This is a genomic window from Pseudonocardia alni (assembly GCF_002813375.1).
Lineage (GTDB): Bacteria > Actinomycetota > Actinomycetes > Mycobacteriales > Pseudonocardiaceae > Pseudonocardia > Pseudonocardia alni.
This window is the reverse complement of record NZ_PHUJ01000003.1, coordinates 2461886-2575543: the sequence shown is the minus strand read 5'-3', so window position 1 is coordinate 2575543 and position 113658 is coordinate 2461886. Positions and strand designations below refer to the sequence as shown.

Here is a 113658-nt window from a genome sequence, read left to right as displayed (position 1 = left end):
CGATGACCTTCCCGGACCCGGTCATCCAGGTCGCCGTCGAGCCCAAGTCGAAGGCGGACCAGGAGAAGCTCTCGCTGGCGATCCAGAAGCTGGCGGAGGAGGACCCGACGTTCCAGGTCTCCCTGGACGACGAGACCGGCCAGACCATCATCGCCGGCATGGGCGAGCTGCACCTCGAGGTGCTGGTCAACCGGATGAAGTCCGACTACAAGGTCGAGGCCAACATCGGTAAGCCGCAGGTGGCCTACCGGGAGACCATCAAGAAGGCCGTCGAGAAGTTCGAGTACACGCACAAGAAGCAGACCGGTGGTTCGGGCCAGTTCGCCCGCGTCATCATCAAGCTCGAGCCGCTCACCAGCGGTGACGGTGCGCTGTACGAGTTCGAGAACAAGGTCACCGGTGGTCGTGTCCCGCGGGAGTACATCCCGTCGGTCGACGCCGGTGCCCAGGACGCCATGCAGTACGGCATCCAGGCCGGCTACCCCGTCGTCGGTGTGAAGCTCACGCTGCTGGACGGTCAGTACCACGAGGTCGACTCCTCGGAGATGGCCTTCAAGGTCGCCGGTTCGATGGCGTTCAAGGAGGCGGCCCGCAAGGCGAGCCCCGCCATCCTCGAGCCGATGATGGCCGTCGAGGTGATGACGCCCGAGGACTACATGGGTGACGTCATCGGCGACCTGAACTCCCGCCGCGGCCAGATCCAGGCCATGGAGGAGCGGGCCGGTGCCCGTGTCGTGAAGGCGACCGTGCCGCTGTCCGAGATGTTCGGCTACGTCGGCGACCTGCGGTCGCGGACCCAGGGCCGGGCGAACTACACGATGGTCTTCGACTCCTACGCCGAGGTTCCGGCGAACGTGGCGAAGGAGATCATCGCGAAGGCCACGGGCGAGTAAGAGCTCCCCGGGGCGGGCCCCAGTGCCCGACCTGCTCGGAGGGTGCGGTCCGCGGATCGGTAAGGTCCGCGGCCCGCACCACCCGACACCCACAGACCTGCCGTCAGCACGGCGGAGTACAGACACGAGTCCAGGAGGACCCAGCAGTGGCGAAGGCGAAGTTCGAGCGGACCAAGCCGCACGTCAACATCGGCACCATCGGTCACATCGACCACGGCAAGACCACGCTGACGGCGGCCATCACCAAGGTTCTGCACGACAAGTACCCGAACCTCAACGAGGCTTCGGCGTTCGACATGATCGACAAGGCGCCGGAAGAGCGCCAGCGCGGTATCACGATCTCCATCGCGCACGTCGAGTACCAGACCGAGAAGCGGCACTACGCGCACGTCGACTGCCCCGGGCACGCCGACTACGTGAAGAACATGATCACCGGTGCCGCCCAGATGGACGGCGCGATCCTGGTGGTCGCCGCGACCGACGGCCCGATGCCCCAGACCCGTGAGCACGTGCTGCTCGCGCGTCAGGTCGGCGTGCCGTACATCGTCGTCGCCCTGAACAAGGCGGACATGGTCGACGACGAGGAGATCATGGAGCTCGTCGAGATGGAGGTCCGCGAGCTCCTGTCGGATCAGGACTACCCGGGCGACGACCTCCCGATCGTGCGCGTCTCGGCGCTGAAGGCGCTCGAGGGCGACGACAAGTGGGCCGAGGCCATCGTCGAGCTCATGGACGCGGTCGACGAGGCCATCCCGGAGCCCGAGCGCGACATCGAGAAGCCGTTCCTCATGCCCGTCGAGGACGTCTTCACGATCACCGGTCGCGGCACGGTCGTCACCGGCCGTATCGAGCGCGGCATCGTCAAGGTCAACGAGACCGTCGACATCGTCGGCATCCGGCCGAACAAGACCTCGACCACCGTCACCGGTGTCGAGATGTTCCGCAAGATCCTCGACGAGGGTCGCGCCGGCGAGAACGTGGGTCTGCTCCTGCGCGGTATCAAGCGTGAGGACGTGGAGCGCGGCCAGGTCGTCGTGAAGCCGGGTTCGATCACCCCGCACACCGAGTTCGAGGGCCAGGTGTACATCCTGGGCAAGGACGAGGGCGGCCGTCACACCCCGTTCTTCAACAACTACCGTCCGCAGTTCTACTTCCGGACGACCGACGTGACCGGCGTCGTGACCCTCCCGCAGGGCACCGAGATGGTCATGCCGGGTGACAACACCACCATGAGCGTTCAGCTGATCCAGCCGATCGCCATGGAGGAGGGCCTGCAGTTCGCCATCCGTGAGGGTGGCCGTACCGTGGGCGCCGGCCAGGTCACCAAGATCAACGCGTGATGTGACGGGGCCGTCCCCCGGGGCGGCCTCGTTACCCACCCCCCGGTCGAGGGTGCCGCACAGCGGTGTGTCATCCTTGACGGGTTGCACGATGAGCATGGCGCGTGGAAGCGCCGCCTCTGTTCCCGGTTTCCGGTAGTCCAGGGGTCGCGCACCATGCGCCATGTTCGTTGTCAGCCCCGGTTCCGCGGTCCGCCGCGTTACCGGGGAGATTCCGAGCGACATGCCCGCCCCAGATGGGGGTGGGACGCGGTGACCCGGGCACAACCATGCGGGTAGGGCGCGACACGCCCGACCTCGTGGACCGGAGAGCCCCGGCAGGACGAGTGCTCCAGGGAACTGGACGCGCGACTCCGGGCCGACAGAGACCTGAACAGAGCACGGGCCGCAGCCGGCCCGCCGGACATCCGGTGGCAGCACGGCGCGAGTTCTTACGGGGCCGAACCGCGACACCCCCGCGGCAGGAAGAAGAGGACGACCGACGACCATGGCGGGACAGAAGATCCGCATCAGGCTCAAGGCCTATGACCACGAGGCAATCGACGCGTCTGCTCGCAAGATCGTGGAGACCGTGACGCGTACCGGTGCCCGGGTCGTCGGCCCCGTGCCGCTGCCTACCGAGAAGAACGTGTACTGCGTCATCCGCTCGCCGCACAAGTACAAGGATTCGCGCGAGCACTTCGAGATGCGCACGCACAAGCGACTCATCGACATCCTCGACCCGACGCCCAAGACGGTCGACGCGCTCATGCGCATCGACCTGCCGGCGAGCGTCGACGTCAACATTCAGTGACGGCGGGGTGGAGACGATGACTGCTGCATTCAAGAAGACGACTGCCACCAAGCAGACGAAGAAGGTCACCGGCCTCCTGGGCACCAAGCTCGGGATGACCCAGTTGTTCGACGAGAACAACCGCATCGTGCCGGTCACCGTGGTCCAGCTCGGGCCGAACGTCGTGACGCAGGTGCGCTCGCAGGAGACCGACGGCTACACCGCCGTCCAGCTGGCCTACGGGGCCATCGACCCGCGCAAGGTGAACAAGCCGGAGTCCGGCCACTTCGCCAAGTCCGGCGTCACCCCCCGTCGCCACGTCCTGGAGCTCCGCACCTCCGACGCCGCCGAGTACGCCGCCGGCCAGGAGGTCACCGTCGAGGCGTTCGCCGAGGTGGCCGAGGTCGACGTGGTGGGCGTGACCAAGGGCAAGGGCTTCGCCGGTGTCATGAAGCGCCACGGGTTCAAGGGCCTGGGCGCCTCGCACGGCACGCAGCGCAAGCACCGTTCGCCGGGCTCCATCGGCGGCTGCGCCACCCCGGGCCGCGTGTTCAAGGGTGTGCGGATGGCCGGCCGGATGGGTTCCGACCGCCAGACCACGCAGAACCTGAAGGTCCACCGGGTGGACGCCGAACGCGGGCTGCTGCTCGTCAAGGGCGCCGTCCCCGGTCCGCGCGGTGGCCTCGTCGTGGTGAAGACCCCCGCGAAGGGTGATGGCAAGTGAGCACCGTGCAGATCAAGACTCCCGAGGGTTCCGCCTCCGGCAGCGTCGAGCTGCCGGACCACGTCTTCGACGTGACGGCGAACATCGCCCTCATGCACCAGGTGGTGACCGCGCAGCTCAACGCCGCGCGTCAGGGCACGCACGACGTGAAGGGTCGCGGCGAGGTCCGCGGCGGTGGCAAGAAGCCGTACCGGCAGAAGGGCACCGGTCGCGCCCGTCAGGGCTCGATCCGCGCGCCGCAGTTCGCCGGTGGTGGCATCGTCCACGGCCCGACGCCCCGCGACTACTCGCAGCGGACCCCGAAGAAGATGAAGGCCGCCGCCCTGCGTGGCGCCCTCTCCGACCGGGCCCGCGCCGGCGCCGTGCACGTCGTGTCCGCCTTCTCCGAGGGCGACGCACCGTCGACCAAGGCCGCCCGCAAGGCGATCGAGGCCGTCGTGCCCGACGCCCGCCGGGTGCTTGCGGTCGTCGAGCGTTCCGCGGAGAACGCCCTGCTGAGCCTGCGCAACCTGCCGCAGGTCCACCTGATCGCGCCCGACCAGCTGAACACCCACGACGTGCTCGTCAACGACGTCGTGCTGTTCACGCAGGCGGCGCTGGACGAGTTCCTGGCCGGCCCGGTCGCGAAGCCGAAGGCTGCCGGCCGCCGCGCTGAGGAGGCCGACAAGTGATCACGGACCCGCGGGACGTGCTGCTCGCGCCGGTCGTCTCGGAGAAGAGCTACGGGCTGCTCGACGAGCGCCAGTACACCTTCGTCGTGGCACCGGACGCGAACAAGACCCAGATCAAGATCGCCGTGGAGAAGGTGTTCGGGGTCAAGGTGACCAGCGTGAACACGCTGAACCGCCCGGGCAAGCGCAAGCGCTCCCGCACCGGCTACGGCAAGCGCAAGGACACCAAGCGCGCGATCGTCACGCTCTCCGAGGAGAGCAAGGCGATCGACGTGTTCGGTGGCCCGGCGAGCTGAGGGAGCGAGCTGACCCATGGCCATTCGTAAGTACAAGCCGACCACCCCGGGCCGTCGTGGCTCGAGCGTGTCGGACTTCGCCGAGATCACCCGGGACACCCCCGAGAAGTCGCTGCTGCGCCCGCTGCACAACAAGGGCGGCCGCAACGCGCACGGGCGGATCACCACCCGTCACCAGGGTGGCGGACACAAGCGCGCCTACCGTCTGATCGACTTCCGTCGTAACGACAAGGACGGCGTGCCGGCGAAGGTCGCGCACATCGAGTACGACCCGAACCGCACCTCGCGGATCGCACTGCTGCACTACGCCGACGGCGAGAAGCGCTACATCATCGCGCCGGCGAAGCTCAAGCAGGGCGACAAGATCGAGAACGGTCCCCGGGCCGACATCAAGGTGGGTAACAACCTGCCGCTGCGCAACATCCCGACGGGCACCGTGGTGCACGCGATCGAGCTCCGCCCCGGTGGCGGCGCCAAGATCGCGCGCTCGGCCGGTGTCGGCGTCCAGCTGGTCGCCAAGGACGGGCCCTACGCGCAGCTGCGGATGCCCTCCGGCGAGATCCGCTACGTCGACGTGCGCTGCCGCGCCACCGTCGGCGAGGTGGGCAACTCGGAGCACGCCAACATCAACTGGGGTAAGGCCGGCCGTATGCGGTGGAAGGGCAAGCGCCCGACCGTCCGTGGTGTCGTCATGAACCCGGTGGACCACCCGCACGGTGGTGGTGAGGGCAAGACCTCCGGTGGACGCCACCCGGTGAACCCCGCCGGTACGCCCGAGGGCCGTACCCGCAAGAACAAGCCGTCCGACAAGTTGATCGTCCGCCGGCGTCGTACCGGCAAGAAGCGCTGAGCAGGGAGGTAAGACATGCCGCGCAGCCTGAAGAAGGGCCCCTTCGTGGACGACCACCTGCTCAAGAAGGTGGACGTCCTCAACGAGTCCGGCAAGAAGACCGTCATCCGCACGTGGTCCCGTCGGTCCACGATCATCCCGGACATGATCGGTCACACCATCGCCGTGCACGACGGCCGCAAGCACGTCCCGGTGTTCGTGTCCGACTCGATGGTCGGTCACAAGCTGGGCGAGTTCGCCCCCACCCGGACCTTCCGGGGTCACATCAAGGACGACCGCAAGGCGCGTCGGCGCTAGTAGCCGGCCCGAGTAGCGACTAGGAGAGGTGGAGAAAATGGCAGAGACCACTGCCGAGACCACCGGCGCTGCGCTCGAGCCGACTCGTGCGCGCGCCGTGGCGCGGTTCGTCCGCAGCTCGCCGATGAAGACCCGTCGTGTCGTGGACCTGGTTCGCGGCCTGCCGGTCGACGAGGCGCTGGCGATCCTGCGGTTCTCGCCGCAGGCCGCGGCGGAGCCCGTCGCGAAGGTCGTGGCGAGCGCCGCGGCCAACGCCGAGAACAACCTGGACCTGGACCCGGAGACCCTCGTGGTCGCCGTGGCGATGGTCGACGAGGGCCCGACGTTGAAGCGGATCCGGCCGCGCGCCCAGGGGCGTGCGTACCGCATCCGCAAGCGGACGAGCCACATCACCATCGAGGTCGAGTCGGTTCCGCAGAAGGCCGGCCGTCGTGGTGCGAAGGGGAGGGCCCGCTGATGGGGCAGAAGATCAACCCGCACGGCTTCCGCCTGGGCATCACCACGGACTGGAAGTCGCGCTGGTACGCCGACAAGCAGTACTCCGAGTACGTCAAGGAGGACGTCGAGATCCGCCGCATGCTCTCCAAGGGCATGGAGCGGGCCGGCATCTCCAAGGTCGAGATCGAGCGCACCCGGGACCGCGTGCGGGTGGACATCCACACCGCGCGTCCGGGCATCGTGATCGGCCGTCGTGGCGCGGAGGCCGACCGGATCCGGGGCAACCTCGAGAAGCTGACCAAGAAGCAGGTCCAGCTGAACATCCTCGAGGTCAAGAACTCCGAGTCCGACGCGCAGCTCGTCGCCCAGGGCGTCGCCGAGCAGCTGTCGAACCGGGTCGCCTTCCGGCGTGCGATGCGCAAGGCCATCCAGTCGGCCATGCGCAGCCCGCAGGTCAAGGGCATCCGGGTCCAGTGCTCGGGCCGCCTCGGCGGTGCCGAGATGTCGCGGTCGGAGTTCTACCGCGAGGGTCGGGTCCCGCTGCACACGCTGCGTGCGGACATCGACTACGGCCTGTTCGAGGCCCGGACCTCCTTCGGCCGCATCGGCGTGAAGGTCTGGATCTACAAGGGCGACGTCGTCGGTGGCCGCCGCGAGGGCGTCCCGGCCGCCGCCGAGGCCCCGGGCCGTGGCCCGCGCCGCGAGCGTCCGGCCCGGCGTCGTTCCGGTGCCTCGGGCACCACTGCGACCAGCACCGAGGCCGGGCGTGCCGCGCAGAGCGCGGGCCAGGCCGGCGGCGCCGCGACGGCGACCGCCGAGGCCCCGGCCTCCGGTGAGAACCAGAGCAACGGTGGGGAGAGCTGACCGATGCTGATCCCACGCAAGGTCAAGCACCGCAAGCAGCACCGTCCCAAGCGCAAGGGCATGGCCAGCGGTGGTACCGCGGTCACCTTCGGCGACTGGGGCATCCAGGCGCTGGAGCCGGCCTACGTGTCGAACCGGCAGATCGAGTCGGCGCGTATCGCGATCAACCGGCACATCCGTCGTGGCGGGAAGATCTGGATCAACGTCTTCCCGGACATCCCGATGACCAAGAAGCCGGCCGAGGTCCGCATGGGTTCCGGTAAGGGTTCGCCCGAGAAGTGGGTCACGAACGTCAAGCCGGGCCGGGTGCTCTTCGAGATGAGCTTCCCGAACCGCGAGGTGGCGCACGAGGCCCTGACCCGTGCGATCCACAAGCTGCCCATGAAGTGCCGGATCGTGTCCCGTGAGGGTGGTGACATCTGATGGCGAGCAGTGGCAACACCAAGGCCGCCGAGCTGCGCGAGCTCTCCGACGAGGAGCTGGTCGTGCGTGTCCGGGAGGCCAAGGAGGAGCTGTTCAACCTCCGCTTCCAGATGGCCACCGGGCAGCTGGACAACAACCGGCGGCTGCGGGCCGTCCGTCACGACATCGCGCGGTGCTACACCGTGATGCGCGAGCGTGAGCTCGGCCTTTCCGCCGCACCGACCGAGAGCGAGGGCGCGGCGTGAGCGACGAGCAGAAGAACGACGAGCGCGGGGAGCGCAAGGTCCGCGAGGGCCTGGTCGTGTCCGACAAGATGGAGAAGACGATCGTCGTCTCCCTCGAGGACCGGGTGAAGCACCCCCTGTACGGCAAGGTCATCCGCCGGACCAGCAAGGTCAAGGCGCACGACGAGGGGAACACCGCCGGTATCGGCGACCGTGTCCGCCTCATGGAGACCCGTCCGCTGTCGGCGACCAAGCGCTGGCGGCTGGTGGAGATCCTCGAGAAGGCCAAGTAGGAGTCGAAGTGATCCAGCAGGAGTCGCGGCTGCGCGTCGCCGACAACACCGGTGCCAAGGAGATCCTGTGCATCCGGGTGCTGGGCGGCTCCGCGCGGCGCTACGCCGGGATCGGCGACGTCATCGTCGCCACGGTCAAGGAGGCCATCCCCGGCGCCGGCGTGAAGCGTGGTGACGTCGTCAAGGCGGTCATCGTGCGCACCAAGAAGGAGAAGCGCCGTCCCGACGGCAGCTACATCCGTTTCGACGAGAACGCCGCCGTGCTGATCAAGGCGGACAACGGACCTCGGGGGACCCGTATCTTCGGCCCGGTCGGGCGCGAGCTGCGCGACCGCAAGTTCATGAGGATCATCTCCCTGGCCCCGGAGGTGCTCTGACATGAAGGCGAAGATGAAGGTCAAGAAGGGCGACACCGTTCTGGTGATCGCCGGCAAGGACAAGGGTGCACGGGGCAAGGTCATCGCGGCCTACCCGGAGCGCCAGCGCGTGCTGGTCGAGGGCGTGAACCGGATCAAGAAGCACACCCGGATCAGCCAGAACCAGCGCGGGGCCGAGAGCGGCGGGATCGTCACCCAGGAGGCCGCCATCCACGTCTCGAACGTGATGGTGTGCGACTCCGACGGCAAGCCGACCCGTATCGGCAAGAAGGCCGTCGAGGGCGAGGACGGCACCACCCGCCGCGTCCGGATCTCCAGGCGCAACGGGAAGGAGATCTGAGATGACCACGGCTGAGAAGACCGCGCCGAGGCTCAAGCAGCGGTACCGCGACGAGATCCTCGACAAGCTCCGCGAGGAGTTCGGCTACACCAACGTCATGCAGATCCCCGGCCTGACCAAGGTCGTGGTGAACATGGGTGTCGGTGACGCCGCCCGCGACTCGAAGCTGATCGACGGTGCGCTGCGGGACCTGGCCACCATCACCGGCCAGAAGCCGCAGCTGCGTCGCGCCACCAAGTCCATCGCGCAGTTCAAGCTGCGCGAGGGCATGCCGATCGGTGCGAAGGTGACCCTCCGCAACGACCGGATGTGGGAGTTCCTCGACCGTCTCCTGACCATCGCGCTGCCCCGTATCCGCGACTTCCGCGGCCTCGAGGGCAACCAGTTCGACGGGCGTGGCAACTACACGTTCGGCCTGAACGAGCAGTCGATGTTCCACGAGATCGACCCGGACTCCATCGACCGGCCGCGGGGCATGGACATCACGGTCGTGACCACCGCGACCACGAACGCCGAGGGCCGGGCGCTGCTGCGCCACCTGGGCTTCCCGTTCAAGGAGAGCTGAGCGAATGGCGAAGAAGGCGCTCATCAACAAGGCGAACGCGAAGCCGAAGTTCGCCGTGCGGGGTTACACCCGCTGCAACAAGTGCGGCCGGCCGCGTGCCGTGTTCCGCAAGTTCGGCCTCTGCCGCGTGTGCCTGCGAGACATGGCGCACGCCGGCGAGCTGCCGGGTGTGAGCAAGTCCAGCTGGTGATCCGACCGCCCCGCGTCCGCGGGGCAGCGGATCCGATCGCCGCAGGCCCGCACCGGTGCGGTGCCCCGCACAGGGGCACCGCGCCGGTACGAGGAACCACGGCGGGAAAGAGACAGACACCATGACGATGACCGATCCGATCGCAGACATGTTGACCCGTCTGCGGAACGCGAACTCGGCCTACCACGACCGCGTCGTGATGCCCCACTCGAAGCTGAAGGTCGCCATTGCGGAGATCCTTCAGAAGGAGGGCTACATCGCGGCACATCACACCGAGGACGCCGAGGTCGGCAAGTCCCTGGTCGTCGAGCTGAAGTACGGCCGCAACCGCGAGCGCAGCGTCGCCGGTCTGCGCCGGGTCTCCAAGCCCGGTCTGCGTGTGTACGCGAAGTCGACGAACCTGCCGCGGGTCCTGGGTGGCCTCGGCATCGCGATCATCTCGACCTCTCAGGGTCTGATGACCGACCAGCAGGCCTACCGGAGCGGCGTGGGCGGGGAAGTCCTCGCCTACGTCTGGTGAGAGAGGGGTAACGAACGATGTCACGCATCGGAAAGCTGCCCATCACCGTCCCGTCCGGCGTGGAGATCACCATCGATGGCCGCACGGTCACCGCGAAGGGCCCCAAGGGCACCCTGTCGCACACCGCCGTCGAGCCGATCACGATCGAGCGCGATGACGACGGCACGGTGCTGGTGAAGCGGCCGAACGAGGAGCGCGAGACCAGGGCCTACCACGGCCTGACCCGCTCCCTCGTCAACAACATCGTGGTCGGCGTCAGCGCCGGCTACGAGAAGAAGCTGGAGATCCACGGCGTGGGTTACCGCGTGCAGCTGAAGGGGCAGAACCTCGAGTTCGCCCTGGGCTACTCGCACCCGGTCGTCATCGAGCCGGCGGAGGGCATCACCTTCGCGGTCGAGTCGCCGACCCGGTTCTCGGTCTCCGGCATCGACAAGCAGCTGGTCGGCGAGACCGCTGCCAACATCCGGAAGCTGCGCCGCCCCGACCCGTACAAGGGCAAGGGTGTGCGGTACGCCGGCGAGCAGGTCCGCCGCAAGGTCGGAAAGACGGGTAAGTGATGGCCGAGACGAACGAGACGGTGTCGGGTTCCGCCCGCCGCCGGATGGCGTCCCAGGTGGCGCGCAAGCGCCGCGACTCGCGCATCCGCCGGCACGCCCGGCTCCGGAAGAAGATCTCCGGGACGCCGGTGCGTCCGCGGCTGGCGGTCAACCGCTCCTCGCGGCACATCACCGTCCAGCTGATCGACGACCTGGCCGGCCACACGCTGGCCTTCGCGTCCTCGCTGGACACCGAGGTCCGAGGCCTCGACGGCGACAAGAAGGCCAAGGCGGCCAAGGTCGGCGAGATCATCGCCGCCAAGGCCAAGGAGGCGGGCATCTCCGCGGTCGTGTTCGACCGCGGCGGGCTGGCCTACCACGGCCGCATCGCGGCCCTGGCCGACGCCGCCCGCGAGGGAGGCCTGGAGTTCTGATGAACCAGACCGAGAAGATCGAAGGGACTGTCTGATGCCGGGACGTACGCGGCGTGACGGCGGAGCCCCGGGTGGTAGCGGTGGGAACGACAACCGCAACAACCGGGACCGCCGGGACGGTGGCCGTGGCGGGGCGGCCCAGGACAAGACCCCGTACATCGAGCGGCTGGTCACGATCAACCGCGTGGCCAAGGTCGTCAAGGGCGGCCGCCGGTTCAGCTTCACCGCGCTGATGATCGTCGGCGACGGTGACGGCCTGGTGGGCGTCGGCTACGGCAAGGCCAAGGAGGTGCCGGCCGCGATTGCCAAGGGCGTGGAGGAGGCGAAGAAGAACTTCTTCCGCGTCCCCCGCATCGGCGGCACGATCGTGCACCGCGTGCAGGGTGAGGCCGCCGCCGGCGTCGTCATGCTGCGCCCGGCCTCCCCGGGTACCGGTGTCATCGCCGGCGGCCCGGTCCGCGCGGTGCTGGAGTGCGCGGGGATCTCGGACATCCTGTCCAAGTCCCTCGGCTCCGACAACGCCATCAACATCGTGCACGCCACGGTGGCGGCGCTGAAGTCGGTGCAGCGTCCGGAGGAGGTCGCGGCCCGCCGCGGCCTGCCGCTGGAGGACGTCGCCCCGGCGAGCATGATGCGCCAGCGCGCCGAGGCCGACGCGGCGAAGGTGTGAGCGACATGGCCACGTGGAAGATCACCCAGGTGAAGAGCCGGATCGGCTGCAAGCAGAACCAGCGCGACACGCTGCGCTCGCTCGGCCTGCGCAAGATCCGGCAGTCGGTGGTGCGTGAGGCGGACCCGCAGACCCGCGGTTACGTCCACACCGTGCGCCACCTCGTGACCGTGGAGGAGGTGCAGTCGTGAGCGAGAACGAGAACTCCGTCATCAAGCTCCACGACCTGCGGCCGGCCCCGGGCTCGAAGAAGGCGCGGACCCGTGTGGGTCGCGGTGAGGGCTCGAAGGGCAAGACCGCCGGTCGCGGTACCAAGGGCACCAAGGCCCGCAAGACGGTGTCCCCGCGCTTCGAGGGCGGGCAGATGCCGCTGCACATGCGGCTCCCGAAGCTCAAGGGCTTCAAGAACCGCTTCAAGGTCGAGTACCAGGTCGTGAACGTCGGCGAGCTGGCCACCCTGTTCCCGAAGGGCGGCGAGATCGGTCCGGCCGAGCTGGTCGAGGCGGGCGCGGTTCGCAAGAACCAGCTCGTGAAGGTCCTCGGCGAGGGCGAGCTCTCGGGCGTCGCCCTGACCGTGAAGGCCCACAAGTTCTCCGCGTCCGCGCGCGAGAAGATCTCGGCGGCCGGCGGCTCGGTCTCCGAGCTGTAGGCCCCACCGCACGTCCCCCGGCGCCGTCCGTGGCGCCCGCTCCACCCCAGGTGGACCGGGCCCGTGGGCGGCGCCGAGGCGTTTCCGGGCCGCTGTTACAGTCACGTCCGGACCGAGTGTCCACCGATTACCTGGCGCGCCTCGAGGCGCGCAGCCCCCGCCGGTACACACCGGCCCGGGTGTCCCGCGAGGCGCGGAACGCGCGTCGACCAACCCGGCCGACCCCTCAGGGGCCGGCGCAGGCGGTGTCGGGCCGCCGACGTCGTAGGAGGATCACCGAGTGCTCAGCGCAGTCCGGGCGGCCCTGACCACGCCGGATCTCCGCAAGAAGATCCTCTTCACGCTGGCGATCGTGGCGGTGTACCGGCTCGGGGCGAACATCCCCTCGCCGGGGGTGTCGTACCCGAACATCCAGGAATGTGTCCGTCAGGTCGAGGGCGGCGACAACGCCAGCGTCTACTCCCTGATCAACCTGTTCTCCGGCGGGGCACTGCTCCAGCTGTCGATCTTCGCGCTGGGCATCATGCCCTACATCACCGCGAGCATCATCGTGCAGCTGCTGCAGGTCGTGATCCCGCGGTTCGAGCAGCTGAAGAAGGAAGGCCAGTCCGGCCAGGCCAAGCTCACGCAGTACACGCGGTACCTGACGATCGGTATCGCGGTGCTGCAGGCCACCGGCTTCGTGGCGCTGGCCGAGCGCGGTCAGCTGTTCCAGGGCTGCGCGCTGCCGATCATCCCGGACTCGTCGGTCTTCACCCTGATCGTCATCGTGATCGTCATGGTCGCCGGGACCACGCTGGTGATGTGGCTGGGCGAGCAGGTCACTGAGCGCGGCATCGGCAACGGCATGTCGCTGCTGATCTTCGCCTCCATCGCGCACCGCATCCCCGCCGAGGGCCGGTTGATCCTGGAGAACTCCGGCGGCCTGGTCTTCGCCGGCGTCTGCGTCTTCGGTCTCGCGATCATCGCCAGCGTCGTGTTCGTGGAGAACGGCCAGCGCCGGATCCCGGTGCAGTACGCCAAGCGCATGGTCGGCCGCCGGATGTACGGCGGCACCTCGACCTACCTGCCGCTCAAGGTCAACCAGGCCGGTGTCGTGCCGGTGATCTTCGGTAGCTCGCTGCTCTACCTGCCCGACCTGGTCGCCCGGCTTGCCGGGAACGACGGCGGCTGGTTCCAGCAGTTCGTGCAGACCTATCTCGTCGATCAGTCCAATCCCGTGCACATCGTGTTGTACGTAGCACTGATCATCTTCTTCACGTACTTCTACGTCGGCATCACGTTCAACCCCGACGAGCGCGCCGAGGACATGAAGAAGTACGGCGGCTTCATCCCGGGTATCCGCCCGGGGCGGCCCACCGCGGAGTACCTGAACTTCGTGCTCAGCCGCATCACGCTGCCGGGATCGCTCTATCTGGGCCTCATCGCGGTGCTCCCCAACTTCTTCCTCGGGATCACCGGCAGCGGCCAGAACCAGAACTTCCCGTTCGGCGGCACGGCAGTGCTGATCATGGTCACCGTGGGCCTCGACACCCTGAAGCAGATCGAGAGCCAGCTCATGCAGCGGAACTACGAGGGTTTCCTGCGTTAGGCTCGCCGGAACGTGGCCGAGCGGGAACCCCGGTGCGGGGCCCCCGGCCCCGATCGTGGTGCCTCGGGCACCGTGTGCCGGCGAGGACGCCGGCGCCATGGACGACAAGACTTCAGGAGGTCGGGTCTCGTGCGACTCGTTCTGGTGGGACCGCCCGGTGCCGGCAAGGGGACCCAGGCTGAGCAGATGGCCAAGCGGCTCGACGTCCCGCACATCTCGACCGGGGACCTGTTCCGGGCGAACCTGCGTGACGAGACCGTGCTCGGTCGTGAGGCGAAGCGCTACATGGACGCCGGGGACCTCGTCCCCGACGAGGTGACCGTCGGGATGGTGCGCGACCGGCTCGGCGACGCCGACACGGGAGGCGGCTTCATCCTCGACGGCTTCCCACGCAACGTGGCCCAGGCGGGCTCCCTCTCCGAGATCCTGTCCGACAAGGGCCTGGAGCTCGACGCCGTCGTCCAGTTCGACGTCGACGACGAGGTCGTCGTGCAGCGGCTGCTCGGCCGCGGCCGCAGCGACGACAACGAGGACACCATCCGCAACCGGCAGCGGGTCTACCGCGAGGAGACCGCTCCGCTGCTGGACCACTACCGTGACCGGCTGGTCACGATCGACGCCGTCGGCGAGATCGACGAGATCACCGACCGGGTCTTCTCGGCGCTGCACAACCGCAACGGCTGAGACCCGGTCGGCGCCGGCACCACCGGCGCCACGGCGGGGAACCGAGGGACGGACACATGAACGGTCGCGGCGGCATCCGCGGGGCCATCGCCCGCTACCGGGGGCGGGACATCGAGCTCAAGACCCACGGTCAGCTCGAGGCGATGCGGGTGGCGGGCGCGCTGGTCGCGGCCACGCTGGCCGCGGTCACCGAGCACGCGAAGCCCGGTGTCAGCACGGCGGAGCTCGACGCGCTCGCCGAGCAGACGATCCGCGACGGCAACGGTGTTCCCTCGTTCCTCGGCTACCACGGTTTCCCGGCGAGCATCTGCGCCTCGGTGAACGAGCAGATCGTGCACGGCATCCCGTCGCCGAAGCAGGTGCTCGCCGAGGGCGACCTGATCTCGGTGGACTGCGGTGCGATCGTCGAGGGCTGGCACGGCGACTCCGCGGTGACCATCGCCGTCGGGGACGTGTCGCCGGAGGACCTCGCCCTGTCCGCGGCCTGCCGTGGCGCGATGGAGGCGGGGATCCTCGCCGTCCGCGACGGGGCCCGGCTGACCGACGTCTCGTACGCCATCCAGGAGGCGTGCCGGTCCGCGGCGCTGGCCGACCGCGCCGACTACGGGATCGTCGCCGAGTACGGCGGGCACGGCATCGGCACGTCCATGCACATGGACCCGTTCCTGCCCAACCACGGCGAGCCGGGCAAGGGGCCGCGGCTCCGCCCGGGCATGGCCCTGGCCGTCGAGCCGATGCTCGTCGCGGGGGACCCGGACACCCTGGAGCTCGAGGACGGCTGGACGGTCGTCACCGCGGCGGGCGGCCGGGCCGTGCACTGGGAGCACACCGTCGCCGTCACCGAGGACGGGCCGTGGCTGCTGACCGCGCCCGCCGGCGCACCGGACCGCCCCGGCGCCTGAGCCCCGCGCCTCCGGTGCCCGACGCGCTCCGCGCGGGTACTGGTCGGTGGCCGGGCCGGTCCGTTACCGTCGCCCTCCCGGGCGTCTACCACGCCCGTCACCCCCGCCTGCACCGGCCTCATACGGCCTCCGTACACTGGACCATCGGCGCGTCCTGTGACGTCCGCTCCGTGTGCTCCGTGTATCCCACAGTGTTCCCGGTCCGGCTCCGTCCGCGCGCGCCGAACCGGTCGTCGGCACCGCTGTCGACCGGGGCAACCGACACCTGTCACGGATAGCGGAGGACATGGCCAAGAAGGACGGGGCGATCGAGGTCGAGGGCCGGGTCGTCGAACCCCTGCCGAACGCGATGTTCCGGGTGGAGCTGGAGAACGGCCACCGGGTACTCGCGCACATCAGCGGGAAGATGCGCCAGCACTACATCCGGATCCTTCCGGAGGACCGGGTGGTCGTCGAGCTGTCGCCCTACGACCTCAGCCGCGGCCGCATCGTCTACCGCTACAAGTGACGACCAGCTCCACCACGGTCGGTCGCGAGACCCACACGAACGACACACAGAGGCAGACGACGTGAAGGTCAAGCCGAGCGTCAAGAAGATCTGCGACAAGTGCCAGGTGATCCGCCGTCACGGCCGGATCATCGTGATCTGCTCGAACCTGCGCCACAAGCAGCGCCAGGGCTGAGCAGAGCGGTACCGGTCGCGATCCTCTGATCGCGCAGCAGAAGCCCCCGATGCACCTGCCGGGCCACACGGGCCCGGTAGTACCCCCGGAACCAGGCCGGGGCCCGCTCAGCTCAGCGGCGGAACGGGACGGGCATCGGGAAGACCTGGGACGACAACAAGGAGACCACGCCGCATGGCACGTGTTGCCGGCGTCGACCTCCCCCGCGAAAAGCGGTTGGAGATCGCGCTCACCTACATCTTCGGGGTCGGACGTACCCGGTCCAAGGAGATCCTCGAGGCCACCGCGCTGAGCCCCGACCTCCGGTCGAAGGACCTGACCGACGAGGACGTCAGCAAGCTCCGCGAGTACATCGAGGCGAACCTGCAGGTCGAGGGTGACCTGCGCCGTGAGATCCAGGCGGACATCCGCCGGAAGATCGAGATCGGTTCGTACCAGGGCATCCGTCACCGTCGCGGCCTTCCGGTCCGCGGCCAGCGCACGAAGACCAACGCGCGCGGCCGCAAGGGCCCGAAGAAGACCGTCGCCGGTAAGAAGAAGGCAGGTAAGAAGTAATGCCGCCCCGCGCACGTCAGGGTGCCGGACCCAAGAAGGTCCGCCGTCGCGAGAAGAAGAACGTCGCGCACGGTCACGCCCACATCAAGTCCACGTTCAACAACACGATCGTGTCGATCACCGACCCGACCGGTGCCGTCATCGCCTGGGCCTCGTCCGGGCACGTCGGCCTGAAGGGCTCCCGGAAGTCGACGCCGTTCGCCGCGCAGCTCGCCGCCGAGAACGCCGCCCGCAAGGCGATGGACCACGGCATGAAGAAGTGCGACGTCTTCGTCAAGGGCCCCGGCTCCGGACGTGAGACGGCGATCCGTTCGCTGCAGGCGGCCGGCCTCGAGGTCGGCACGATCTCCGACGTGACCCCGCAGCCGCACAACGGCTGCCGTCCGCCCAAGCGGCGCCGGGTCTAGGGGAAGGGAGAACCACCATGGCTCGCTACACCGGCCCCATGACCCGCAAGTCCCGCCGACTGAAGACCGACCTCGTCGGCGGCGACCAGGCGTTCGAGCGTCGTCCCTACCCGCCCGGCCAGCACGGCCGGATCCGGATCAAGGAGACCGAGTACCTCCTGCAGCTGCAGGAGAAGCAGAAGGCCCGCTTCGGCTACGGCCTGCAGGAGAAGCAGCTCCGCGCCTACTACGAGGAAGCGCACCGTCGCGAGGGCAAGACCGGCGACGAGCTGCTGCAGATCCTCGAGTCGCGCCTCGACAACGTCGTGTACCGCGCGGGCCTCGCCCGCACCCGGCGCATGGCCCGTCAGCTGGTGAACCACGGCCACTTCCTGGTCAACGGGAAGAAGGTCGACATCCCCAGCTACCGGGTGTCGCGCTACGACATCATCGACGTCAAGGACAAGTCGCGGAACACCGACCCGTTCGTCATCGCCAAGGAGACCCAGGGCGACCGCCCGGTCCCGGCGTGGCTGCAGGTCGTCCCGTCGACCCTGCGGATCCTGGTCCACCAGCTGCCCGAGCGCGCTCAGATCGACACCCAGGTCACCGAGCAGCTCATCGTCGAGTTCTACTCGAAGTAGCTCGACACGCCGTCGCCCCGCAGGGAGGGGCGGCGGTTCCCACTGCGACATCAAATAGCGGTTGTCGCAGGTGCGAAGGAGGCACACACCCATGCTGATCTCTCAGCGACCCTCACTGGCCGAGGACGTCGTCACCGAGACCCGGTCGCGGTTCGTCATCGAGCCGTTGGAGCCGGGCTTCGGTTACACCCTCGGTAACTCCCTGCGCCGGACGCTGCTGTCGTCGATCCCCGGTGCCGCCGTCACGTCCATCCGGATCGACGGCGTCCTGCACGAGTTCACCACCGTGCCGGGGGTCAAGGAGGACGTCACCGACATCATCCTCAACCTCAAGGAGCTCGTCGTGAGCTCCGAGGAGGACGAGCCGGTGACGATGTACCTGCGCAAGCAGGGCCCGGGTGCGGTCACCGCGGGGGACATCGTCCCGCCCGCCGGTGTCACCGTGCACAACCCGGACCTGCACATCGCCTCGCTCAACGACAAGGGCCGGCTCGAGGTCGAGCTCGTCGTCGAGCGCGGTCGCGGGTACGTCCCGGCGATGCAGAACAAGGCCACCGGTGCCGAGATCGGCCGCATCCCGGTCGACTCGATCTACTCGCCGGTGCTGAAGGTGACCTACAAGGTCGAGGCCACGCGCGTCGAGCAGCGCACCGACTTCGACAAGCTCATCCTCGACGTCGAGTCGAAGCCGTCCATCACCCCGCGGGACGCGCTGGCCTCGGCCGGCAAGACCCTGGTCGAGCTGTTCGGCCTGGCCCGCGAGCTGAACGTGGACGCCGAGGGCATCGAGATCGGCCCCTCCCCGCAGGAGGCGGACACCATCGCGGCGTTCGCGATGCCGATCGAGGAGCTGGACCTCACGGTCCGGTCGTACAACTGCCTCAAGCGCGAGGGCATCCACACGGTCGGCGAGCTCGTCGGTCGCAGCGAGGCGGACCTGCTCGACATCCGCAACTTCGGCGCCAAGTCGATCGACGAGGTCAAGATGAAGCTCGTCGGTCTCGGCCTGGCCCTCAAGGACAGCCCGCCCGGGTTCGACCCGTCGGCGGCGGCGAGCGACTACGGCGTCGACGGTGGGAGCGGGTTCGACCCGGACACCTTCGGTGACGACGGTCAGGACTACGCAGAAACGGAGCAGTTGTAGCCATGCCCCAGCCCACCAAGGGTGCCCGCCTCGGCGGGTCGCCCGCGCACCAGCGGCTGATCCTGGCCAACCTGGCGACCTCGCTGTTCGAACACGGCCGGATCACCACCACCGAGGCCAAGGCCCGGCGGCTGCGTCCGTACGCGGAGCGGCTGATCACCAAGGCCAAGGCCGGCGACCTGCACAACCGGCGCGAGATCATGAAGGTGATCCGCGACAAGTCGGTCGTGCACCGCCTCGTCACCGAGATCGGCCCGTTCTTCGCGGACCGCAACGGTGGCTACACCCGGATCACCAAGACGATGCCGCGCAAGGGCGACAACGCCCCGATGGCGGTCATCGAGCTGGTCCAGCAGAAGACGGTCACCGACGAGGCGAACCGTGCCCGTCGTTCGGCCGCGTCCCAGGCCGTGGCCGCCGCTCCGGCCGCCACGGACGAGGACACCACGGTCGAGTCGACCGAGGCCACCGAGGCCGAGGTCACCGCCGCCGACGAGGCACAGGAGGCCGCCGAGAAGGCGGTCGACGCCGCGGCCGAGGCCGAGGAGGTGGCCCCGGGTTCCGAGGCCGCCGACAAGGCCGTCGACGCCGCTGCCGCCGCGGAGGAGGCCGCCGACGAGGCTGCCGACGCCGCCGAGGACTCCACGGGCAAGAAGGAGTCCGGCTCCTGAGCCGAGCGCACCACACCGACGAGCCCGCCGTCACCGACGGCGGGCTCGTCGGCGTTTCCGGTGCCCCCGACCCGGGAGCCGGCACCGTCCGGCTACGGCTCGACGTCGCCTACGACGGCACCGACTTCTCCGGATGGGCCCAGCAGCCGAGCCGGCGCACCGTGCAGGGCGTGCTCACCGAGGCCCTGTCGACCGTGCTGCGCACCCCGCTGCGGCTCACCGTCGCCGGGCGCACCGACGCCGGGGTGCACGCGTCCGGCCAGGTCTGCCACGTCGACCTCCCGGAGACGCTCGCACCGCAGATCGACGGCCTGCTCAGGCGGTTGAACCGGCTGCTCCCACCCGACGTGCGGGTGCACGACCTCGGGCGGGTACCCGACGCCTTCGACGCCCGCTTCTCCGCGCTGCGGAGGCACTACCGCTACCGGGTCACCACGGCCCCGTTCGGGGCCGAGCCGCTGCGGGCGCGGGAGACCGTCGCCTGGCCGTACCCGCTGGACCCGGAGCCGATGAACGCCGCCTCGGCACTGCTGCTGGGCGAGCACGACTTCGCCGCGTTCTGCAAGCGCCGCGAGGGCGCGACGACCGTGCGCGCGCTGCAGCGCTTCGACTGGTCGCCCGCGCCGGGCGAGCCGGACGTGCTGGTCGCGGCGGTCTCCGCGGACGCGTTCTGCCACTCGATGGTCCGCAGCCTGGTCGGCGCGGTGTTCGAGGTCGGCCGAGGGCGCAGGCCCGCCGACTGGCCCGCGGGACTGCTGCGCCGCGAGCTGCGCGCCTCCGAGGTGACCGTCGCGCCGCCGCACGGCCTGTCGCTGACCGGCGTCGACTACCCCGCCGACGACGAGCTCGCCACCCGCGCCGAGCGGACCCGGCGGATCCGGGTACCGGGCGAGGGCTGAGCAGACCCCGCCGGGACCGAGCCGGACGCGGCCGGCCGGGTGGGGCCGGACCGGCCCCGGGTGTGACCGGTCCGGACGGCGTGGACGGGGGCCTCGGGGACGGGGGCGAGCGGCTTCAGGAGACCGGCCGCACCCAGGCCGGGTGCGGCGGCCCGGGGACCCGGTGCGTCCGGCGGGCGTCGAGCGCCAGCGCCACGCCCAGCCAGACCAGCGACACCGACCAGCCGGCCAGGGCAAGCGAGCCGACGACGTACAGCGGCTCGGTCGGCCCGGCGGGCAGCCCGGCCGACTCCAGCAGCACCGTCAGCGGGGCGCGCACCGAGTCCGCGGTGTCGCCGAAGTCGGGCATCAGCAGCCCGCCGGCGAGCAGGAACCCGGCGCAGGCGACGAACGGGGCGGCCACGGCCGGGCCGAGCACACGGCGTCGCAGCACGATCAGCGACAGCACCGTCGGGAGCGCCAGGAGGGCCGGGCCGACCACGGTCACGATCAGGATGATCAGGAACCACCCCGGCGCGGTGAACCGCAGGGCCGCGACGGCCAGGAGGGCGCCGGCCTGCAGGGCCACGTTCAGGTTCGTCCGCATGCCGACGATCGTGGCGGACCGGGCCGTCCGCTGGATCCGCAGGACTACGGTCCGGACGGGGCAACCATGTCAACAGTCGGTTACCGAGGTTCCGTCCCGCCCGGTCCGCGGGTCACAGTGGCGCGGTGACCACCGAGAACACCGTCGGCGCGGCCGCAGACCGCGGGTACGGCGACCGCATCGTCGCCGTCGAGCCCGGCTCCGCCGAGCCCGTGCCGGACTCCGAGCGGCACGGCAGACCCCGCCAGCTGTTCTGGACGTGGACCTCGCCGAACCTGGAGTTCGCGACGATCTTCGTCGGCGTGCTGTCGGTGACGGCGTTCGGGCAGTCGGTACCCGCGGCGGTCGCGGCGATCGTCGTCGGGAACCTGCTCGCCGCGGTCGCCCACGGGATCCTGTCCGCCCGCGGACCGGCCGCCGGGGTGCCGCAGATGGTGCTGGGGCGGCTCGCGTTCGGCCACCGCGGCAACGCACTGCCCGCCGCGTTGATGACGATCACCTCGGGCTTCGGCTGGTTCGCGGTGAACAGCGTCAGCGCCGCCTTCGCCCTGTCGGCGATCACCGGCGGCGGGACGGTCGCGTGGCTGGTGGCGGTGGTCGTCGTCCAGGTCGCCGTCGCGTTCTTCGGGCACAACCTGGTGCAGGCGTTCGAGCGGCTCGCCTTCCCGCTGCTCGCGGTCGTGCTCGGGATCGGGGCGGTGCTGGTGCTCGCCGTGTCGGACCCGGGGGCGGCCGCGTCGCCGGACGGGGTGGGCGGGGTCGGCGGGTTCCTGCTGACCGTCGGCGCCGTCGTCGGGTACTCGGCGGGCTGGAGCCCCTACGCCGCGGACTACTCCCGCTACCTGCCCCGTTCGGTGTCGGCGCGGGCCACCGGGCTCGCCGCGGGCGGCGGCCTGTTCCTGTCCACCACGGTGCTCATGACCGTCGGTGCGGTGTCGGTCGGTGCGGCGACGGCGGCCGGGCTCGACTCGGACAACCCGGTCGCGAACTACACCGGCCTGCTGCCCGGGTGGCTGACCGTGCTGACCCTGGTCGCCATCGCGGTGGGGGCGGTCGCGGCGAACGTCCTCAACGTCTACTCCGGGGCGATGGCGTTCCTCGCACTCGGCATCGACGTGCCGCTGGCGCGGGCGCGGGCCGTCGTCGCGCTGGCGTTCGGGGCGGTCGGGTTCGTGATCGCGCTGGTCGCCCTCGGCGATGCCGCAGCCGGGTACGAGGCGTTCCTGCTGGTCGTCGTGTACTGGGTCGGGCCGTGGCTCGGGGTGGTGCTCACCGACCAGTGGCTGCGCCCGACCGACCCCGATCTGCTCTACGACCGCACCTACCGGAACCACGCGGGCCCGGTGGCGCTGGCCGTCGGCATCGTGGTGTCGGTGCTGCTCTTCGCGAACCAGGAGCTGTTCACCGGCCTGGTGCCGCGGCTGCTGCCGGGGATCGGGGACGTGACCTTCCTGGTGGGGCTGCTGCTCGCGGCCGGGCTCTACGCCCTGCTGCTGCGCCGCACCGCCGTCGCGACGCCCGGGGGTACCCGGTGAACGCGCTCATCCCGACCGTGGACCTGGCCGCGCCGGACCCGGTTGCGGTGGACACCGCGTTGCAGCGGGCCGGGTTCCTGCAGGTCGTCGGGCACGGGGTGCCGGAGGGCGCGGCATGGGTGGTGCGGGCCGCCGCACGGGACTTCTTCGCGCTGCCCGAGGCGGTCAAGCGCGGCTACGCGGTCGGAGTCGGCGGGCGGGGGTGGCTGCCGCCCGGCGTCGAGGCCAACGACCGGGTGGAGGGCGGCGACTCGCCGCCGGACCTCAAGGAGTCCTTCGCGGTGGGACCGTTCGCGCCGACCGGTGACGCGGAGACCGACGCGGTGTGGTTCCCGCCGAACGTCTGGCCGGCGCAGGTCCCGGCGCTGCAGGAGGCGGTGACCGCCTACTGCACGGCGATGACCCGTGTCGCGGGCGCGCTGCTGGAGCTGTGCGCGGGGGCCCTCGGGCAGGAGCCGTCGACGCTGCGCGACCTCGCGACGCACCCGACGTGGACGTTCAACATCAACCGCTACCCGCCGATGACCGAGACCGGGGCCCCGCTGCCCGGGCAGTTCCGGATCGGCCCGCACACCGACTTCGGCACCGTCACCCTGCTCGACCGGGAACCCGGGGCGGGCGGGCTGCAGGTCGACGTCGAGGGGCACGGCTGGACCGACGCGCCCTACACCCCGGGTGCGCTGACGGTGAACGTCGGCGACCTGCTCGCGCACTGGACCGGGCACCGCTGGCGGGCCGGGCGGCACCGGGTGCTGCCACCGCAGGCCCACGCCCCGGCCGAGGACCTGGTGTCGCTGGTGTTCTTCTTCGAGCTGGACCACGACGCCGTCGTCACGCCGCTGGCCCCGCCGCTCGGCCGGACGGTGCTGGACCCGGTGGTGTCCGCGCCGTTCCTGCGCGAACGCCTGGCCGCGATCTCGGTATAGGTTCGCGCGCATGGATCCGAGCTGGCTGGACGTCGCGGTGGAGCAGGCCCGGGCCGGGCTGGCCTCGGGCGGCATCCCGATCGGCGCCGCACTCGTCGGACCGGACGGGGAGGTCCTCGGGCGTGGCCACAACCGTCGTGTGCAGGACGGCGACCCGACGGTGCACGGCGAGACCGCGGCGTTCCGCGACGCGGGCCGCCGCCGCGACTACCGGTCCACGACGATGGTCACCACGCTCTCGCCCTGCTGGTACTGCTCGGGGCTGATCCGTCAGTTCGGGATCGGCGCGGTGCTCGTGGGGGAGGCCCGGACCTTCCACGGCGGGCACGACTGGCTGGCCGAGCACGGGGTGCGCGTGCAGGTGCTCGACGACGCGCGCTGCGTGGACATGATGACCGCCTTCGTCGCCGAGCGCCCCGACCTGTGGAACGAGGACATCGGCGTCGCGGAGTAGCGCTCAGCCCGCCGTGAGCGGGACGTCCGGGTCGAGCTCGATCGCGACCTCGCGCAGCGCCACGTCGAGCACCGACCAGACCCACCGGGCCAGGTGCTCGGCGAGCTCGTCGAGCGGGAGCGGGTCCGCCGAGGAGAGCCAGCGCTCGGTCGCGCCGTCGACCAGCCCGACCGCGCCGGCGGCCAGCGGCGCCGCGACGGTCGCGGGCAGCCCGGGGTAGCCACCGGTCAGCAGGCCGGTCATCCGGTCGGCGATGCGGTGCCGGATGTCGGTGACGGCCGTCGTGACCCCGGCGGCGCGCAGCACGTACCGGTAGAGCTCGGTGTGCGCGGCGAGCCACCGCACGTGCGCGGCGATGGCGGCGACGAGCATCTCCCGCGGCGTCCCGCGCGGGCTCCACACCGGCGCGAGCGCCTCGGAGTAGAGCTCCAGCGCGGCCTCGGCGATCGCGCCCTGCAGGTCCTCCAGGCCGTCGAAGTGCCGGTACAGCGCGGGCCGGGGCACCCCGGCGCGACCGGCGATCTGCTCGGTCGTGGCCTCCGGTCCGTGCTCGGCGATCGCGGCCATCGCGGCCTCGACGACCTCGGCCCGCCGGGCCGCCCGCTGTCCGGCCCAGCGACGGGCGCGGCCGTCGCCGGGGGTCACGGATCCGCTCACCCGGCCATCATCCCGCGCCCGGTTGACACCGCGCCCGGCGCCACCGATGATTCGGCGATAAGGGGTACGCGCTGTACGGGATACTTCCTGTCACGGATGCGGCCCGACCGTCGACGACGACCGGAGGACCGACCGTGACCGAGACGGCGACCGACAACGGGTCCGGCCCACGCCCCCGCAGGCTGACCGGCGGCGACGTCGGCATCCCGCCGCGGCACCTGGACTTCCGGCTGCCCGAGCAGATGGTCCGCTGGGCCTACGCCGACAACGCGACCGCGACGCTGTTCCTCGCGATGCTCTCGGCGATCTTCCCGCCGGGGGAGGACTTCTTCGTCCGCTCGGTGATCCACTTCCGGGACCGGGTGACCGACCCGGAGCTGCGCGCCCGGGTCGCCGGGTTCACCGCGCAGGAGGTCATCCACAGCCGCGAGCACGACCGGCTCAACGAGGCGTTCCGTTCCCGCGGCTTCCCGGTGCACGTACCGGAGTCCGCGGTCGCGCTCGCGCTGAAGGTCCTCGACCGCACCTCGCCGCGGCAGCAGCTCGCCTGCACCGCGCTGATGGAGCACTTCACCGCGGTGATGGCCGAGGACATCCTCGGCAGCGACGAGTTCGCCGAGCGCGTGCACGCCGACATCCGCGAGCTGTGGCACTGGCACGCGCTCGAGGAGCTCGAGCACAAGTCCGTGACCTGGGACGTCTACGAGCTCATCGGCACCGACGGCCCCGAGCGCGGCCGCGCCGCACCGCTGGTGGTCGCCACCGTGCTGCCCGCGGTCGTGTTCGGGTGGGCGTACCTGCTCGTGCAGCAGGGCGTCTGGCGGCGGCCGCGGGACCTGCGCGAGGGCTACCGGCTGCTGTTCGGGCGCGGCCAGTTCCTGCGCCGCGTGCTGGGCCGGATGCCCGTCTTCGGGCACCCGCGCTTCCACCCCGACCGGCACGACACCCGCGCGCTGGAGCAGCGCTGGCGCGACACCCTCTTCGGCGACGACGGCGCCCTGGCCGAGCAGCTGCGCCGTCCGGTCCGCGAGGCCTGACTCAGCTCCACGGCCGCAGCACCCGCCCGGCCCATGCCGCGAGCAGCGCCTCGTCGTGGCTGACGGCGAGGACGCCGAGCCCGCGGCCGTCGACCTCGGCGGCGACGACCGAGACCAGGGCCGCGGTGCTCGACGCGTCGAGCATCGCGGTCATCTCGTCGCACAGCAGGTAGTCCGGCCGGGGCGCGAGCGCACGGGCCAGGCAGGCGCGCTGGAGCTGGCCGTCGGACACCTCGTGCGGCCGGCGTCCGCGCAGCTCGGCGGTCAGCCCGACCTGCGCGCACACCTCGTCGACGCGTGCGGTGACCCCGGGCGCCCGGGCGGCGCGCAGCGGCTCGGCCACGATCTCCTCGCAGGTCAGCCGCGGGTCGGTCGAGGCCCGTGGGGACTGGAACACCACCCCGATCCGGCGGCGCAGCGGGGCGGGCGCGTCGAAGCGGAACCGGCGGACCGGCTCGTCGTCGACGGTCACCCGGCCCGACCACGGTGCGTGCAGCAGCGCCAGCACCCGGGTCAGCGTCGACTTCCCGCACCCCGACGGGCCGGCCAGCCCGAGCACCGAACCCCGTTCCACGGCCAGGTCCACGCCGTCGACGACGGCGTGCCCGGCCCGCCACCCGGCCCGCACCCCCTCCGCGCGCAGGCTCACCGCGACCCCGCCCCGGACCGGGCCGCCGCGGGGAGCGCGGGGGCGGTCGGCGGATGGCAGGACACGCTCCGCCCACCCCGGCGGACCGGGACGGGGTCGCCGGAGCAGTCGTCGGTGACCGGGCAGCGTGGGGCGAACGCGCAGCCGTCGGGCAGCGCGGACAGCTCCGGCGGGTGCCCGGGCACCGGGGTGAACCCGGCGTCGGGCAGTGCCCCGAGCAGGCCGGCGGTGTAGGGGTGCCAGGGGGCCGCGAACACGTCGTCGGCGGGGCCGGTCTCGACCAGCCGCGAGGCGTACATGACGGCGACGTCGTCGGCGACGGCGCGGGCGGCGCGCAGGTCGTGGGTGATCAGCAGGACGGCGCGACCCTCCGCGGCCAGCCCGGCCAGCAGCGTCGTGACGTGGTCGACCAGCGGCCGGTCGAGTCCGGCGGTCGGCTCGTCGGCGAGCAGCACCGGTGGGTCCCCGGCGAGCGCGGCGGCGAGCCCGGCGCGCTGGGCCTGCCCGCCGGACAGCTCGTGCGGGTGCAGCGCGGCGACGTGGCGGGGCAGCGCGGCGCGGTCGAGCAGGTCGGCGACGGTGGCCGTCGCGCCGAGCCGGGTCAGGGTCTCGCGCAGCTGGGCGCCGACGGTGCGGGTGGGGGTGAAATGGGTGGCGGCGGACTGGGGGACCAGCCCGACCAGCCGTCCACGGACCCGGTCGCGCAGGATCCCCTCGGGGGCGGTCAGCAGCTCCACCGGGTCGCGTCGGGTGGACTGCTCCGGCGGGGTCAGCACGGCCGACCCGCGGACCGATGCGGTGCCCGGCAGCAGCCCGGTCAGGGCCTCGGTGAGCACCGACTTGCCACAGCCGGACTCCCCGACGAGCGCGGTCAGCCGCCCGGCACGCAGGTCCAGGTCGGCCTCGGTGACCGCGCGGACCGTGCGGGCGCGACGCCCGCGCCCGACCCGGAAGGCGACGTCGAGGCCGCGCACCGCGAGCACCGTGCCGGGTGCGGCGCTACCGGGCCCGGTCACAGCGCCTGCTCCGACCGTCGGCGCGGGAGTGTGCGGTCCCGCCACCAGGCCGCGATGCCGGCGACGCACAGCGTCGTCGCGGCCAGCAGCACGCTCGGGAACACCACGATCCACCAGGAGCCGAGCAGCACGGCCTGTCTCCCCTCGCCGAGGATGGTGCCCAGGCTCGCCAGGTGTGGTGGCAGGCCGAGGCCGAGGAAGCTCAGTGCGGTCTCGTGCCACACCGCGTGCGGCAGGATCAGCACCGCCGAGAGCACCGCCTGCGGGGCGACCGCGGGCAGCAGGTGCCGGCGCAGGACCCGGCGCCGGGACGCGCCGCCGGAGATCGCGGCGTCGACGAACGGGCGGGTGCGCAGGGTCAGGATCTCCGCGCGCACGACGCGGGCCACCGTCGTCCAGTGGGTCAGCCCGATCGAGGCGATCACCGCGAGCACGCTGCCCCGGTAGAGCGCGACGATCACGATGCCGAGCAGCAGGTGCGGGACGGCGTTGACGGCGTCGACCAGGCGCATCGCGATCCGGTCCCACCAGCCGCCGAGCAGCCCGGACAGCGCCCCGAACAGGGTGCCGATCACCGTCGAGAGCACGGCGCAGGCCGCGGCGACCTGCAGCGACACCCCCAGCCCGGCGAAGCTGCGCAGCAGCACGTCACGGCCCACGGAGTCGGTGCCGAACGGGTGCGCGGGCGAGGGCGGCAGCCGGATCGCGGTGTAGTCCACGGCGCCCTCGTCGAGCCCGCCGAGCCACGGCACTCCTACCGCGGCCGCGACGAGCAGGACCAGCCCGCCGGCGCCGGCGACCAGCCGGGCCCGCCCGGACCGGCGACGGCCGCGGGGCGAGCCGGGGCGCGGCCGGCCGGCCGGGAGCCACGGGCGGGGGGCGACGGCGGTCTCAGACATCGGCGTCCACCCGCGGGTCCAGCAGCAGCACGGTCAGGTCGGCGACGAGCGACCCGGCCAGCACCGCCACCGCCGAGAGGAGGGTCAGCGCGGCGAGCAGCGGGAAGTCCACGGCCAGCGCCGCGGTGACCACGGCCGCCGCGATCCCCGGCCAGGAGAACACGGTCTCCACCAGCACGGCGCCGGTGACGAGCTCCGGCAGCCGGTTGCCCAGCACCGTCACGAACGGCAGCAGCGCGGTCGGCAGGGCGTGGCGCAGCACGACGAGACGCTCGGGCAGCCCGCGGGCCCGGGCGCCGGCGACGTGGTCGTCGTCGAGGGAGGCCAGCAGCGAGGCCCGCACGTGCAGCACCAGCCACGGCGTCTGGGAGACCCCCAGCACCAGCGCCGGCAGCACCAGGTGCCTGCTCACCTGGCCGAACGTGGGTGCGGCCCCGGCATCGGTGAGCCCGGCGACCGGCAGCACCGGCCAGGCCACGGCGAACACCGCGATCGCACCCAGGGCCAGCACGAACGGCGGCAGCCCCTCCAGGGTGTGCCCGACCGCGGTGACGGCCCGGTCGAACCAGCCGCCCTGCCGCCACGCCGCGACGGTCCCGGCGGCCAGGGCCAGCACCAGCGACACGAGCAGAGCCAGGGTGACCAGCAGCAACGTCCACGGGAGCCGCTCGGCGACCACCTGGGCCACCGGCTGGCGCATCGACAGGCTCTGCCCGAGGTCGCCGGTCAGCAGCCCGCCCAGCCACCGGAGCAGCTGTTCGCCCACGCTCGCGTCCAGCCCGAGCGAACGTTCGGCGGCGGCGATGTCGGCGTCGCTCGCGGAGAAGATCCCGACCCCGAAGTACTGGTACACCGGCCGGAACGGCGACACCGCCGCCAGCAGGAACACCCCGACCGCGACCAGCAGCACCGTCGGGACGCCGAGCAGCAGCCGCAGCCCGGCCAGCCGGGCCACCGCGCGGCCGCGGTGCCGGCCCGGGAGCACGGCCGTCACGAGCGGGGCGTCCAGTCCTGCAGGTTCCACCACGGGCCCCAGGTGGTGCCGTGGGTGTGCGGCTCGACGACGGGGGTGTAGCCGTCCCAGGCGTCGCGGGTGACGTAGCTGTGGCCGAGGAAGGCCAGGAAGACCATGCCGGGGTCGGCGACGTAGGCCCGCTGGAACTCCTTCACCGCCGCGGTGCGGGCGGCCTCGTCGGGCGCCCGCAGCGCGGTGTCCAGCGCCGCGTCGACGGCGGCGTTGCGGTAGGAGCCGGGGTTGTTGAACCCGTCGGCGGCGTTCGAGGAGTGCAGCAGCTGCCACGCCTTGAACCCCGGGTCGAACGGGTCGCCGCCGCCGAGCACGAGCGCGTCGGCGCCCATCCGCGGCTCGATCGCCTCCCAGCCGAGTCCCTCCAGCCGGACGTCGATCCCGGCCGCGCGCACGTCGGAGGCGAACGCCTGGGCCAGGTCGCGGCGCACGGTGTCGGTGGCCGGGTACATCAGCGTGAAGCGCGCGGCCTGCCCGCCGCGGACGCGCACCCCGTCGGGCCCGGGGACCCAGCCGGCCCGCTCCAGGATCCGGCCCGCCTCCGCGGGGTCGAAGGTGAACGTCGCGGAGGGCTCGACCTGCTCGGGCAGCACGCCCGGGATCGGGTGGTGGGCCGGTTCGCCCTGGCCCGCGAGGAACGCGTCGATCATGCCCTGGCGGTTCACCGAGCGGTTGAGCGCCGCGCGGATCGCCGGGTCCGCGGTGACCGGGTTCGCGAACGGCAGCGCGACGGTGCGGTAGTCGGCGCTGGCGTGCTCGCGCAGCGCCAGCCCGCTCTGCTGCGCGACCGCGCGGGCCAGCGCCGGCGGCAGCACGGTCCCGTCGAACTCGCCGGCGGCGGTGCGCTGGGCACGGGTGTTGTCGTCGGTGGCGAACACGACGGTCACCCGGGTCACCGACGGTGCGCCACCCCAGTACGACGGGTTGGACTCCATGACCATCGTGTCGCCGCGCCGCCACTCGGCGAGCCGGTACGGGCCGGTGCCGACGGCCCGGGTGTTCACCGGCAGGTCGGAGACGGGGCCGCCGCCCTCGAGGGCCTCCGACGGCAGGATCCCGGAGGTGAGCCGGGCCGGGAACGCGCCGTAGGGGTAGGACAGCCGGAACCGCACGGCGTCGTCGCCGACGGCCTCGACCCCGGCGAGCATCGGCACGCTCGACCGGATCGTCGCGGCGCGGGCCGGGTCGAGGATCGCGGCGTAGGTGGCGACGACGTCCTCGGGCCCGAAGGCCGACCCGTCGTGGAAGGTGACGCCGGGGCGCAGCGGCACCGTCCAGGACAGGCGGTCCGGTGACGAGGTCGCCGGGCCGGAGGCGAGCGCGGGCTGCAGGGTGCGCTGCGCGTCGCGGGCGTAGAGACCGTCGTAGAACTTGCTCGCGCCCTCCGCCCCGTAGCCGAGCAGCGGGTTGAGGTCGTCGGGCTCGTAGCCGTCGGCGAGGGTCATGGTGGTGCCGTCCCCGGCCGGGCCCGCCTCGCCCGGGGCGGCGGTGGGCGCGGAGCAGCCGGCCACGAGGGCGGCGGCCACCAACGGGACGACGATGTTCCGGAGGGTGATCACGCAACGGCACATTATGGGCAACAGAGTGAGGGTGGCAACGAACTGGACCGATCGGTCAGGTGGCGTACTTCTACGCAGTGACCGCGGACCGGCTCCGCCGGGGTCGCGGCCGTCCTACCGTCCGGGCGGTGCGCACCGATCCCGCCCCCGCGCGCGTGCAGCGCGCCCCGGCGACCCGCGACCAGGTCGACGCCCACCGGTTCGGTGTGCGCCGGATGGAGGCCGCGCTGGTGCGGGCGGACCCGGTGCTGCTGCACGAGCAGATCCGCTCGCAGCGGCGCGCCGTGTTCGCCGGAGTGCTGGTCGGGCTGCTCGCGCTCGGGGTGGCGGCGCTGCTGGCCCGGGTCGACCCGGCCACCGACTGGCGCTCCCGGGCGCTGGTGCAGGGGCAGCGCAGCGGCGTGCTCTACGCCGTGGTCCGCGACCCCGACCGGTCCGCGCTGCTCGTGCCGGTGCCCGACCCGGTCGCGGGACGGCTGGTCCTCGCCGCGCACGGTCGCGACGACGGTGCCACCGCCGTGCCCGTCCCGGTGCCCGACGACGCACTGGCCGCCGCGCCGCGCACCGCGCCGGCGGCCGTCCCCGGCACCGTCGGCGTCCCGCTCGACGGGGTCCCGGTCCCACCCGCGTGGGCGGTCTGCGACACCCGCGGCGAGGGCTCCGGCGCCGGGACCACGACGGTGCTCGCGGGGTCGCTCGGACCCGTCCCGGCCGGACCGGAACCGGTGGCCCTGCTGGCCGCCGAGGGCGGCGCCACCTACCTGGTCCACGACGGCGCCCGGCACCGGCTCGACCCGTCCGACCGGAACGCCCTCGACGGGCTCGGCCTGTTCGGCGCGCCCGTCCGCCGGGTCGGCGACGGTCTGCTCTCCGCGATCCCGGAGGGCGCGCCGCTGCGGGTCCCCGCCCCCGGACCGACACCTGTCGCGGGGCTGGGGCGGAACGGGGACGTCGTGCGCAGCCAGTCGCTCGGGGCAGGGTCGACGTACTTCCTGGTGGTCGACGACGGGCTCGCCCGGATCCCGGTCACCCTCGCCGACGCCGTCCGCTCCCGGACCGGGCAGGCCGAACCGGCGACGCTGCCGCCCGGGCTGGTCGACGACGTCGGGCAGACGCGGGTGCCCGGCGCCGAGGCCTGGCCCGCCGCGCGGGCCGAGGTCACCGAGGTGCCCCCGGTGCTGTGCGGGACCTGGCGCGAGGGACGGCGCGCACTCGTCGCGGGCATCGAGGAGCCGGTCGCGCCCGGTGCGGTGCGGGTGCGCCTCGCCGGTGCCGACGACGCCGGGCCGGGTCTCGACGCCGTGGTACTGCCGGGGACCGGCCCGGGGCCACTGCGGACCGGGCCGGTCGACACCGGCGGCGGCGACGGCGGGACGCGCCTGCTGCTCGCCGCGTCCGGCGCGGTGCACGGTGTCGCGGACGCCGGGACCGGGCGGGCGCTGGGGATCGGGGAGGCGGGGGACGCACCGGCGGAGATGGTGCGGCTGCTGCCGCGGGCGGGGGTGCTGAGCGTCGCGGCGGCGCGGGAGGTGGCGGACCTGCCGGGCTGAGCCGCGGTTCAGGGCCGGCGCCGCAGCCCCGCCAGTGCCGCGACGAGCGCCCCGCCGACCGCCGCGACCGCTCCGACCCCGGCCACCACGGGCAGGTCCGCCGGCGGGGCCGACGCCAGCGGCAGCGGCGCCCGGCCCGCCCCGGGGACCCCGGCGCGGCCGCCGGGACCGGCGGGGTCGTCCGGGGTCAGGAGCAGCGGCTCCGCGGTCAGCGCGGCCCCCGGGTCGAGCACGCCGTGGCCGGTGCGGCCGTCGCCCGCGGTGGGGCGGGCCGTGGCGCGCAGCCGGTCTCCGACCTGACGCGGGGTGAGCATCGGGAACCGTTCGCGCAGCAGCGCCGCGGTCCCCGCGACCAGCGGCGCCGAGTACGACGTGCCGCGGACCACCGCACCGTCCGGTCCGGACGGACGGGGCAGGTCCGTCCCCGGAGCGGCGAGGTCCACCCAGGGGCCCGGCACGGAGAAGTCGCCGGGGACGTCGTCGCCGTCGACCGCGCCGACGGCGAGGACCGTGTCGTAGGACGCGGGCAGCGGCCGCAGGTCCGGGTCGCCGGTGCAGGTGCCGTTCCCGTCGACGTTCCCGGCCGCGGCGACGACCAGGACCCCGGCCCGCTCGGCGCCGTCGACGGCCTCGCGCAGCGCGGCCCCCGCGGAGTCGACCTGCGCGGACGGCACGCACACCACCTCGGACACGTTCACGACGCTCGCGCCGAGTGCGACGGCCCGGTCGATCGCCGCGGCCAGGGTGCGGATCTCCCCGGCGGGTCGCTCGGTGCCGTCGGTGCCGCGGACGGCGAAGCGCCCCGAGGACTGGCGCAGCGACAGGATCCGCGCGCCCGGCGCCATGCCCGCGCCGAGCCCGGTGACCGGGTCGGCGGCTCCGGCGAGGAGCAGCGCGACATCGGAGCCGTGGCCGTCGCAGTCGGTGAGACCGTCGCCGCCGGTGAGGTAGTCCCCGCCGCCGCTGAGGCGTCCGGCCAGCCGGGGCAGCGGCGCCACCCCGGTGTCGACGACGGCGACGAGCTGCCCCGCACCGGTCGCGAGATGCGGGGGTGGCTGCGGGACCGCACCGCGGGCGGCGCCCGGGCCGTCGTCGCCGGGCGGGGTGCAGGCGCGGGTCTGCCGCAACCCGTCGGCCGGTCCCGGCGGTCCGGGCTCGGCCGCCGCGGCGACCGACCGCGTCCACACCCCGTCGCCTGCCCCCACACCCGGTGCGGGGGGTGTGGCGACCCCACAGGGGGTGTGGACGGCGCACGACGCGGCGGGGGTGACGGACGGGGCGACGGCGGGCGGGGTGGGGAGGGGGAGCGCGAGCAGCGTCGCGGCCAGCAGCGGGACCGCCCGCCGCGGCGGCGCCGTCCGCGGGCGCACGGTCCGCGGCGGCGCCGTCGGCGGGGTCGGTGGGCCGGCCGACTGCCGGGCCGGGCCGGTCACAGGGTGCGGACCAGGGCGAACAGGCCCATCGCGGCCAGTGCGGCGGGCACGGCGGCGGCGGTGAGGACGAGCTCGCACACGTCGAGCGCCCGGCGGGCCGGCGGCGACGGCGTCGTCCGTGCGGCCGCGGCACCCGCGCCGACGGCGAGCAGCAGCCCGGCCGCCACGGCGAGCCGCGGCGCGGGGTCCAGCGCGAGCGCGGCCGGCACGGCGGCGGTGGCGACCGCGACCACCGCGGCCCCGGTCAGGATGCGGGCCGCCGCGGGCTCGACGAGCGCACGGGCCCGCAGGAGCAGCACCGCCGCCGTCACCACCAGCAGCAGGCCACCGGTCCAGCCCCCGGTCGCGGCGACGGCGGCGGCCCCGGCGGCCGCGACCGCGGTGCCCGCCAGCGTCCCGGTGTGCAGGCCGCGGGCCAGCCCGGCCCGGGCGGTCAGCTCCGCACCGGGCAGTACCCGCTCGGCGCCCGCGACGGACTCGGCGTCGGTCGGGACGGCCGGGGCCGGGATCCCGGCCAGGCGCAGTGCCAGGCGGGGCAGCAGGGGCCCGGCGGCCAGGGCGGGCGCCGCGAGCCCGGCCGCGACGGCCGTCACCGGGGCCTCCAGCAGCAGCCGGGCCAGCGCCGCGGCGGCGGTCCCGGAGGCGGCCAGGGCCACCGCGAGCAGGACCGGGGACACCGCCCGCGCGATCGCCTGACCCGCGGCGGCGGCCAGACCGGTCCCGGCGGCGGCGAGCAGCAGCGCCCCCGCCCCGGCAGGTGCGGGCAGCGCGGTGAGCCCGGCCGTCGCCGCGGCGGGGACGGCGCAGAGTGCGGCGGCGGTCGTGAGCCGGTCGTCGTCGCGGCCGCGGTGGGCGACCAGCAGCGCCCCGACGGCGCCGGCGGCGGCGAGCGCGCACGCCCACGGCCGCCACGAACCGTCCACGGTGGACAGCACGGCGCCCGCGGCGGCCGTCGCCAGCACGGCCGCGGCCGTCCCGGACCAGCGCGCCGTCCCGGCGACGTCGGCCGTACCGCGCACCGCACCGGCGACGGTCTCGGCGGCGTCGTCGAGCACCGGCGGCGCGGGCGCCGGGCGCGGCGGGCCCAGGTGCAGCAGCTCGCCCTCGCGGACACCGAGCTCGTCGAGGGTGGCGTCGGCGGGCAGCGGGCCGCCCGCCGGGCCGGTGAACCGCCAGGCCTGCGGGGTGTCGGTGGAGGCGCGGCCCAGCAGCTCGCGCACCATCGGGACCAGCTCGGCGACGGCGACGTCGGCCGGCAGCGCCACGTCGAGGCGCCCGCGCGGGGTGTGCACCCCGACCCGGGTCCAGCGGCCGGGCGCCGGCCCGGTGCCGGACGTCGCGTCGCCGGGGCCGGTCGCGGCCGGTGCGGGCAGGACGGAGGTCACGGGCGGCTCCCTGGCAGATCTCCCCGATCGGCCCCGGCGGGCCCGGGGCGGCTGCGAGTATCCGACGGCCCCGGTGCCGCCGTGGGCGTTCGGGAGAACCGTGAACGGAAGGCGCGTGGCGATGGCGGGGACCGTCGGGATGCGACGTCCGCGGCGCTCGGTGCCCGAGCTCCCCGGCGGTGAGCTGGTGCTCGAACCGCCGCCCGAGCCGGAACGCCCGGTCCCCGGCGGCCTCGTGGCGCGGCTGCTCCCGCTGGCGATGGTCGGCGGGGCGCTGCTGTTCGTCGTGCTGGGCCGCGGGGACACGAGCACCTGGCTGTTCGGCGGTATGTTCGCGCTGTCCGCGCTGGGCATGCTCGCCGGCGGCGGCCGCGGCGCCGGCGCGCGCACCGCGACGATGGACGAGGACCGCCGCGACTACCTGCGCTACCTCGACGTCCTGGGCGGGCGGGCCCGCGCGATCGCCGCCGAGCAGCGGCACGCGCTGGAGACCGTGCACCCCGACCCGGCAGCCTGGCCGGACGTGCTCGCCGCGGACCGGCTGTGGGAGCGCCGCCCCGGTGACGACGACTTCGGCCGCCTGCGCGCCGGGCGCGGCACCCAGCGCCTCGCCACCCGGCTCACCGCCCCGCACACCGGTCCGATGGAGACACTCGAACCGCTGTCCGCGCTGGCGCTGCGCCGTTTCCTGCGCCGTTGGTCCACCGTGGATGATCTGCCGGTCGCCGTCGACGCCCGTGCGGCGGCGACGATCTGGCTCGAACCGGACCCGGACGCCGCCCCGGTACTCGACCTCGCCCGGGCACTGGTCGCCCAGTACGTCACCTGGCACGGTCCCGACGACGCGCGGCTCGCCGTCGTCGCGCCGGGCGGTGCGGCCGCGCGCTGGGAGTGGGCGAAGTGGCTGCCGCACGTCGCCCACCCGCGGCTGCACGACGCCGTCGGGCCGGTCCGGATGATCACCGACGACCCGGACCGGGTGCGGCGCTGGTGGGTCGACGAGCCGTCCGCGGCCCAGCAGCACCTGCTCGTCGTGCTCGACGGGGCCGCCGACACCCCGGGCGCGTGGGCCGGGCTGCCCGGCGTCACCGTGCTGCGGCTGGGGCCCGCGGGCGGGCGCAGGCCCGCGGCGTCGGTGCTGCGCCTGGCCGCCGGGACCGGGCCCGACGGCGTGCGCACGCTGCGCCGGGGCGGGCCCGGCGGCCGGGAGGTCGGCGTCCCCGACGGGCTCGTCGTCGCCGAGGCGCTGGCACTCGCACGCCGGCTCGCGCGCTACCGCCCGGACGGCGACGCCGACGTCGTCGCGTCCGGTGTGGACAGTGTGCCTACCGGATTGCCGTCGCTGCTCGGACTGTCCACGACGGACCCGGCCGGGGTCGCCGCGCTGCGCGGCCGGCGGGGGCCGGGGGAGCGCCTGCGGGTCCCGCTGGGCACCGACGACGGCGGCCGGCCGGTGCTGCTCGACCTCAAGGAGTCCGCGCAGGGCGGTGCGGGTCCGCACGGGCTGTGCATCGGCGCGACCGGCTCCGGCAAGAGCGAGCTGCTACGCACCCTCGTCCTCGGGCTGGTGGCGACGCACACCGCCGAGGAGCTCAACCTGGTGCTCGTCGACTTCAAGGGCGGCGCGACGTTCCTCGGGCTCGCCGGGCTGCCGCACACCTCCGCGGTGATCACCAACCTGGCCGAGGAGCTGACCCTGGTCGACCGGATGGCCGACGCGCTCGCCGGGGAGATCACCCGCCGCCAGGAGGTGCTGCGCGCCGCGGGGAACCTGTCGTCGCTCGCCGAGCACGACGCGCTGCGCCGGGACGGGGCACCGCTGGCGGCGCTGCCGTCGCTGCTGGTCGTCGTCGACGAGTTCTCCGAGCTGCTCGCCCAGCGGCCGGAGATGATCGACCTGATGGTGACCATCGGGCGGCTCGGCCGCTCGCTCGGCATCCACCTGCTGCTGGCCTCGCAGCGGCTGGAGGAGGGACGGCTGCGCGGTCTCGAGTCGCACCTGTCCTACCGGATCGCGCTGCGCACCTTCTCCGCCGCGGAGTCCCGCGCGGTGCTGGGCGTGCCCGACGCACACCTGCTCCCGCCGACGCCCGGCGCCGCGTACCTGTCCGCGGGCACCGACGAGCTGGTGCGCTTCCGGGCCGCCTACGTCTCCGGCCCGGACACCCCGCGGGCCGCGCGCCGCCGCGCACCCGGGGCGCCGCGGGTCGCGCTGCCGTTCCGCGCGGGACCGGTCGCGCTGCCCGCCCCGGCGCAGCTCCCGGCGCCGGACCCCGCGCCCGCGCCCACCGGCACCGTTCTCGACCGCATCGCCGACGCGGTGTCCGGGCCCGGTCCGCGCGCGCACCGGGTGTGGCTGCCGCCGTTGGCGGAGCCGCCGCCGCTGCCGGTGGTGCTCGGCGCCCCGCTGGCCCGGGCCGGGCGCGGGCTGAGTGCACCGGGGCCGGTCGGTCGGCTCGCCGCGCCGGTCGGGCTCGTCGACCGGCCCTACGCCCAGCGGCGCGACCCGCTGGTGCTGGACCTGTCCGGCGCGGCCGGGCACCTCGCCGTCGTCGGGGGGCCGCGGTCGGGGAAGTCGACCGCGCTGCGCACCGTCGTCACCGCGCTCGCCCTCACCCACACCCCCGGCGAGCTGGGCGTGCACGTGCTCGACCTCGGCGGCGGCACGCTCGCCCCGCTGGCCGGGCTGCCGCACGTCGGGACCGTCGCCGACCGCCGCGCCGGCGACCTGGTGCGACGGGTGGTGGCCGAGACCGTCGCCGCCGTCGACGAGCGCGAGCAGCTGTTCGCCGCGCACGGCGTCGCCGGGATCGAGGAGTTCCGGGCCCGGCGCGCCGCGGGCGGGTTCGCCGGGGTGACCGCCACCGACCTGCTGCTCGTCGTCGACGGCTACGCGGCGCTGCGCGCGGGTTTCTCCGACCTCGACGAGAAGCTGACCGCGCTCGCCGCCCGCGGGCTCGCCTACGGCGTGCACCTCGCGCTGTCCGCCGCCCGCTGGGCCGAGATCCGCCCGGCGCTCAAGGACCAGCTCGGCAGCCGGGTCGAGCTGCGGCTGGGCGACCCGTCGGACTCCGAGGTGGACCGGCGTCGCGCCGCCGCGGTGCCCGCGCTGCCGGGGCACGGCCTGTCCGCCGACGGCGAGGCCACCGTCCTCGCCGCGCCCTGCCTGGTCCCCGGCACCGACCCGGCCCAGGAGATCGACGACGCCTGGGACGGCCCGTCGGTCGGCCCGGTGCGGCTGCTGCCCACCCGGATCGAGGTCGCCGAGCTCCCGCCCGGTCCGGGCCGTGGGCCCGCGCTCGGGGTCGACGAGGACCGGCTCGCCACCGTCGAGCTCGACCCGGACGAGCCGCACCTGCTCTGCTTCGCCGACTCCGGCGGCGGCAAGACGACCCTGCTGCGGACCCTCGCCCACGGGATCGCCGCGCGCTGGACGCCCGAGCAGGCGCGGATCGTCGTCGTCGATCACCGGCGGACGCTGCTCGGCGGGGTCCCGCAGAGCCACCTGCTCGCCCACACCTCGACCGCGCAGGCCACCACCGACGCCTGCGCGGAGATCGCGGGCTCGCTCGGACGGCGGCTGCCAGGCCCGGACGTCACCCCGGCCCAGCTGCGGGAACGGTCCTGGTGGAGCGGGCCGGACGTGTGGCTGCTCGTCGACGACTACGACCTGGTCGTCCCCGCGGCGGGATCGGCCGGAACGCACCCGCTGCTCGCGCTCGCCGAGTACCTGCCGCAGGCCCGCGACGTCGGGCTGCACGTCGTCCTCGCGCGACGCACCGGCGGGGCCGGGCGGGCGCTGTTCGACCCGGTCCTCGGGCGGCTGCGCGAGCTGGGCGCCCCCGGCCTGGTCGGCTCCGGCAGCCCCGACGAGGGCGCGCTGCTGGAGAAGGTCCGCCCCGGGCCGATGCCACCCGGCCGCGGCGTGCTCGTCGACCGGCGGACCGGGGCGCGACGGGTGCAGCTGGCCTGGACCGAGCCGGGGTGAGCGGCATCGCGGTCGCCGTCCACGACCGCCGCGACGCGGTGCTGCTCGCCGCCGCGGACGCCGCCGGGCTGCGCCTGGTCGCCGCGGCCCCGCCCGGCACACCCCCGGCGACGGCCGTCGCGGACTTCTTCGGCGACGAGCCGCCCGGGGTCGTCGTCCGGGTCGGGACGACGGCGGGCGGCGCCTTCCCCGGAGGCCCGCGGGTGCTGGTGGTCCCGGCCGCGGTCGCGGTGCTCGCGGCGGAACCGGAGCTGCCGGACGGGCCGGTCCTGGTCGTCGACGACGACGTGGTGCTGGTCCGCGACGGGGTGCCGGAGCGGGTGGGGGAGCGGGGCTCCGACCTCGCGTCGCTCGTGCGTGCGACCGGTGCGGAGCTGGTCGTGGTCGCCGGGACGGTCGGCCCGCTCCTCCCCGGGGAGCACACTGCGGCGGACACCCGGGCCGCGGACACCCGGACCGCGGACTCCCGGACCGCGGGCACTCGGGCCGTGGGCAGCCGGACCGCGGGCACTCGGGCTGCGGGGCCGCCCGGCGGCCCGGTCGGGTACCGGTTCCCGTGCCCGGTGCGCGTCGCCGGGCGGCGGCCCGACGGCGGCGACCCCTGGGGCCCGGAGGCGGCGGCGGTGGTCGGGGCTGCGGTGCTGGGCGCCTCCGTGCTCGCCGACCCCGGCCCCGACACGGTCGTCCCGCCGCCCGGCGCGGGCGAGGCGCCGGAGGAACCGGACTGGCCCGGTGCGCCCGACCCCGCCACCCCGTCTGCCGAGGGCCCGGACCGCGCCCGGGCGGCGATCCTCGTCGCCGGGGTGCTGGGAGCGGTCCTCCTCGGTGCCGGGCTGCTGCTCGGCGGCCCGCGCCCGGCGACGCCGGCCGGGGCCACGGTCGCCCAGTACGGCTACGCCGCCGCGCTGCCCACCGGCTGGGAGCACACCGGCGGCGACCCGCAGCGCCGACGCGTGCTGCTCACCCCCGCCGGCGGCCCGGACGGGGCCGACCTCCTCGTGCTGGAGCGCAGCCCGCTCGGCTACGACGCCGGACGCGAGCCCGACCGGGCCCGCCGCGAGCTCGCCGCGCTCGTCGGTGACCACGGGCCGGTGCCCGCGACGGTCGGCGGCCGCGCGGTCCTGCGCTGGACCGAGACACCGGGCGACGGGACCGTCGTCGACTGGCACGTCGTGTTCTCCGGAACCGACGAGCTCGTCGCCGGGTGCCGGCGGCCGGTGGGCGCCCCGGTCGCCGCGGCCTGCGCCGAGGTCGTCGCGACGCTGCACCGGGTGCCCTGAGCCCCCGGCGTTCCCGGTCGCGAACGGTCCGCCCGGAACGGCCACGGCCACCGGCGCGCCCTGCCACTGTGCGCGGGCCGGGGGCACCGCGCCCCCGGGCCCGGGAGCCGTCGACACGGCCGCGCCGGGGTCCGATCAGGGGACGAGGTGGGACGTATGGCCGACGGGTTCGGCACGACGACCGAGGAGATGGTCCGCGCGGCGGGCCAGGTGCGGGCGGTGAGCGACGCCGTCAACGGCGAGCTCGGCCGCCTGCGCAGCCGGCTGGGACCGCTGCAGGGCCAGTGGTCCGGCACCGCGGCGACGGCGTTCGCCCAGCTGATGGCCAAGTGGGACACCGAGGCGCGGCGGCTGAACGAGGCGCTGGGCGCGATCGGTGAGCAGCTCGGCGGCACGGCGACGACGTACCAGCAGCAGGAGGACCAGAACCGCACCGCCATCACGTCGGTGCTCGGGTGAGGGGGAGCCACACCATGGGATCCGAGATCAAGGTCACCTTCAGTGCGCTCGAGACGGCGTCGGCCGACACCGCCGCGACGACCGCACGCATCACCTCCCAGCTCGAGGACCTCCGGCGGCAACTGGCGCCGATGGTCGCGACCTGGACCGGCGACGCGGCGGCCACCTACCGGGCGTCGCAGCAGAAGTGGGACACCTCGGCGGCCGAGCTGACCACCACCCTGGGCACCATCGGAAAGCTCGTCGGTCAGGCCGGTCAGAACTACCGGGCCACCGAGCAGGCGAACCGGGCCCGGTTCGCCTGACAGCCGGTCCGGGGGCCCGGACGACCCCCTTGCGTCCGCCCCCGGAACCGGCGGGTACGCTTGGCTCTCGTTGTGCAGCGGTGGAGACCCGCGGGCGCCGTCCTCCGGCGACAGCGGCGGGATCGAGCGTCCCTCCGGCGTCCACCAGCAGCACGCTGAGGAACCAGAGACTAGAGAGTGGGCCGGAACCCGTGCGGACGGCCCACCAGCCGAGAACGACGACGAGGTAGATCCGTGCCCACGTACAGCCCCAAGCCCGGCGACATCCAGCACGCCTGGCACGTGATCGACGCCGAGGACGTGCGCCTCGGTCGGCTCGCCACCCACGCTGCCACGCTGCTGCGCGGGAAGCACAAGCCGACCTACGCTCCGCACGTCGACAACGGCGACTTCGTGGTCATCGTGAACGCGGAGAAGATCTCGGTGTCGGGCAACAAGCGTGCCGACAAGTTCATCTACCGCCACTCCGGCTTCCCGGGTGGCCTCCGTCAGCGCTCCGTCGGCGAGATGATCGACAGCCAGCCCGACCGCCTCGTGGAGAAGGCGATCAAGGGCATGCTGCCGAAGAACCGTCTCGGCCGCGCCATGGCCAAGAAGCTGAAGGTCTACGCCGGCCCGGCGCACCCGCACGAGGCCCAGAAGCCGCAGCCGTTCGAGATCAAGCAGGTCAGCCAGTGACCACCCCGAGCAACGAAGAGGGACAGCCCGTGACCAGCCCCGAGAACGGACCCGACGAGGTCGTCGACGCGGTCGAGACCGAGGGTGCGGCCGCCGAGGCGACCGAGACCGAGGCGGCCGAGACCGAGGCCCCCGAGACCGAGGTCGCCGACGTCGACTACACCATCGGTGACGCCGCCGACTTCGACGCCGACGAGTTCGCCGCCGAGGCACCCGTGCTGGGCGACCGGCCGGTCCAGACCGTCGGCCGCCGCAAGGAGGCCGTCGTCCGCGTCCGGCTGCTGCCGGGCACCGGTGGGTTCACCCTCAACGGCAAGCCGCTCGAGGTGTACTTCCCGAACAAGCTGCACCAGCAGATCGTGAAGGAGCCGCTGGTCCTCGTCGAGAAGACCGAGCGCTTCGACATCTTCGCCAACCTCAAGGGTGGCGGCACCGCGGGTCAGGCCGGCGCGCTGCGCCTGGCCATCGCCCGTGCGCTGGTCGAGCTGGACTCCGAGGACCGCCCGCCGCTGAAGAAGGCCGGCTGGCTGACCCGTGACGCCCGCGCCGTCGAGCGCAAGAAGTACGGCCTCAAGAAGGCCCGCAAGGCGCCCCAGTACTCCAAGCGCTGATCGCACACCGGATGCCTCGTCTCTTCGGAACCGACGGCGTCCGGGGCCTGGCCAACGGCGAACTCCTCACTCCGGAGTTCGCCGTTGGCGTCTGTGCCTCGGCCGCCCGCACGCTCTCGAACGGCTCCGGCCGCCGGCCCCTCGCGGTCGTCGGACGCGACCCCCGCGCGAGCGGCGAGATGCTCGAGGCCGCGGTCGTCGCCGGGCTCACCTCGGCCGGTGCGGACGCGATCCGGGTCGGTGTGCTGCCGACCCCGGGCGTCGCGCACCTGGTCGCCGAGACCGGCGCCGACCTCGGCGTGATGATCTCCGCGTCGCACAACCCGATGCCCGACAACGGCATCAAGCTCTTCGCCGCGGGCGGCCACAAGCTGCCCGACGACGTCGAGGACGCGATCGAGCAGCAGCTGGCCGCCGGGCTCGGCGCCCGCCCCACCGGGGAGGGCATCGGCCGCGTCTGGGACGCCCCGGACGCCACCGACGTCTACGTCGCGCACCTGCTCTCCGCCGCGCCCGGCTCGCTGTCCGGGCTGCGCGTGGTCGTGGACTGCGCGCACGGCGCCGCGGCGCTGGCCGCGCCGGAGGCCTACCGCCAGGCGGGCGCGGACGTGATCGCGCTGCACGCCGAGCCGGACGGGCTCAACATCAACGACGGCGTCGGGTCCACCCACCTGGAGCCGTTGCGGTCCGCGGTGCTCGAGCACGGCGCCGACCTCGGCATCGCCCACGACGGCGACGCCGACCGCTGCCTGGCCGTGGACGGGACGGGCGCCGTCGTCGACGGTGACCGGATCATGGCCGTGCTGGCGCTCGCCATGCGCGACGCCGGCGAGCTCGCCCACGACACGCTCGTCGCCACGGTGATGAGCAACCTGGGCCTGCACATCGCCATGCGCGAGGCCGGGATCACGCTGGACACCACCAGGGTCGGCGACCGCTACGTGCTGGAGCGGCTGCGCGAGGGCGGGTTCACCCTCGGCGGCGAGCAGTCCGGGCACGTGGTGCTGCCGGGCCACGCCACCACCGGCGACGGTCTGCTCACCGCCCTCCGGCTCATGTCGCGGGTCGCGCAGACCGGCACGTCGCTGGCCGAGCTCGCCTCCGTGGTCACCGTGCTGCCGCAGGTGCTGCGCAACGTGGCCGTCGCGGACAAGGACGCGGTCGCCGCGTCGGCGGACGTGGCCGAGGCCGTCGCCAAGGCCGAGGCCGAGCTGGGGGACACCGGCCGGGTGCTGCTGCGCCCGTCGGGCACCGAGCAGCTCGTCCGCGTGATGGTCGAGGCGCCCAGCGAGGGCGAGGCCGACGCCGTCGCGGGCCGGCTGGCCGAGGTCGTCGCCGCCGCGCGCTGACGCGCACACGCCGATCGGGGCCGTCACCCACACCGGGGGCGGCCCCGACGTCGTTGTCCGGGGCCTCGGAGCCCCGCCGGGCGTCCCCCCGTCGGTCGCAGCCGGGGCACGCGTTCGCAGTCGCGAACGGGATCGGCGGTTCGGGGGCGGTGCGGGTGCGACCGGGCGCAGGCTGGTCCGATGCGACCGGACGTGCGGCGGGACCCCGAGGCGCTGGACCGTGCCGCGCGCGGGCTGGAGGAGCTGGCCGCCGGGCTGACCGCGGCCCCCGCGACCGGGCCCGGTGACGGGGACCGCGTGGTGCGGCTGCGGCGGGTCACGGACGAGCTGACGGCGCTGGCCGACGCGACGCGGCGCGCCGCGGCCTCGACCCGGGCGGTGGACGCCGGCGCGGCCACGGCGTTCCGGGCCGTCCCGGGTGTCGATCAGCACCTCTCCGCCCTCGACGGGGCAGAGACGTGCTGATCGACGGAACGGACGCCGGCGTCGCGGACCAGGGCAGGGCCCTGCGGGCGCTGGTGGGCCGGCTCGACGACACCGCCGGGCTGCTGGCCGGGATCCGCGACGCCGTCGCCGACGCGTGGGACGACCCGGCCGGGCACGCGGTGACGGCCCGGCTCGACCTTGTCGCACGCGAGCTGCACCGGCTCGCCGACGAGGCCGCGCGGGACGCGGCCCGGGCGGAGGACACAGCCCCCGCCGATACGGCGCGGCACGGTCCTCCGGCACACCACGACCCGGCGATGCCCGGACGCCCGTCGCGGTCGGGTGCGACGGAGCCCGAGGCCGCGGGCCCGGTACCCGCGGACGTTCCCGGCATGCGCCTTCCCGGCCTCACCGGTACGCGCGTCACCGGCCGGCGCGGACCCGTGGCCCCGTCGTTCGCGGACCCGCCCGAGCGCTGATCCGGGCCACCGCGGCCCGGCTCCCCGGACACCGGGACCGCCTCGCTCCCGGTTGCGGCCGCCATCGGCCCTCGGGTCCGCGCGCTGATCCGCGGCCCGCGCGCGTCCGGACGCACGCGAGGAGCGGATCACCGTGCGGGCAGCGGATCACCGTGCGGGCGGCGGATCACCGTGCGGGCGGCGGATCACCGTGCGGGCAGCGGATCACGGCGCGGGCCACGGATCGCCGCGGCGCGGTGGTCGCGCCGCGGGGTCAGCCGCCGATGCCCAGCAGCCCCGACGACGGCTGCTGGTCCTGCTCGCCGTCGGGCTCCGGCGTGAGGTCCACCACCGGAGCCCCGGGGACGTTCCCCGAGGTCAGCGAGGACACCCGCTTCTCGTTCTGCAGCTCCTGCATGAGGAACGCCGTCACCAGTGCCCGGGCGATCTTCCGGGTCCGGTGCTGCGGGCGGTTCTGCAGCAGGAAGCTCGTCCAGTGCCTGCCCTCGCAGAACCCGAGGTGCCCGGCCTTCTCGATCTCGCGGAGCGTCACGTCGGTGCCGGCCTCGTGCTGGGCGGCGGCGATCCGCTGCGCATGTCCCTCCATGGGGGCCAACGAGTCGACGGCGGCGGCGAGGTGCAGCGTCGGGACGGTCACCGCGGCGGCCGCCTCGATCGCGGAGGGCTTCACCTCCGACGCGGCGAGGGTCACCAGCGCGCCGAGGCGCTCACGCCGGGCCGCGGCGAGGACGGCGGCGCCGCCCCCGGTGCCGTGCCCGACCAGCGCGGTCTTGCGGGCGTCGACGCTGACGTGGCCGTCGCCGAGCCGGACGCCGACGCACACGTCGAGGACGGTGTTCAGGTCCGAGGCGAACCGGGCGACGCTCGGGACCGGGCCGCGCTGGGTGTTCGGCGCGGCGGCGACGAAACCCCAGGTCGCGAGGTGGCGCAGCAGCTCGTGGTAGCGGTGCGCGGGCTGCAGCCACGCGTGCCCGATCACCACGGCGGGCAGCTGGTAGCCCTCCGCGGGGGTGTAGACGATGCCCGGCAGACCGATCAGGCCCAGGTCGCCGTGCTTCACCGGGTTCGGCCCCGGACGCGACAGCACACCGAGGGCGTCCTTGGCCCCCTTCATCGACGGGGGTCGGGTCACGCTGGTCCGGGCCACGGTCGGCACCGTACCGGTGCAGGTCACCGCGTGCCCGACTCGCACGGACGTACGGCGTGGCGCCGGACCGACCCCGTCGCCGGAAGATCGGCAACCGGGCGTCGATACGCTCATCCGTATGTGTGGCATCGTCGGTTACGTCGGTCATCGGTCCGCACTCGACGTCGTCCTCGGCGGCCTGCGACGACTGGAGTACCGCGGTTACGACTCCGCCGGCGTCGCGCTGCCGGACGGCGGTGAGCTGCTGGTCGAGCGCAAGGCCGGAGCCCTGGCCAACCTGGAGGCACGTCTCGAGGAGATCGGTCGCGACCGGTTCACCGGGACCTCGGGCATCGGGCACACGCGGTGGGCCACGCACGGCCCGCCCACCGACCGCAACGCCCACCCGCACCGCAGCAGCGACGGCAAGGTCGCGGTCGTCCACAACGGCATCATCGAGAACTTCCTGGAGCTGCGCGCCGAGCTGGAGGCCCGTGGCATCTGGGCGGAGTCCGACACCGACACCGAGACCGCCGCGCACCTGGTGGCGCTGGCCCACGCCGACGGCCCGACGAAGGGCGATCTGCCCGCGTCGGTCCGCGCCGTCGCCCGTCGGCTGGAGGGCGCGTTCACCCTGGTCGTGACGCACGCCGACGAGCCGGAGCGGATCGTCGCCGCCCGTCGCAACTCGCCGCTGGTGCTCGGCATCGGCGAGGGAGAGACGTTCCTGGCCTCCGACGTCGCGGCGTTCATCGAGTTCACCCGCGACGCCGTCGAGCTCGGCCAGGACCAGGTCGTGACGATCACCCGCGACGGCTACGACGTCACCGACTTCCACGGGGAGCCGGTCGGGGTCAACCCGTTCGAGGTGACCTGGGACCTCGCCGCCGCCGAGAAGGGCGGCCACGACTACTTCATGCTCAAGGAGATCGAGGAGCAGCCGACCGCGATCGCCGACACCCTGCGTGGGCACCTCGTCGACGGCCGGATCGTCCTCGACGAGCAGCGGCTGACCGATCAGGACCTGCGCGACGTCGACAAGGTCTTCGTCGTCGCCTGCGGCACCGCCTACCACTCCGGGCTGCTCGCGAAGTACGCGATCGAGCACTGGACCCGGATCCCGGTCGAGATCGAGCTGGCCAGCGAGTTCCGCTACCGCGACCCGGTGCTGGACCGCTCGACGCTGGTCGTCGCGATCTCCCAGTCCGGCGAGACCGCCGACACCCTGGAGGCGCTGCGCCACGCGAAGGAGCAGAAGGCCCGGGTGCTGGCCATCTGCAACACCAACGGAGCGCAGATCCCGCGCGAGTCCGACGCGGTGATCTACACCCACGCGGGCCCGGAGATCGGCGTCGCCGCGACGAAGACGTTCACCGCCCAGGTCGCGGCGAACTACCTGGTCGGTCTGGCCCTGGCCCAGGCGCGCGGCACCAAGTACCCCGACGAGGTGGTCCGCGAGTTCGAGGAGCTGGAGGCCGTCCCGGCCGCCGTCGCCCACGTGCTGGAGTCGCTCGGCGAGGCCCGTGTGCTCGGGCAGGAGCTGGCGCCGTCGAAGGCGGTGCTGTTCCTCGGCCGCCACGTCGGCTACCCGGTGGCACTGGAGGGCGCGCTCAAGCTCAAGGAGCTCGCCTACATGCACGCCGAGGCCTTCGCGGCCGGTGAGCTCAAGCACGGCCCGATCGCGCTGATCGAGGACGGGCTGCCGGTCGTGGTGGTGATGCCGTCGCCGAAGGGGCGCGCGGTCCTGCACTCCAAGCTGCTGTCCAACATCCAGGAGATCAAGGCGCGCGGGGCGCGGACCGTGGTCCTCGCCGAGACCGGCGACGAGACGGTGCGCCCGTTCGCCGACCACCTCTTCGAGCTGCCCGCGGTGCCGACGCTGCTGCAGCCGCTGGTCGCGACGATCCCGCTGCAGGTGATCGCGGCCGAGATCGCCCGGGCCCGCGGCTACGACGTCGACAAGCCCCGCAACCTGGCGAAGTCGGTCACCGTCGAGTGATCACCGGTCGTGGAGCGGAGCGTTCGCGACGCGGGCGTCCCGCTCCACAACCGTCGATCATGGTCGCCCGGCGCTAGCCTCGCGGCCATGCACGGGCTCCACACCGCGGACCAGGTACGGGCGGCCGAAGCGGCCATGATGCGCACTGTCGGCGACGGGGTGCTGATGCGCCGGGCCGCAGCGGGGCTCGCGCACCACGTGCGGGAGTTCCTCGGCGCGACCTACGGCCGCCGGGTGGTGCTGCTCGTCGGGGCGGGCGACAACGGCGGCGACGCCCTGTGCGCCGGTGCCGAGCTGCGCCGCCGGGGCGCGCACGTCACCGCGGTGCTGCTGGCGCCGGACCGCGCGCACCCGGCGGGCCTCGCCGCGCTGCGCGCCGCCCGCGGGCGGGTGCTGGCCCTGCACCCGCCCGGCCCGGCCGCAGGCTCCGGCCCCGCCGCGGGCGGCGACACCGGCACCGGCAGCGACCCCGGGACCAGCACCGGCGACAGGATCGGCACCGGCACCCCGGCCGCCGGCGGGCTCGACTCGGCGCGGGCGCTGGTGTCCGGGGCGGACGTCGTCGTCGACGGGATCGTCGGCATCTCCGGGCGCGGTGCGCTGCGCGACCCGGCCCCGGAGCTGGTCGCCGCCGCCGACGGGGCGGGTGTGCCGATCGTGGCCTGCGACCTGCCCTCGGGCGTCGACGGCGACACCGGGGTGACCGACGGGCCGCACGTCCGCGCCGCGCTGACGGTCACCTTCGGCTGCCGCAAGCCGGTGCACGCCCTCGCCGCCCCGCTCTGCGGCCCGGTGCGGCTGGTGGACTTCGGGCTCGGGCCGTTCCTCGAGGGGATCGAGCCGCACGCGCGGGTGCTGTCCGACGGCGACGTCGGCGCCCGCTGGCCGGTCCCGGGACCCGACGACGACAAGTACAGCCAGGGCGTCGTCGGGATCGCCGCCGGGTCGGCCACCTATCCCGGCGCCGCCGTCCTCGCCGCAGGGGCCGCGGCCCTGGCCACCTCCGGGATGGTCCGCTTCGCCGGGTCCGCCGCCGACGAGGTCCGCAGGCACTGGCCGGAGATCGTCGCCACCGGCGACATCACCGACGCGGGCCGCACCCAGGCCTGGGCGGTCGGGCCGGGCCTGGGTACCGGCGGGCAGGGCCAGGCGGTGCTGGAGGAGGCGCTGGACCGCGGGGTGCCGCTCTGCCTCGACGCCGACGCGATCACCCTGCTCGCACAGCACACCCACCTGCGGATGCGCATCCACGGCGAGCCCGTCGTGCTCACCCCGCACGCGGGGGAGTTCGCCCGGATCGCGGGCGAGGTCGGGCCCGACCGGATCGGCGCCGCCCGCCGCGCCGCCGCCGACCTCGGGGTGACGGTGCTGCTGAAGGGGAACGCGACCGTCGTCGCCGCACCGGACGGACGGGTGCTGGTCGACCCGGCCGCGGACTCCTGGGCCGCCACCGCGGGCTCCGGCGACGTGCTCACCGGCATGATCGGCGCGCTGCTGGCCGCCGGGCTGGACCCGTGGTGGGCGGCGGGCTGCGCGACGCTGGTGCACGCCCGCGCCGCGACGGCGGCCGCCCGCGAGCACGGGCTGCCGCCGGTCCCGGCGCCGGCGTCGGCGATGCAGGCGGCGATCCCGGTCGCGCTGCGGTCGGTCCGGGCGGCGGCGTCGGGGCACTGAAGCGGCACACCGGCGGACCTGCGCCGGGAGCGGGTTGTTAGCGTTCCGCGCGTGCCGAAGATCCTGACCAGCCTCCCCGTCGGCGAGCGCGTCGGCATCGCCTTCTCCGGTGGCCTCGACACCTCCGTCGCCGTCGCCTGGATGCGCGAGAACGGCGCGGTCCCCTACGCCTACACGGCCGACCTCGGACAGCCCGACGAGCCCGACCTCGTCGCCGTCCGCGAGCGCGCGCTGGAGTACGGCGCCGAGGCCGCCCGCGTCGTCGACTGCCGTCGTGCACTGGTCGACGAGGGCATCGCCGCGATCGCCTGCGGTGCCTTCCACATCCGCGCCGGCGGGATGCCCTACTTCAACACCACCCCGATCGGCCGCGCCGTCACCGGCACGCTGCTCGTCCGCGCCATGGCCGACGACGGCGTCTCCATCTGGGGCGACGGCTCGACCTTCAAGGGCAACGACATCGAGCGGTTCTACCGCTACGGCCTGCTCGCCAACCCCGCCCTGCGGATCTACAAGCCGTGGCTGGACGAGGCGTTCGTCGACCAGCTCGGCGGCCGCGCGGAGATGAGCGCCTGGCTGGGCGAGCGGGAGCTGCCCTACCGGGACTCCGCGGAGAAGGCGTACTCGACCGACGCCAACATCTGGGGTGCCACCCACGAGGCCAAGAGGCTCGAGCACCTCGACACCTCGATCGAGATCGTCGAGCCGATCATGGGCGTGCGGTTCTGGGACCCGGCCGTCGCGGTCGAGACCGAGGACGTCACCGTCGAGTGGGAGTCCGGTCGCCCCGTCGCGATCAACGGCACCCGCTACGACGACCCGGTCGCGCTGGTCGAGGAGGCCAACCGGATCGGTGGCCGGCACGGCCTGGGCATGACCGACCAGATCGAGAACCGGATCATCGAGGCCAAGAGCCGCGGCATCTACGAGGCCCCGGCGATGGCTCTGCTGTTCGTCACCTACGAGCGGCTCGTGTCGGCGATCCACAACCACGACTCGCTGTCGGCCTACGAGGAGCAGGGCCGCCGGCTCGGCAGGCTCCTCTACGAGGGGCGCTGGCTGGAGCCGCAGTCGCTGATGCTGCGCGAGTCCCTGACCCGCTGGGTCGGCAACGCGGTCACCGGGTCGGTCACGCTGCGGCTGCGCCGCGGCAACGACTGGTCGGTACTCGACACCCGCGGCCCCGCCCTGGCCTACGTCGAGGACCGGCTCTCGATGGAGCGCGTCGAGGACGCCCCGTTCACCCCGGGCGACCGCATCGGCCAGCTCACCCTGCGCAACCTGGACCTGGCCGACTCCCGCGCCAAGCTGGAGCAGTACTCGGCCACCGGGATGCTCGGCGGCGAGTTCGGCACCTTCGTCGGCGAGATCGAGGCCGGGCGTGCGGCGGAGATCACCGCGACGCCGTCGGACCCCGACGCCGAGCAGGCCGAGGAGTCCCTCGACCGCGCCGCGATGGAGGCCGGGACCGACTGAGCCGGGCTCGGGACCGGGTCGCGACGGGCCGGGATGCGATGATCGGGGCCGTGCTACCCACGACCGACCCCGTACCCGGTCCGCGGCCCCGGCCCGGACCGGGCGCACCGGCGGCCGAGGCGGTGGTCGACCTCGACGCCGTCCGGCACAACACCCGGTACCTGTCGGGTCTCGCGTCCGGGGCCGAGACGATGGTCGTGGTCAAGGCCGACGGCTACGGCCACGGCGCGGCCGCCGTCGCACGGGCGGCGCTGTCGGCCGGGGCGACCCGGCTCGGGGTCGCCACCCTGGACGAGGCGCTCGCACTGCGGGCCGACGGCGTCGACGCGCCGCTGCTGTCCTGGCTGCACCTGCCCGACTCCGACTTCGCCGCCGCCGTCGCCGCGGGGGTGGACCTGTCGGTGTCCGGCCGCGTGCACCTCGCCGCGGTGCTGGCCGGTGCCCGCGCCGCGGGCCGCCGGGTCCGGCTGCACCTCAAGGCCGACACCGGGCTGTCGCGCAACGGCTGTCCGCCCGGCGAGTGGCCGGCCCTGCTCGACGACGTCTCCGACGGCGTCGCCGACGGCACCTGCGAGGTCGTGGCCGTGTGGTCGCACCTGGCCGCCGCCGACGAGCCGGGCCAGCCCGCCGTCGACAGCCAGGCCGCGCGGCTGCACGCCGCCGCCGCGCTCGCCCGGGACCGCGGGTTCGTCCCGCAGCTGCACCTGTGCAACTCGGCGGGCCTGATGACCCGCCCCGACCTGCACCTGGACGTCGTCCGGCCGGGGATCGCCGTCTACGGGCTCGACCCGATCGCCAGCCCCTCCGACAGCCCGCTGCGCCCGGCGATGACGCTCCGCGGCCGGGTCGCGCTCACCAAGACCGTCGAGGCGGGCGAGGGCGTGTCCTACGGCCACGAGTGGGTCGCCCACGAACCGCGCACGCTGGCACTGGTGCCGCTGGGCTACGCCGACGGCGTCCCGCGCCGGCTCAACGACGGCGGCCGGATGCGCGTGCGGATCGGCGGCACCGTCCGGCCGGTCGCCGGGCGGGTCTGCATGGACCAGTTCGTCGTCGACTGCGGGCGGCCGGGGGTACTGCCGGTCGCGATCGGCGACCCGGTCGAGCTGTTCGGCACCGGCGCCGACGGCGGACCGACGGCCCGCGAGTGGGCCGACGAGCTGGGCACCATCCACTACGAGATCGTCACGGGCGTCCGGGGGCGGGTGCGCCGCACGGTGTCCGACGGGCGCGGGGGAGTCGCATGAGCCGCAGGGGATGGACCGTCGCCGGGATCGCGGGCGGTGTGGTCGGCGCCGCGGGCGCCGCGGCCGGGGTCGGCGTCGCCGCGCAGCGACGCAAGATCGCCGCCACCCGGCGCAGCCTGGCCACCGAGATGTCCGCGCACGCCGGGACGCCGCCGGGCACCGTCGGCGAGGAGATGTCGGTGATGGCCGACGACGGCGTCCGCATCGCCTGCGAGGTGGTCGCGCCGGCCGACGGCTCGGAGCCCGCGCTGACGGTGGTGCTGGTGCACGGATTCGCCCTGGACCGGCGCACCTGGTCCGAGCAGCGGCCGCACCTGGCCGGGCTGACCGGCCCGTCGGTGCGGATGGTGCTCTACGACCAGCGCAGCCACGGCCGCTCCGAGCGGGCGCCCGCTGACTCCTGCACGATCGACCAGCTCGGCCGCGACCTGGACGCCGTCATCCGCGCGGTGGCCCCCGAGGGTCCGCTGGTGCTGGTGTCCCACTCGATGGGCGGCATGACCGTGATGGCGCTGGCCGAGCAGCACCCGGAGCTGTTCCACGAGCGCGTCGCCGGGGTGGCGCTGGTGTCGACCTCGGCGGGGGAGATGGCGTCCTCGGGGTTGCCGGGCACGTTCCTGTCCCGGCGCAACCCGGTCATCCGGACCCTCGGCGGGCTCGCCGCGTGGCAGCCCGGCCTGGTCGAGACGGGCCGGCGCGCGTTGGGCGACATCATCTGGGTGTTCACCAAGCGCTTCGCCTACGGCGACCGCCAGGTCGACCCGCGGATGGTCGACCTCGTCGACACGATGATCGACTCGAACGCCGTCGGCGCGCTCACCGACTTCGTCGACACCCTGGGCACCCACGACCGGCTCGCGGCGCTGCCCGGCCTGTCCGGCTGCGAGGTGCTCGTCCTGGCCGGCGACGGCGACCGGATCATCCCGTGGCGGCACAGCGAGGTCATCGCCGAGGCGGTCCCGACCGCCCGGCTGGTGCGCCTGCCCGGGGTCGGGCACATGCCGATGCTGGAGCAGCCCGAGGTCGTCGACGCCGAGCTCGACGCGCTGATCGCCCGCACCACCGAGCGCACCGCGGGCGGCGGGCTGCGCGCCAAGCGCCCGCCGCAGCTCACCGACACGACCGATGACGAGCAGGCCGAGGCGGGCGGTGCGCTGCAGGGGCTGCTGCGCAGCGCGGGCCGGGTCCGCCGGGGCAGCCGCATCCCGGCCCGGGCCGGCCGGTCCCGGAAGAAGGACCGGCCGTGATCCCCGCCCCCGGCGCGGACGCCGTCGTCACCGAGCTGCCGACCGTCGCCGACACCGAGTCCTTCGGCCGGACGGTCGGGCGCGAGCTGGTCGCCGGTGACGTCGTGCTCCTGGCGGGCCCGCTCGGCGCGGGCAAGACCGCCCTGGTCCGCGGTCTGGCCCGCGGGCTCGGGGTGACCGGCACGGTGGCCTCGCCGACGTTCGTGATCGCCCGCGAGCACCCCTCCGCGGGCGACGGCCCGGCCCTGGTGCACGTCGACGCCTACCGGCTGGGCGGCCCCGACGGGAACGTGGACGTCGCGGCCGAGCTGGACGACCTCGACCTCGACACCGAGCTGGACCGGGCGGTCGTCGCCGTCGAGTGGGGGGTCGGGGTCGCGGAGCGGCTCGCCGGGTCCGCGGTGACGATCACGCTGGAGCGCCGCGACGACGACACCCGGGTCGCGACGCTGCGCCGCACCGCGCGTCCGTAGGCTTGCCGGCGTGCTGGTACTGGCCCTCGACACCGCGACGACCGTGGTCACCGCCGGTCTCGTCGACCTCGGCCCCGACGGCGGCCCGCGGACCCTCGCCGCCCGCGCGCACGACGGCCGCCGCCACGGCGAGCTGCTGATGCCCGCGGTCCGTGCGCTGTGCGCCGAGGCGGGCCACGCGCTCGCCGAGGTCGGGGCGGTGGTCGTCGGCGCCGGTCCGGGCCCGTTCACCGGGCTGCGGGTCGGGATCGCCTCGGCCGCCGCGCTCGGCCACGCCCTCGACGTGCCGGTGCACGGCGTCGTCACCCACGACGCCCTGGCCTGGGGGCTGCACACCGGCGGGAACCTGCTGGTCGTCACCGACGCCCGGCGCACAGAGGTCTACTGGGCCGCCTACGACGCGTCCGACCCCGCCGACGCCCGCTCGGTCCGCAGGCTGACCGGCCCGGCCGTCGAGGCCCCGGAGGCGCTGGCCGCGCGCCTGGGCGAGCTGGCGATCGGCTCGGTGGCCGGCGATCCGTCGTTCGCCCAGCGGCTCGGCCGCGAGATCGGCGGCCCCGGCGCCCCGACCGTCGACGGGCTGGTCGGCGTCGCCGCGGCGGACCTGCTCGCCGGCCGGGCCCCCGCCCCGGTCGAGCCGCTCTACCTGCGCCGCCCCGACGCGGTCGAGCCGACCGGCCGCAAGCGCGTCACCGCGTGAACGCCACCGTCTCGCTGGGCCCGCTGTACCGGGCCGACGCGGCGCGCTGCGCGGAGCTGGAGGAGATCCTGTTCCCCGGGGACGACCCGTGGAGCGCGCAGGCCTTCCGCGACGCCGTCTCCTCCGGCCAGCTCTACCTCGCCGCCCGCGCCGGTGACGAGCTGGTCGGCTACGCCGGGCTCGCCGTCGTCGCCGGGCCGCCGATGGCCGAGGCGGAGGTGCACACGATCGGCGTCGACCCGGCCTGGCAGGGCCACGGCATCGGCCGCGCGCTGCTGCGGGGGCTGCTCGCCGTCGCCGACGAGCTGGCGGCCACGGTGTTCCTGGAGGTGCGCACCGACAACGTCCCGGCCCGCACGCTGTACGAGAGCCACGGGTTCGCCGTGGTCGGGCTGCGCAAGCGCTACTACCGGCCGTCGATGGCCGACGCCCACACGATGCGCCGCGACCGCGTGCCCAAGGCCGCTCAGGACGTCGCGGACAGGTAGGACAGCAGGCGCAGCTCGTCGTCGGTCAGCTCCAGGGTGAGCATCGGCAGCAGCTGTTCCAGCTGCTCGACGGTGCGTGCGCTCGCGATCGGCGCGGTCACCGCGGGCTGCGCGGCCAGCCAGGTCAGGGCGACCGCCGGGACCGGGACGCCGTAGCCGGCGGAGATCTCGTCGAGCCCGGCCAGCACGGCGCGGCCGCGGGAGTCCAGGTACGCCGCCGCGCCCTCGGCACGCGGGCCCTCCGGGGAGGGGGAGTCGGGCCGGTACTTGCCGGTCAGGAAGCCCTTGGCCAGCCCGTAGTACGGGTGGACGGCCAGCTTCTCCGACTCGGCGAGCGGGGCCAGACCTGCCTCGAAGGCGTCGCGCTCCATGAGGTTGTAGTGCGGCTGGATGGTGCTGAACGCGGTCAGCCCGTCGCGCGCGGAGATCTCCAGCGCCGAACGCAGCCGCTCCGGGGAGAAGTTCGACGCGCCGACCTCGCGGACCAGCCCCTCGCGGACCAGGGCGTCGAACGCGTCGAGGGTCTCCTCCTGCGCGGTCGCCTCGTCGTCGCGGTGGGCGTAGTAGAGGTCGATCCGATCGGTGCCCATGCGGCGCAGCGAGTCCCGCGCCGCGGCCGCGACGTTCTCCGCCGACAGTCCCTCCCGGCCGGGCAGGGCACCGACCTTCGTCGCGAGGTGCAGCGCGTCGCGGTTGCCGCGGGCGGCCATCCACTCGCCGAGGATCGTCTCGGACTCGCCGCCGGAGTTCCCCGGTGCGCGCCACATGTAGGAGTCCGCGGTGTCGATCATCCGTCCGCCGGCGGCGACGAACGCGTCGAGGACGGCGAACGAGGTCTCCCTGTCCGCCGTCCACCCGAAGACGTTCGCGCCGAGAACCAGGTCAGCCACGCGTCCCAACCTACTCCGCTACAGCGGTCGCAGGCCCGGCCGACGGTCCTCGGTCACGAACCGTCCGCGGGTCTGCACCGGGGCGCCCGGCTGCCTCACGAACGGCACCACCTTGAACTCGGCCTCCATCCGGTCCGCGGTGAACCGGGTGCTGACGTAGCCGCGGCGGTTGTTGTGGAACCGGATGTGCGGATTGTCGGCGAGGACGGCGTCGGAGCCGTTCTGCTTCTCCGAGCCGTCGCCGCCCGAGGTGATCGAGCTGGACACCAGCTCGGTGCCGACCACCGGCGAGGCGGGGTCGTCGAAGCGGCGCTTCACGTCGGCGCCCCAGTGCGCGTGCACATCGCCGGTGAGGACGACGAGGTTGCGTGCGCCGCCGCGCCGCGTGGCCGCGGTCCAGGAGTCGACGACGCGGTCCCGGGAGCCGGGGTAGCCGTCCCACGCGTCGGGGTTGAAGCCGCGCCCGGCGCCCGGGGTGAAGTCGACCTGGGAGAAGAACCTGCTGGCCCAGCACGTCCCAGCGGGCGCGGGAGCGGGCGAAGCCGTCGGCGATCCAGCGTTCCTGTGCCGACCCGGGCAGCGAGCGGGCCGGGTCGGTGCGTTCCGCGCAGTCGCTGCGGAAGGTGTCCCCGCACGGCTGGTCGCCGCGGTACTGGCGGGTGTCGAGCATGTGGAAGGTGACCAGCCCGCCCCAGCCGAGGCGGCGGTACAGCCGCATGGCCGCGCCGCGGGGGCGCTGGGCGGCGCGCAGCGGCATGTTCTCCCAGTAGGCGCGGAACGCGGCGGCCCGCCGCGCGGTGAAGTCCCCGGGCGGGTCGAGCGGGAGCTCCCGCACGTCGCCGGCCCAGTTGTTCTCGACCTCGTGGTCGTCGAACACGACGAGCCAGGGCGCGGCCGCGTGCGCGGCCTGCAGGTCGGTGTCGGCGTGGTACTGGGCCAGTCGCTGCCGGTAGCCGGCCAGCGTCGTCGTCTCCGGGCCGGCGTGGTCGCGCACGTTCCCGCCGGGCGCGACGTAGTCCTGCGCCGGGTACTCGTAGACGTAGTCGCCCAGGTGCAGCAGCACGTCCGGACGCTCCTCGGCCATCCGCCGGTACGCCGTGAAGAAGCCGTGCTCGAACTGCGAGCACGAGGTGAAGGCCATGTGCACCGGTGTCATCGACGCCGGTGGGGGCGCGGTGCGGGTGCGGCCGGAGTCGGAGACGGTGCGGCCCACCCGGAAGCGGTAGTGGTAGTCGCGGCCGGGACGCAGCCCCGGCACCTCGACGTGCACGCTGTGGCCCGCGTCCGGCCCGGTGCGGACCCGGCCGCGACGCACGACCCGGGCGAAGCGCTCGTCGTCGGCGACCTCCCACTCGACGTCGGTGGCGCGGTTCCCGAGCCCGCCCAGGCCGTCCTCGGCGACGGGGTCGGTGGCGAGCCGGGTCCACAGCACGACCGAGGTCGGATCGGGTTCCCCGGAGGCCACGCCGAGCCCGAACGGGTCGCCCGGCGGCCGGGCCGGGGCGGGTCCGGGCGCCGCGGCGGCGGCGCCGGGCAGCAGGGGTGCGGCGGCGGTGACGGCGGCGGCGGTGAGTCCGGCGCGCAGCAGCGAACGGCGGGAGGTGATCACGATGTGCAGTGCAACGCTCCCGATCGAGTGACACCGGGCCGTCGGTCGACGAGTACGTGAACAACGGGCGACGACCGGGAACTCCCGACACGCCCGAACGGCGCGGTTGAGCCCCCGCTCGGCTTCTGGCACTCTCATGGATAGAGTGCCAACGCGCGCGGCGGACGACCTCCGCCCCGGCACCCGCGACGGCGGGGCGGGAGTCGCCACGTGCGCGCTGCTGACACCGCTAGAGAACCCGTGACACCGGATTCACCCCAGGAAGGGGAGGTCATCGTCGTGGCGAACATCAAGCCGCTCGAGGACAAGCTCGTCGTCCAGGCCAGCGAGGCGGAGACCACCACCGCCTCCGGCATCGTCATCCCGGACACCGCCAAGGAGAAGCCCCAGGAGGGCAAGGTCCTGGCCGTCGGCCCGGGCCGGGTGGACGACAACGGCAACCGCGTCCCGCTCGACGTGGCCGTCGGCGACGTCGTCATCTACTCGAAGTACGGCGGCACCGAGGTCAAGTACAACGGCGAGGAGTACCTGATCCTCTCCGCGCGCGACGTGCTGGCCGTCGTCAACTGACGCGAGGCATCGCCTGACGTACCGCCCCGGGTGGTCCACCCTCACGGGTGGCCCGCACCGGGGCGGTCGCGTCTCTCCCCCGAGAACCCGAGTATCCCGAGAGGTAGCGAGAACAAGACATGGCGAAGCAGATCAGCTTCGACGAGGAGACCCGTCGCGCGCTCGAGCGCGGCGTGAACCAGCTCGCCGACGCGGTGAAGGTGACGCTCGGCCCGCGCGGCCGGCACGTCGTCATCGACAAGAAGTTCGGCGGCCCGACCGTCACCAACGACGGCGTCACCATCGCCCGTGAGGTCGACCTCGAGGACCCGTACGAGAACCTCGGCGCGCAGCTGGCGAAGACCGTCGCCACCAAGACCAACGACGTCGCGGGCGACGGCACCACCACCGCCACCGTGCTCGCCCAGGCGCTGGTGAAGGAGGGACTGCGCAACGTCGCGGCCGGTGCCGCACCGTTCGCGCTGGGCCAGGGCATCGCCGCGGCCTCGGCCAAGGTCTCCGAGGTGCTGCTGGCGAAGGCCACCCCGGTCGACGCCAAGAGCCACATCGCGCAGGTCGGCGCCATCGCCTCGCGCGAGCAGGAGATCGGCGACCTGATCGCCCAGGCCATCAACACCGTCGGCAAGGACGGCGTGATCACCGTCGAGGAGGGCTCCACCCTCTCGACCGAGCTGGAGATCACCGAGGGTCTGCAGTTCGACAAGGGCTACCTGTCGCCGTACTTCGTCACCGACTCCGAGTCCATGGAGGCGGCGCTCGACGACCCGTACATCCTGCTGCACCGCGACAAGATCGGGTCCATCCAGGACCTGCTGCCGCTGCTGGAGAAGGTGCTCGGCGAGGGCAAGCCGCTCCTGATCATCGCCGAGGACGTCGAGGGCGAGGCGCTGTCCACCCTGGTCGTCAACTCGATCCGCAAGACCGTCAAGGTCGCCGCGGTCAAGTCGCCGTTCTTCGGTGACCGCCGCAAGGCGTTCATGGACGATCTCGCGGTCGCGACCGGCGGTCAGGTCATCAACCCCGAGGTCGGCCTGAAGCTGAACGAGGCCGGGCTCGAGCTGCTGGGCCGCGCGCGGCGCGTCGTCGTCACCAAGGACGCCACCACGATCGTCGAGGGCGCCGGCTCCAAGGCCGACGTCGAGGGTCGTGTCGCGCAGCTCAAGCGCGAGATCGAGGAGTCCGACTCCGACTGGGACAAGGAGAAGCTCCAGGAGCGCCTGGCCAAGCTCTCCGGCGGCGTCGCGGTCATCAAGGCCGGTGCCGCCACCGAGACCGCGCTCAAGGAGCGCAAGCACCGCATCGAGGACGCCGTCGCGGCGACCCGTGCGGCGGTCGAGGAGGGCATCGTCCCCGGCGGTGGCTCCGCACTGGTGCACGCCGCGGCGGAGCTCGCCGATGGCCTGGGCCTGACCGGTGACGCCGCGACCGGTGTCGCGATCGTCCGCAGGGCACTGTCGGCGCCGCTGTTCTGGATCGCCGAGAACGGTGGCGACGAGGGCGCGATCGTCGTGTCCCGCGTCGCCGAGGGCGGCTGGGGGACCGGGTACAACTCGGCCACCCGCTCCTACGGCGACCTGCTGGCCGACGGCGTCATCGACCCGGTCAAGGTGACCCGGTCGGCGGTGGAGAACGCCGCGTCCATCGCGCGCATGGTGCTGACCACCGAGAGCGCCGTGGTGGACAAGCCGGAGAAGGCCGACCCGGCCCCGGCCGGTGGCCACGGGCACGGCCACGGTCACTGATCCGGTCCGAGCACGACGACGGCGGGCGACCCTCGGGTCGCCCGCCGTTGTGCGTTGCGGGGCAGGGAGTGTGTGTGCCGTCCGACGGGAGATGGGAGCCCCCGCGGGTCGGGGCCCTCTCAGGCGGTGTGAACGGGAATCTCCACCGGCTGGACGGTCGCCTCGGCGGCGACCTTGAGCGTGCGGCGCGGACCGCGGATGATCGCGTCCCGCTCGGACTCGGACAGGCCACCCCAGATGCCGTAGGGCTCGTGCACCTTCAGTGCGTGCTCGCGGCACTGCTGCACCACGGGGCACTCGGAACAGACCTGCTTCGCTCGGGTCTCACGACGGGCCCGGGCGGGACCTCGCTCACCCTCGGGATGGAAGAAGAACGCGCTGTCCATCCCCCGGCAGGCTCCCTCCATCTGCCAGTCGTAGATGTCGGCGACCGGGCCGGGAAGCCTCCGGATGTCCGCCATGTTCGTCACCTGCCTTCGCTATCGAACCTGACGACGCTCAGATTCCCTGGCCATGGCGGCCGCAAACCTGATTCGAGGTGAACGATGGTGCACGTCCGACAGGGTGGTGCACGGCGAGCGCCCTCGGCGGAGGTACGGGCCCTGCTCGCCGGGGCGGCGACGGACCGGGAGGTGGCCGCGGCGGGCCGCCCGGACGGGCCGGCGGAGCTGCGGTGGGCGGCCGCCGTCGCCCGGGGCGGCTCCGGGCACTACGCGGCCGCGGCCGCGCTGCTCGACGGGGTGCGCCGCGACCCGTCTACCGGGGTCGTGCCGCGGGCGCACGCGACCGTCACCCGGGCCTCGCACCTGCGCCAGCTCGGCGGGCACCGCGCAGCGGCCGCACTCGACGGCGCCACCCTCCGGCTGGTGCTGCCGGGCGCGGGGCCCCCGGCCGACCCCGGGCCGTGGGGCCTCGACCGCGCCGCGGCCGTCGCCGACGCGCTGACCGGGCTCGCCGCCGACGCGCTCGGCCGCCTCGACGCCGCGACCGCCGCCGTGCTGCTGCGCCGGGCCGGGCCGTGGTGCGGCCCGCACGGTCACCGCACCCGGGTCCGCCACGGCTGGGTGACCGCGGAGACCGCACTGGTCGCGGGCGACCCGGCCGCGGCGCTCGTCGCCGCCGACCAGGCGCTGGCCGGGGCGCGGGCGCTCGGGTCCGCGCGGCACGTGCTCAAGAGCCGCCTGGTCCGGGCGGTCGTCGCCGGGGTGGCGGGGCAGGTCCGGGCGGACGTCGTCGCCGAGCTGGACGCGGTGGCCGCGGACGCGCTCGTACACGGACTGCTACCGCTGCACCGCCCTGCGCTGCTCGCCCGGGCCGACCTCGCCGGGCCGGCACCGGGGCCGGACGGGGCACCGGACCCGGCCGGAGGTGGTCCGGATGCCGTACCCGATCGGCCGCACCGCGGGCGCCGCGGGGCCGATCGGGCGACGCCGAAGGCCGGTTCCGGACCGGTCGCCGGAGCGCGACACGCCGGAGCGTCACCATTCGATACGCGCAGTCGCCGAGCGGGTGCGGAGGGTCGCCGACATGCGGTGTTGCACACGGTGAGCGTCCTCTATACGCGAAGTGACCGTAGCGGGCGAGAACTGCTGCGGGAGTAGTGCCCGGAGCCGGGCCCGGACGATGTACCGTACGGACTACTCCATTCGGCGACGCTTCACCCACATGACGCTGATGCACGTGGGTCAGAGCGCCGAACGGAGGGCACAAAATCGCCCCGACCGTGTCAAGGTGAGAGTGTCACCCGCCGATTCGGAGGGTGAAGAATCACCCGGCTGCAGGAAGCTGCAGGAAGGAATCGTCGTGACGACGGTACTCATCTGCGACGATCGTCGCAGCGTCCGCGAGGGACTGACTCGCGTCATGTCCGCGGTCCCGGGGGTCCAGCGCATCGACTGCGTCGCCCACGGGGACGAGCTCCTCGCCCGCTACGCCCGCCAGTCCGTCGACGTCGTCCTGGTCGGGACGCAGCGTGCTGTGCCGACCGGGGTGGAGGCCACCCGGCGACTGGTGGCCGCCCACCCGCAGGCCAACGTCATCGTCTTCGGAGCCCCGGACGACGCCGGCAGCATCGCCGCCGCCATCGCCGGTGGGGCACGCGGTTACCTGCGCTGGGACGCCTCGCGTCCCGAGCTGGTCGCCGCGCTGGCACACACCCTGGCCAGCACCTCGGTGCCGACCCCGCGCGTCCCCACCGACCCGGGGGTCCAGCTCACCGAGCGCGAGCTCCAGGTGCTGCGCGGGATGAGCCAGGGCAAGAGCAACGGCCAGATCGGCCGCGAGCTCTACCTCTCCGAGGACACCGTGAAGACCCACGCCCGCCGGCTGTTCCGCAAGCTCGGCGTCCGTGACCGCGCACAGGCCGTGGCCCACGGTTTCCGGCGCGGCCTGGTGTCCTGACCGGGTCCCCACCCGGAACGGCACGAGAACGCACCACCGAGCGACCGACCCCGAACCGGCCGCTCCACCCACTCGCCCGCGGGTGGGCATCGTGAGTCGGACCGACCCCCGCGGTCCGGCTCCACGCCCGGACATCCCCGTGTCCGGCCCACGCACCCGGGCCGCTGCAGACCCCCGCGGCCCGCACCCGGGGCACCACGCCCGGGACCCCCGCCCCGACCGGCTCCGGCCGGCCCGGCGCCCGGTGACGGGACGCCGGTCGTGCTCCCCGCGACCGGACCCCGCCGGGGCGCGGCCGCCTCGGCGGGACCGATGACGGATCCGCCGGACGCCGTAACCGTCCGCGTCCGATCGGTCCTCGTCCGGCGAGCGGTCGGGGGGACGCCGGGAATCGTCCTCCGGCGTCCCTCTCGTCCCTGGTGTCACATGCGCCGCCGCAGCCCCGCGACCCCACGGCGACTCGTCCGGACTCCGCGCCGAACCGGGCGCGACCCGCGCCGGGCGGTCCACGGCCGGTGATCGGGCGCGGACGATCTTCACTGCGTCCGGTGACCGCAAATCTGCGGTGGGTGACGAACCGCTCGCCGACCGTGGCCGCCCCGTGGCCGTGTTCCGGCGTGGCCCCGCGCAACCCGGAACGGTGCACGATCGTCTGATCTGACATGGAGCGACTCCCGTCGGCGAGCCCCGCTCGGATACGGTGGATCCGAGCCGATCCCACCTGCGCGAACGCGGGTTGCCTCCACGATCGGATGACACTGCTGGAAGCTCGTAACGCCTGGGCGGTTCCCCACGATGAGTGAATCAAGAGACGTTCCCGACGAGTGGATCGAAGCGGCCATGGCCGGCGATCGGTCCGCGGTCGAGCGCGTTCTCGCCATGATTCGGCCCCTCGTCGTGCGCTACTGCCGCGCCCGTCTGGGGACCGACCGAGGGTCCGTCTCGGCGGACGATGTCGCCCAGGAGGTCTGCGTGGCCGTGCTCACGGCGTTGCCGGGGTATCGGGTGCAGGGTCGCCCGTTCCTCGCCTTCGTCTACGGCATCGCGTCCCACAAGGTCATCGACGCGCACCGGGCTGCGTCCCGGAACCGCTCGGAACCGATGGCCGACGTGCCGGACCGCATGGAGTCGTCCGACGGTCCGGAGTCCCGGGCCCTGCAGGTGGAACTGTCGGAGGAGATGTCCAAGCTCCTGGAGATCCTTCCGGACAAGCATCGGGAGATCATCGTGTTGCGCGTGGTCGTGGGCCTGTCCGCGGAGGAGACCGCGGCAGCCGTCGGCTCCACCCCGGGCGCCGTCCGCGTCGCCCAGCACCGGGCGCTGGCCCGGCTGAGGAAGATGATGAGTGAGGAGGTGGTCCGGGATGCGTGACCAGGGTCCGCACGGTCCGGGCTTCCCCCCGCCGCCCGGTGAGGGCTGGGAGCGCCCGCCCGCACCGGTGACGCGTGGCCGCTTCGGCGAGCCCCGCCCTCCCCGTACCAACGGCCACACCAACGGCCACTCGCATCCGCTCGGGCACCGGGGTCACCCGGTGCCGTTCGACGGGCGCACCGTCCCGCAGCCGGCCGTGCAGCGGCACGCCGCCCGCGCCGACGAGTGGGACGACCTCGACGGCGTCGAGGACGACGGCCCGATCGACCTCGTCGAGCTCCAGGCCGACGACGAGCTGATCAACGCCCTGTCCTCCGGGCTCGGCGTGTCCGGCCCCGGCCGGCGCGGCTACGACGTCGACGACCACCTGACCGCGATGCTCTCGTCCTGGAAGGACGAGGTCGAGCGCGACCCGATCCCGCAGCTCCTCGACACCGACGAGGCCGTGCAGATCCTGCAGCCGGCGAAGCCGTCGCGGAAGGTCTCCTTCCTGCGTCCGCTCGTCGCCGCCGCGGCGGTCGCGGCATGTGCGCTGGCCGTCGTCTCGATCAGTGCGCACGAGGCCCAGCCGGGCGACGCCCTGTGGGGTGTCTCCCGGGTGCTCTACAGCGAGCGCGCCGAACAGGTGCAGGCCGCGACCACGCTGCGCGAGGGCATCGAGCGGGTCAACGCCAAACTCGCCGCCGGGGACACCGTCGGTGCGCAGCAGGAACTCGCCGCGCTCGGCCCGCTGGTGGACCGCACCGCGCCCGACCTGCGCAACGACTTCGAGCAGCAGAACCGCTTCCTGAGCCAGAAGGTCGCCGAGACCCCGCCGGGCACGCCGACCGACCCACGGTCGCCGCTGCGCGACGGGACCCCGGCCCCGCCGCCCCCGGTCTCCGAGGGCGACGAGGACACCCCGGCGCCGGACCCGCGTCCGACGCAGGGAGCGACCACCCCGGGCGGCCCGACCTCCCCGGAGGGCACCACCGACCCGTCCGTGCTGAACGGGCCGGGTGAGACGTCGCCCACGACGTCGCCGTCGCCGTCGGAGACCTCGCCGACGACGGAGGGCCAGGCGGACCCGACGACGCCGACGACGGCGCCCACGACCCGGCCCACCGCGGCCGGGGAGGGACAGGCCGACCCCTCGGACGACACCACGCCCCCGCCGTCGTCGACGACGACCGGTGCGGTGAGCAGCACACCGAACTGACGCGGTCCGGCACGCAGCACGGCGACGGGCCCCGGAGGATCTCCTCCGGGGCCCGTCGTGTGTCTCGGGGGTGCCGCGCTCAGTCGGCGAGGGTCGCGTCGGCGTACCCGCGGCAGTACTCCCACGTGACGTAGTACGCCGGGTCCGGGTCGTAGGCCGGCTCGTGCGGCCGCATCCGGCCCTCGTCGAGCAACTGCTGCAGGCTCGCGCGCAGCAGGTTCCACTCGTGGAAGTGCTGTTCGCCGCAGTCCGCGCAGTCGACGACGATCCCGCGGACGCCACGGCCCGCCAGCAGCGCCTGGTACACGGCGAGGTCCGCCAGGTCGGCCAGGATCTCGCCGCGGTCGGTCTCGTTCAACGGGGGGACATCGGAGTCACCGGAACCCGGCCACGGGCCGTCACCACGGTCGTCGTAGGCCTGCATCGAGAGCGCAGGGTCATCCGGGTCTCCGGCGAACGGGTCCGGTGGCAGCGCCTCTGGTGACACGGCGTACACGGTACCGGTGCAGGGGGGTCGGGCCCCGGCCCACCCCGGGGTGGTGGACGTACGATGGCGGCCTGCGGCGGGAGCCCGCCGTCAGCGTCGACCGCACCGCCTCGACAACACTGCTTCGACCGCAAGAGGAGCCCCGGAGAGATGACGAGCGAGATGGGCGGCCTGCCGGACAAGTTCGCGATGCTCGGACTGACCTTCGACGACGTGCTGCTGCTGCCCGCCGAGTCGGACGTGATCCCCAGCTCGGCCGACACGTCGAGCCAGGTGACCCGCCGGGTGCGGGTCCAGGTGCCGCTGGTCTCGTCCCCGATGGACACCGTCACCGAGTCCCGGATGGCCATCGCGATGGCCCGCGCCGGCGGTCTCGGCGTGCTGCACCGCAACCTCTCCCCGGACGCCCAGGCGGCCCAGGCCGAGGTCGTGAAGCGGTCCGAGGCCGGCATGGTGACCGACCCGGTGACCTGCAGCCCCGACGCGACGCTGGCCGACGTCGACGCCCTGTGCGCCAAGTTCCGGATCTCCGGTGTGCCGGTGACCGACGAGACCGGCCGGCTGGTGGGGATCATCACCAACCGCGACATGCGCTACGAGGTCGACACCGACCGGCCCGTGTCGGAGGTCATGACCCGCGCGCCCCTGGTGACGGCCAAGGTCGGCGTCACCGCGGAGGCCGCGCTGGGCCTGCTGCGCCGGCACAAGCTGGAGAAGCTGCCCATCGTCGACGGCGACGACATGCTGCGCGGCCTCATCACGATCAAGGACTTCAACAAGACCGAGCAGTACCCGCTGGCGACCAAGGACCCGGACGGGCGGCTCGTCGTCGCCGCCGCGGTCGGGGTCGGCGACGACGCCTACGCCCGCTCGATGCAGCTCGTCGAGGCCGGTGTGGACGTCCTGATGGTCGACACCGCGCACGGCCACTCCCGCCGGGTGCTGGAGACCGTCGCGAAGCTGCGCGCCGAGGTCGGCGACCACGTCGACGTCGTCGGCGGCAACGTCGCCACCTACGAGGGCGCCAGGGCGCTCGTCGAGGCGGGCGCGGACGCGGTGAAGGTCGGCGTCGGGCCGGGCTCGATCTGCACCACCCGCGTCGTCGCCGGGGTCGGCGCCCCGCAGATCACCGCGATCTACGAGGCCACCCGGGCGTGCGCCCCGGCCGGCGTCCCGGTCATCGGCGACGGCGGTATCCAGTACTCCGGCGACGTCGCCAAGGCCATCGCGGCCGGCGCGTCGACGGTCATGCTGGGCTCGCTGCTGGCCGGCACCGCGGAGTCGCCCGGCGAGGTCGTGCTCGTCGGCGGCAAGCAGTTCAAGACCTACCGCGGGATGGGCTCGCTCGGCGCCATGCAGGGCCGTGCCGGTGCCGCGGGCCGGTCCTACTCCAAGGACCGCTACGCCCAGGACGACGTGCTCAGCGAGGACAAGCTCGTCCCCGAGGGCATCGAGGGCCGGATCCCGTTCCGCGGGCCGCTGTCCTCGGTCGTGCACCAGCTCGGCGGCGGGCTGCGCTCGGGCATGGGCTACGTCGGCGCGCAGACCATCCCGGACCTGCAGCAGGCGCGCCTGGTGCGGATCACCGCGGCCGGTCTCAAGGAGAGCCACCCGCACGACATCACGATGACCGTCGAGGCCCCGAACTACGCCGCCCGGTAGTGACGGGGGCCCCAGCACCATCCTGAGCAGCGCCGCTTAGGGTGGTGCCCGTGCGTGACCTCGTGGAGATCGGGATGGGCCGGGAGGCCCGTCGTGCCTACGACCTCGACCAGATCGAGATCGTCCCGTCGCGGCGGACCCGCAGCTCGAAGGCCGTCTCGACGGCCTGGCAGCTCGACGCCTACCGCTTCGACATCCCGCTGCTGACCCACCCCACCGACGCGGTGGTGTCGCCGGACTCGGCGGTGCGGATCAGCGAGCTCGGCGGGCTGGGGGTGCTGAACGCGGAGGGCCTGTGGGCCCGGCACGCCGACCCGAAGGGCGCGCTGGAGCGTGTCGTCGCGGCGGCGACCGGCGACGAGCCGGACTCCGCGGTGGCGCTGCTGCAGGAGCTGCACCAGGCCCCCATCCAGCAGGACCTGATCACCGAGGCGCTGCGCCCGCTGCGCGACGGCTCGCACACGGTGGCGGCGCGGGTCAGCCCGCAGCGCGCGCGTGAGCTCACCCCGGCGCTGCTCGCCGCGGGCGTCGAGATCCTCATCGTGCAGGGCACGATCATCTCCGCCGAGCACGTCTCGGACGGCGAGCCGCTCAACCTCAAGGACTTCATCGCCGAGCTGGACGTCCCGGTCGTCGCCGGCGGGGTGGGGGACTACCGCACCGCGCTGCACCTGATGCGCACCGGCGCCGCCGGCGTCATCGTCGGGTACGGGCAGTCCACCTCCACCACCACCGACGAGGTGCTGGGGGTCGGGGTCCCGATGGCGACCGCGATCGTCGACGCCGCGGCGGCCCGCCGCGACTACCTCGACGAGACCGGCGGCCGGTACGTGCACGTGATCGCCGACGGCGGCATCGGCACCTCGGGTGACATCGCCCGCGCCGTGGCGTGCGGCGCCGACGCGGTCATGCTCGGGGAGCAGCTGGCCGAGGCCGCGGAGGCCCCCGCGGGCGGGCTGTACTGGACCTCGTCGGCCGCGCACCCGTCGCTGCCGCGCTCGGAGGTCACCGGTCTCGCGCGGTCCGGGCGGACCCTGGAGCAGGTGCTGTTCGGGCCGACCGACAGCCCCTACGGCACGACGAACCTGTTCGGTGCGCTGCGGCGGGCGATGGCGAAGACCGGCTACTCCGATCTCAAGGAGTTCCAGCGGGTCGGGCTGAACCTGCGTACCTGAGTCACCCCTCGGCGGTCACGGCCGCCACGAACTCCGCGGCCCGCTCCCGCAGCCCGGCCCGTCGCTCGTCGACGGTCGTGCCGGGGGCCGGCTTGAGCGCGGCCGTCGCCGTCTCGACGCGGACGTGCTCGGCGCAGGCCAGGTCGGCGCAGATGTAGGTGCCGACGGTGTCGCCCTGGCGCCCCTTCGCGCCGCGGCGCGGGGCGGCGAACAGCGCGACCCCGCCGACGGTGTGGGTGGTCCGGCAGAGCGCGCACATCGCCGCCGCGCGGGTGGCGCCGGTGGCGGCGCGCAGCACGACACCGGCCGTGCCGTCGTCGGTGGGGACCAGCAGCACCCCCCGGTCGGGGGCTTTCGGGTCACGCCAGCCGCGGACGTCGTCGAGCCGGTCGGGGTCCAGGTCGCGGACCCACGCGGGCAGGACCATCCGCGTCGCCTCCCCCTTGGAGCAGTTGGTGAGGGCGCGGCGGATCCGGGTCTCGGTCGGGCTGGTCACGGCGGGCCACGCTAGGCGCCTGTCGCCGCGGGGGTCGAGCGGGTTTCGCGCGGTAGGTTCGACGGCGACGCCGTCGTCAGCCAGGAGGAGCCCGCCGATGAGCCGCCCCACCGCCGGAGCCGCCATGGGCGGTGGACGAGCCTTCGTCGACGCGACCGGGACCCCGGTGCCGCTGCGCGGACCGGTCGTGCGGGTGGTGGCGACCGACCCTCGGGTGGGGGAGCTGCTGCTGGAGCTGGGCGCCCAGCTGGTCGGCTGCGCGGGGGCGCTCGACGGTGTCGACGCGGTCGGCGACGACCGCAGCCCGGACCCGCAGGCGGTGCGGGCGCTGCGTCCGGACGCGATCGTCACCGGGACCGCCGACGGCCGGTACGACCTGGCCGACCCGGCCCTGCTCGGACGGCTGCGCGACATCGCACCGACGGTCGCCGTCGACCTGGGGCGCCGCGCCGCGAGCGCCGCGGACCTGCGGGCGCTGCTCGGGTCCGTGCAGCCGCCGCCGCTGCGCTCGCGCGGGCGGCACGAGGACTGAGGCTCAGCCCGCCAGGACGGCGCGGACGCGGTCGGTGACGGCCGTCAGGTCGTCGCGCACCAGGTTCGCCTGCGCGGTGAAGACCGACAGCTGCGACGGGTCCAGCGCGAGCGCCCCGGAGGTCCCCGCGGTGGCGGCGGCGGTGCCGTGGTCGAGCAGCGCGGTCCAGGACGTCTGTGCGACGGCGTCGGGCACGGCGTCGTGGGCCCGTGCGGCGTCGATGGCGGCCTGCAGCCGCCCGCAGGCGACGGCGAGCGCCACCGCGTCCTGACGGCCCGCGGCGTCGGCGACGCGGGTGAAGCCGTCGCCGATCGCGGTGAGGTGGGTGAGCCCGCCGTTGTCGCGCCAGACGGTCATCGCGACGACCGGGTCCCCGGCCCACAGCCCGGTCCCGGCGGCGGACCCGACCAGCGACGCCGCGACGGCCTGCGGCAGCGGCGGGCCCTGCGGCACCGTCGCGCCGGAGGCGGTCACGGTCCGCGGGGTGGGCAGCGGCGAGGTCGCCGACGGGGTCATGATCAGGCCCGCGGCGGCGATCGCCGCGGTACCGGTGGCGGCGGCGCACAGGAACACCGGCAGGATCCGGGTCCGGAACGCGCGGGCCCGGGGGACGACCGCGGCCCCGGGAGCCGGCTCCGCGGACTCCCGGACCGGCCCCGCGACCGCGGGCTCGTCGACGGGGGGCGCGGCGGGTGCCCGCGCCGGGGCGACCGGGGCCGGGCTCCCGCCGAGCAGCCCGGTGGTGCCGAGCGCCCCGAGGCCCAGCGCGTCCACCCCGAGCGCGCCGGTGCCGAGCGTGCCGGCGGCCGGGCGGGTCTCCTGCTCCGGCGCGGAGCGCTGGGCGGGGACGAGCGGCGCGGCGGTCGTGGTGGTGGCGCCGTCGACGGCCGGGTCGGCGGGGGTGTCGCCGGTGCCGGTGGTGTGGCCGGTCGGGGTGGTGGCCATCGGGGTGCCTCCAGGTCGTACGGTGCCGTCCTCCCCCCATCGGAGCAACCGGGCCTCGCCGTTACGCCGTACCGCCCGCGGCCGGCGGGGATCATCAGGATCGACGAGACGGTACGGACGACGGGTGACCTGGATCGCCCGTTTACCCTGGTCGTGTGCAGACCCCGACCGTCCTCGTCGTGGACTACGGCGCCCAGTACGCGCAGCTCATCGCCCGTCGCGTGCGCGAGGCGGACGTCTACTCCGAGATCGTGCCCGCGTCCCTGCCCGTCGCCGAGATCGTGGCCCGCGAGCCCGCCGCGGTGATCCTCTCCGGCGGCCCCGCGAGCGTGTACGCCGACGGCGCCCCCGCGGTCGACCCGGCGCTGTTCGAGGCCGGCATCCCGGTGTTCGGCATGTGTTACGGCTTCCAGGCGATGGCCCGGGCGCTGGGCGGCGAGGTCGCCCACGACGGCACCCGCGAGTACGGCCGCACCGAGGTCGCGCTGACCGGCACCCCCGGCACGCTGCACGAGGGCCTGCCCCGCACGCACCCGGTGTGGATGAGCCACGGCGACTCGGTGACCGCCGCCCCCGCGGGATTCACCGTCACCGCGTCGACCGACCGGGTCGCGGTCGCCGCGTTCGAGGACACCGACCGGCGTCTGGCCGGCGTGCAGTACCACCCCGAGGTCGGGCACTCGCCGCACGGCCAGGAGGTGCTGCGCCGGTTCCTGCACGACATCGCGGGCATCCGCCCGTCCTGGACGACGGCGTCGATCATCGACGAGACCGTCGAGGCGATCCGTGCCCAGGTCGGCGACGGCCGCGCGATCTGCGGGCTGTCCGGCGGGGTCGACTCCGCCGTCGCCGCCGCGCTCGTCCAGCGCGCCATCGGTGACCGGCTGACCTGCGTGTTCGTCGACCACGGGCTGATGCGGTCCGGGGAGCGTGAGCAGGTCGAGAAGGACTTCGTCGCCGCCACCGGCGCGACCCTGCACGTCGCCGAGGCCGCCGACCGGTTCCTCGAGGCGCTCGCCGGGGTCACCGAGCCCGAGCAGAAGCGCAAGATCATCGGCCGGGAGTTCATCCGGGTCTTCGAGACGGCCACGGCGGAGGTGGTCGCCGACCACCACGTCGGGTTCCTGGTCCAGGGGACGCTCTACCCCGACGTCGTCGAGTCCGGTGGCGGCGACGGCACCGCGGTGATCAAGAGCCACCACAACGTCGGCGGTCTGCCCGACGACATCGAGTTCGACCTGGTCGAGCCGCTGCGCGCGCTGTTCAAGGACGAGGTCCGGATGGTCGGTGCCGAGCTGGGGCTGCCCGAGGTCATCGTCGCCCGCCAGCCGTTCCCCGGCCCCGGCCTGGGCATCCGCATCATCGGCGAGGTCACCCGCGACCGGCTGGAGACGCTGCGGGCCGCGGACGCGATCGCCCGCGAGGAGCTGACCGCCGCCGGGCTGGACCGCGAGATCTGGCAGTGCCCGGTGGTGCTGCTGGCCGACGTCCGCAGCGTCGGTGTGCAGGGTGACGGCCGCACCTACGGCCACCCGATCGTCCTGCGCCCGGTGTCCAGCGAGGACGCGATGACCGCGGACTGGACCCGGCTGCCCTACGACGTCGTCGAGCGGATCTCCACCCGGATCACCAACGAGGTGTCCGAGGTCAACCGGGTCGTCATCGACGTCACGAGCAAGCCCCCGGGCACCATCGAATGGGAGTGACCGGGGCCTGACGTAACAGGGGCGGGGCCGATGTCTCGGCCCCGCCCCGGCCAGCCCGGGCCTCGCGGTGTCCGACCCCCGTCGGACACCGCTGCCACGCGGGCGGCGGCGGGTCCGGCGGTGCTCCCCAGCCCGCCGGCTCCCGTGATGACCCTTCAGTCGTCCGATGCGGCCCGGGAGTTACGCACACTCGCCATCAGGAATGCGATCCCCGCCACAACGGCGGTCCCGGCGAGCACCCAGCGCAGGTCGACGACCTCCCACGGGGCGATCCCGAGGACCCCGCACACCGCGACCAGCAGCGACAGGACCCCGGCGACGAGGGCGAACGGGTCGGCGCGACGGGCGAGCGAGCTATCCACGGGTGACCTCCACGGTTCCCAGCTCGGCCCGCAGGTCGAGCTCCAGCACCCGGCCACCGGGTCCGTCCGGGCCGGGGTCGTTCACGGTCAGGTCCACGTCCTGCCCGGTGCGGGTCTGCCCGTCGACGGTCAGGTCGCCGGTGCCCACCGAGCTTCGGACGAGCAGGTCGGCGTCGCGCGGGACGCGGATCTCCACCGCGCCCGCGCCGACCTCGGCCCGGGTGCGGACCGGTCCGGTCGCGCCGGGCGTCGCGGTGAGGTCGAGGCGGGTCAGATCGAGCTGGACCGCACCGGTGCCGCGCCGGTACTCCGGGGCGAGCTGCGCGACGGTCGCGGGGGCCTCGACGGTCTCCCCGATGCCGCCGCGCACGGCCCAGCCGTCGGGGCCGACGGCGTCGTTGAGCGGGATGGTGGCCGCCGTGACGAGCGCGAGCAGCACCGCGAACGGCACCAGCCAGCGTCCGGCGCGCCGCAGCGCGCCGACGACCAGCCCGACCCCGACGACGGCGAGCGCGGCCCCGGGGACGGCCGAGGCCGGCACCGCACCCGGTGCGGCCAGGGCGAGCACCCCCACCATCCCGGCGACGACGAGCGACACGGCCAGCGTGATCGGTGTGAGCGTCGAGCGGGGCGCCGGAGGCGGCCCCGGCTCCGGTCCCGGTTCGGGCAGGTCCCAGGCGAACGGTGCGGCGCCGAGCGGGTCCCAGGCCGGTGGCGTCACCTGCGCCACGGTGGGGGCGTGCGGGTCCGCGACCCACGGCACCACGGGTGTCGGCGACGCGGCGGCCTCCCGGGCCCCGGGCCGGTTCCCCCGGGTCACGTGCAGCGCGACGAGCAGCGCGACGGTGACGACGGCGGGGATGACGCGGTCGGCGGACAGCACCAGCGGGACGGCCAGCAGCGCGGCCAGGACCAGCAGCGTCACCGACAGCGCCGACGACGGTCCGCTGCGCGGCGGGACCGGGCTGCCGGGCGGGCCGGCGTCCGGCAGGACCGCGCAGCCCGCCAGGTAGAGCGGGATGCCGGGGCCCACGATCGCGGCGACGACGAACCCGACCCGGACCAGCGTCGGGTCGATCTCGTAGCGGCGCGCGATCGCGGCGGAGACCCCGGCGAGCTTGCGGTCGTCGCGCGGACGCAGGGGCCGGGAGTCCCACATGTCGCGCATGGTGTTCCGGGCCGTCGACGACGCCGACGGTGGTCGGCCGCTCCCGGGCAGCTGCGTCTGGTTCATGGCGTCGAGCCTGCCGTCCGGGCGGGCCCCGGCGTCTCGGGGAGAACCCCGAGAGGACCCCGGTCCCGATCCCGAGGGGATCCGGCGCGGGTCGTGTGACGATGGGGTCGTGAACAGCTCGGACCCCTCGACCGGTACCGCACCGGGGTCGGCGGACGCGCCGACGCGGCCCACCGCCGCTCCGTGGGCGGCCCCGTCGCCCGGTCTCGCGCTGCCCGGTGCCGCGCTGCCCGGCGCCGCCGCACCCGGGGCGACCGTGTCCGGAGCTGCCGGGCCCGGGGCCGACGGGGGACCGGGGCCGACGGTGCCCGTGCCCGCCGGCCCGGTGCCCCCGCCGCCCGGAGAGACCGTCTCCCCGCGGCCGGGCGGCCCGGTACCGCCGCGCCCCGGTGCACGCGTCCCGCTGGCCCGGCGCCGCTCCGGCCGGATGGTCGGCGGCGTCGCGGGCGGGGTGGCCGACCACCTCGGCGTCGACGTCCGCTGGATCCGGGCGGCCTTCGTCGCGCTGACCCTGCTCGGCTGGGCGGGGGTCCTGGCCTACGGCCTGCTGTGGGTGTTCCTGCGGCAGGAGGCCTCCGTCGTCGAGCGGACCGTCACCCGGTCCGAACGCCTCCAGGCCGCCGGGCTGCTGACGCTGGGGCTGGGGTTGTCGCTGGTCGCGGCGACCTCGGGTTCGGCCGTGCTCGGCTGGATCGCCGGCCCGCTGGGGCTGGCGACGGTCGGTGCGGCCGTCGTGTGGCGGGAGGCCGACGAGGCGCAGCGACGGCGGTGGGCGCGCGACGCCCGCAGCCGCGTCACGGGCGGTCGTGCGGCGCTGGCCCGCACCGTGCTCGGCGCCGCGCTCGTCCTGACCGGGCTGGCGGTGTTCCTGCTCGGCAACCTGGACCTGAGCCAGGTGCGGTTCGGGATCCTCGCGGCGCTGGCGACGCTGCTGGGCGTCGCGGTCCTCACCGTCCCCTGGTGGGTACGGCTGGTGCGCGACCTCGGCGAGGAGCGCCGGGCCCGCGCGGTCGCCGCCGAGCGCGCCGAGATCGCCGCGCACCTGCACGACTCGGTGCTGCAGACCCTCGCGCTGATCCAGCGCCAGTCCGGCGACCCGCGCGAGGTGCAGCGGCTGGCCCGCGGCCAGGAGCGGGAGCTGCGTGCCTGGCTCTACGGGCCGGGCGGACGCGCCCGGGGCGGCGGCGGCAGCCCGGACGCCGTGGAGACGCTGCTGTCGGCGGCGATCACGCGCGTCGCGGGCGAGGTGGAGGACACCTACGCGGTGGCCGTCGGCCCGGTGCTGGTCGGTGACGCCGAACTCGACGACGACCTGCGCGCCCTGGTGCTGGCGGCACGCGAGGCGATGGTGAACGCGGCGAAGCACTCGGGGACGTCCGAGGTCGACGTCTACGTCGAGGTCGAGCCCGCCTCGGACGAGGGGCCGGGCGCGGCCGAGGTGTTCGTGCGGGACCGCGGCACCGGTTTCGACCCGGATGCGGTGTCCGACGACCGGCACGGCCTCGCGGACTCGGTGCACGCCCGGATGCGCCGCCACGGCGGCACGGTCCGGATCCGCACCGGGGCCGGGGAGGGTACGGAGGTGCGGCTGTCGATGCCGCTGACGGAGGAGGAGACGGCATGACCACCGCCGACGTGCCGGGGACACCGGCCGGTCCGGGCGACACCGGTATCCGGGTCTACCTGGTCGACGACCACGCGTTGTTCCGGTCCGGCGTGCGCGCCGAGCTGGACCGTGGCGACGGGCGCAGCCCCGTGCTGGAGGTCGTCGGTGAGGCGGGCTCCGTCGACGAGGCGGTGGCCGGCGTCGGGCACCTCGCGCCGGACGTGGTGCTGCTCGACGTGCACATGCCCGGCGGAGGGGGCGCGGAGATCCTGCGCCGGGCGCGCGCGGCGGGCACGGAGTCGGTGTTCCTGGCACTGTCGGTGTCCGACGCCGCGGAGGACGTCATCTCGGTGATCCGGTCCGGCGCCCGCGGCTACGTCACGAAGACGATCTCGGGCCGGGACCTCGCCGACGCCGTGCGACGCGTACGGGCCGGTGACGCGGTCTTCTCACCACGCCTGGCCGGGTTCGTGCTGGACGCGTTCTCCGACCGGCCGGGTGCGGCACCGCCGGTGGACCCGGAGATCGACCAGCTGACCAAGCGGGAGCGGGACGTGCTGCGGCTGCTGGCCCGCGGCTACGCCTACAAGGAGATCGCGAAGGAGCTGTTCATCTCGGTGAAGACGGTGGAGACCCACGTGTCGAGCGTGCTGCGCAAGACGCAGACGTCGAACCGGCACGAGCTGTCCCGCTGGGCTTCCGACAGGAGGCTCGTGTAGGTCGCGCAGCGACCGGAGCGTGCCGGAAGGAGCATCGGCACGGACAGGAGGCTCGTGTAGGTCGCGCAGCGACCGGAGCGTGCCGGAAGGAGCGTCGGCACGGACCGTCGGCCGGTCCGACACGGCACGTGCGCCGGCACCGACACGGCCCCGGTCCCCGCTGTGCGGGGGCCGGGGCCGTCGTCGTGGGTGCGGCGTCAGCCGCCCAGCAGCCCGCCCGCGCCCTTCGTGACGCCGCCGAGCACCCCGCCGACCGGCTCGGTCACGCCGGACAGGGCGCCCCCGACCGGCTCGGTCACCGTGCCGGCCACCTGCCCCACGGGCTTCGTGACGGCCTGCAGCGGCTGGGTGGCGTCCGAGGACGAGGAGCCGGTGTCCGCGGTGGCCTTCTTCGCGGAGGTGTCGAGGAGCCCGGTGACCGGCTCGGCCGCCTTCAGGACCGGGCCGGTGAGCGGCTCCGTGCTCCTGAGGACGGGCTCGGTGACCGGCGACAGCGCGCCGAGCACCGGCGTCGTCACCGGCTCGAGGGTGTCGGTGAGGGGCCGGGTGACGGGCTTGACCGCGTTCGTCACCGGACGGACGGCCTCGGTCACGGGGGACACGGCACCGCCGAGGGTCTTCCCGACCGGCGCCGCGGCCTGCGCGACCGGGGCGACGACGCCACCGACGGCGTCCCCGACCGGGCGGACGTTCTCGGTGACGTCCTGGATCGGGCCGGTGCTGGTCCCGCCGCGCGACGGCGACGTGCCGGTCACGGGCTCGAGGATGTTGCCCGCGGACGGCCGGTCCGGGTTGTTGATCGGGGCGACGATCGGGGCGAGCGGCGAGCCCGTCCCACCGGAGCCGCGCGGAGCCGGGACCGTCGGCGACGACGGGGACCCGGTGCCCGGGTTCCCGGTCGAGGGCGAGGTGGGCGTGCGGGGCGCGGGGACCGCGACGGCGGGCCCGGCGGCGGTGCCCGGTGCGCGGCCCGCCGCGACGGCCTGCGCCGGCTGCTGCGGACCGAAGGCGACGGCCATCCAGTCGGTGGCGCCGGGGGCGGTGGCGGGCGCGTCCGGCAGCGGCGAGCTCAGCGCCACGTTCGCCGGGAGGTACTGGGCGGGCAGCGTGTCCGGGGTGTCGCCCGCGGTGGGCAGGCCGAAGCCGGGGAACAGGCCGTCGGCGGCGGCGCGCGCGTCGGAGTTCTCGGTGCCGACGCCGTTGTAGAGGGCCGCGCCGAGCACGGAGCCCGCGGCGAGCAGCGCGCCGGCGACCACACCGGCGCGACGGCGCCCCGACACCTGACGGCCGGTCCAGCCGTCGGCGCCGGCCGCGGCGCGGGGCTGCGGGAGGTCGATGTCCGGCCAGCCGCCCGGGGCACCCGCGGCGGCGATGTCACCGGCCGATGCGGCGTCGGCGGCCGCACCGTCGGCCACCGGGGGACGCCCCTCACGGCGCAGCAGGTCACCGACGGACAGGACGGGCCCGGTGAGCGGCCCCGCACCGTCGGAGGACGCGTGGGATGCACGCGAGTGACGCGCCAGCAGTTCGGCGACGCTCACCACGTCGCGGGGCCCGGTGGCGCCGGGGGCGCCGGGGAGCGGGGCTCCGGCAGGTGTGTCGGTCACGGCCGCACGTCCTCCTTCGGATCATTTCGACCCGGGAAGATGTACCGGAAAGAGCCCTCTATCCCCAAGTGATCACACTCCGCTCGTCGCAGGTCACCCGATCGGGTGGTTCCCGTTCATCGGCCGTATCCGACCGCTCGGCCTGCTCGTTGCCTCGCAAGGCAACCATTGCGCAAGCCTGCCCCGACCCGAACCCCAGGTGGGGCCCGTGTGGGCGTGTCGCCCTGTGTACTGCGCGTGAATCGCCGAGCGGTCGCCGCTCCGGCCCCCGTCGCCGGGCGCGACCGGGTGTCACACGGTCGTCAACGGCCGCCGAGACGTCCGCGGCCCAGCCGCAGCAGCATCATCGCCAGCTCGCGGCCCTCGGGGCCGAGGTCGGCGAACCGGTCCAGCACCGCCATCTCGCGGCTGTAGACGATGCGCGGTCCGCCCGCGGCCATGCGGGCGGCGCCGATGCGCTTCGAGACCTCGGTGCGGCGGAGGATCGCGTCGAGGATCTCGGCGTCGAGCCGGTCGATCTCCCGGCGCAGCTGTTCGATCTCGGGGTCGGCTCCGGTGCGCACCTCGGTGCTCGTGCCGGAGCTCGGCTGCGGGGCTGCGGGGTCGGTCATGGTCTCCTCGTCTCGGTCACGGGCCGTCGGGACCGAGGACATGCGAACGCCCCGGGTCCGTCGGACTCCGGGGCGTGCGGGTGGCGTCTGGGCTCAGACGGGCGGCGCAGCGGGAACCGGGGTCCGGTACCCGTAGCGAAATCGCCCGTCGTGAGCCACGCGGCGAGTGTAGACCACCCGGCGCACCGGGCCGCCGTGGTTTCCGGGACCGGCGACGCCGGAGCGGGGTCGTCGGACCCCCGGCGTACCGTGTTCGACACGATGAGTGCGCTGTTCGAACTCCCCGGGACGGGCCCCGACGCCGCTGCCGAGCCGACGACGGCCCAGGGCCGCCGCCTGCTGGACGGCCTGAACGACCGCCAGCGGGAGGCCGTGACGCATGCGGGTTCACCGCTGCTGATCGTCGCCGGAGCGGGGTCGGGGAAGACCCGCGTGCTCACCCACCGGATCGGCTGGCTGCTCGCCGAGCGCGGGGTGCACCCCGGCGAGGTCATGGCGATCACCTTCACCAACAAGGCCGCGGCCGAGATGAAGGAGCGCGTCGACGCCCTCGTCGGACGCCGCTCCGGGCCCATGTGGGTGTCCACCTTCCACTCCATGTGCGTGCGGATCCTCCGGCGCGAGGCCAAGCACCTCGGCGTGCGCAGCGCCTTCTCCGTCTACGACGCCGACGACACCCGCCGCCTCGTCGGCATCGTCGGGCGCGACCTGGAGCTGGACCCGAAGAAGTTCGCCCCGCGCGCACTGGCCGCCCAGATCTCCAACCTGAAGAACGAGCTCGTCTCGCCGGACGAGGCCGCCGAGCGCGCCGCCACCGACCACGAGCGGCGCATCGCCGAGGTCTACGGCGTCTACCAGTCGCGGCTGCGCCAGGCGAACGCCTTCGACTTCGACGACCTGATCATGGAGACGGTCTCGCTGCTGGACCGGCTGCCGGCCGTCGCCGAGTACTACCGGCGCCGCTTCCGGCACGTCATGGTCGACGAGTACCAGGACACCAACCACGCCCAGTACGAGCTGGTCCGCCAGCTCGTCGCGCCGGCCACGGCGAACGGGCGTCCCGGCGAGCTGTGCGTCGTCGGTGACTCGGACCAGTCGATCTACGCCTTCCGCGGCGCGAACATCCGCAACATCATCGAGTTCGAGCAGGACTTCCCGGACGCGCGGACCATCCTGCTGGAGCAGAACTACCGCTCGACCCAGACGATCCTGTCCGCGGCGAACGCGGTGATCGCCCGCAACCCGGAGCGGCGGGACAAGCGGCTGTGGTCCGACTCGGGCGACGGCGAGCGCGTCGTCGGCTACGTCGCGGACAACGAGCACGACGAGGCGTCGTTCGTCGCCCGCGAGATCGACCGGCTCGTCGACACCGGCGAGTACCGCAACTCCGACATCGCGGTGTTCTACCGGACCAACAACCAGTCCCGCGTCTTCGAGGACGTGTTCCTGCGGGTCGGGCTGCCCTACAAGGTCGTCGGCGGGGTGCGGTTCTACGAGCGCCGCGAGATCCGCGACGCGCTGGCCTACCTGCGGGTGCTGTCCAACCCGGAGGACACGGTCAGCCTGCGCCGGATCCTCAACGTGCCCAAGCGCGGCATCGGGGACCGGGCCGAGGCCGTCGTCGCCGAGTACGCCGAGCGCGAGCGCACCTCGTTCGCCCGCGCGCTGCGCGCCGCCGCCGAGGAGCCGCAGCGGCTCCCCGCCCTGGCGACCCGCTCGCAGAGGAACATCGCCGGGTTCGTGCGGATGGTCGACGAGCTGCGCGAGCTCGTCGAGCGCGGCGACGACACCGCCGAGGTACTCGAGGCCGTCTACGCGCGCACCGGCTACCTGGAGGAGCTGCAGGCGTCGGAGGACCCGCAGGACGGCACCCGGATGGACAACCTCGCCGAGCTCGTCACGGTGGCGCGGGAGTTCGCGGGGGACGCCGCCGTCGCGGACCTGGCGCCGGACGGCGGGGCCGCGATCGGGTCCGGTGCCGCCCCCGCCGACGGGGCATCCGACGGCGCGGCCCCCGAGGGCGAGGCCGACACCTACGACGACACCCCCGACGGTGTCCCGGAGCCCGGCTCGCTGGCCGCGTTCCTGGAGCGCGTCGCGCTCGTCGCGGACGCGGACTCCATCCCCGACGACGACTCCGGCGTGGTCACGATGATGACCCTGCACACGGCGAAGGGCCTCGAGTTCCCGGTGGTCTTCCTGACGGGCTGGGAGGACGGGATCTTCCCCCACCTGCGCACCCTCGGGGACCCGAAGGAGCTCGCCGAGGAGCGCCGGTTGGCCTACGTCGGGATCACCCGCGCGGAGAAGCGGCTCTACCTGTCCCGGGCGATCGTCCGGTCCGCGTTCGGGCAGCCCAGCACCAACCCGGCGTCGCGCTTCCTCGACGAGGTGCCCCCGTCGCTGCTCGACTGGCGGCGCACCGAGGAGCAGCTCGCCGCACAGCGGCCGTCGGCGCCGGTGGGGCGGTTCGGGTTCGGGAAGCGGCCGCAGGCGACCGACCGCGGGAGCTGGAAGGTCCCGGAGAGGTCGCTGAACAACCAGTCGCTGCACCTCGACGTCGGGGACCGGGTCAACCACGACAAGTACGGCCTGGGCACCGTCGTCGCGGCCGACGGCATCGGCCCGCGCGCGACGGTGACGATCGACTTCGGCTCGGGCGGGACGGTCCGGCTGATGCTGATCGGCGGCGTCCCGATGCAGAAGCTGTAGACCTCAGTCGTCGTCGCGGTCCTGCGTCGCGGCCTCGGCCGGGGTCAGCACCTTCACCGACCCGAACGCCCCGACGACGTGCACGTCCACCGCCCGGTCGCCCGGCGCGGCGCACGCCGTCGGGCAGTCGGTCGAGCCGAACACCGTGAACCCGGAGACGTCCGCCCGGACGCCCTCGGGCACCACGACCTCGACCGAGCCGAACAGCAGCACCCCGCCCACCCGCGGGGCATCGGCCTGGACCCCGATCGTGCGGGACCCGAACACCGTCACGCCGTCGGTCAGCGGCAGCACCTGCGACCCGCCCCAGACGGCGGCGACGACCAGCGCGGCCGTGGCGAGGATCCCGCCGGCGCGCCGCCCGGCGGCCGCGGCGAAGTCGCCGGTCGGTGCCGGAGCCGGGAGGGCCGTGGTCGGCGCCTGCTCGACGGCGGCGGTGCCGGCCGGGAGGTCGCGGGTCAACGGCTCCAGGTCGGCGCGGGTGCGGGCCGCCCAGGCCTTCGCCGAGCGTTCCTCGTACTCGGGCAGGGACAGCCGTCCCTCGCCGTGCGCGCGCTGCAGCCGGGCGTCGACCGCCCGTCGCTCGCCGTCCCCCACCCGGTACGCCGACTCGTCCGCCACCCGGCCATTCTGGACCGTCCGGGCGGGGCCGGGGAGCGGCGCCCGCCGATCAGGCGTCGCGCGAGCCCGTCGCCGCGGTGACGTCGAGGCCGCGTGCGGCCAGCCACGGCAGCGGGTTGATCTTGGTGCCGTCCGGCTCCCACACCTCGAGGTGCAGGTGCGGGCCGGTGGACTGGCCGCGGTTGCCGACCTCGGCGATCTCGTCGCCGGCCTCGACCTGCTGGCCCTCCTGCACGAACGACCGGTTGATGTGGCCGTAGACGGTGCTGGTGCCGTCGGGGTGCTTGAGCACCACCCACATCCCGAAGCCGCTGGCGGGGCCGGACTTCTCCACGACGCCGTCGGTCAGGGCGAAGATCGGGGTGCCGATCGGGGCGGCGAGGTCGATGCCCTTGTGCTGCACGCCCCAGCGGGCGCCGAAGCCGGAGGTGAACCGGCCGGCCGTCGGCATGACCAGTGCCTCGCCGTTGTACATGACCGCCTTCGGGGCGCCGTGCGACATCGCGGTCGTCACGGCCCGCTCCAGCTGGGCGGCCTCGCGGCCCATCCGGGCGGCCTTCGTCAGGTTGGCGACGTCGACCTTCGAGGTGGAGTCCAGGTCGGGCAGCGACGCGGCCTGCGCGGAGAGCTGCTCGCCGCCGATCGCGGAGGTGTCCATCGGGGCGGTCGTGTTGGCCGGGCGGGTGTCGCTGGACACCGGCAGCATCGCCGAGGCGGCGAGCCGGGCGTAGGACTCCTCGACCGCGGCCTCACCGCCCCAGCCGGGCACCCCGAGGGCACCGGCGACCGTCTGACCGGCCGCGACCAGGGCGCCGCCGGCCGCCGCGGCGACGGTCACACGGGTACGCGAGACCACCGGCGGGGGAGCCGGGAGCGCCGGGAGCCGGTGACCGACCGGCGGCACAGGGGGGAGCGTGCCGGGCCGGGCCTCCGGTCGCGTGGCGCCGCTGGGGAAGCGGTGGCGCGACAAGACTGCCCTTCTGGTGTTCAGGGCGCCGCGGGCCGTTCGGCGGTGATCGTCGGAGTGGGGGCTCCGTCGGGGGATGGCGTCGTTCGGGGCGACACCGATCACCGTGACCGGTCCGTGACGTGGACAACGCGACGGTAACCCGGGCCCCGCCGAGCGGCAACGGCGGCCCGCCGCGCGGTTGCGGACGGTCGTGGATCATCGACGACCGGTCGGGCGGTCGGCGACGCGACGGCGAACGGAGGGTCCCGTTCCCCCGCCCGGACCGGACGCTCAGGCGCCTTCGGCGGCGTGCCGGCCGACCAGCCGCAGCGACCCGCGCAGCCGCCGGTCGCGCACCCGGTCGTGCTCGCGCCGCTCCGCCTCCCCGCGGGCCAGCGTGCTCGCCACGAAGTGCACGGTGCGCCGGTCCACCGGCAGCGCGAGATGGCCCACGTCGTCGAGCTCCAGCTCGGTGACGTCGAGGTCCGGGTGACGCAGCCGGGAGTTCCGCTGCGGGACGATGATCTCGTCCATCCGCGACCAGACCACCAGGAACCGGGTCCGGCAGCCGGGGGCCGGTTCGTCCAGCTCGCGCAGGATCGCGGAGCCGGGGCAGAGCTGGCGGCACAGCGGCAGCGGTGCGATCCGGGCCAGGTTGCTGCCCGAGTGCGGGCTGCCGAGCGTCGCCAGGGTGTCGACGACGGCGTCGCCCCCCATCCGCTGCACGTAGTAGCGGGCGATCACCCCGCCGAGGGAGTGCCCGACGATGTGCACCCGGTCCGACCCGGTGGCCTCGCGCAGCCGTTCGACATGGCCGCGCAGCTCGTGCGCCGCGGTGCGGACGTCATCGGTGAACAGGCTGTAGTTGATGGCGTGCACCACCCCGAAGCCGCGCCGGCGCAGCTCGTGGGCGAACACGGTGAACACCGAGCGGTTGTCCATGATGCCGTGGACCAGCAGGATCGGCGTCCCGGCGGCGGTGGGGTCGGCGACGACCAGGCTGCGCTTGACCGGCGGCAGGCTGTCGGTGCGCCAGTGGCCGTGCGGCCGGACGGTCTCCTCGGCCAGCCCGATCGGGTACAGCGCCAGGTGCGCGGCCAGCCAGGCGCCCTCCAGTGCCAGCCCGCGCAGTCCCGCACGCGAGGTGAAGGTCCGCGCGGCGTAACCCGCCGCCTGCCCGAGATCGGACGTCGCGGCCGTCACTGTCGACAGCGCCCCGTCGGCGATCGCGCGCAGGCGAGCGCCTCCGGGTAGCGACGTCGCCATGCCCGAAAGGTAAGGCAGGTCACAGGATTCCGCTGTGTCGCGGGACGATCGGTGGCCCCGATCACTCGGTCGGTCGATCTGAATCGAGCACTGCGCCGACGGGGTGACAGCGGTCACCGGCCCAGGTCAGGACCGGTGCGCGCGGCGTGGCTAGGCTCCCCGACGCAGCATCACCGACGTCCGCGACCGCTGCCGCCCGCCACCTGTGCGGGGCGCGCCCGGAGAACGAGCCGGGGTCGCGCCGGTCGCGGCGAGAGCGAAGTGGAGCGGGAGAGCCGAGTGGACCTCTACGAGTACCAGGCGAAGGACCTCTTCGCCGCGCACGGAGTCCCGGTGCTGCCGGGCCGGACCGTGGACAACGCCGCCGACGCGGCGGCCGCGGCGGCCGAGCTGGGCACCGCCGTCGTGGTCAAGGCACAGGTCAAGACCGGTGGTCGGGGCAAGGCCGGCGGCGTGAAGCTGGCCGAGAACGCCGACGAGGCCAAGGAGAAGGCCGAGGCCATCCTGGGCCTCGACATCAAGGGCCACACCGTGCACCAGGTCCTGGTCACCGAGGCCAGCGACATCGCCGAGGAGTACTACTTCTCCTTCCTGCTGGACCGGTCCAACCGCACCTTCCTGGCCATGTGCTCGGCCGAGGGCGGCATGGAGATCGAGCAGCTGGCCGTCGAGCGCCCGGACGCGCTGGCCCGGATCGCCATCGACCCGATCGCCGGTGTCGACAAGGCCAAGGCCGACGAGATCGTCGCCGCGGGCAAGATCCCGGCCGCCGTCGCCGACGAGGCCGCTAACGTGATCGTGAAGCTCTGGGAGACCTTCGTCTCCGAGGACGCGACGCTGGTCGAGGTCAACCCGCTGGTCCGTGACCCGCAGGACAAGGTGATCGCCCTCGACGGCAAGGTCACCCTGGACACCAACGCCGACTTCCGGCACCCGCAGCACGCGGACCTGGTCGACGAGCGCACCGAGAACCCGCTCGAGGCGAAGGCCAAGGCCAAGGGCCTCAACTACGTCAAGCTCGACGGCGGCCAGGTCGGCATCATCGGCAACGGCGCGGGGCTCGTCATGAGCACCCTCGACGTCGTCGCCTACGCCGGCGAGGCGCACGGCGGGGTCAAGCCCGCCAACTTCCTCGACATCGGCGGCGGCGCCTCGGCGCAGGTGATGGCCGACGGCTTGGACGTCATCCTGGGTGACGACGAGGTCAAGAGCGTCTTCGTCAACGTCTTCGGCGGCATCACCGCGTGCGACGCGGTCGCCAACGGCATCGTCGAGGCCCTCAAGATCCTGGGCGACGACGCGACCAAGCCGCTGGTCGTCCGCCTGGACGGCAACAACGTCGAGGAGGGTCGTCAGATCCTCGCCGACGCGAACCACCCGCTCGTCACCGTGGTGGGCACGATGGACGACGCGGCCGCCAAGGCCGCCGAGCTCGCGAACGCTGGAGCCTGAGACATGTCGATCTTCCTCAACGAGAACAGCAAGGTCATCGTCCAGGGCATCACGGGCGGCGAGGGCACCAAGCACGCCACCAAGATGCTCGCCGCCGGGACGAACATCGTGGGTGGTGTGAACGCCCGCAAGGCCGGGACCACGCACACCATCGGCGACAAGGACGTCACCGTGTACGGCACGGTGGAGGAGGCGATCAAGGAGACCGGCGCCGACGTGTCGGTCATCTTCGTCCCGCCGAAGTTCGCCAAGGACGCCGTGATCGAGGCCATCGACGCCGAGATCCCGCTGGCCGTCGTCATCACCGAGGGCATCCCGGTGCACGACTCGGCGTACTTCTGGGCGCACGCGGTCGCCACCGGCAACAAGACCCGGATCATCGGCCCGAACTGCCCCGGCATCATCTCGCCCGGCAAGTCCAACGCGGGCATCATCCCGGCGAACATCGCCGGCGCGGGCAGGATCGGCCTGGTGTCGAAGTCCGGCACGCTGACCTACCAGATGATGTACGAGCTGCGTGAGTTCGGCTTCTCCACCGCCATCGGCATCGGCGGCGACCCGGTCATCGGCACCACCCACATCGACGCCCTCGAGGCGTTCGAGGCTGACCCCGAGACCGAGGCCATCGTGATGATCGGTGAGATCGGTGGCGACGCCGAGGAGCGCGCCGCGGACTTCATCAAGGCCAACGTCACCAAGCCGGTCGTCGGCTACGTCGCGGGCTTCACCGCCCCCGAGGGCAAGACGATGGGCCACGCCGGCGCGATCGTGTCCGGCTCGGCCGGTACCGCGCAGGCCAAGAAGGAGGCCCTCGAGGCCGCCGGTGTCAAGGTCGGCAAGACGCCGTCCGAGACCGCCGCGCTGATGAAGGAGATCCTCTCCGCCTGATCGCAGATCGGGTCGCACCTCCGACGCGCGGGCCCCGGGAACTTCTCCCGGGTGCCCGCGCGTCGTGCTGTGTACACCCCGAGCGCCTCACCCGGCCGTGTCGGGGGCATCGGCTAGCGTGCGGTGCAGCGAGTCCGTCCGTCACACGGGAGTGGTCGTCATGTCGAGCAACGAGCCCGGGGCCGCCCCGGCTCCGGAGCAGGCCGCGCCCGCTCCGACGGTGCGGGTCGCCGTCCTGGCGGGGGCCGTGCTGGCCCTGCTGGCGCTGGTCCTGACCTTCTTCGACGTCACGACCGGGCTGTTCCCGGTCGCGATGGTCGTCGCCGGTGGCGTCGCGGGAGCCCTCACCCTGCTGCCCGGCACCGGGCGCACCCTGGTCGCGGGCGTGGTCCTGTCGACGACGGGGGCGCTGACGATGCTGCTGCTCCTGGCCGGCACCGGCACCGGGGCGGTCGGCGGCACGCTCGGGTGGGTCGTGTTCGTGGTCGCGCTGCTCGCCGCCGCCGCACTGCTCTACGCCCAGCTCCTCCTGTCCGGCGTCGTCTCCGCCCCCGCGCCGCGGGCGCAGCGCCCGTCGCACGTCGGGCAGCCCGGCTGGGGCCCCGGCCCCGGCCAGGTCCCGCCGGGCCGGCAACCGCCCTGGATGCCGCAGCAGCCGTACGGCGCGGGCCAGCCGGGTGCCGCGGCCCCGTACGGTGCGGCCTCCGGTGCGACGCCCTACGGCGCGGACCCCTACGCCTCGGGCCAGTACGGCGTGAGCCCCTACGCCGCCCAGCCCGGAGCGGCCCCGTACGCCCCCGGCCAGCCGGGTGCGGGCCAGTACGGCGCGGGACAGTACGGCGCGGGACAGCACGTCGCGGGGCAGCCCGGTGCGGGACAGCACGGTGTCGCCCAGCCGGGCGCCGGCCAGTACGGCGCCGGTCAGTACGGAGCGGGCCAGTACGGCGCCGCCCACGGTGCGGCGCAGTCCGGTGCGGCGCAGTCCGGCGCGGTGCAGCCCGGCGCGGATCACGCCGGTGCCGCCGCGTACGGCGCCCCCGGTGCGGTGCCCGCGGCGTCGCAGCCCCCCGCCGGGCAGTACCCGGGGCAGTCCGGGGCCCACGGCGCGCCCGAGGTGCCCGGGGCACAGGACCGGACCGGCGACGACGCGGGCCGTCACGCGGTCGGCGGCGGCACCCCGCAGGCCGACGCGGCACCGCACCCGCCGTCCGGCGCGGGCGGTGCCTTCTCCGGGGTGTCCTACGGCGACCGCGCCGCCGCGGTGACCGGCGCGCCGGGAGGCGAGCAGGCCCCGCCCCCGGCCACCCCCTACACGGCGGGCGCGGGCGGTACCGGGGACGACGTGGGTGTCACCCGCCCCTCCGCGATCCCCGGCTCCGGCTCCGCCCCGGCGCCCGGCGAGCAGACCGAGCGCCCCGCGGCCCCGGCGTCCGGTGACGACGAGGCCACCCGCACCTTCCGGCCCGGCGGTGACGGCTCCGCCTGAGCGGAGGGAACCGTGGGCCCCGGCACGTCGCGGCGTGCCTTCCCCTCCCGGGCCGCGTTCGCTGCGACGCTGACCGGGTGAGCACCACCCCGCCCCGTCCCGCCCGCGGCCGCCCGGCCTCCCGGGCCCGGTCCACCGGGTCCGCACCGGAGCGGTCCCGCGGTGGGCGCGCGACCGCCGTCGCGGACCGGGAGCGGGGGCGCCGCCGCCCCGCCCGGACCCCGACGCGCGGGACCGGGACCGGCACCGGGCTGGACCGGCTGCGGATCCTGCTCGTGGCCACGATGGGCGCCGTCCTCGCGGGGTACACGATGCTCGTCCCGGTGGCGGCGCTGCTGACCGGCACCGGCGGCGTCGCGGTCACCGCGGACGGGGCACTCGCCACGGCCGTCCCGCTGTGGCTGGCCGCGCACCTCATCCCGGTCGCGGTGGACGGGCGCCCGTTCGGGGTGCTGCCGCTGTTGCCGACGCTGGTGGTCGTCGCGCTGGTCGCCTTCTGCTCGCGCTGGGCGGTGCTCCGCCTGGGCGGGCGGGTCCGGCACGACGCGGGCGCCGTCGTCGCGTCCCAGGCCGGGGCCGCCGCCGCGCTCGCCGTGCTCGCCGGCGCGCTGCTGCCGCGGGACATGGCCGTCACCGCCCCCTGGGCGTCGATGATCGGGGCCGGGCTGGTGGCCGGGGCGGCCGCCGGGATCGGCGTCGTCCACACCTGCGGGGCGCCCGCGGCCTGGAAGCGGGTGCTGGCGGGTTGGCCCGGCGCGGCGCTCGCCGGGGCCCGGGTCGCGGCCGCCGCGCTGCTGCTGGTCGCCGCCCTCGTCCTGACCGTGGCGCTGCTCGCGAGCGCCTCCGACGTCGCCGACACCGCCGAGCGCATCGCCCCCGGCGCCTGGGCGGGCGTCGGGGTGCTGGTGCTGAGCATCGGGTACCTGCCGAACGCCCTGATCGGGGCGCTGTCCTGGGCGCTGGGCGCGGGGGTGTCGGTCGGTATCGCCCGGTCCGGTCCGTTCGGCGTCGAGCCGGGTCCGCTGCCGCCGTTCCCGCCCGCGGTGGTCCTGCCCGTCACCACCGTCCCGACGGCCGCGGTGCTGGTCGTACTGCTGCCCGTCGTCGCGGGGGCGCTCGGCGGTATCGCCTGCCGGCGGGCGCTGGCCGACGACGCGCCGGTCGTGGACCGGGTCGCGGCACCGGCGCTGGCGGCCGTGGTCGTCGCGGTCGGGGCGGCCGTCCCGGCGGCGCTCGCCGGGGGTGCGCTCGCGGGCGGGCCCTACGACCCGGTGTCGTTCCACCCGTGGGCGGTCCTCGGCTGCGCGCTGCTGCTGGTCGGGATCCCGGCCGTGCTGACCTGCGCCGGGACCGAGCTCGCCCGGCACGTCCCGATGGGCGGCACCGGCCGGTCGCGGACCGCGGTCGACCGGGCCCGGGCCGCCCGGGACCGCCGTCGCGGGTCGACGGTGGGGGAGCTGGTCGAACGCCGTCGCACCGCCGGGGCGCCCGCCCGCCGTGCCGACGCCGCACGGGACGACGACGGGGGCCACGACGACCTCCACCCCTACTCCGATGCCGTCACCGACGAGGAGGAGCCCGGCGGAGCCGGTCGCACGACCACCCGTCGCGTCGACGGTTCCGCCGGCCGTGATCCCGCCGGCGACGACGAGGACCCCGGCCACGACCCCGACGACGGCGACCCCGACGACACGGGGGACCACGGCCCCGACGGTCGCCGCGCAGCCGGGCGCCGCGCCGACCGGGACACCGACGACGGGGACCCGTCCGACCGGCGCACCGACGGCCGGACCGACCGCATCACCCGCCCCCGCGACCGCTCCCGGGACGACTGACCCGACGCCCCGGCAGGCCGGGTGACCCGGGCCACCGCACCGGGCGCCGCCGTCGTCGGAGGGCGCGTCTACCCTGGCCAGGGGCCGTGGAGCGGCCCGGGCCGGCGAGGAAGGGACACGGTGGGCGCGCAGGAGCGGCACGGGGCGCTGCGGGTCGTCGTCCTCGTCTCCGGGAGCGGCACCCTGCTGCAGGCACTGCTCGACACCGCGGGCGCCGGATTCGCCGTCGTCGCCGTCGGGGCCGACCGCGCGGGTGCCACCGGGCTCGACCGGGCCCGCGCCGCAGGTGTCCCCACCTTCGTCGAGCGGGTCGCCGACCACCCCGACCGCGACGCCTGGAACACCGCGCTCGCCGCGGCCGTCCTCGCGCACCGGCCGGGCCTCGTCGTCGGGGCGGGGTTCATGAAGCTCGTCTCCCCGGCCTTCCTGGACGCGCTCGGATGCCCGATGCTGAACACGCACCCGGCGCTGCTGCCGGCGTTCCCCGGCGCGCACGCCGTCCGGGACGCGCTGGCCGCCCGGGTGCCCGTCACCGGCGCGACCGTGCACGAGGTCGACGCCGGGCTCGACACCGGACCGGTGCTCGCGCAGGCGGAGGTCCCCGTGCTCCCGGGCGACGACGAGACCTCCCTGCACGAGCGCATCAAGACCGAGGAACGACGGCTGCTGGTCGCGACCGTGCGACGGTTCGCCACCGCCGCCCAACCCCACGAGGTGAACAGTGAGTGAGCGCAGGCCGGTACGCCGGGCCCTGATCAGCGTCTACGACAAGGCCGGTCTCCTCGACCTGGCCACCGGGCTGCACGCCGCCGGGGTGGAGATCGTCTCGACCGGCTCCACCGCACAGCGGATCGCCGACGCCGGCGTCCCGGTCACCCCCGTCGAGGAGGTCACCGGGTTCCCCGAGTGCTTCGACGGCCGGGTCAAGACCCTGCACCCGCGGGTGCACGCCGGGCTGCTCGCCGACACCCGCAAGCCCGAGCACCTCGCGCAGCTCGAGCAGCTGAACATCGCGCCGTTCGACCTGCTGGTGTCCAACCTCTACCCGTTCCGCGAGACCGTCGCGTCCGGCGCGAGCCGCGACGAGGCCGTCGAGCAGATCGACATCGGCGGCCCGGCGATGGTGCGGGCCTCGGCGAAGAACCACGAGAGCGTCGCGGTCGTCGTCGACCCGTCGCGCTACGCCTGGGTGCTCGAGCAGGTCGGCGCGGGCGGGTTCGTCGTGGAGGACCGCCGCAGGCTGGCCGCCGACGCCTACCGGCACACCGCCGCCTACGACGTCTCGGTCGCGACCTGGATGGGCGAGCAGTTCCCCGCCGGCGACGACGACGCCTCCGCCGAGTGGGTGGGCGCCACCTGGACCCGCGAGCGGCCGCTGCGCTACGGCGAGAACCCGCACCAGTCCGCCGCGCTCTACACCGACGGCACCGGTTCCGGCCTCGCCGGCGCCGAGCAGCTGCACGGTAAGGAGATGTCCTACAACAACTACGTCGACGCCGACGCCGCCTGGCGCGCCGCGCACGACCACGGCGACCGCCCCACGGTCGCGGTGATCAAGCACGCCAACCCGTGCGGGATCGCGGTCGGCGCCGACGTCGCCGAGGCCCACCGCAAGGCGCACGCCACCGACCCGGTGTCGGCGTTCGGCGGGGTCATCGCGGTCAACGGCGAGGTCTCGGTCGCGATGGCCGAGCAGGTCGCCGAGATCTTCACCGAGGTCGTCGTGGCCCCCGGCTACGCCGACGGCGCCCTCGAGGTGCTCCAGCGCAAGAAGAACGTCCGTGTCCTCCGCATCCCCGACGGCGCCGCCCGCACCGGCACCGAGCTCCGCCCGATCTCCGGCGGGTTGCTGGTGCAGCAGCGCGACCTCGTCGACGCCGACGGCGACGACCCGGCCGCCTGGAAGCTCGTCACCGGCGACGCCGTCGCCCCCGAGGTGCTCGACGACCTCGCGTTCGCCTGGCGTGCCTGCCGCGCGGTGAAGTCCAACGCGATCCTGCTCGCCCACGACGGCGCGGCGGTCGGCGTCGGCATGGGCCAGGTCAACCGGGTCGACGCGGCGAAGCTCGCCGTGACCCGGGCCGGGGACCGGGCCCGCGGCTCGGTCGCCGCCTCCGACGCGTTCTTCCCCTTCCCCGACGGGCTGGAGGTGCTGCTCGACGCCGGAGTCGCCGCCGTCGTGCAGCCCGGCGGCTCGGTCCGCGACGACGAGGTCGTCGCGGCCTGCGCGAAGGCGGGCGTGCCGATGTACCTGACCGGGACGCGGCACTTCGCCCACTGACCCACCGCCCACCCCGACGGCCCGGGACCGCCTCGCGCGGCCCGGGCCGTCGGCGTTCGGAGCAGTTCGGAGGATGTCCCGCCGAGAATGTCGGGGGTGCGTGCGACGGTCATCACGTCGTCGTCACCACCCCCACCCGGGGGATGCGGAGAGGCGGCACAGGCCCTATGCTTCGAACGTCAGTTCGAGTACGCGTCGCCTTCCCCGCGGCGCGCCGGGTGAGGTCGCGGCCGTTCGGCCGTGGCGCGGTGTGTGGCGGGGAGGTACTGCGGTGCGCGTCGGTGCGGGCGAGGGGCCGGTCGTCGTCGGAGGAGCGGCGGCGGTCGGCCGGGTGGTCGGCGGTGCCGGTGGGGGAGCCGGCGTCGACGTCGGGGACGACACCGGTCCGGAGGGGTCCGAGCCGGTGGTCGGGGCCGGGTCACGTGTCCCCGGGGGCGGGCGGGAGCCGCTGCCCGGGGCACGGGGCCCGGCCGGGGGGCCGGGGTCCCCGGCCGGCTCGGCCGCCGAGCGGCTCGCCCGGGCCCGGCACGTCCTGCGCCGCACGGAGACCCGGGCGGGCCTGGAGCGGTCCCGGCCGGGGCCCGTGGGGCCCTGCCCGGAGCCGGAGCCCCCGGCCCGCAGCGCCGGGACGGTCGAGGCGCGTCCGGTGACCGAGGCCGACCTGCTGCCGGTGCCGGGGCCGCTGGCCGGTCTGCTGCCCGGCGGGGGCCTGCGGCGGGGGTCCACCGTGGCGGTGGGTGTGGGGTCCGGCGCGGGGTCGCTGCTGTTCGCGCTGCTGGCCGCCGCGTCCGCGGAGGGTGCGTGGGCGGGCGTGGTCGGCCGTCCCGGCCTCGGCGCGACGGCCGCGGCCGAGGCGGGCGTGCGGCTGGACCGGCTGGCGCTGGTCCCCGACCCCGGCGCGGACCTGGTCGGAGTGACCGCGGCACTGCTGGACGGGCTGGACCTCGTGGTGGTGGCCGGGCCGGAGCGGGCCGGGCTGCGGGCCGGGGACCGGCAGCGGCTCGCCGCACGGGCCCGGCAGCGGGGCGCGGTGCTGCTCGCGCTCGGCGGGTGGCCGGGTGCCGATCTGCGGCTGCACTGCACCCGTCCGCGCTGGGAGGGGGTCGGCCGCGGGACGGGGCGGCTGCGGTCCCGGCGGGTCGAGGTCCGGGCGGAGGGGCGCGGGATCGGCCCGGCCGGGTGGGGGGTGGAGGTGCTCCTCCCGGGCCCCGGCGGGACGGTCGTCCCCGCCCCGGCGACACCCCCGGTCCCCGCGGTGCCGTCGGTGCCCGCGATCGCCTCGGCGCCGTCGGTGCCCGCGGTCTCCGCGGCCGCGGTGGGCGAGGTCCCGGTCGCGCGACCCGTGGCCCGGGCGGCGGGATGAGCACGCCCGGCACGACGGAGGCGGGCGGCGCGACGGGCACGGGCGGCGGTGGACGGGCGGAGCCCGACCCGCGGGTGCTGGCGGTCTGGTCCCCGGACTGGCCGGTCACCGCGGCCGCCCGCGCCGCGCACGTCCCGGCGGACCGGCCGGCCGCGGTCCTGCACGCCAACCGGGTCCTGGCCTGCTCGGCGACGGCCCGCCGGCACGGGGTCCGCCGGGGGCTGCGGCGCCGGGAGGCGCAGGCCCGGTGCCCGGAGCTCGTGGTGCTCGCCCCCGACCCGGGGCGCGACGCCCGGCTGTTCGAGCCGGTCGCCGCCGCGGTGGAGGCGCTCGCCCCCGGCGTCGAGGTGGTGCGGCCGGGGCTGCTGGTGCTGCCCGCACGCGGTCCGGTCGGCTGGTTCGGCGGGGAGCGCGCCGCGGTGGAGCGGCTGATCGACCAGGTCGCGCTGCACGCGGGGACCGAGTGCCAGATCGGCGTCGCGGACGGGATGTTCGCCGCCGCGCTCGCCGCCCGCCGGGGGCGCGGGGTGCCGCCGGGACGGTCGGCGGAGTTCCTCGCACCGCTGGAGGTGGCCGAGCTGGACCGGGACCCCGACGTCGACCGGGCCGCGCTGGTGGACCTGCTGCGCCGGCTGGGGCTACGGTCGCTGGGGGCGTTCGCGTCGCTGTCGGAGTCCGATGTGGCCTCGCGCTTCGGCACCGACGCGGTGGCCGCGCACCGGCTCGCCCGTGGGCTCGACCCCCGCCCGCCGGCGCGCCGGGTCCCGCCGGAGGAGCTGTCCGCGGCGGTCGAGCTGGACCCGCCGGTGGACCGGGTCGACGCGGCCGCCTTCGCCGCGAGGGCACTCGCGACCCGGCTGCACACCGCGCTCGCCGGGCACGGCCTGGCCTGCACCCGGCTGGGGGTGCACGCACGCACGGAGAGCGGGGAGGAGCTGCTGCGGGTCTGGCGGTGCGCCGAGCCGCTGACGCCGTCCGGGACGGTGGACCGGGTGCGCTGGCAGCTCGACTCGTGGCTCGGGCGAGGCGGCTCCGGGACGCTGGTCGCGCTGCGGCTCACCCCGGAGGACACCGTGGTCGCCGGGGCGCTGCAGCGCGGGCTGTGGGGCGACGTCGGCGAGGGCGACGAGCGGGCCGGGCGGGCCCTGGTCCGGGTGCAGGCGCTGCTCGGGCCGGAGGCGGTGCTCACCGCGGTCCCGACGGGCGGCCGGGACCCGGGCGAGCGGGTGCGGCTGGTGCCGTGGGGCGACGAGCGGGTCGTCGAGGACACGGCGGTCCCCGCCCGGCCGGGACCCGTGGCTCCCGCGCGGGACGGCGCCACCGGTGCCCCCGGGCATGCGGAGCAGGTGACCCCGGAGCCTCCCGGCCGTCGTCCACCCGCCGACCCCCCGGCGACCTGGCCCGGCCGACTCCCGGCACCGTCCCCGGCGACGGTGCCCCCGGACCCGGTCCCGGTCCGGTTGCTCGCCGCGGACGGCGCCGAGGTGTGCCCGGCCGCGCCGGACCTGCTCGACGGCGTCCCGCGCCGGGTCGCGGGCGGCGGCCCCGACCGGGAGGTCACCGGCTGGGCCGGACCCTGGCCGGTGCACGCCCGCTGGTGGGCCCCCGACGGCCCCGGGCCCGCGGTCCGGCTGCAGGTCGTGCTCGCCGACGGCACGGCCCTGCTGCTCGTGCACCGCGGCGGCCGCTGGGAGGTGGCGGGTGTCTACGACTGAGCCACCGGCCGCCGCGGGCGGGTCAGCGCTGCGGGACCCCGGTGAGGTCGACGGCGAACCGGCCGATCGCCGAGGCCATCGCCGTCACGTTCCGGTCCAGCGCGGTCCGGTCGATGTTGGTCAGCCGGTCGCAGGCCGTGTGGTAGCAGGGGTCGTAGGACTGTCCCGCCGTGCCGCCCCACTTCTGCGCCTGCTCCGGGGTCTTCTGCTCCTCGGCGCCGGTGAACAGGCCACCGGCCGGGATGCCGGACTCGATGAACGGGCCGTAGTCCGAGCGCCCGTCGAACGCGGTGCCCTCGGGGCCGTTCACGCCGGCCCCGACCAGCGCCTCGGTCAGGACGCGCTCCGCGGTGTCGGAGCCGGACGGGCCCCCCTCGCCGCCGAGGCCGTCGGAGTTGTCGCCGTCGTAGACGAGGTAACCGGGGTTCGGCGAGCCGACCATGTCGAAGTTGAGGTACAGCGCGATCCGCGCGCGGTCGGCCTCGGACAGGCCCTCGACGTACTTCGTCGAGCCGACCAGGCCGATCTCCTCGGCGCCCCACCACGCGAAGCGCACCTTCTGGCCGACCGGCGGGGAGCCGCCGAGCTTCTGCGCGATCTCGAGCAGGGCGGCGCTGCCGCTGCCGTTGTCGTTGATGCCGGCGCCCTCGGGCACGCTGTCGAGGTGGGCCCCGGCGACCACGACCCGGCCCGGGTCGCCGGTGGTGGTCTCGGCGATCACGTTCCGCGAGGTCTGCTGCCGGATCGTGGTGTCGAGCACCAGCGACGCCTGCTGGCCGTCGCGCAGGGCGGCTCCCGCGGTCTTCGTCACGGCCGCCGTCGGGACGACCCCCGGGGTGTCGCCGAGGGTGGCGGGCAGGGCCGCGTCCTCGGTGTTGACCACGATCACCGCCGCCGCGCCCGCCGCCCCCGCGAGCCGGGACTTCTGGCCGAACTCGCAGGTCCCGCGCTCGACGACGGCGATGGCCCCGGCCGGCATCCCGGTGTAGTCGGCGGCGTCGCAGCCCGGTGTCGGGTCCTGCGGGGTGCGCGGGCGCAGCGACAGCGGAGCGGTCAGCCCGCCGGGCGGGGTGGCGGGGGAGAAGCCGAGCACCTCGGTCGTCACCGGTGCGCCGGCCACGGTCAGCCGTGCGTCGCCCGCGGAGAAGGTGCGCACCTCGAACGACGGGGTCGACACCTCGAACCCGCTCGCACGCAGCGTCCCGACGACGTGGTCGACGGCCGCGTCGTACCCGGGGGTGCCCACCGCGCGGTTGCCGTCGTTCGCGTCGGCGAGCTTCTCGAACTGCTGCAGGTGGGCGTAGGCGCCGTCGCCGCCCACCGCGGCCGCGAGCCGCTGCGGCAGGCCGGGGTCGCCCTGCGCGGCCCCCTGACTCCCGCCGCCGGTGGTGCCGATCGTCGCGGCGCCCGGCGCCGCGGGGACGTCCGCGCAGGCCGCGAGCGCGACGACGGCCACCCCGGCCGCCGCGACCCTGACCAGCCGGTTTCCGAGACGTGGCCGGTGCCGGCCACCCGTCGTGCTCGCCCGTCCCATGGAGCCACCTCTGCCGTCCGGCCCGGTACCGGGCCTCGTCCGCGCCGGGTGTCCGGCGCTCCTCGTGCGTGCGCGGTACCGGTCGGGCGCCGCGGCGTCGGACCAGCATCCGCCATCGGGCGTGGCCGTGCGGTGAACCGACGATCACGACACGGCGTCACGAACACGACGGTACGACCCGGCGCGACCCGGGGCCGCGGTGATCCTCGGTCGATCCACACCGGGGTCTCAGTCGTTCCACAGGTTCGGCTGGTGAACTCGGAGATGTCGGCGGGGAGGTCCACGAACCACCTGCCGGCACCGGATGGGTACGTCCGGGTGGCCCGCGGGCCGGCGCTGGGGAGCGGCCGGTGTGCCGCGCCGGAGCCCGGACCCGCCGTGCGGGGCCGACCGGCGCTGGGGAGCAGCCGGCCGGCCCGCACGGCGACGCCCGTCCGCGGAACCCGGCACTCGATGTTCGAACTTGCGTTCGAGTATTCTGCACGGGTGGGCTGGCAGAACCCGGACGTCCCCTGGGCGGAGCTGGAGAGTGCGCTGTCGGGTCGTTCCGTGCGCGACGGCGCGAGCCTGCGCGACGGCCCGGAGGCCGACGGCGGGGACGCACCGGCCTGGTCCGTCCACCGCGGCCCCTACGAGCCGCCCGAGGACCTGCACCCGGTGGGGCCCGGCGTCGTGCCGTACGCGGAGTTGCACTGCCACTCGCACTTCAGCTTCCTCGACGGCGCGAGCGCCCCGGAGGAGCTGGTCGAGCGCGCTGCCGAGCTGGGCCTGGAGGCCGTCGCGCTCACCGACCACGATGGCATGTACGGGGTCGTGCGGTTCGCCGAGGCGGCCCGCGCGCTCGGAGTGCGCACGGTGTTCGGCGCCGAGCTGAGCACCGGGCTGACCGCCCCGCAGAACGGCGTCGCCGACCCCGAGGGCGAGCACCTGCTGCTGCTGGCCCGCGGCCCCGACGGGTACCGCGCGCTGTGTCGCACCATCTCCACCGCGCAGATGCGGGGCGGGGAGAAGGGGCGGCCGGTCTACGACCCGGACGAGGTCGTCGCCGACACCGCGGGGAAGGTCGTCGTGCTCACCGGCTGCCGCAAGGGCGCGGTGCGCCGCGCCCTGGACCGCTCGGGCCCGGTGGCCGCCGCGGCGGAGCTGGACCGGCTGGTCGCGCGCTTCGGCGCGGAGAACGTGCGGGTCGAGCTGACCGTGTACGGCGAGCCCGGCGACACCGAGCGCAACGACGCACTGGCCGCGCTGGCCGAGCGGGCCGGCGTCGCGACGGTGGCGACGACCGGAGCGCACTACGCCACCCCCGACCGGGCCCCGCTGGCCGCGACCGTCGCCGCGGTCCGGGCCCGGCGCAGCCTCGACGAGATCGACCCCTGGCTGCCCGCGGCGGGCACCGCGTACCTGCGGTCCGGGCGGGAGATGGCCCTGCGGTTCGACGAGCGCCATCCCGGCGCGGTGGAGCGCGCGGCGGAGCTGGGCCGGGAGCTGGCGTTCGAGCTGCACCTGGTGGCGCCGGACCTGCCACCGTTCGATGTCCCGCCAGGGCACACCGAGACGACCTGGCTGCGGGTGCTGACCGAACGCGGCCGGATGGAGCGGTACGGCAGCTGTGACGAGAACCCGTTCGCGGCGCACACCGTGCAGCGCGAGCTGGAGATCATCGAGGCGAAGAACTTCCCCGGCTACTTCCTGATCGTCCACGACATCGTCGACTTCTGCCGCCGGTCGAACATCTTCTGTCAGGGCCGGGGATCGGCTGCGAACTCGGCGGTCTGCTACGCGCTGGGCATCACCAACGTCGACGCCGTCCGGCACGGGCTGCTGTTCGAACGGTTCCTGTCCCCGGACCGCGACGGCTACCCCGACATCGACCTCGACATCGAGTCCGGCCGCCGCGAGGAGGCGATCCAGTACGTCTACCGCCGCTACGGCCGGCTGTTCGCCGCGCAGGTCGCGAACGTCATCACCTACCGGCCGCGGTCGGCGATCCGCGACACCGCCCGCGCGCTCGGGTTCTCACCCGGCCAGCAGGACGCCTGGAGCAGGCGCGTCGAACGCTGGCACGCCCTGGAGGCGAGCGAGCTCCCGCAGGAGATGCCGCCGCTGCTGCTGGACCTCGCGGGGCAGCTGATGGGTGCGCCCCGGCATCTGGGCATCCACTCCGGCGGCATGGTCATCTGCGATCGGCCGGTGTCCGAGGTCGTGCCGGTGGAGTGGGCGCGGATGGCCGACCGGACCGTCGTGCAGTGGGACAAGGAGGACTGCGCCGCGGCCGGGCTGGTGAAGTTCGACCTGCTCGGGTTGGGCATGCTCACCGCGCTGCACCTGATGGTGGACCTGGTCACGACCGTCACCGGTGAGCGGATCGAGCTGCACGCGATCGGCGAGTCCGACCCGGAGGTCTACGCGATGCTGTCGCGCGCGGACTCGGTCGGGGTGTTCCAGGTGGAGTCCCGCGCCCAGATGGCCACCCTGCCGCGGCTGCGCCCGCGCGAGTTCTACGACCTCGTCGTCGAGGTCGCGCTGATCCGGCCCGGCCCGATCCAGGGCGGCTCGGTGCACCCCTACATCCGGCGGCGCAACGAGCTCGAGACCTGGGACCACGACCATCCGCTGCTCAAGCCCGCGTTGCACAAGACGCTGGGTATCCCGCTGTTCCAGGAACAGATGATGCAGATCGCCGTCGACGTCGCGGGGTTCACCGCGGCCGAGGCCGACGAGCTGCGCCGGGCCATGGGCTCCAAGCGGTCCACCGAGCGGATGGAACGGCTGCGTGGGCGGTTCTACGACGGGATGGCCGCGAACGGGATCACCGGCGAGCTCGCCGAACGGATCTTCGCCAAGATGCTGGCCTTCGCGAACTTCGGGTTCCCGGAGAGCCACTCGATCAGCTTCGCCGCGCTCGTCTACTACTCGGCGTGGTTCAAGCTCTACCACCCGGCGGCGTTCTGCGCGGGCCTGCTCAACGCCCAGCCGATGGGCTTCTACTCGTCGCAGTCGCTGGTGGCCGACGCCCGCAGGCACGGTGTGCGGGTGCACCGGCCGGACGTCAACGCAGGGCGCGCCGACGCCGTCCTCGAACCCGACGACGACAGCACCGGCGGCCGGGCGGTCCGGCTCGGCCTGGCGGGTGTCCGCACCGTCGGCGCGGACCTCGCCGCGGTCATCGACGCCGAGCGCGACGCGGGCGGCCCGTTCGCGGACCTGCCCGACCTGGCACGCCGGGTCCGGCTGACCGGCCCGCAGGCCGAGGCGCTGGCGACGGCCGGGGCGTTCGGCTGCTTCGGGGTGGAGCGGCGGGAGGCGCTGTGGGCGGCGGGCGTCGTCGCGGGGGTGCGCCCCGAACACCTGCCGGGCACCGCCGTCGGGTTCGACGCGCCGGCCCTGCCGGGGATGACCGAGGCGGAGCTGACCGTCTCCGACGTCTGGGCCACCGGTGTCTCCCCGGACAGCCACCCGGTGCAGCACCTGCGCGCGGACCTCGACGCGCTCGGCGCGGTCCGGATCGACCGGCTCGACGAGGTGGGCCGCCGCGCCGGCCCGGACACCCCGGCCCGGGTGCTGGTCGGAGGACTGGTCACCCACCGCCAGCGTCCGGCGACCGCGCGCGGGGTGACGTTCGTGAACCTCGAGGACGAGTCCGGGATGCTGAACGTGACCTGCTCGGAGGGGTTGTGGGCGCGCTACCGGTCGGTGGCGCTGGGGAGCGCGGGGCTGCTGGTCCGGGGCCGGCTCGAACGCAGCCCGGAGGGTGTGCTGAACCTGCTGGCCGACCGGCTGCAGCGGATGCCGCTGGCGGTGACGGTGGCGTCCCGGGACTTCCGCTGACCGTCTCGCCCGCGCCCGGCGCCGGGCCCTCGCGACCTCCGGGCCCCGCGGTCCCCGACCACGGGGACCACCGGGACACGCGGACCACCGGGGCCGGGCAGACCACAGGCCCCGCCGGAGGAACCGGCGGGGCCCGTGGGCGGTCGGAACGGGGTCAGGACTTGACGAGCGGCCCGCCCATCGACATCGCGCGTCCGCCCAGCGTCTGGCCGAACGCGTCGAACAGGATGTAGGCGAACACGATGCAGAACGCGAACGTCGTGATCCCGGCGATCGGGAACAGGCCCGCGTTGCCCGCGGTCACCCCGATGTAGGCCAGCACGAAGGTGATGTCGACGAGCACGAAGCCGATCGTGAACATCAGCGGCAGGCGCAGCGTCGCCAGCGTCAGCAGGACGAACACCAGGGTGAACGAGAGCAGATAGGTCGACTGGATCGACCCGACCTGCTCGGTGGACAGGGCCTCTCCGGTGCCGGCGTCGATGATCCAGCCGTTGTTCAGCGCCATGAGCAGCACGCCGAAGCTGGTCCAGAATGCGGAGAAGACCCCGAAGATCGCGGCGGTGACGCTGTCCCCGACGCGCAGCGCGACCATGGCCGACAGCAGCAGGAACAGACCCGCCGAGAAGGTCACGATCGGGATCATGCCGCCGGGCAGTGCGGTGGTGTCCAGGTAGCCCACGAACCACAGACCCAGCGTGATGCCGGACGGCAGGAAGCAGATGAGGCCCATCAGGGCCGGGTTGGCAGCCGGGGCCGCTGCTGCCGGGGCGGGCGGGGCAGCAGCGGCGTGCGCCCCCGCGGTGTCGCTCTCCACGCTCATGGAAAACTCCTCGTCGAGTTCGTGACCGGTCGAGCACCGGCGGTGTGATTCTGCTCTCGCGGAGATCGTTTTTCGCCCCTCCGTACGACCAGACCCCGACCTGTACCCCGGTCGCACGGAACCGGACCGTCGTCGCAGCTCGCGGGGACGGCGCCCCCTACCTGCGCGGCACGTACGCGTCCTTCGGTCAGGTTCGACCGGCCCGGGCGTCACCTGAGAGGATGCCCGGGTGAGCGCACGCGTGATGGACGGCAAGGCGACATTGGCGGAGCTGCTCGACGACCTGCGGGGCCGTGTCGAGAAGCTGACCGCCGCCGGGGTGACCCCCGGGCTGGGCACGGTGCTGGTCGGTGACGACCCCGGATCGCACGCCTACGTGCGCGGCAAGCACCGCGACTGCGCCAAGGTCGGCATGACCTCGCTGCAGCGCGAGCTCCCCGCCGACGCGAGCCAGGCCCAGGTCGAGGACACGATCGACGAGCTGAACGCCGACCCGACCTGCACGGGCTTCATCGTGCAGCTCCCGCTGCCGGACGGTCTCGACGCCGGCGCCGCGCTGGAGCGGGTCGACCCGGGCAAGGACGCCGACGGTCTGCACCCGACCAACCTGGGTCGCCTGGTCCTCGGCGAGCCGGGACCGCTGCCGTGCACCCCGCGCGGCATCGTCGAGCTGTGCCGCCGGTTCGGTGTCGAGCTGAACGGGGCGCGGGTCGTCGTCGTGGGTCGTGGCGTGACGGTCGGCCGCCCGCTGGGGCTGCTGCTGACCCGCCGTTCGGAGAACGCCACCGTCACCCTGTGCCACACCGGCACCCGGGACCTGACGGCGCACCTGCGGGAGGCCGACGTCGTCGTCGCCGCGGCGGGCCGGGCGGGGCTCATCACCGCCGACCAGATCAAGCCGGGCGCCGCGGTGCTCGATGTCGGCGTCACCCGTACCGACCTGGGCCTGGTCGGCGACGTGGCGCCCGAGGTCGCCGAGGTCGCCGGGCTGCTGGCGCCGATGCCGGGCGGCGTGGGGCCGATGACCCGCGGGATGCTGCTGACGAACGTCGTCGAGGCAGCCGAACGCAGCCTGGCGGAGTGAGAATCGATACCGAACGCAGCCTGTCGGCATGACGGGCGGCGGGGGGCGGTGATGGTGGCGACCCGTTCCGGTCACGGCCTGCGGGCCCGGCTGCGGGCGCACTGGCCGCTGCTCGTCGTCCTCGGTGTGTCGCTGGTCGGGCTGCAGCGGGTGATCACCGAGCACTGGCGCGAGGGGTCCGCGGCGCTGGCGGTGGCGATGCTGGTCGCCGCGGGCTTGCGCGTCGCGCTGCCGCCGGACCGGGTCGGGCTGCTCGCGATCCGCGGCCGCTACGCCGACGCGCTGGTGTACGGCGGGTTCGGCGTCGTCGTCCTGCTGCTGGCTCTGACGATCACCCAGGGCTCGCTGACCATCAGCTGAGTGCTCGGCTGCGGGAGCCGCCGGTCGTCTCCGGGCCCGCCGGGCGCCGGGTCGGGGGTCTGCGGGGGCCCGCGGGACGCTTGCTCCCGGGGCGCCCGGGGCCGGTGCTGGTCGCGCGCACGACCCGGCCCGGCCGGGCGGGGAGATCCCCGGTCGGTGCGCTGCGGGACGGCCTGATAATGATCATCGCTAACGAGATTCTACCGGTGGGTACACCCGCTCCGGGACGGGGGTTGCTCCGGACGGGTTGCGTGACGTCGCCCACGGTGGCCCGCTGATCACCCGTTGATCGCAACGAAGATCCATCCGCCACCCGGTCGGCGGCGCTCGGTCCGGCGGGACCCCACGGACGGAGGTGGTCCCTGCCACCGTCCGCGAGCATGATCGCGCCATGACCGACCGCAGCGGCCACATCGTCGACACCCTCGTGACCGCCTTCGACGACCTGATGGCCGCCGACCCCGCGGCGTTCCGGACCAAGTTCCGGAAGATGGCCGCCGACCCGTTCGCGTTCTACCGGGGCAGCGCCTGCCTGTTCTACGACGACGTCGCCCGCCGCGAGGACCCCTGGGTCGACGAGCGGACCGCCCGGGTCTGGATCCAGGGCGACCTGCACGCGGAGAACTTCGGCACCTACATGGACGGCGACGGCGTGCTCGTCTTCGACGTCAACGACTTCGACGAGGCCTACCTCGGCCACTGGACCTGGGACGTCACCCGGTTCGCGGCCAGCCTGTGCCTGCTCGGCTGGCGCAAGGCGCTGTCGGACCGGTCGCTGTCCGAGCTCGTCGAGCGCTACTGCCGCAGCTACCTGGCCCAGGTGCGGCACTTCGCCGACCGCGACGACGACGCGTTCTCGCTGCGCCTGGACACCACCGAGGGACCGGTGCACCAGGTCCTGCAGACCGCGCGCACCCGGACCCGGGTCGGACTGCTCGACGCGGTCACCGAGACCGAGGGCTTCGACCGGATCCTGCGCGCCGGCCCCGGCGTCCGCACCCTCGACGACGACGAGAAGGCCGCGGTCACCGCGGCGTTCGAGGCGTACGTGGCCACGATCCCGGAGTCCCGGCGCCACCGCGGCGTCGCCTACACCGTCAAGGACGTCGCCGGGCGCTCCGGCGTGGGCATCGGCAGCGCCGGGCTGCCGACCTACACGGTGCTGGTCGAGGGGCTGAACCAGGCGCTGGACAACGACATCGTCGTGTCGATGAAGCAGGGCAACGTGGCCGCGCCCTCGCGGGTGGTCACCGACGAGCGGGTGGCGTCGGCGTTCCGCCACCACGGGCACCGGACGGCGGTCTCGCAGCGCGCGCTGCAGGCGCACGCCGACCCGATGCTGGGTTGGACCGAGCTCGACGGCGTCGGGTTCGTCGTCGCCGAGGTCTCGCCCTACGAGGCGGACCTGGACTGGTCGGAGCTCACCGAGCCCGATGAGATCGCGCCGGTCGTCGCGGACCTGGGCCGGGCCACCGCGAAGATCCACTGCGTGGCCGACGCCGACGCCGACCACGCGCTCGTCGACTTCCGGGTCGAGGAGGCGGTCGCGGCGCGCACCGCCGGTGCGGAGGACGCGTTCGTGGAGTGGGTCGTGGAGTTCGCCCACGACTACGCCCGGACCGTGCGCGCCGACCACGCGCTGTTCGTGGAGGCGTTCCGCTCCGGGCGCATCCCCGGCGTCAGCTCGGCCTGACACGCCGACGGCCCGCCCTCCCGGCAGCGGGGGGACGGGCCGTCGCGGTGGGGCTACTTGCCGGCGAAGGCGTCGATCGCCGCGTTGAACGTGGCGCTCGGCCGCATGACCGCGTCGGTCTTCGCGCGGTCGACGTAGTAGTAGCCGCCCAGGTCGACCGGGTCGCCCTGGACCGCGTTCAGCTCACCGACGACCGTGTCCTCGGCGGCGGCGAGCTTCTCGGCGAGCGGGGCGAAGATCGCGGCCAGCTCGGTGTCCTCGGTCTGCGCGGCGAGGGCCTGCGCCCAGTACAGCGCGATGTAGAAGTGGCTGCCGCGGTTGTCGAGCTCCCCGACCTTGCGCGACGGCGACTTCCCGTTCTCCAGCAGCGTGCCGGTGGCCTCGTCGAGGGTCTGGCCGAGCAGCTTGGCCCGCAGCGGCTCCTCGGTCTTCGACGCCAGCATCTCCAGAGAGACGGCCAGCGCGAGGAACTCGCCGAGGGAGTCCCACCGCAGGTGGTTCTCCTTCTGCAGCTGCTGTACGTGCTTCGGCGCGGACCCGCCGGCGCCGGTCTCGAACAGGCCGCCGCCGTTCATCAGCGGGACGATCGACAGCATCTTCGCCGACGTGCCCAGCTCCATGATCGGGAACAGGTCGGTGAGGTAGTCGCGCAGCACGTTGCCGGTCACCGAGATGGTGTCCTCGCCCTTGCGGGCCCGCTCCAGGGTGTAGCGGGTGGCCTCGGCGACCGGGAGGATCTCGATGGTCAGTCCGTCGGTGTCGTGCTCGCCCAGGTACGTCTCGACCTTCGCGATCAGCTGCGCGTCGTGGGCGCGCGCCGAGTCCAGCCAGAAGACGGCGGGGGAGCCGGTGGCCCGGGCCCGCTCGACGGCCAGACCGACCCAGTTGCGGATCGGGGCGTCCTTGGTCTGGCAGCCGCGCCAGATGTCGCCCTCGCCGACCTCGTGCGAGAGCTTCTCCTCGCCCGACGCCGCGTCGACGACGCGCACGGTGCCCGCGGAGGCGATCTCGAAGGTCTTGTCGTGGCTGCCGTACTCCTCGGCCTTCTGCGCCATCAGCCCGACGTTCGGGACGGTGCCCATCGTCGTCGGGTCGAAGGCGCCGTTGGCCTGGCAGTGCTTGACGGTCTCGTCGTAGAGCGGGGCGTAGGACGAGTCCGGGATGACGAACTTGGTGTCTTGCAGCGCGTCGTCGGCGTTCCACATCCGGCCGGAGGTGCGGATCGCGGCCGGCATCGAGGCGTCGATGATGACGTCACTCGGGACGTGCAGGTTGGTGATCCCGCGCGCGGAGTCGACCTGGGCCAGCGCCGGGCCGGTCTCGTAGGCGGCGGTGATGGCCTTCTCGACGGCGTCGCGCTTGTCGGCGGGCAGCTTCTCCAGTGCGGTCAGGATCGAGGCGAGACCGTCGTCGGGGTCGGCGCCCACGGAGGCGAGGTCGTCGGCGAAGGAGGCGAACACGTCGGCGAAGTAGGCGCGGACGGCGTGGCCGAAGATGATCGGGTCGGAGACCTTCATCATCGTGGCCTTGAGGTGCACCGAGAACAGCACGCCCTTGGCCTTGGCGTCGGCGACCTGCTCGGCGAGGAAGGCCTGCAGCGGCTCGCGACGCATGACGGCGCCGTCGAACACCTCGCCGTCCAGCAGCGCGACCTTCTCCTTCAGCACCGTGACGGTGCCGTCGGCGGCGACGTGCTCGATGCGGACCGCGCCGTCACCGGCGGCGGTGAACGAGGTCTCGGAGTGGCGGAAGTCGCCGTCGTCCATGGTGGCGACGTGGCTGGCGGAATCGGAGCTCCAGGCGCCCATCGAGTGCGGGTGCTTGCGGGCGAAGTTCTTCACCGACAGCGGGGCGCGGCGGTCGGAGTTGCCCTCGCGCAGCACCGGGTTGACCGCGGAGCCCTTGACCGAGTCGTAGGCGGCGCGGGCGGCCTTCTCCTGCTCGGTCTGCGGGTTGTCCGGGTAGTCCGGTACGTCGTAACCGGCGCCCTGGAGCTCGGTGATCGCCGCCTTGAGCTGCGGGATCGACGCCGAGATGTTCGGCAGCTTGATGATGTTGGCGTCCGGCGTCTTCGCCAGCTCGCCCAGCTCGGACAGCGAGTCCGGGACGCGCTGGGCGTCGGTGAGCCGGTCCGGGAACTTCGCCAGGATGCGGGCGGCCAGGGAGATGTCGCGGGTCTCCACGTCGACCCCGGCCTGGCCGGCGAAGGCCTCGATGACCGGCAGGAAGGAGTGGGTCGCCAGTGCCGGCGCCTCGTCGGTGTACGTGTAGATGAGCTTCATCGCGTCCTCAGGCCTGCCTCGGCTCGTCGTGTGTGCTGCCGTGTCCAGCGAGCGGGCCGCGACGGCGCCGGCGGACGGGCCCGGGACGACCGGGCGGGTCCCCGGCGCGGCGACCCGCTGACTGGGCCACACGCTATCTGTTCACCGGTCCCGCACGCCCGCAGGAGTAACCGGCCCGACACCCCCGTGATGGTCGAGCCCACGGCCGCGGACCGGCTACCGTGGTCGCGGCAGCGCTCGGCGGGAGGGGAACCACGGTGGCGAAGGTCTTCGGGCTCACCCGGAAGTCGCTCCTGAGGGGCTGGCCGCTGGTCGGGCTCATCGGAGTCGGCCTCACGGTCGTCGCACTCGCCTACGGCGGTGTCACCGGGAACCTGGAGACCACCGGGTGCCGTGTCGTCGTGCAGGGCGAGCAGGTGACGGTGCGCTCGGCGCCCGGCAACTCGGCGGCGCCGGTCCGCACGCTCCCGGTCGGGACCGAGGTCGCGGCGGAGACGATCGTCGACGGCGGCTTCCGCAAGCTCACCGAGCAGAACCAGTGGGTCCCGGTGGACTCCGTCGCCGCGACCTCGGGCAGCCGGTGCTGAACCCGTCGCGCAGCGTGATCAGGGGTGCGGCACAGTAGACGGTGTGAACGCGCTCGCCACGGTCAACGTCAACGGGGTCCGTGCCGCCGCCACCAAGGGGCTGCTGGAGTGGCTGGCCGCGACCGACGCGCGGGCGGTCTGCCTGCAGGAGGTCCGGGCACGGCCCGACGAGCTGCCGGCCGCCTTCCTGGCCGCGCTCGACGAGGGCGGCTGGCACCTGCGCCTGGCCCCGTCGCTGACGGCGAAGGGCCGCAACGGCGTCGCGGTGCTGAGCCGGGACGAGCCCGAGGCGGTACGGATCGGCTTCCCGAGCGGAGCCCGCGGAGCGAGCAACGGCACCGACCCCACCACCGACCTGGACGGCCGCTACGTGGAGGTGGACCTGCCCGGCGGGCTCACCGTGGCCTCGTTGTACCTGCCCAAGGGCATGGCGGGCACCGAGAAGCAGGACCACAAGGACGCGTTCTGCGCGGCCTTCGGTGACCACCTGCGCACCGCGTTCGACCGGTGCGCCGCGACCGGGCGGCAGATGGTCGTCGGCGGGGACTGGAACATCGCCCCCACCGAGCTGGACCTGCGCAACTGGCGCGGGAACCGGCGCAACTCCGGGTTCCTGCCGCACGAGCGGGAGTGGTTCGCGAAGCTGCTCGAACACGGCTGGCGCGACGTGGTCCGCGAGCGGCACCCGGGCGTCGACGGGCCGTACTCGTGGTGGAGCTACCGCGGGCGGGCCTTCGACAACGACACCGGGTGGCGGATCGACCACCTGCTCACCACCCCCGGGCTCGCGGACGCCGCGCACGAGGCCGTCGTGGACCGGGCGCCCGCGCACGACCGGCGCTTCTCCGACCACGCCCCCGTCGTCGTCCGGCTGGGGGCCGTGTGATCGCCGGCCGGATGGTCGGCGGCCGCTACCTGCTGCTCGACGAGCTGGGCCGGCGCGGTTTCGGGCCCACCCACCGTGCCGAGGACCGCATCACCGGCCGCACCGTCGCCGTCACCGAGATCGCGCTGCCCGCGGTGGCCGGGGTGCGGGAGCGCCTGCTGACCGAGGTGCGGGCCGCCGGGCGGCTGCGCCACCCGTCGGTCGTCGGGGTGCTGGACCTGGTCACCGACCGGTCCTCGGCCGGGGACATGCGCGAGTACCTGGTCACCGAGCACCCGGAGGCGCGACCGCTGGGTGCGGTCGTCGAGACGGCGCCGCCCTCTCCCCGGCAGGTCGCGCTCGTGGGCCGGGACGTGCTGGCCGCCCTGCGTGCGGTGCACGCCGACGGCGGCACCCACGGCGGCCTCGACGCCGACGCGGTGCTCGTCACCGCCGACGGCCGCGCCCTGCTCACCGACGTCGGCCTCGCCCGCGCGGTCGGTCCGCGCCCCGGCGGGAACGGTGCGCCCGCCGCCCCCGAGGGCGGCGACACCCCGGCCGCGGACCTGTGGTGCCTGGGCGCCGTCCTGCGCGAGGCGGCGGGCCCGCGCCCGTCGGCGGGCAGCGCGCTCGCGACGGTCCTGGACGGCCTCACCGCCGACGACCCGGCCGAGCGCCCGACCCACGACCGGGCCGCCGAGCTGTTCGAACGCGGCGCCCGGCCCCGGTCCCCGGGCGGGGACCTCGGCCGCAACCGCTGGATCCTGCTGGGCGTGGCCGGGGTGCTGGCCGTGGTCGTCGTCGTGCTGCTCGTCCTCGCCGTCCTCTGAGCACACCCGGGGGCGGAAACCCGGCGGCGCCCGCGACGCGGCGGGGGGCAGGATGGGCCGGGTGAGCCGGAGCGTCGAACACCCCGCCGACCACCCCCGCGTCGCCGCCGTGAAGGAGGCGCTGCGCCGCGCCGGTGCCGACCCCGCGTCGATCGCGGGCCTGGTGCTGCTGCCCGACGCGGTGACCACCGCGGCCGCGGCGGCCGCCGCGCTGGAGGTGGAGGTCGGCCAGATCGCGAACTCACTGGTCTTCGACGCCGACGGCGCCCCGCTGCTCGTGCTCACCTCCGGGGCGCACCGGGTCGACACCGACAGGGTCGCCGCGCTGGTCGGCGCGGCGCGGGTCGGACGGGCGTCGGAGGAGTTCGTGCGCGAGACCACCGGGCAGGTCATCGGCGGGGTCGCACCCGTCGGGCACCCGGCGCCGGTCCGCACCCTGGTCGACGTCGCGCTGCGGGACTTCGACCGGGTCTGGGGTGCCGGCGGGGTGGCCCGCTCGGTGTTCCCGACGACCTTCGACGAGCTCGTCGCGGTCACCGGCGGGACGCCCGCCGAGGTCGCCTGAGCCGTATTCCCGCACCGGCGGTGATCCATCGCCGGGAAACGGACGGTCGCTGTGGTGATCGGTGAAACCTAGTGTGGGTGGCATGGCCGATACTCCCGCCGCACCCGTCCCGGCCGAGGCCGAACCGCCGGTCGGACTCCCGACCCCCGCACCCGCCGAACCGGTGCCCTCGGACTCGGCGTTCCGCCGGGCCCTGCGCCGGGTCCGGGACGGGTCCACCCTCGACGTCACCGAGGCCGCCGTCCTGCTCGCCGCCCGCGGCGAGCACCTCGACGAGCTGCTCGGCCACGCCGGCCGGGTCCGCGACGCCGGACTCGTCGAGGAGGGCCGCCCGGGCGTGGTCACCTACTCCCGCAACGTCTTCATCCCCCTGACCCGGCTCTGCCGCGACCGCTGCCACTACTGCACGTTCGCGACCGTCCCGCACAGGCTCGACGACATGTTCCTGGAGCGCGACGAGGTCGTCGAGATCGCCCGCCAGGGCGCCGCGCAGGGCTGCAAGGAGGCCCTGTTCACCCTCGGCGACCGCCCCGAGGATCGCTGGCCGCAGGCCCGCGAGTGGCTCGAGGCGCGCGGCTACGACTCCACCCTGGACTACGTCCGGGCCTGCGCGATCGCCGTCCTGGAGGAGACCGGACTGCTGCCGCACCTCAACCCGGGCGTCATGAGCTGGGAGGAGCTGACCCGGCTCAAGCCGGTCGCGGCCAGCATGGGGATGATGCTGGAGACGACGTCGCAGCGGCTGTTCGAGAAGGGCGGCCCGCACTTCGGCAGCCCCGACAAGGAGCCCGCGGTCCGGCTGCGCGCCCTCACCGACGCCGGCCGCGTCGGCGTCCCGTTCACCACCGGCATCCTGATCGGCATCGGCGAGAACCGCACCGAGCGGGCCGAGTCGCTGTTCGCGATCCGCTCCGCCGCCCGCGCGCACGGGCACGTGCAGGAGGTGATCGTCCAGAACTTCCGGGCGAAGCCGGACACCGCGATGGCGAACGACCCGGACGCCGACCTGGAGGACCTGGCCGCCACCATCGCGGTCGCCCGGCTCGTGCTGGGTCCGAAGGTGCGGCTGCAGGCGCCGCCGAACCTCGTCGGCGACGAGCAGGCGCTGATGCTGCGCGCCGGGATCGACGACTGGGGCGGTGTCTCCCCGGTGACGGTGGACCACGTGTCCCCGGAGATGCCGTGGCCCGCCGTCGACGAGCTGGCCGCGATCACCGAGGCCGAGGGCTTCACGTTGCAGGAGCGGCTCACCGCCTACCCGAAGTACGTGCGGGCCGGGTCGCCGTGGATCGACGCGCGGCTGCACGGCCACGTCGCCGCGCTGTCCGGGCCGGACGGGCTCGCCCGGCCCGACGCCGTCGTGGAGGGGCGGGCGTGGCAGGAACCCGACGGCGGGTTCGCCTCGACCGGGCGCACCGATCTGAACTCCACGATCGACACGACCGGGCGCACCGAGGACCGGCGCAGCGACTTCGGCGACGTCTACGGCGACTGGGACGAGGTGGCCGCCGAGCTGGAGCACCAGCGCGCCGGGCACGGGGCGGCCCCCGAGCGGCTCGACTCCGACGTCCGGGCCGGGCTGGACCTGGCCGCGTCCGACCCGGCGGCGCTGCTCGACCCGGCGCACGCCGACGCCGCGATGGCCGTGCTGACCGCCGACGGACCCGCGCTGCGCACCCTGCTCGACCTCGCCGACGACGTGCGCAGGCAGGTCACCGGGGACGACGTCACCTACGTGGTCAACCGGAACATCAACTTCTCGAACGTCTGCTACGTCGGCTGCCGGTTCTGCGCCTTCGCCCAGCGCGAGCGCGACGCCGACGCCTTCCGGCTCTCGCTCGACGAGGTCGCCCAGCGCGCCGCGGAGGCCGCCCGCGACGGTGCCACCGAGGTCTGTGTGCAGGGCGGTATCGACCCGCAGCTGCCGGTGTCGTTCTACGCCGACCTGGTCCGCGCGGTCACCGCGGCCGTGCCGGGGATGCACGTGCACGCGTTCTCCCCGATGGAGATCGTCTCCGCGGCGGCCAAGGCCGGGGTGTCGATCCGGGAGTGGCTGACCGAGCTGAAGGCCGCCGGGCTCGGCTCGATCCCGGGCACCGCCGCCGAGATCCTCGACGACGAGGTCCGCTGGGTGCTGACCAAGGGCAAGCTGCCGGCGTCGCAGTGGATCGAGGTCGTGTCGACCGCGCACGAGCTGGGGATCCCCAGCAGCTCGACGATGATGTACGGCCACGTCGACGAGCCCCGGCACTGGCTCGGGCACCTGCGCACACTGGCGTCGATCCAGGACCGCGCCAGAGGGATCGGCGCAGTTGGGTTCACCGAATTCGTTCCCCTGCCGTTCGTGCACCACAACGCCCCGATCTACCTGGCCGGGATCGCCCGGCCGGGACCGACGGAGCGCGACAACCGGGCGGTGCACGCGTTCGCGCGGCTCGCGCTGCACGGGCGGATCGACCACGTCCAGTGCTCCTGGGTCAAGCTCGGCGACGACCTCGCCGCGGACATCCTGGCCGGGGGCGCCGACGACATGGGCGGCACCCTGATGGAGGAGACGATCTCCCGGATGGCCGGCTCGGAGAACGGCTCCGAGCGCTCCGTCGCCGAGCTCACCGCGATCGCGGCGGCCGCCGGTCGCCCGGTCCGGCAGCGGACGACGACCTACCGCGGCGAGCCCCGCGTGCTCACCCCGGCGCCGGGTACCGGGCCGCGGACGCTGCCGTTGACCCCGGCCTGATCCCGGCCGGTCCCGCGTCGCCTCCGGGCCGCGCGGGACCGGCCCGGCCGCCGATCGGCCTACGGTGGCGGTATGGGTGTACTCGGAGAGATGTTCCCGCGGAAGCGGATGCACGAGGACTCGGACGCCGCGCAGGGCGGGCAGCAGTGGCGGCTCGGCCCGATCGACCTCGACAAGGGCGTGGTGACGGTCGAGCCGGCCCCGCGGCCCGAGGACCCCGAGCAGGGGAAGGGCCGGGAGAACGGATGACGTGCTGACCGGGACGACGCCCCGCGGCTGCCGCAGCCCCCTCACCGCGCTGTCGCAGGACGTCCGCCCCGGCCGGTGGACCGACCCCCCGATCCGGCCCACCCCGCCGCCGGCCGTGCCCGGAGGCGCGGCTTCGATCGGCAGAGTGAGGCCAACGGTACGATCTTGAGCAGTCCGGGGTCAAGGGAGGCGAGCGGGTGCGGCCGCAGGAGCTGGGCGCCGTGGGGCGCGGTCTCGGCCTGCTCGCCGACACCTGGACGCTGTTGATCCTGCAGCGCGCGTTCCTCGGCGTCAGCCGGTACGCGGGGTGGCGGGAGACCCTCAACATCTCCGACGCGACGCTGTCGGCGCGGCTGCGCGGTCTCGTCGACGCGGGTCTGCTCGAGCCCCGCAGCTACGCCGACGGTGGCCGCGAGCGCCGCGGCTACGCCCTCACCGAGCGCGGCGGCGACATCTGGAAGCTGCTGATCTGCACCTGGGACTGGGAGAAGACCTGGGTCCCGCGGGAGGTCCCGCTCCCCGAGATCGTGCACCGCGACTGCGGCCGCCCCACCCGGGTGCGGGTGTGCTGCGCGGCCTGCGGCGGCGCGGTCGGGCCGCGGGACACCGAGGTCGAGCGCGAGCCGTGGGCGCCGGGGCTGGACCGGCTGGCCCGCAGGCACCCGCGGCGCACCCGCGGCGCGCTGCCCGTCGACCCGCTCTCGTTCCTGCCCGGTGCGATGGAGATCATCGGCGACCGGTGGGGTGCCGCCGTCCTCGGCGCCGCGCTCACCGGGATCCGGGCGTTCAACTGCTTCGCCCTCGAGCTGGCGATCTCCCCGGAGGTGCTGTCGGACCGGCTGCGCCGCTTCGTCGCGCTCGGGGTGCTCAGCCGCAGCGGCGACGGCGAGTACCGCCTCACCGACAAGGGGCGGGCCAGCTTCCCGATCCACGCCTGCCTGGTCGAGTGGTCGCACCGCTGGTGCGGCGGGGACGGCGCCCCGATCGACCTCACGATCCGCCACCGGGCCTGCGGGCAGCCGCTCTGCGTGCGGCTGGACTGCGAGCAGTGCGGGCGGGCGTTCGCCCGTGACTCGGTGTCCCCGGTGCGCCCGAGATGACGGACGGTAGGGAACGATGGCGGGCATGAACGACGCCCACCGTCCCCGCGTCCTGTCCGGGATCCAGCCCACGGCCGACTCGTTCCACCTCGGCAACTACCTGGGTGCGCTGCGTCAGTGGGTGGCCCTGCAGGACGACCACGAGGCGTTCTACTGCGTCGTGGACCTGCACGCGATCACGGTGGAGCACGACCCGGCCGAGCTGGCCCGGCGTACCCGGGTCGCGGCCGCCCAGCTGCTCGGGCTGGGGCTCGACCCGGACCGCTGCACGCTGTTCGTGCAGTCGCACGTCCCGGAGCACGCGCGGCTGTCCTGGATCCTGGAGTGCATCACCGGCTTCGGCGAGGCCGGCCGGATGACCCAGTTCAAGGACAAGTCCGCCAAGCAG

Annotated in this window: 113 protein-coding genes and 2 pseudogenes (2 of these 115 only partly in view); 89 read left to right on the top strand and 26 right to left on the bottom strand. The window is 74.5% G+C overall.

The window, feature by feature from the left end; translation table 11 throughout:
- From fusA to truA, 34 genes are all read left to right on the top strand, one after another.
- Positions 1-893 carry the final stretch of an elongation factor G gene (gene fusA / locus ATL51_RS12890; RefSeq protein WP_100878740.1) on the top strand. The gene continues 1210 nt to the left of window position 1, outside the view, so the window shows 893 of its 2103 coding nt (coding positions 1211-2103); its start codon lies off the left edge, out of view; the stop codon is at positions 891-893.
- Positions 894-1039: 146 nt separating this feature from the next.
- A complete protein-coding gene (gene tuf / locus ATL51_RS12885) occupies positions 1040-2233 on the top strand; it encodes an elongation factor Tu (protein WP_073576471.1) in 1194 nt (397 codons plus the stop codon).
- Positions 2234-2720: 487 nt separating this feature from the next.
- Positions 2721-3026 carry a 30S ribosomal protein S10 gene (gene rpsJ / locus ATL51_RS12880; protein WP_003938093.1) on the top strand — a complete coding sequence of 102 codons (306 nt, stop codon included), beginning with the start codon at positions 2721-2723 and terminating at the stop codon, positions 3024-3026.
- A gap of 16 nt (positions 3027-3042) precedes the next feature.
- Entirely contained in the window at positions 3043-3729 is a 687-nt protein-coding gene (gene rplC / locus ATL51_RS12875; RefSeq protein ID WP_100880682.1) for a 50S ribosomal protein L3, read from the top strand.
- Positions 3726-4400 (top strand): 50S ribosomal protein L4, encoded by a 675-nt coding sequence (gene rplD / locus ATL51_RS12870; protein ID WP_100878739.1) that lies wholly within the window; start codon positions 3726-3728, stop codon positions 4398-4400. The genes rplC and rplD overlap by 4 nt, the downstream gene beginning before the upstream one ends.
- On the top strand, positions 4397-4696 hold the full coding sequence (gene rplW / locus ATL51_RS12865; protein WP_020622937.1) for a 50S ribosomal protein L23: 300 nt from the start codon (positions 4397-4399) through the stop codon (positions 4694-4696). The genes rplD and rplW overlap by 4 nt, the downstream gene beginning before the upstream one ends.
- A gap of 16 nt (positions 4697-4712) precedes the next feature.
- Positions 4713-5546 (top strand): 50S ribosomal protein L2, encoded by an 834-nt coding sequence (gene rplB / locus ATL51_RS12860; RefSeq protein WP_100878738.1) that lies wholly within the window; start codon positions 4713-4715, stop codon positions 5544-5546.
- 15 nt (positions 5547-5561) lie between these two features.
- Positions 5562-5843 carry a 30S ribosomal protein S19 gene (gene rpsS, locus ATL51_RS12855; RefSeq protein ID WP_062397841.1) on the top strand — a complete coding sequence of 94 codons (282 nt, stop codon included), beginning with the start codon at positions 5562-5564 and terminating at the stop codon, positions 5841-5843.
- Between the two features lie 37 nt (positions 5844-5880).
- Positions 5881-6300 carry a 50S ribosomal protein L22 gene (gene rplV, locus ATL51_RS12850; RefSeq protein ID WP_073576467.1) on the top strand — a complete coding sequence of 140 codons (420 nt, stop codon included), beginning with the start codon at positions 5881-5883 and terminating at the stop codon, positions 6298-6300.
- Positions 6300-7145: a 30S ribosomal protein S3 gene (rpsC, locus tag ATL51_RS12845; RefSeq protein ID WP_020622933.1), complete on the top strand. Its 846-nt coding sequence runs from the start codon at positions 6300-6302 to the stop codon at positions 7143-7145. Before rplV ends, rpsC begins: the two co-directional genes overlap by 1 nt.
- A gap of 3 nt (positions 7146-7148) precedes the next feature.
- On the top strand, positions 7149-7568 hold the full coding sequence (gene rplP, locus ATL51_RS12840) for a 50S ribosomal protein L16 (protein WP_020622932.1): 420 nt from the start codon (positions 7149-7151) through the stop codon (positions 7566-7568).
- Positions 7568-7813: a 50S ribosomal protein L29 gene (gene rpmC, locus ATL51_RS12835; protein ID WP_020622931.1), complete on the top strand. Its 246-nt coding sequence runs from the start codon at positions 7568-7570 to the stop codon at positions 7811-7813. The genes rplP and rpmC overlap by 1 nt, the downstream gene beginning before the upstream one ends.
- Positions 7810-8085, top strand: coding sequence for a 30S ribosomal protein S17 (gene rpsQ, locus ATL51_RS12830; RefSeq protein WP_062397834.1), 276 nt, complete (start codon positions 7810-7812; stop codon positions 8083-8085). The genes rpmC and rpsQ overlap by 4 nt, the downstream gene beginning before the upstream one ends.
- An 8-nt stretch (positions 8086-8093) precedes the next feature.
- Entirely contained in the window at positions 8094-8462 is a 369-nt protein-coding gene (gene rplN, locus ATL51_RS12825) for a 50S ribosomal protein L14 (protein WP_010228481.1), read from the top strand.
- A gap of 13 nt (positions 8463-8475) precedes the next feature.
- The gene (rplX, locus tag ATL51_RS12820) at positions 8476-8802 is read left to right on the top strand and encodes a 50S ribosomal protein L24 (protein ID WP_062403788.1); all 327 of its coding nucleotides are present in this window, start codon (positions 8476-8478) and stop codon (positions 8800-8802) included.
- A 1-nt stretch (position 8803) separates the two neighbouring features.
- A complete protein-coding gene (gene rplE / locus ATL51_RS12815) occupies positions 8804-9367 on the top strand; it encodes a 50S ribosomal protein L5 (protein ID WP_073576466.1) in 564 nt (187 codons plus the stop codon).
- 4 nt (positions 9368-9371) lie between these two features.
- The gene (locus ATL51_RS12810) at positions 9372-9557 is read left to right on the top strand and encodes a type Z 30S ribosomal protein S14 (RefSeq protein WP_020622927.1); all 186 of its coding nucleotides are present in this window, start codon (positions 9372-9374) and stop codon (positions 9555-9557) included.
- A gap of 121 nt (positions 9558-9678) precedes the next feature.
- Positions 9679-10077: a 30S ribosomal protein S8 gene (gene rpsH, locus ATL51_RS12805; protein WP_062397829.1), complete on the top strand. Its 399-nt coding sequence runs from the start codon at positions 9679-9681 to the stop codon at positions 10075-10077.
- A 17-nt stretch (positions 10078-10094) separates the two neighbouring features.
- Entirely contained in the window at positions 10095-10634 is a 540-nt protein-coding gene (gene rplF, locus ATL51_RS12800) for a 50S ribosomal protein L6 (RefSeq protein ID WP_062397827.1), read from the top strand.
- The gene (gene rplR / locus ATL51_RS12795; protein WP_073576465.1) at positions 10634-11047 is read left to right on the top strand and encodes a 50S ribosomal protein L18; all 414 of its coding nucleotides are present in this window, start codon (positions 10634-10636) and stop codon (positions 11045-11047) included. Before rplF ends, rplR begins: the two co-directional genes overlap by 1 nt.
- Positions 11048-11081: 34 nt before the next feature.
- Positions 11082-11717, top strand: a complete 636-nt coding sequence (gene rpsE, locus ATL51_RS12790; RefSeq protein ID WP_062397823.1) for a 30S ribosomal protein S5 — start codon at positions 11082-11084, stop codon at positions 11715-11717.
- Positions 11718-11722: 5 nt separating this feature from the next.
- Entirely contained in the window at positions 11723-11908 is a 186-nt protein-coding gene (rpmD, locus tag ATL51_RS12785; RefSeq protein ID WP_062403786.1) for a 50S ribosomal protein L30, read from the top strand.
- The gene (gene rplO, locus ATL51_RS12780) at positions 11905-12366 is read left to right on the top strand and encodes a 50S ribosomal protein L15 (protein WP_208622979.1); all 462 of its coding nucleotides are present in this window, start codon (positions 11905-11907) and stop codon (positions 12364-12366) included. The genes rpmD and rplO overlap by 4 nt, the downstream gene beginning before the upstream one ends.
- Positions 12367-12646: 280 nt before the next feature.
- Positions 12647-13957: a preprotein translocase subunit SecY gene (gene secY / locus ATL51_RS12775; RefSeq protein ID WP_073576464.1), complete on the top strand. Its 1311-nt coding sequence runs from the start codon at positions 12647-12649 to the stop codon at positions 13955-13957.
- Between the two features lie 129 nt (positions 13958-14086).
- Positions 14087-14641 carry an adenylate kinase gene (locus ATL51_RS12770; protein WP_100878737.1) on the top strand — a complete coding sequence of 185 codons (555 nt, stop codon included), beginning with the start codon at positions 14087-14089 and terminating at the stop codon, positions 14639-14641.
- Positions 14642-14697: 56 nt separating this feature from the next.
- On the top strand, positions 14698-15543 hold the full coding sequence (map, locus tag ATL51_RS12765; RefSeq protein ID WP_073576462.1) for a type I methionyl aminopeptidase: 846 nt from the start codon (positions 14698-14700) through the stop codon (positions 15541-15543).
- Between the two features lie 286 nt (positions 15544-15829).
- A complete protein-coding gene (gene infA / locus ATL51_RS12760; RefSeq protein WP_010228514.1) occupies positions 15830-16051 on the top strand; it encodes a translation initiation factor IF-1 in 222 nt (73 codons plus the stop codon).
- Between the two features lie 61 nt (positions 16052-16112).
- Positions 16113-16226, top strand: coding sequence for a 50S ribosomal protein L36 (gene rpmJ / locus ATL51_RS12755; RefSeq protein WP_020622917.1), 114 nt, complete (start codon positions 16113-16115; stop codon positions 16224-16226).
- 174 nt (positions 16227-16400) lie between these two features.
- Positions 16401-16781: a 30S ribosomal protein S13 gene (gene rpsM / locus ATL51_RS12750; RefSeq protein WP_020622916.1), complete on the top strand. Its 381-nt coding sequence runs from the start codon at positions 16401-16403 to the stop codon at positions 16779-16781.
- Positions 16781-17188, top strand: coding sequence for a 30S ribosomal protein S11 (rpsK, locus tag ATL51_RS12745; RefSeq protein WP_020622915.1), 408 nt, complete (start codon positions 16781-16783; stop codon positions 17186-17188). The genes rpsM and rpsK overlap by 1 nt, the downstream gene beginning before the upstream one ends.
- A 17-nt stretch (positions 17189-17205) precedes the next feature.
- The gene (gene rpsD, locus ATL51_RS12740; RefSeq protein ID WP_060710555.1) at positions 17206-17811 is read left to right on the top strand and encodes a 30S ribosomal protein S4; all 606 of its coding nucleotides are present in this window, start codon (positions 17206-17208) and stop codon (positions 17809-17811) included.
- A gap of 91 nt (positions 17812-17902) precedes the next feature.
- The gene (locus ATL51_RS12735) at positions 17903-18955 is read left to right on the top strand and encodes a DNA-directed RNA polymerase subunit alpha (RefSeq protein ID WP_062397812.1); all 1053 of its coding nucleotides are present in this window, start codon (positions 17903-17905) and stop codon (positions 18953-18955) included.
- A 2-nt stretch (positions 18956-18957) separates the two neighbouring features.
- Positions 18958-19626 carry a 50S ribosomal protein L17 gene (gene rplQ / locus ATL51_RS12730; RefSeq protein WP_100878736.1) on the top strand — a complete coding sequence of 223 codons (669 nt, stop codon included), beginning with the start codon at positions 18958-18960 and terminating at the stop codon, positions 19624-19626.
- Entirely contained in the window at positions 19623-20525 is a 903-nt protein-coding gene (gene truA / locus ATL51_RS12725; protein ID WP_100880681.1) for a tRNA pseudouridine(38-40) synthase TruA, read from the top strand. Before rplQ ends, truA begins: the two co-directional genes overlap by 4 nt.
- Positions 20526-20640: 115 nt before the next feature.
- Here the strand turns inward: truA and ATL51_RS12720 are convergent, their stop codons facing one another.
- On the bottom strand, positions 20641-21111 hold the full coding sequence (locus ATL51_RS12720) for a hypothetical protein (RefSeq protein WP_100878735.1): 471 nt from the start codon (positions 21109-21111) through the stop codon (positions 20641-20643).
- A 125-nt stretch (positions 21112-21236) separates the two neighbouring features.
- Here ATL51_RS12720 and ATL51_RS12715 point away from each other — a divergent pair, with 125 nt between their 5' ends.
- From ATL51_RS12715 to ATL51_RS12705, 3 genes are read left to right on the top strand one after another with little or no spacing between them, the layout of a single operon-like run.
- Positions 21237-22646 carry a purine-cytosine permease family protein gene (locus ATL51_RS12715; protein WP_100878734.1) on the top strand — a complete coding sequence of 470 codons (1410 nt, stop codon included), beginning with the start codon at positions 21237-21239 and terminating at the stop codon, positions 22644-22646.
- Positions 22643-23572 (top strand): isopenicillin N synthase family dioxygenase, encoded by a 930-nt coding sequence (locus tag ATL51_RS12710; protein ID WP_100878733.1) that lies wholly within the window; start codon positions 22643-22645, stop codon positions 23570-23572. Before ATL51_RS12715 ends, ATL51_RS12710 begins: the two co-directional genes overlap by 4 nt.
- Before the next feature lie 10 nt (positions 23573-23582).
- Entirely contained in the window at positions 23583-24026 is a 444-nt protein-coding gene (locus ATL51_RS12705; RefSeq protein WP_060710562.1) for a nucleoside deaminase, read from the top strand.
- Positions 24027-24029: 3 nt separating this feature from the next.
- Here ATL51_RS12705 and ATL51_RS12700 read toward each other — a convergent pair whose 3' ends face one another.
- Entirely contained in the window at positions 24030-24683 is a 654-nt protein-coding gene (locus ATL51_RS12700) for a TetR/AcrR family transcriptional regulator (RefSeq protein ID WP_301549009.1), read from the bottom strand.
- Positions 24684-24817: 134 nt separating this feature from the next.
- Between ATL51_RS12700 and ATL51_RS12695 the strand changes: the two genes are divergently transcribed.
- Entirely contained in the window at positions 24818-25720 is a 903-nt protein-coding gene (locus ATL51_RS12695) for a metal-dependent hydrolase (protein ID WP_073576455.1), read from the top strand.
- Position 25721: 1 nt separating this feature from the next.
- Here ATL51_RS12695 and ATL51_RS12690 read toward each other — a convergent pair whose 3' ends face one another.
- Genes ATL51_RS12690 through ATL51_RS12670 form a run of 5 tightly spaced genes read right to left on the bottom strand, consistent with a single transcriptional unit; the run spans position 25722 to position 30870 of the window.
- On the bottom strand, positions 25722-26369 hold the full coding sequence (locus ATL51_RS12690) for an ABC transporter ATP-binding protein (RefSeq protein WP_083658782.1): 648 nt from the start codon (positions 26367-26369) through the stop codon (positions 25722-25724).
- The gene (locus tag ATL51_RS12685) at positions 26366-27385 is read right to left on the bottom strand and encodes an oligopeptide/dipeptide ABC transporter ATP-binding protein (RefSeq protein WP_208622978.1); all 1020 of its coding nucleotides are present in this window, start codon (positions 27383-27385) and stop codon (positions 26366-26368) included. The genes ATL51_RS12690 and ATL51_RS12685 overlap by 4 nt, the downstream gene beginning before the upstream one ends.
- Positions 27382-28284 (bottom strand): ABC transporter permease, encoded by a 903-nt coding sequence (locus ATL51_RS12680; RefSeq protein WP_062397799.1) that lies wholly within the window; start codon positions 28282-28284, stop codon positions 27382-27384. Before ATL51_RS12680 ends, ATL51_RS12685 begins: the two co-directional genes overlap by 4 nt.
- Entirely contained in the window at positions 28277-29278 is a 1002-nt protein-coding gene (locus tag ATL51_RS12675) for an ABC transporter permease (RefSeq protein WP_208622977.1), read from the bottom strand. Before ATL51_RS12675 ends, ATL51_RS12680 begins: the two co-directional genes overlap by 8 nt.
- Positions 29275-30870, bottom strand: coding sequence for an ABC transporter substrate-binding protein (locus ATL51_RS12670; protein WP_301549008.1), 1596 nt, complete (start codon positions 30868-30870; stop codon positions 29275-29277). Before ATL51_RS12670 ends, ATL51_RS12675 begins: the two co-directional genes overlap by 4 nt.
- Positions 30871-30998: 128 nt before the next feature.
- Between ATL51_RS12670 and eccB the strand changes: the two genes are divergently transcribed.
- A complete protein-coding gene (gene eccB, locus ATL51_RS12665) occupies positions 30999-32420 on the top strand; it encodes a type VII secretion protein EccB (protein ID WP_157818344.1) in 1422 nt (473 codons plus the stop codon).
- Between the two features lie 8 nt (positions 32421-32428).
- On the opposite strand, the gene mycP is transcribed toward eccB, so the two are convergent.
- Entirely contained in the window at positions 32429-33790 is a 1362-nt protein-coding gene (gene mycP / locus ATL51_RS12660) for a type VII secretion-associated serine protease mycosin (RefSeq protein ID WP_167409994.1), read from the bottom strand.
- 59 nt (positions 33791-33849) lie between these two features.
- Positions 33850-35238, bottom strand: a complete 1389-nt coding sequence (eccD, locus tag ATL51_RS12655) for a type VII secretion integral membrane protein EccD (protein ID WP_157818342.1) — start codon at positions 35236-35238, stop codon at positions 33850-33852.
- Positions 35239-35359: 121 nt separating this feature from the next.
- Between eccD and eccCa the strand changes: the two genes are divergently transcribed.
- The 9 genes from eccCa to ATL51_RS12610 all read left to right on the top strand — a co-directional run bounded on the left by eccCa (position 35360) and on the right by ATL51_RS12610 (position 44813).
- Entirely contained in the window at positions 35360-39226 is a 3867-nt protein-coding gene (gene eccCa / locus ATL51_RS12650; RefSeq protein ID WP_100880676.1) for a type VII secretion protein EccCa, read from the top strand.
- The gene (locus ATL51_RS12645; protein WP_157818341.1) at positions 39223-40506 is read left to right on the top strand and encodes a type VII secretion-associated protein; all 1284 of its coding nucleotides are present in this window, start codon (positions 39223-39225) and stop codon (positions 40504-40506) included. Before eccCa ends, ATL51_RS12645 begins: the two co-directional genes overlap by 4 nt.
- Positions 40507-40662: 156 nt before the next feature.
- A complete protein-coding gene (locus ATL51_RS12640) occupies positions 40663-40965 on the top strand; it encodes a WXG100 family type VII secretion target (protein ID WP_073576448.1) in 303 nt (100 codons plus the stop codon).
- A gap of 14 nt (positions 40966-40979) precedes the next feature.
- Positions 40980-41270, top strand: a complete 291-nt coding sequence (locus ATL51_RS12635) for a WXG100 family type VII secretion target (protein ID WP_100878728.1) — start codon at positions 40980-40982, stop codon at positions 41268-41270.
- A gap of 234 nt (positions 41271-41504) precedes the next feature.
- Positions 41505-41948 carry a 50S ribosomal protein L13 gene (gene rplM / locus ATL51_RS12630; RefSeq protein WP_062397782.1) on the top strand — a complete coding sequence of 148 codons (444 nt, stop codon included), beginning with the start codon at positions 41505-41507 and terminating at the stop codon, positions 41946-41948.
- 29 nt (positions 41949-41977) lie between these two features.
- Positions 41978-42559 carry a 30S ribosomal protein S9 gene (gene rpsI, locus ATL51_RS28990; RefSeq protein WP_301549007.1) on the top strand — a complete coding sequence of 194 codons (582 nt, stop codon included), beginning with the start codon at positions 41978-41980 and terminating at the stop codon, positions 42557-42559.
- 11 nt (positions 42560-42570) lie between these two features.
- Positions 42571-43908, top strand: a complete 1338-nt coding sequence (gene glmM, locus ATL51_RS12620; RefSeq protein WP_100878726.1) for a phosphoglucosamine mutase — start codon at positions 42571-42573, stop codon at positions 43906-43908.
- 180 nt (positions 43909-44088) lie between these two features.
- Entirely contained in the window at positions 44089-44373 is a 285-nt protein-coding gene (locus ATL51_RS12615) for a hypothetical protein (protein ID WP_100878725.1), read from the top strand.
- Positions 44367-44813, top strand: coding sequence for a hypothetical protein (locus ATL51_RS12610; RefSeq protein ID WP_100878724.1), 447 nt, complete (start codon positions 44367-44369; stop codon positions 44811-44813). The genes ATL51_RS12615 and ATL51_RS12610 overlap by 7 nt, the downstream gene beginning before the upstream one ends.
- 253 nt (positions 44814-45066) lie before the next feature.
- On the opposite strand, the gene ATL51_RS12605 is transcribed toward ATL51_RS12610, so the two are convergent.
- Positions 45067-45960, bottom strand: coding sequence for a dienelactone hydrolase family protein (locus ATL51_RS12605; protein WP_301549006.1), 894 nt, complete (start codon positions 45958-45960; stop codon positions 45067-45069).
- A 118-nt stretch (positions 45961-46078) separates the two neighbouring features.
- Here ATL51_RS12605 and glmS point away from each other — a divergent pair, with 118 nt between their 5' ends.
- The 8 genes and pseudogenes from glmS to rimI all read left to right on the top strand — a co-directional run bounded on the left by glmS (position 46079) and on the right by rimI (position 55243).
- A complete protein-coding gene (gene glmS / locus ATL51_RS12600; RefSeq protein ID WP_100878722.1) occupies positions 46079-47938 on the top strand; it encodes a glutamine--fructose-6-phosphate transaminase (isomerizing) in 1860 nt (619 codons plus the stop codon).
- An 87-nt stretch (positions 47939-48025) separates the two neighbouring features.
- Entirely contained in the window at positions 48026-49612 is a 1587-nt protein-coding gene (locus ATL51_RS12595; RefSeq protein ID WP_100878721.1) for an NAD(P)H-hydrate dehydratase, read from the top strand.
- Positions 49613-49663: 51 nt separating this feature from the next.
- A pseudogene (argG, locus tag ATL51_RS12590) lies at positions 49664-50936 on the top strand (argininosuccinate synthase); the annotation flags it as partial.
- A 190-nt stretch (positions 50937-51126) separates the two neighbouring features.
- Complete coding sequence (alr, locus tag ATL51_RS12585) at positions 51127-52335, top strand: alanine racemase (RefSeq protein ID WP_100878720.1); 1209 nt, start codon at positions 51127-51129, stop codon at positions 52333-52335.
- Complete coding sequence (locus tag ATL51_RS12580) at positions 52332-53582, top strand: alpha/beta fold hydrolase (RefSeq protein WP_100878719.1); 1251 nt, start codon at positions 52332-52334, stop codon at positions 53580-53582. Before alr ends, ATL51_RS12580 begins: the two co-directional genes overlap by 4 nt.
- Positions 53579-54055: a tRNA (adenosine(37)-N6)-threonylcarbamoyltransferase complex ATPase subunit type 1 TsaE gene (gene tsaE, locus ATL51_RS12575; protein WP_073576438.1), complete on the top strand. Its 477-nt coding sequence runs from the start codon at positions 53579-53581 to the stop codon at positions 54053-54055. Before ATL51_RS12580 ends, tsaE begins: the two co-directional genes overlap by 4 nt.
- Before the next feature lie 10 nt (positions 54056-54065).
- The gene (gene tsaB, locus ATL51_RS12570) at positions 54066-54755 is read left to right on the top strand and encodes a tRNA (adenosine(37)-N6)-threonylcarbamoyltransferase complex dimerization subunit type 1 TsaB (RefSeq protein WP_100878718.1); all 690 of its coding nucleotides are present in this window, start codon (positions 54066-54068) and stop codon (positions 54753-54755) included.
- Positions 54752-55243 carry a ribosomal protein S18-alanine N-acetyltransferase gene (gene rimI, locus ATL51_RS12565; RefSeq protein ID WP_100878717.1) on the top strand — a complete coding sequence of 164 codons (492 nt, stop codon included), beginning with the start codon at positions 54752-54754 and terminating at the stop codon, positions 55241-55243. The genes tsaB and rimI overlap by 4 nt, the downstream gene beginning before the upstream one ends.
- Here rimI and ATL51_RS12560 read toward each other — a convergent pair.
- Complete coding sequence (locus ATL51_RS12560; RefSeq protein WP_100878716.1) at positions 55222-56133, bottom strand: aldo/keto reductase; 912 nt, start codon at positions 56131-56133, stop codon at positions 55222-55224. The two genes, rimI and ATL51_RS12560, sit on opposite strands and share 22 nt — an antisense overlap.
- A gap of 18 nt (positions 56134-56151) precedes the next feature.
- Positions 56152-57880: pseudogene (locus ATL51_RS12555) on the bottom strand (alkaline phosphatase D family protein).
- 141 nt (positions 57881-58021) lie between these two features.
- Between ATL51_RS12555 and groES the strand changes: the two are divergent.
- A complete protein-coding gene (groES, locus tag ATL51_RS12550; RefSeq protein WP_020623960.1) occupies positions 58022-58312 on the top strand; it encodes a co-chaperone GroES in 291 nt (96 codons plus the stop codon).
- Positions 58313-58431: 119 nt separating this feature from the next.
- Positions 58432-60054 carry a chaperonin GroEL gene (groL, locus tag ATL51_RS12545; RefSeq protein WP_073576434.1) on the top strand — a complete coding sequence of 541 codons (1623 nt, stop codon included), beginning with the start codon at positions 58432-58434 and terminating at the stop codon, positions 60052-60054.
- Between the two features lie 119 nt (positions 60055-60173).
- Here the strand turns inward: groL and ATL51_RS12540 are convergent, their stop codons facing one another.
- The gene (locus ATL51_RS12540; protein WP_073576856.1) at positions 60174-60515 is read right to left on the bottom strand and encodes a WhiB family transcriptional regulator; all 342 of its coding nucleotides are present in this window, start codon (positions 60513-60515) and stop codon (positions 60174-60176) included.
- Positions 60516-60602: 87 nt separating this feature from the next.
- Between ATL51_RS12540 and ATL51_RS12535 the strand changes: the two genes are divergently transcribed.
- From ATL51_RS12535 to ATL51_RS12520, 4 genes are all read left to right on the top strand, one after another.
- Positions 60603-61655: a hypothetical protein gene (locus tag ATL51_RS12535; RefSeq protein ID WP_167409993.1), complete on the top strand. Its 1053-nt coding sequence runs from the start codon at positions 60603-60605 to the stop codon at positions 61653-61655.
- Positions 61656-61857: 202 nt separating this feature from the next.
- Positions 61858-62454 carry a response regulator transcription factor gene (locus tag ATL51_RS12530; RefSeq protein WP_010225624.1) on the top strand — a complete coding sequence of 199 codons (597 nt, stop codon included), beginning with the start codon at positions 61858-61860 and terminating at the stop codon, positions 62452-62454.
- A gap of 795 nt (positions 62455-63249) precedes the next feature.
- Positions 63250-63825: a sigma-70 family RNA polymerase sigma factor gene (locus ATL51_RS12525; RefSeq protein WP_062397752.1), complete on the top strand. Its 576-nt coding sequence runs from the start codon at positions 63250-63252 to the stop codon at positions 63823-63825.
- Positions 63818-65023, top strand: coding sequence for an anti-sigma-D factor RsdA (locus ATL51_RS12520; protein ID WP_100878714.1), 1206 nt, complete (start codon positions 63818-63820; stop codon positions 65021-65023). Before ATL51_RS12525 ends, ATL51_RS12520 begins: the two co-directional genes overlap by 8 nt.
- A gap of 79 nt (positions 65024-65102) precedes the next feature.
- On the opposite strand, the gene ATL51_RS12515 is transcribed toward ATL51_RS12520, so the two are convergent.
- Entirely contained in the window at positions 65103-65510 is a 408-nt protein-coding gene (locus ATL51_RS12515) for a DUF5319 domain-containing protein (RefSeq protein WP_073576855.1), read from the bottom strand.
- A 150-nt stretch (positions 65511-65660) separates the two neighbouring features.
- Here ATL51_RS12515 and guaB point away from each other — a divergent pair, with 150 nt between their 5' ends.
- Together guaB and ATL51_RS12505 are read left to right on the top strand one after the other, a co-directional pair.
- Positions 65661-67172: an IMP dehydrogenase gene (gene guaB / locus ATL51_RS12510; protein ID WP_073576430.1), complete on the top strand. Its 1512-nt coding sequence runs from the start codon at positions 65661-65663 to the stop codon at positions 67170-67172.
- 50 nt (positions 67173-67222) lie between these two features.
- Positions 67223-68347 carry a GuaB3 family IMP dehydrogenase-related protein gene (locus ATL51_RS12505; RefSeq protein WP_100880675.1) on the top strand — a complete coding sequence of 375 codons (1125 nt, stop codon included), beginning with the start codon at positions 67223-67225 and terminating at the stop codon, positions 68345-68347.
- A 1-nt stretch (position 68348) separates the two neighbouring features.
- On the opposite strand, the gene ATL51_RS12500 is transcribed toward ATL51_RS12505, so the two are convergent.
- Positions 68349-68843 (bottom strand): FBP domain-containing protein, encoded by a 495-nt coding sequence (locus ATL51_RS12500; protein WP_100878713.1) that lies wholly within the window; start codon positions 68841-68843, stop codon positions 68349-68351.
- A 97-nt stretch (positions 68844-68940) separates the two neighbouring features.
- Between ATL51_RS12500 and ATL51_RS12495 the strand changes: the two genes are divergently transcribed.
- A complete protein-coding gene (locus ATL51_RS12495; protein ID WP_157818339.1) occupies positions 68941-69375 on the top strand; it encodes a substrate-binding domain-containing protein in 435 nt (144 codons plus the stop codon).
- Between the two features lie 3 nt (positions 69376-69378).
- On the opposite strand, the gene ATL51_RS12490 is transcribed toward ATL51_RS12495, so the two are convergent.
- A complete protein-coding gene (locus ATL51_RS12490; RefSeq protein ID WP_100878711.1) occupies positions 69379-70320 on the bottom strand; it encodes a hypothetical protein in 942 nt (313 codons plus the stop codon).
- 155 nt (positions 70321-70475) lie between these two features.
- On the opposite strand from ATL51_RS12490, the gene guaA reads away from it, so the two are divergent.
- The gene (gene guaA, locus ATL51_RS12485) at positions 70476-72026 is read left to right on the top strand and encodes a glutamine-hydrolyzing GMP synthase (protein WP_073576425.1); all 1551 of its coding nucleotides are present in this window, start codon (positions 70476-70478) and stop codon (positions 72024-72026) included.
- Positions 72027-72181: 155 nt separating this feature from the next.
- Here guaA and ATL51_RS12480 read toward each other — a convergent pair whose 3' ends face one another.
- Both ATL51_RS12480 and ATL51_RS12475 read right to left on the bottom strand, forming a co-directional pair.
- Positions 72182-72388 carry a hypothetical protein gene (locus ATL51_RS12480; RefSeq protein WP_100878710.1) on the bottom strand — a complete coding sequence of 69 codons (207 nt, stop codon included), beginning with the start codon at positions 72386-72388 and terminating at the stop codon, positions 72182-72184.
- Positions 72381-73622, bottom strand: coding sequence for a PspC domain-containing protein (locus ATL51_RS12475; RefSeq protein ID WP_100878709.1), 1242 nt, complete (start codon positions 73620-73622; stop codon positions 72381-72383). Before ATL51_RS12475 ends, ATL51_RS12480 begins: the two co-directional genes overlap by 8 nt.
- Positions 73623-73926: 304 nt before the next feature.
- On the opposite strand from ATL51_RS12475, the gene ATL51_RS12470 reads away from it, so the two are divergent.
- Both ATL51_RS12470 and ATL51_RS12465 read left to right on the top strand, forming a co-directional pair.
- Positions 73927-75246, top strand: a complete 1320-nt coding sequence (locus ATL51_RS12470) for an ATP-binding protein (protein ID WP_392567399.1) — start codon at positions 73927-73929, stop codon at positions 75244-75246.
- On the top strand, positions 75243-75947 hold the full coding sequence (locus ATL51_RS12465) for a LuxR C-terminal-related transcriptional regulator (protein ID WP_073576423.1): 705 nt from the start codon (positions 75243-75245) through the stop codon (positions 75945-75947). Before ATL51_RS12470 ends, ATL51_RS12465 begins: the two co-directional genes overlap by 4 nt.
- A 197-nt stretch (positions 75948-76144) precedes the next feature.
- On the opposite strand, the gene ATL51_RS12460 is transcribed toward ATL51_RS12465, so the two are convergent.
- Positions 76145-77554, bottom strand: a complete 1410-nt coding sequence (locus tag ATL51_RS12460) for a hypothetical protein (protein ID WP_100878707.1) — start codon at positions 77552-77554, stop codon at positions 76145-76147.
- A gap of 302 nt (positions 77555-77856) precedes the next feature.
- Positions 77857-78165: a chorismate mutase gene (locus ATL51_RS12455; protein WP_100880674.1), complete on the bottom strand. Its 309-nt coding sequence runs from the start codon at positions 78163-78165 to the stop codon at positions 77857-77859.
- Positions 78166-78426: 261 nt separating this feature from the next.
- On the opposite strand from ATL51_RS12455, the gene ATL51_RS12450 reads away from it, so the two are divergent.
- A complete protein-coding gene (locus tag ATL51_RS12450) occupies positions 78427-80877 on the top strand; it encodes a UvrD-helicase domain-containing protein (RefSeq protein ID WP_100880673.1) in 2451 nt (816 codons plus the stop codon).
- Between the two features lie 3 nt (positions 80878-80880).
- Here ATL51_RS12450 and ATL51_RS12445 read toward each other — a convergent pair whose 3' ends face one another.
- From ATL51_RS12445 to ATL51_RS12435, 3 genes are all read right to left on the bottom strand, one after another.
- A complete protein-coding gene (locus tag ATL51_RS12445; RefSeq protein WP_100878706.1) occupies positions 80881-81498 on the bottom strand; it encodes a DUF1707 SHOCT-like domain-containing protein in 618 nt (205 codons plus the stop codon).
- 49 nt (positions 81499-81547) lie between these two features.
- Positions 81548-82336, bottom strand: a complete 789-nt coding sequence (locus tag ATL51_RS12440) for a M23 family metallopeptidase (protein WP_301549003.1) — start codon at positions 82334-82336, stop codon at positions 81548-81550.
- Between the two features lie 402 nt (positions 82337-82738).
- On the bottom strand, positions 82739-83713 hold the full coding sequence (locus tag ATL51_RS12435) for an esterase/lipase family protein (RefSeq protein WP_073576420.1): 975 nt from the start codon (positions 83711-83713) through the stop codon (positions 82739-82741).
- A 261-nt stretch (positions 83714-83974) separates the two neighbouring features.
- Here ATL51_RS12435 and sucC point away from each other — a divergent pair, with 261 nt between their 5' ends.
- From sucC to ATL51_RS12395, 8 genes are all read left to right on the top strand, one after another.
- Positions 83975-85165, top strand: a complete 1191-nt coding sequence (gene sucC, locus ATL51_RS12430; protein WP_301549002.1) for an ADP-forming succinate--CoA ligase subunit beta — start codon at positions 83975-83977, stop codon at positions 85163-85165.
- A 3-nt stretch (positions 85166-85168) separates the two neighbouring features.
- Positions 85169-86053: a succinate--CoA ligase subunit alpha gene (gene sucD, locus ATL51_RS12425; protein ID WP_073576419.1), complete on the top strand. Its 885-nt coding sequence runs from the start codon at positions 85169-85171 to the stop codon at positions 86051-86053.
- Positions 86054-86213: 160 nt separating this feature from the next.
- On the top strand, positions 86214-87539 hold the full coding sequence (locus tag ATL51_RS28190) for a DUF5336 domain-containing protein (RefSeq protein WP_157818338.1): 1326 nt from the start codon (positions 86214-86216) through the stop codon (positions 87537-87539).
- A gap of 77 nt (positions 87540-87616) precedes the next feature.
- Positions 87617-89374 carry a cell division protein PerM gene (locus ATL51_RS12415; protein WP_100878705.1) on the top strand — a complete coding sequence of 586 codons (1758 nt, stop codon included), beginning with the start codon at positions 87617-87619 and terminating at the stop codon, positions 89372-89374.
- A gap of 120 nt (positions 89375-89494) precedes the next feature.
- Positions 89495-90103: a phosphoribosylglycinamide formyltransferase gene (gene purN / locus ATL51_RS12410; protein ID WP_073576416.1), complete on the top strand. Its 609-nt coding sequence runs from the start codon at positions 89495-89497 to the stop codon at positions 90101-90103.
- Positions 90096-91655, top strand: a complete 1560-nt coding sequence (gene purH / locus ATL51_RS12405) for a bifunctional phosphoribosylaminoimidazolecarboxamide formyltransferase/IMP cyclohydrolase (RefSeq protein WP_073576415.1) — start codon at positions 90096-90098, stop codon at positions 91653-91655. The genes purN and purH overlap by 8 nt, the downstream gene beginning before the upstream one ends.
- Before the next feature lie 271 nt (positions 91656-91926).
- On the top strand, positions 91927-93018 hold the full coding sequence (locus ATL51_RS28985; protein WP_208622975.1) for a hypothetical protein: 1092 nt from the start codon (positions 91927-91929) through the stop codon (positions 93016-93018).
- The gene (locus ATL51_RS12395; RefSeq protein WP_083658774.1) at positions 93015-94733 is read left to right on the top strand and encodes a Y-family DNA polymerase; all 1719 of its coding nucleotides are present in this window, start codon (positions 93015-93017) and stop codon (positions 94731-94733) included. Before ATL51_RS28985 ends, ATL51_RS12395 begins: the two co-directional genes overlap by 4 nt.
- Before the next feature lie 22 nt (positions 94734-94755).
- On the opposite strand, the gene ATL51_RS12390 is transcribed toward ATL51_RS12395, so the two are convergent.
- Positions 94756-96267 carry a M28 family peptidase gene (locus ATL51_RS12390; protein WP_100878704.1) on the bottom strand — a complete coding sequence of 504 codons (1512 nt, stop codon included), beginning with the start codon at positions 96265-96267 and terminating at the stop codon, positions 94756-94758.
- 486 nt (positions 96268-96753) lie between these two features.
- Between ATL51_RS12390 and ATL51_RS12385 the strand changes: the two genes are divergently transcribed.
- On the top strand, positions 96754-100095 hold the full coding sequence (locus ATL51_RS12385; RefSeq protein WP_073576413.1) for an error-prone DNA polymerase: 3342 nt from the start codon (positions 96754-96756) through the stop codon (positions 100093-100095).
- A 154-nt stretch (positions 100096-100249) separates the two neighbouring features.
- Here ATL51_RS12385 and ATL51_RS12380 read toward each other — a convergent pair whose 3' ends face one another.
- Positions 100250-100918, bottom strand: a complete 669-nt coding sequence (locus ATL51_RS12380) for a GPR1/FUN34/YaaH family transporter (RefSeq protein WP_073576412.1) — start codon at positions 100916-100918, stop codon at positions 100250-100252.
- A 229-nt stretch (positions 100919-101147) separates the two neighbouring features.
- Between ATL51_RS12380 and ATL51_RS12375 the strand changes: the two genes are divergently transcribed.
- The 3 genes from ATL51_RS12375 (at position 101148) to ATL51_RS12365 (ending at position 104055) form a co-directional block, all read left to right on the top strand.
- Positions 101148-102002: a bifunctional methylenetetrahydrofolate dehydrogenase/methenyltetrahydrofolate cyclohydrolase gene (locus ATL51_RS12375; protein ID WP_073576411.1), complete on the top strand. Its 855-nt coding sequence runs from the start codon at positions 101148-101150 to the stop codon at positions 102000-102002.
- A 51-nt stretch (positions 102003-102053) separates the two neighbouring features.
- A complete protein-coding gene (locus tag ATL51_RS12370) occupies positions 102054-102362 on the top strand; it encodes a DUF3017 domain-containing protein (protein ID WP_073576410.1) in 309 nt (102 codons plus the stop codon).
- Positions 102363-102753: 391 nt separating this feature from the next.
- Positions 102754-104055: a DUF2252 domain-containing protein gene (locus ATL51_RS12365; protein ID WP_073576409.1), complete on the top strand. Its 1302-nt coding sequence runs from the start codon at positions 102754-102756 to the stop codon at positions 104053-104055.
- A gap of 53 nt (positions 104056-104108) precedes the next feature.
- Here the strand turns inward: ATL51_RS12365 and ATL51_RS12360 are convergent, their stop codons facing one another.
- Positions 104109-106337: an NADP-dependent isocitrate dehydrogenase gene (locus ATL51_RS12360; protein ID WP_073576408.1), complete on the bottom strand. Its 2229-nt coding sequence runs from the start codon at positions 106335-106337 to the stop codon at positions 104109-104111.
- 257 nt (positions 106338-106594) lie between these two features.
- Here ATL51_RS12360 and ATL51_RS12355 point away from each other — a divergent pair, with 257 nt between their 5' ends.
- From ATL51_RS12355 to trpS, 8 genes are all read left to right on the top strand, one after another.
- Entirely contained in the window at positions 106595-106924 is a 330-nt protein-coding gene (locus ATL51_RS12355) for an SH3 domain-containing protein (RefSeq protein WP_062397696.1), read from the top strand.
- 43 nt (positions 106925-106967) lie between these two features.
- The gene (locus ATL51_RS12350; RefSeq protein WP_073576407.1) at positions 106968-107810 is read left to right on the top strand and encodes an exodeoxyribonuclease III; all 843 of its coding nucleotides are present in this window, start codon (positions 106968-106970) and stop codon (positions 107808-107810) included.
- Positions 107807-108619: a protein kinase domain-containing protein gene (locus ATL51_RS12345; protein ID WP_073576406.1), complete on the top strand. Its 813-nt coding sequence runs from the start codon at positions 107807-107809 to the stop codon at positions 108617-108619. The genes ATL51_RS12350 and ATL51_RS12345 overlap by 4 nt, the downstream gene beginning before the upstream one ends.
- 61 nt (positions 108620-108680) lie before the next feature.
- Positions 108681-109184 carry a YbaK/EbsC family protein gene (locus ATL51_RS12340; RefSeq protein WP_392567369.1) on the top strand — a complete coding sequence of 168 codons (504 nt, stop codon included), beginning with the start codon at positions 108681-108683 and terminating at the stop codon, positions 109182-109184.
- An 82-nt stretch (positions 109185-109266) separates the two neighbouring features.
- Positions 109267-111921: a bifunctional FO biosynthesis protein CofGH gene (locus ATL51_RS12335; RefSeq protein WP_073576404.1), complete on the top strand. Its 2655-nt coding sequence runs from the start codon at positions 109267-109269 to the stop codon at positions 111919-111921.
- A 72-nt stretch (positions 111922-111993) separates the two neighbouring features.
- Complete coding sequence (locus ATL51_RS28185) at positions 111994-112170, top strand: hypothetical protein (protein WP_157818337.1); 177 nt, start codon at positions 111994-111996, stop codon at positions 112168-112170.
- A gap of 197 nt (positions 112171-112367) precedes the next feature.
- Positions 112368-113270, top strand: coding sequence for a winged helix-turn-helix transcriptional regulator (locus ATL51_RS12330; RefSeq protein ID WP_100878702.1), 903 nt, complete (start codon positions 112368-112370; stop codon positions 113268-113270).
- Between the two features lie 25 nt (positions 113271-113295).
- Positions 113296-113658, top strand: the beginning of a protein-coding gene (gene trpS, locus ATL51_RS12325) for a tryptophan--tRNA ligase (RefSeq protein WP_075310254.1). 651 nt of this gene lie beyond the right edge of the window; the window shows 363 of its 1014 coding nt (coding positions 1-363); it begins with the start codon at positions 113296-113298; the stop codon falls past the right edge of the window.

Bases quoted from the DNA above. Each gene is read 5' to 3' on its own strand.
- rpsJ (WP_003938093.1), top strand. From the start codon at position 2,721: ATGGCGGGACAGAAGATCCGCATCAGGCTCAAGGCCTATGACCACGAG.
- rplC (WP_100880682.1), top strand. From the start codon at position 3,043: ATGACTGCTGCATTCAAGAAGACGACTGCCACCAAGCAGACGAAGAAG.
- rplB (WP_100878738.1), top strand. From the start codon at position 4,713: ATGGCCATTCGTAAGTACAAGCCGACCACCCCGGGCCGTCGTGGCTCG.
- rpsS (WP_062397841.1), top strand. From the start codon at position 5,562: ATGCCGCGCAGCCTGAAGAAGGGCCCCTTCGTGGACGACCACCTGCTC.
- rplV (WP_073576467.1), top strand. From the start codon at position 5,881: ATGGCAGAGACCACTGCCGAGACCACCGGCGCTGCGCTCGAGCCGACT.
- rpsC (WP_020622933.1), top strand. From the start codon at position 6,300: ATGGGGCAGAAGATCAACCCGCACGGCTTCCGCCTGGGCATCACCACG.
- rplP (WP_020622932.1), top strand. From the start codon at position 7,149: ATGCTGATCCCACGCAAGGTCAAGCACCGCAAGCAGCACCGTCCCAAG.
- rpmC (WP_020622931.1), top strand. From the start codon at position 7,568: ATGGCGAGCAGTGGCAACACCAAGGCCGCCGAGCTGCGCGAGCTCTCC.
- rplX (WP_062403788.1), top strand. From the start codon at position 8,476: ATGAAGGTCAAGAAGGGCGACACCGTTCTGGTGATCGCCGGCAAGGAC.
- rplE (WP_073576466.1), top strand. From the start codon at position 8,804: ATGACCACGGCTGAGAAGACCGCGCCGAGGCTCAAGCAGCGGTACCGC.
- ATL51_RS12810 (WP_020622927.1), top strand. From the start codon at position 9,372: ATGGCGAAGAAGGCGCTCATCAACAAGGCGAACGCGAAGCCGAAGTTC.
- rpsH (WP_062397829.1), top strand. From the start codon at position 9,679: ATGACGATGACCGATCCGATCGCAGACATGTTGACCCGTCTGCGGAAC.
- rplF (WP_062397827.1), top strand. From the start codon at position 10,095: ATGTCACGCATCGGAAAGCTGCCCATCACCGTCCCGTCCGGCGTGGAG.
- rplR (WP_073576465.1), top strand. From the start codon at position 10,634: ATGGCCGAGACGAACGAGACGGTGTCGGGTTCCGCCCGCCGCCGGATG.
- rpsE (WP_062397823.1), top strand. From the start codon at position 11,082: ATGCCGGGACGTACGCGGCGTGACGGCGGAGCCCCGGGTGGTAGCGGT.
- rpmD (WP_062403786.1), top strand. From the start codon at position 11,723: ATGGCCACGTGGAAGATCACCCAGGTGAAGAGCCGGATCGGCTGCAAG.
- map (WP_073576462.1), top strand. From the start codon at position 14,698: ATGAACGGTCGCGGCGGCATCCGCGGGGCCATCGCCCGCTACCGGGGG.
- infA (WP_010228514.1), top strand. From the start codon at position 15,830: ATGGCCAAGAAGGACGGGGCGATCGAGGTCGAGGGCCGGGTCGTCGAA.
- rpsM (WP_020622916.1), top strand. From the start codon at position 16,401: ATGGCACGTGTTGCCGGCGTCGACCTCCCCCGCGAAAAGCGGTTGGAG.
- rpsK (WP_020622915.1), top strand. From the start codon at position 16,781: ATGCCGCCCCGCGCACGTCAGGGTGCCGGACCCAAGAAGGTCCGCCGT.
- rpsD (WP_060710555.1), top strand. From the start codon at position 17,206: ATGGCTCGCTACACCGGCCCCATGACCCGCAAGTCCCGCCGACTGAAG.
- ATL51_RS12735 (WP_062397812.1), top strand. From the start codon at position 17,903: ATGCTGATCTCTCAGCGACCCTCACTGGCCGAGGACGTCGTCACCGAG.
- rplQ (WP_100878736.1), top strand. From the start codon at position 18,958: ATGCCCCAGCCCACCAAGGGTGCCCGCCTCGGCGGGTCGCCCGCGCAC.
- ATL51_RS12720 (WP_100878735.1), bottom strand. From the start codon at position 21,111: ATGCGGACGAACCTGAACGTGGCCCTGCAGGCCGGCGCCCTCCTGGCC.
- ATL51_RS12705 (WP_060710562.1), top strand. From the start codon at position 23,583: ATGGATCCGAGCTGGCTGGACGTCGCGGTGGAGCAGGCCCGGGCCGGG.
- ATL51_RS12680 (WP_062397799.1), bottom strand. From the start codon at position 28,284: ATGTCTGAGACCGCCGTCGCCCCCCGCCCGTGGCTCCCGGCCGGCCGG.
- eccCa (WP_100880676.1), top strand. From the start codon at position 35,360: ATGGCGGGGACCGTCGGGATGCGACGTCCGCGGCGCTCGGTGCCCGAG.
- ATL51_RS12640 (WP_073576448.1), top strand. From the start codon at position 40,663: ATGGCCGACGGGTTCGGCACGACGACCGAGGAGATGGTCCGCGCGGCG.
- ATL51_RS12635 (WP_100878728.1), top strand. From the start codon at position 40,980: ATGGGATCCGAGATCAAGGTCACCTTCAGTGCGCTCGAGACGGCGTCG.
- glmM (WP_100878726.1), top strand. From the start codon at position 42,571: ATGCCTCGTCTCTTCGGAACCGACGGCGTCCGGGGCCTGGCCAACGGC.
- ATL51_RS12615 (WP_100878725.1), top strand. From the start codon at position 44,089: ATGCGACCGGACGTGCGGCGGGACCCCGAGGCGCTGGACCGTGCCGCG.
- glmS (WP_100878722.1), top strand. From the start codon at position 46,079: ATGTGTGGCATCGTCGGTTACGTCGGTCATCGGTCCGCACTCGACGTC.
- ATL51_RS12595 (WP_100878721.1), top strand. From the start codon at position 48,026: ATGCACGGGCTCCACACCGCGGACCAGGTACGGGCGGCCGAAGCGGCC.
- alr (WP_100878720.1), top strand. From the start codon at position 51,127: ATGATCGGGGCCGTGCTACCCACGACCGACCCCGTACCCGGTCCGCGG.
- ATL51_RS12580 (WP_100878719.1), top strand. From the start codon at position 52,332: ATGAGCCGCAGGGGATGGACCGTCGCCGGGATCGCGGGCGGTGTGGTC.
- groL (WP_073576434.1), top strand. From the start codon at position 58,432: ATGGCGAAGCAGATCAGCTTCGACGAGGAGACCCGTCGCGCGCTCGAG.
- ATL51_RS12540 (WP_073576856.1), bottom strand. From the start codon at position 60,515: ATGGCGGACATCCGGAGGCTTCCCGGCCCGGTCGCCGACATCTACGAC.
- ATL51_RS12525 (WP_062397752.1), top strand. From the start codon at position 63,250: ATGAGTGAATCAAGAGACGTTCCCGACGAGTGGATCGAAGCGGCCATG.
- ATL51_RS12520 (WP_100878714.1), top strand. From the start codon at position 63,818: ATGCGTGACCAGGGTCCGCACGGTCCGGGCTTCCCCCCGCCGCCCGGT.
- guaB (WP_073576430.1), top strand. From the start codon at position 65,661: ATGACGAGCGAGATGGGCGGCCTGCCGGACAAGTTCGCGATGCTCGGA.
- ATL51_RS12495 (WP_157818339.1), top strand. From the start codon at position 68,941: ATGAGCCGCCCCACCGCCGGAGCCGCCATGGGCGGTGGACGAGCCTTC.
- ATL51_RS12490 (WP_100878711.1), bottom strand. From the start codon at position 70,320: ATGGCCACCACCCCGACCGGCCACACCACCGGCACCGGCGACACCCCC.
- ATL51_RS12475 (WP_100878709.1), bottom strand. From the start codon at position 73,622: ATGAACCAGACGCAGCTGCCCGGGAGCGGCCGACCACCGTCGGCGTCG.
- ATL51_RS12465 (WP_073576423.1), top strand. From the start codon at position 75,243: ATGACCACCGCCGACGTGCCGGGGACACCGGCCGGTCCGGGCGACACC.
- ATL51_RS12455 (WP_100880674.1), bottom strand. From the start codon at position 78,165: ATGACCGACCCCGCAGCCCCGCAGCCGAGCTCCGGCACGAGCACCGAG.
- ATL51_RS12450 (WP_100880673.1), top strand. From the start codon at position 78,427: ATGAGTGCGCTGTTCGAACTCCCCGGGACGGGCCCCGACGCCGCTGCC.
- ATL51_RS12435 (WP_073576420.1), bottom strand. From the start codon at position 83,713: ATGGCGACGTCGCTACCCGGAGGCGCTCGCCTGCGCGCGATCGCCGAC.
- sucD (WP_073576419.1), top strand. From the start codon at position 85,169: ATGTCGATCTTCCTCAACGAGAACAGCAAGGTCATCGTCCAGGGCATC.
- ATL51_RS28190 (WP_157818338.1), top strand. From the start codon at position 86,214: ATGTCGAGCAACGAGCCCGGGGCCGCCCCGGCTCCGGAGCAGGCCGCG.
- ATL51_RS12395 (WP_083658774.1), top strand. From the start codon at position 93,015: ATGAGCACGCCCGGCACGACGGAGGCGGGCGGCGCGACGGGCACGGGC.
- ATL51_RS12390 (WP_100878704.1), bottom strand. From the start codon at position 96,267: ATGGGACGGGCGAGCACGACGGGTGGCCGGCACCGGCCACGTCTCGGA.
- ATL51_RS12380 (WP_073576412.1), bottom strand. From the start codon at position 100,918: ATGAGCGTGGAGAGCGACACCGCGGGGGCGCACGCCGCTGCTGCCCCG.
- ATL51_RS12370 (WP_073576410.1), top strand. From the start codon at position 102,054: ATGGTGGCGACCCGTTCCGGTCACGGCCTGCGGGCCCGGCTGCGGGCG.
- ATL51_RS12365 (WP_073576409.1), top strand. From the start codon at position 102,754: ATGACCGACCGCAGCGGCCACATCGTCGACACCCTCGTGACCGCCTTC.
- ATL51_RS12360 (WP_073576408.1), bottom strand. From the start codon at position 106,337: ATGAAGCTCATCTACACGTACACCGACGAGGCGCCGGCACTGGCGACC.
- ATL51_RS12335 (WP_073576404.1), top strand. From the start codon at position 109,267: ATGGCCGATACTCCCGCCGCACCCGTCCCGGCCGAGGCCGAACCGCCG.
- ATL51_RS28185 (WP_157818337.1), top strand. From the start codon at position 111,994: ATGGGTGTACTCGGAGAGATGTTCCCGCGGAAGCGGATGCACGAGGAC.